This is a genomic window from Rhodanobacter sp. T12-5 (assembly GCF_008329435.1).
Lineage (GTDB): Bacteria > Pseudomonadota > Gammaproteobacteria > Xanthomonadales > Rhodanobacteraceae > Rhodanobacter.
Map to the genome: position 1 here is coordinate 1 of NZ_NPKN01000004.1, position 114,387 is coordinate 114,387.

The 114,387-nt window shown below is 65.6% G+C and carries 103 protein-coding genes, 1 rRNA gene and 2 pseudogenes (1 of these 106 only partly in view); 58 read left to right on the forward strand and 48 right to left on the reverse strand.

Going from position 1 to position 114,387, the window contains the following annotated elements; all coding sequences use genetic code 11:
• A 16S ribosomal RNA gene (locus tag CIW53_RS09660) occupies positions 1–78 on the reverse strand; the annotation flags it as partial.
• Between the two features lie 487 nt (positions 79–565).
• Positions 566–1,777: a tyrosine--tRNA ligase gene (gene tyrS, locus CIW53_RS09665; protein ID WP_149364519.1), complete on the reverse strand. Its 1,212-nt coding sequence runs from the start codon at positions 1,775–1,777 to the stop codon at positions 566–568.
• A gap of 181 nt (positions 1,778–1,958) precedes the next feature.
• Here tyrS and CIW53_RS09670 point away from each other — a divergent pair, with 181 nt between their 5' ends.
• Positions 1,959–3,404 (forward strand): peptidoglycan DD-metalloendopeptidase family protein, encoded by a 1,446-nt coding sequence (locus CIW53_RS09670; protein ID WP_149364520.1) that lies wholly within the window; start codon positions 1,959–1,961, stop codon positions 3,402–3,404.
• A 7-nt stretch (positions 3,405–3,411) separates the two neighbouring features.
• Complete coding sequence (locus CIW53_RS09675) at positions 3,412–4,551, forward strand: anhydro-N-acetylmuramic acid kinase (RefSeq protein ID WP_149364521.1); 1,140 nt, start codon at positions 3,412–3,414, stop codon at positions 4,549–4,551.
• Here the strand turns inward: CIW53_RS09675 and CIW53_RS09680 are convergent.
• From CIW53_RS09680 to CIW53_RS09690, 3 genes are all read right to left on the reverse strand, one after another.
• On the reverse strand, positions 4,521–4,823 hold the full coding sequence (locus CIW53_RS09680; protein WP_242451863.1) for a hypothetical protein: 303 nt from the start codon (positions 4,821–4,823) through the stop codon (positions 4,521–4,523). The genes CIW53_RS09675 and CIW53_RS09680 overlap by 31 nt on opposite strands.
• Positions 4,824–5,009: 186 nt before the next feature.
• Positions 5,010–6,239: an MFS transporter gene (locus CIW53_RS09685; RefSeq protein ID WP_149364776.1), complete on the reverse strand. Its 1,230-nt coding sequence runs from the start codon at positions 6,237–6,239 to the stop codon at positions 5,010–5,012.
• Between the two features lie 67 nt (positions 6,240–6,306).
• Positions 6,307–7,077 (reverse strand): exodeoxyribonuclease III, encoded by a 771-nt coding sequence (locus CIW53_RS09690; protein WP_149364523.1) that lies wholly within the window; start codon positions 7,075–7,077, stop codon positions 6,307–6,309.
• 253 nt (positions 7,078–7,330) lie between these two features.
• Here CIW53_RS09690 and pyrE point away from each other — a divergent pair, with 253 nt between their 5' ends.
• Both pyrE and CIW53_RS09700 read left to right on the forward strand, forming a co-directional pair.
• The gene (gene pyrE, locus CIW53_RS09695) at positions 7,331–7,978 is read left to right on the forward strand and encodes an orotate phosphoribosyltransferase (protein ID WP_149364524.1); all 648 of its coding nucleotides are present in this window, start codon (positions 7,331–7,333) and stop codon (positions 7,976–7,978) included.
• An 83-nt stretch (positions 7,979–8,061) separates the two neighbouring features.
• The gene (locus CIW53_RS09700) at positions 8,062–8,739 is read left to right on the forward strand and encodes a DUF4124 domain-containing protein (RefSeq protein WP_343192238.1); all 678 of its coding nucleotides are present in this window, start codon (positions 8,062–8,064) and stop codon (positions 8,737–8,739) included.
• A gap of 112 nt (positions 8,740–8,851) precedes the next feature.
• On the opposite strand, the gene CIW53_RS17930 is transcribed toward CIW53_RS09700, so the two are convergent.
• Genes CIW53_RS17930 through coaBC form a run of 3 tightly spaced genes read right to left on the reverse strand, consistent with a single transcriptional unit; the run spans position 8,852 to position 12,924 of the window.
• On the reverse strand, positions 8,852–11,203 hold the full coding sequence (locus tag CIW53_RS17930) for a phosphomannomutase/phosphoglucomutase (RefSeq protein WP_149364525.1): 2,352 nt from the start codon (positions 11,201–11,203) through the stop codon (positions 8,852–8,854).
• Between the two features lie 60 nt (positions 11,204–11,263).
• The gene (gene dut, locus CIW53_RS09710) at positions 11,264–11,722 is read right to left on the reverse strand and encodes a dUTP diphosphatase (protein ID WP_149364526.1); all 459 of its coding nucleotides are present in this window, start codon (positions 11,720–11,722) and stop codon (positions 11,264–11,266) included.
• Positions 11,719–12,924 (reverse strand): bifunctional phosphopantothenoylcysteine decarboxylase/phosphopantothenate--cysteine ligase CoaBC, encoded by a 1,206-nt coding sequence (coaBC, locus tag CIW53_RS09715; protein WP_149364527.1) that lies wholly within the window; start codon positions 12,922–12,924, stop codon positions 11,719–11,721. The genes dut and coaBC overlap by 4 nt, the downstream gene beginning before the upstream one ends.
• 97 nt (positions 12,925–13,021) lie before the next feature.
• Between coaBC and radC the strand changes: the two genes are divergently transcribed.
• The 4 genes from radC to CIW53_RS09735 all read left to right on the forward strand — a co-directional run bounded on the left by radC (position 13,022) and on the right by CIW53_RS09735 (position 17,413).
• A complete protein-coding gene (gene radC / locus CIW53_RS09720) occupies positions 13,022–13,693 on the forward strand; it encodes a DNA repair protein RadC (protein ID WP_149364528.1) in 672 nt (223 codons plus the stop codon).
• A gap of 477 nt (positions 13,694–14,170) precedes the next feature.
• Positions 14,171–15,859 (forward strand): arginine--tRNA ligase, encoded by a 1,689-nt coding sequence (argS, locus tag CIW53_RS09725; protein WP_149364529.1) that lies wholly within the window; start codon positions 14,171–14,173, stop codon positions 15,857–15,859.
• Entirely contained in the window at positions 15,859–16,575 is a 717-nt protein-coding gene (locus CIW53_RS09730) for an SPOR domain-containing protein (RefSeq protein WP_149364530.1), read from the forward strand. The genes argS and CIW53_RS09730 overlap by 1 nt, the downstream gene beginning before the upstream one ends.
• A gap of 82 nt (positions 16,576–16,657) precedes the next feature.
• On the forward strand, positions 16,658–17,413 hold the full coding sequence (locus tag CIW53_RS09735) for an SDR family NAD(P)-dependent oxidoreductase (protein WP_149364531.1): 756 nt from the start codon (positions 16,658–16,660) through the stop codon (positions 17,411–17,413).
• Between the two features lie 160 nt (positions 17,414–17,573).
• Here the strand turns inward: CIW53_RS09735 and CIW53_RS18060 are convergent, their stop codons facing one another.
• The 4 genes and pseudogenes from CIW53_RS18060 to speA all read right to left on the reverse strand — a co-directional run bounded on the left by CIW53_RS18060 (position 17,574) and on the right by speA (position 21,034).
• The gene (locus CIW53_RS18060; RefSeq protein WP_277949631.1) at positions 17,574–18,074 is read right to left on the reverse strand and encodes a DUF3734 domain-containing protein; all 501 of its coding nucleotides are present in this window, start codon (positions 18,072–18,074) and stop codon (positions 17,574–17,576) included.
• A gap of 30 nt (positions 18,075–18,104) precedes the next feature.
• Positions 18,105–18,188: pseudogene (locus CIW53_RS17940) on the reverse strand (hypothetical protein); the annotation flags it as partial.
• 25 nt (positions 18,189–18,213) lie between these two features.
• Entirely contained in the window at positions 18,214–19,014 is an 801-nt protein-coding gene (locus CIW53_RS09745) for a 3-hydroxybutyrate dehydrogenase (protein WP_149364532.1), read from the reverse strand.
• 130 nt (positions 19,015–19,144) lie between these two features.
• The gene (gene speA / locus CIW53_RS09750) at positions 19,145–21,034 is read right to left on the reverse strand and encodes a biosynthetic arginine decarboxylase (protein WP_149364533.1); all 1,890 of its coding nucleotides are present in this window, start codon (positions 21,032–21,034) and stop codon (positions 19,145–19,147) included.
• Between the two features lie 288 nt (positions 21,035–21,322).
• Between speA and speE the strand changes: the two genes are divergently transcribed.
• Complete coding sequence (gene speE / locus CIW53_RS09755; protein WP_149364534.1) at positions 21,323–22,192, forward strand: polyamine aminopropyltransferase; 870 nt, start codon at positions 21,323–21,325, stop codon at positions 22,190–22,192.
• An 80-nt stretch (positions 22,193–22,272) separates the two neighbouring features.
• Here speE and CIW53_RS09760 read toward each other — a convergent pair whose 3' ends face one another.
• On the reverse strand, positions 22,273–22,467 hold the full coding sequence (locus tag CIW53_RS09760; RefSeq protein ID WP_149364535.1) for an antitermination protein NusB: 195 nt from the start codon (positions 22,465–22,467) through the stop codon (positions 22,273–22,275).
• Positions 22,468–22,622: 155 nt separating this feature from the next.
• On the opposite strand from CIW53_RS09760, the gene CIW53_RS09765 reads away from it, so the two are divergent.
• From CIW53_RS09765 to CIW53_RS09780, 4 genes are all read left to right on the forward strand, one after another.
• Positions 22,623–23,654: a hypothetical protein gene (locus CIW53_RS09765; RefSeq protein WP_149364536.1), complete on the forward strand. Its 1,032-nt coding sequence runs from the start codon at positions 22,623–22,625 to the stop codon at positions 23,652–23,654.
• Positions 23,655–23,922: 268 nt separating this feature from the next.
• Positions 23,923–24,555: a ParA family protein gene (locus tag CIW53_RS09770; protein WP_149364537.1), complete on the forward strand. Its 633-nt coding sequence runs from the start codon at positions 23,923–23,925 to the stop codon at positions 24,553–24,555.
• Positions 24,556–24,618: 63 nt separating this feature from the next.
• Entirely contained in the window at positions 24,619–25,092 is a 474-nt protein-coding gene (locus tag CIW53_RS09775; protein ID WP_149364538.1) for a histidine phosphatase family protein, read from the forward strand.
• Between the two features lie 78 nt (positions 25,093–25,170).
• A complete protein-coding gene (locus CIW53_RS09780) occupies positions 25,171–27,060 on the forward strand; it encodes a phosphatidylserine/phosphatidylglycerophosphate/cardiolipin synthase family protein (RefSeq protein ID WP_149364539.1) in 1,890 nt (629 codons plus the stop codon).
• 15 nt (positions 27,061–27,075) lie between these two features.
• Here the strand turns inward: CIW53_RS09780 and CIW53_RS09785 are convergent, their stop codons facing one another.
• On the reverse strand, positions 27,076–27,609 hold the full coding sequence (locus CIW53_RS09785) for an energy transducer TonB (RefSeq protein WP_149364540.1): 534 nt from the start codon (positions 27,607–27,609) through the stop codon (positions 27,076–27,078).
• A 19-nt stretch (positions 27,610–27,628) separates the two neighbouring features.
• Positions 27,629–28,915, reverse strand: a complete 1,287-nt coding sequence (locus CIW53_RS09790) for an acetyl-CoA C-acetyltransferase (protein WP_149364541.1) — start codon at positions 28,913–28,915, stop codon at positions 27,629–27,631.
• 115 nt (positions 28,916–29,030) lie between these two features.
• Between CIW53_RS09790 and CIW53_RS09795 the strand changes: the two genes are divergently transcribed.
• Both CIW53_RS09795 and CIW53_RS09800 read left to right on the forward strand, forming a co-directional pair.
• Complete coding sequence (locus tag CIW53_RS09795) at positions 29,031–30,173, forward strand: hypothetical protein (protein ID WP_149364542.1); 1,143 nt, start codon at positions 29,031–29,033, stop codon at positions 30,171–30,173.
• Positions 30,174–30,274: 101 nt separating this feature from the next.
• A complete protein-coding gene (locus CIW53_RS09800) occupies positions 30,275–32,746 on the forward strand; it encodes a GGDEF and EAL domain-containing protein (protein WP_149364543.1) in 2,472 nt (823 codons plus the stop codon).
• Positions 32,747–32,750: 4 nt separating this feature from the next.
• On the opposite strand, the gene CIW53_RS09805 is transcribed toward CIW53_RS09800, so the two are convergent.
• Positions 32,751–33,221: a GNAT family N-acetyltransferase gene (locus tag CIW53_RS09805; RefSeq protein WP_149364544.1), complete on the reverse strand. Its 471-nt coding sequence runs from the start codon at positions 33,219–33,221 to the stop codon at positions 32,751–32,753.
• Positions 33,222–33,490: 269 nt separating this feature from the next.
• Here CIW53_RS09805 and zwf point away from each other — a divergent pair, with 269 nt between their 5' ends.
• From zwf to tkt, 6 genes are all read left to right on the forward strand, one after another.
• Positions 33,491–34,897 carry a glucose-6-phosphate dehydrogenase gene (gene zwf / locus CIW53_RS09810; protein ID WP_149364545.1) on the forward strand — a complete coding sequence of 469 codons (1,407 nt, stop codon included), beginning with the start codon at positions 33,491–33,493 and terminating at the stop codon, positions 34,895–34,897.
• Positions 34,891–35,607, forward strand: coding sequence for an HAD family hydrolase (locus CIW53_RS09815; protein ID WP_149364546.1), 717 nt, complete (start codon positions 34,891–34,893; stop codon positions 35,605–35,607). Before zwf ends, CIW53_RS09815 begins: the two co-directional genes overlap by 7 nt.
• Before the next feature lie 19 nt (positions 35,608–35,626).
• Positions 35,627–36,730, forward strand: coding sequence for a transaldolase (gene tal / locus CIW53_RS09820; RefSeq protein WP_149364547.1), 1,104 nt, complete (start codon positions 35,627–35,629; stop codon positions 36,728–36,730).
• Entirely contained in the window at positions 36,727–38,364 is a 1,638-nt protein-coding gene (pgi, locus tag CIW53_RS09825; RefSeq protein WP_149364548.1) for a glucose-6-phosphate isomerase, read from the forward strand. Before tal ends, pgi begins: the two co-directional genes overlap by 4 nt.
• A gap of 114 nt (positions 38,365–38,478) precedes the next feature.
• Positions 38,479–40,125, forward strand: a complete 1,647-nt coding sequence (gene pgm, locus CIW53_RS09830; RefSeq protein WP_149364549.1) for a phosphoglucomutase (alpha-D-glucose-1,6-bisphosphate-dependent) — start codon at positions 38,479–38,481, stop codon at positions 40,123–40,125.
• Between the two features lie 108 nt (positions 40,126–40,233).
• On the forward strand, positions 40,234–42,285 hold the full coding sequence (gene tkt / locus CIW53_RS09835; RefSeq protein ID WP_149364550.1) for a transketolase: 2,052 nt from the start codon (positions 40,234–40,236) through the stop codon (positions 42,283–42,285).
• A 90-nt stretch (positions 42,286–42,375) separates the two neighbouring features.
• Here tkt and CIW53_RS09840 read toward each other — a convergent pair whose 3' ends face one another.
• Positions 42,376–43,131, reverse strand: a complete 756-nt coding sequence (locus CIW53_RS09840) for a Bax inhibitor-1/YccA family protein (protein ID WP_149364551.1) — start codon at positions 43,129–43,131, stop codon at positions 42,376–42,378.
• Positions 43,132–43,288: 157 nt separating this feature from the next.
• On the opposite strand from CIW53_RS09840, the gene hemC reads away from it, so the two are divergent.
• On the forward strand, positions 43,289–44,206 hold the full coding sequence (hemC, locus tag CIW53_RS09845; RefSeq protein ID WP_149364552.1) for a hydroxymethylbilane synthase: 918 nt from the start codon (positions 43,289–43,291) through the stop codon (positions 44,204–44,206).
• A 122-nt stretch (positions 44,207–44,328) separates the two neighbouring features.
• Here the strand turns inward: hemC and CIW53_RS09850 are convergent, their stop codons facing one another.
• Positions 44,329–45,138 (reverse strand): DUF481 domain-containing protein, encoded by an 810-nt coding sequence (locus CIW53_RS09850; protein WP_149364553.1) that lies wholly within the window; start codon positions 45,136–45,138, stop codon positions 44,329–44,331.
• Between the two features lie 177 nt (positions 45,139–45,315).
• Between CIW53_RS09850 and CIW53_RS09855 the strand changes: the two genes are divergently transcribed.
• The gene (locus CIW53_RS09855) at positions 45,316–46,287 is read left to right on the forward strand and encodes a YafY family protein (protein WP_149364554.1); all 972 of its coding nucleotides are present in this window, start codon (positions 45,316–45,318) and stop codon (positions 46,285–46,287) included.
• A 66-nt stretch (positions 46,288–46,353) separates the two neighbouring features.
• Here the strand turns inward: CIW53_RS09855 and CIW53_RS09860 are convergent, their stop codons facing one another.
• Positions 46,354–48,120 carry an SLC13 family permease gene (locus tag CIW53_RS09860; RefSeq protein WP_149364555.1) on the reverse strand — a complete coding sequence of 589 codons (1,767 nt, stop codon included), beginning with the start codon at positions 48,118–48,120 and terminating at the stop codon, positions 46,354–46,356.
• A 235-nt stretch (positions 48,121–48,355) separates the two neighbouring features.
• On the opposite strand from CIW53_RS09860, the gene CIW53_RS09865 reads away from it, so the two are divergent.
• On the forward strand, positions 48,356–49,309 hold the full coding sequence (locus CIW53_RS09865; RefSeq protein ID WP_149364556.1) for a patatin-like phospholipase family protein: 954 nt from the start codon (positions 48,356–48,358) through the stop codon (positions 49,307–49,309).
• Positions 49,310–49,317: 8 nt separating this feature from the next.
• Here CIW53_RS09865 and CIW53_RS09870 read toward each other — a convergent pair whose 3' ends face one another.
• The 5 genes from CIW53_RS09870 to ugpC form a co-directional block, all read right to left on the reverse strand.
• Positions 49,318–49,686: a DUF488 domain-containing protein gene (locus CIW53_RS09870; RefSeq protein ID WP_149364557.1), complete on the reverse strand. Its 369-nt coding sequence runs from the start codon at positions 49,684–49,686 to the stop codon at positions 49,318–49,320.
• Between the two features lie 147 nt (positions 49,687–49,833).
• Positions 49,834–50,550 carry a glycosyltransferase family 2 protein gene (locus tag CIW53_RS09875; protein WP_149364558.1) on the reverse strand — a complete coding sequence of 239 codons (717 nt, stop codon included), beginning with the start codon at positions 50,548–50,550 and terminating at the stop codon, positions 49,834–49,836.
• A gap of 140 nt (positions 50,551–50,690) precedes the next feature.
• Positions 50,691–51,560, reverse strand: coding sequence for a ParB/RepB/Spo0J family partition protein (locus tag CIW53_RS09880; RefSeq protein WP_172969633.1), 870 nt, complete (start codon positions 51,558–51,560; stop codon positions 50,691–50,693).
• Between the two features lie 3 nt (positions 51,561–51,563).
• Positions 51,564–52,442 carry a ParA family protein gene (locus tag CIW53_RS09885; RefSeq protein ID WP_149364559.1) on the reverse strand — a complete coding sequence of 293 codons (879 nt, stop codon included), beginning with the start codon at positions 52,440–52,442 and terminating at the stop codon, positions 51,564–51,566.
• A gap of 213 nt (positions 52,443–52,655) precedes the next feature.
• Positions 52,656–53,747, reverse strand: a complete 1,092-nt coding sequence (ugpC, locus tag CIW53_RS09890) for a sn-glycerol-3-phosphate ABC transporter ATP-binding protein UgpC (RefSeq protein WP_149364560.1) — start codon at positions 53,745–53,747, stop codon at positions 52,656–52,658.
• A 131-nt stretch (positions 53,748–53,878) separates the two neighbouring features.
• On the opposite strand from ugpC, the gene CIW53_RS09895 reads away from it, so the two are divergent.
• Positions 53,879–55,240 (forward strand): GH1 family beta-glucosidase, encoded by a 1,362-nt coding sequence (locus CIW53_RS09895; protein WP_149364561.1) that lies wholly within the window; start codon positions 53,879–53,881, stop codon positions 55,238–55,240.
• A 194-nt stretch (positions 55,241–55,434) separates the two neighbouring features.
• Here the strand turns inward: CIW53_RS09895 and rsmG are convergent, their stop codons facing one another.
• Both rsmG and CIW53_RS09905 read right to left on the reverse strand, forming a co-directional pair.
• Positions 55,435–56,064, reverse strand: coding sequence for a 16S rRNA (guanine(527)-N(7))-methyltransferase RsmG (gene rsmG, locus CIW53_RS09900; RefSeq protein ID WP_149364562.1), 630 nt, complete (start codon positions 56,062–56,064; stop codon positions 55,435–55,437).
• A gap of 134 nt (positions 56,065–56,198) precedes the next feature.
• Positions 56,199–56,648: an SPFH domain-containing protein gene (locus tag CIW53_RS09905; protein ID WP_149364563.1), complete on the reverse strand. Its 450-nt coding sequence runs from the start codon at positions 56,646–56,648 to the stop codon at positions 56,199–56,201.
• 300 nt (positions 56,649–56,948) lie between these two features.
• Between CIW53_RS09905 and CIW53_RS09910 the strand changes: the two genes are divergently transcribed.
• The 6 genes from CIW53_RS09910 (at position 56,949) to CIW53_RS09935 (ending at position 65,594) form a co-directional block, all read left to right on the forward strand.
• Entirely contained in the window at positions 56,949–57,956 is a 1,008-nt protein-coding gene (locus CIW53_RS09910) for a LacI family DNA-binding transcriptional regulator (RefSeq protein WP_149364564.1), read from the forward strand.
• A 55-nt stretch (positions 57,957–58,011) separates the two neighbouring features.
• Positions 58,012–61,023, forward strand: a complete 3,012-nt coding sequence (locus CIW53_RS09915) for a TonB-dependent receptor (protein WP_149364565.1) — start codon at positions 58,012–58,014, stop codon at positions 61,021–61,023.
• Positions 61,024–61,151: 128 nt separating this feature from the next.
• A complete protein-coding gene (locus CIW53_RS09920; protein WP_149364566.1) occupies positions 61,152–62,597 on the forward strand; it encodes a glucoamylase family protein in 1,446 nt (481 codons plus the stop codon).
• On the forward strand, positions 62,594–63,886 hold the full coding sequence (locus CIW53_RS09925; protein ID WP_149364567.1) for a sugar ABC transporter substrate-binding protein: 1,293 nt from the start codon (positions 62,594–62,596) through the stop codon (positions 63,884–63,886). The genes CIW53_RS09920 and CIW53_RS09925 overlap by 4 nt, the downstream gene beginning before the upstream one ends.
• Positions 63,883–64,776 carry a sugar ABC transporter permease gene (locus CIW53_RS09930; RefSeq protein ID WP_149364568.1) on the forward strand — a complete coding sequence of 298 codons (894 nt, stop codon included), beginning with the start codon at positions 63,883–63,885 and terminating at the stop codon, positions 64,774–64,776. Before CIW53_RS09925 ends, CIW53_RS09930 begins: the two co-directional genes overlap by 4 nt.
• Positions 64,773–65,594: a carbohydrate ABC transporter permease gene (locus CIW53_RS09935; protein ID WP_149364569.1), complete on the forward strand. Its 822-nt coding sequence runs from the start codon at positions 64,773–64,775 to the stop codon at positions 65,592–65,594. The genes CIW53_RS09930 and CIW53_RS09935 overlap by 4 nt, the downstream gene beginning before the upstream one ends.
• Positions 65,595–65,680: 86 nt before the next feature.
• Here CIW53_RS09935 and CIW53_RS09940 read toward each other — a convergent pair whose 3' ends face one another.
• From CIW53_RS09940 to xth, 4 genes are all read right to left on the reverse strand, one after another.
• A complete protein-coding gene (locus tag CIW53_RS09940; RefSeq protein WP_149364570.1) occupies positions 65,681–66,514 on the reverse strand; it encodes a pirin family protein in 834 nt (277 codons plus the stop codon).
• Between the two features lie 104 nt (positions 66,515–66,618).
• The gene (locus CIW53_RS09945; protein WP_149364571.1) at positions 66,619–67,365 is read right to left on the reverse strand and encodes a DUF4336 domain-containing protein; all 747 of its coding nucleotides are present in this window, start codon (positions 67,363–67,365) and stop codon (positions 66,619–66,621) included.
• Between the two features lie 25 nt (positions 67,366–67,390).
• Positions 67,391–68,068: a YecA family protein gene (locus CIW53_RS09950; RefSeq protein WP_149364572.1), complete on the reverse strand. Its 678-nt coding sequence runs from the start codon at positions 68,066–68,068 to the stop codon at positions 67,391–67,393.
• Entirely contained in the window at positions 68,065–68,832 is a 768-nt protein-coding gene (gene xth, locus CIW53_RS09955) for an exodeoxyribonuclease III (protein ID WP_149364573.1), read from the reverse strand. The genes CIW53_RS09950 and xth overlap by 4 nt, the downstream gene beginning before the upstream one ends.
• A gap of 334 nt (positions 68,833–69,166) precedes the next feature.
• Here xth and CIW53_RS09960 point away from each other — a divergent pair, with 334 nt between their 5' ends.
• The 3 genes from CIW53_RS09960 (at position 69,167) to CIW53_RS09970 (ending at position 70,332) form a co-directional block, all read left to right on the forward strand.
• Positions 69,167–69,376, forward strand: coding sequence for a cold-shock protein (locus tag CIW53_RS09960; RefSeq protein WP_007809889.1), 210 nt, complete (start codon positions 69,167–69,169; stop codon positions 69,374–69,376).
• A gap of 196 nt (positions 69,377–69,572) precedes the next feature.
• Positions 69,573–70,004 carry a nucleotidyltransferase substrate binding protein gene (locus CIW53_RS09965; RefSeq protein ID WP_149364574.1) on the forward strand — a complete coding sequence of 144 codons (432 nt, stop codon included), beginning with the start codon at positions 69,573–69,575 and terminating at the stop codon, positions 70,002–70,004.
• Positions 69,997–70,332: a nucleotidyltransferase domain-containing protein gene (locus CIW53_RS09970; protein WP_149364575.1), complete on the forward strand. Its 336-nt coding sequence runs from the start codon at positions 69,997–69,999 to the stop codon at positions 70,330–70,332. Before CIW53_RS09965 ends, CIW53_RS09970 begins: the two co-directional genes overlap by 8 nt.
• A 46-nt stretch (positions 70,333–70,378) precedes the next feature.
• Here CIW53_RS09970 and CIW53_RS18065 read toward each other — a convergent pair whose 3' ends face one another.
• Both CIW53_RS18065 and CIW53_RS09975 read right to left on the reverse strand, forming a co-directional pair.
• Entirely contained in the window at positions 70,379–70,501 is a 123-nt protein-coding gene (locus CIW53_RS18065; RefSeq protein WP_277949630.1) for a hypothetical protein, read from the reverse strand.
• Between the two features lie 19 nt (positions 70,502–70,520).
• Complete coding sequence (locus tag CIW53_RS09975) at positions 70,521–72,575, reverse strand: M3 family metallopeptidase (protein WP_149364576.1); 2,055 nt, start codon at positions 72,573–72,575, stop codon at positions 70,521–70,523.
• A 120-nt stretch (positions 72,576–72,695) separates the two neighbouring features.
• On the opposite strand from CIW53_RS09975, the gene CIW53_RS09980 reads away from it, so the two are divergent.
• Entirely contained in the window at positions 72,696–73,232 is a 537-nt protein-coding gene (locus CIW53_RS09980; protein ID WP_149364577.1) for a gamma carbonic anhydrase family protein, read from the forward strand.
• Between the two features lie 27 nt (positions 73,233–73,259).
• Here the strand turns inward: CIW53_RS09980 and CIW53_RS09985 are convergent, their stop codons facing one another.
• The 3 genes from CIW53_RS09985 to aroE all read right to left on the reverse strand — a co-directional run bounded on the left by CIW53_RS09985 (position 73,260) and on the right by aroE (position 74,995).
• Complete coding sequence (locus CIW53_RS09985; RefSeq protein ID WP_149364578.1) at positions 73,260–73,796, reverse strand: energy transducer TonB; 537 nt, start codon at positions 73,794–73,796, stop codon at positions 73,260–73,262.
• Between the two features lie 111 nt (positions 73,797–73,907).
• Positions 73,908–74,168, reverse strand: a complete 261-nt coding sequence (locus tag CIW53_RS09990; RefSeq protein ID WP_149364579.1) for a YkgJ family cysteine cluster protein — start codon at positions 74,166–74,168, stop codon at positions 73,908–73,910.
• Complete coding sequence (aroE, locus tag CIW53_RS09995; RefSeq protein ID WP_149364580.1) at positions 74,165–74,995, reverse strand: shikimate dehydrogenase; 831 nt, start codon at positions 74,993–74,995, stop codon at positions 74,165–74,167. The genes CIW53_RS09990 and aroE overlap by 4 nt, the downstream gene beginning before the upstream one ends.
• A gap of 198 nt (positions 74,996–75,193) precedes the next feature.
• Between aroE and CIW53_RS10000 the strand changes: the two genes are divergently transcribed.
• Entirely contained in the window at positions 75,194–75,451 is a 258-nt protein-coding gene (locus CIW53_RS10000; RefSeq protein WP_149364581.1) for a hypothetical protein, read from the forward strand.
• Between the two features lie 34 nt (positions 75,452–75,485).
• Here CIW53_RS10000 and CIW53_RS10005 read toward each other — a convergent pair whose 3' ends face one another.
• Positions 75,486–76,973 carry a RimK family protein gene (locus tag CIW53_RS10005; RefSeq protein WP_149364582.1) on the reverse strand — a complete coding sequence of 496 codons (1,488 nt, stop codon included), beginning with the start codon at positions 76,971–76,973 and terminating at the stop codon, positions 75,486–75,488.
• Between the two features lie 264 nt (positions 76,974–77,237).
• Between CIW53_RS10005 and CIW53_RS10010 the strand changes: the two genes are divergently transcribed.
• Entirely contained in the window at positions 77,238–77,696 is a 459-nt protein-coding gene (locus CIW53_RS10010) for a GNAT family N-acetyltransferase (RefSeq protein ID WP_242451847.1), read from the forward strand.
• 33 nt (positions 77,697–77,729) lie between these two features.
• Here CIW53_RS10010 and CIW53_RS10015 read toward each other — a convergent pair whose 3' ends face one another.
• Positions 77,730–78,419, reverse strand: a complete 690-nt coding sequence (locus CIW53_RS10015; protein ID WP_149364779.1) for a hypothetical protein — start codon at positions 78,417–78,419, stop codon at positions 77,730–77,732.
• Positions 78,420–78,539: 120 nt separating this feature from the next.
• Here CIW53_RS10015 and CIW53_RS10020 point away from each other — a divergent pair, with 120 nt between their 5' ends.
• The 8 genes and pseudogenes from CIW53_RS10020 to rbsK all read left to right on the forward strand — a co-directional run bounded on the left by CIW53_RS10020 (position 78,540) and on the right by rbsK (position 84,965).
• Complete coding sequence (locus CIW53_RS10020) at positions 78,540–78,719, forward strand: lipoprotein (RefSeq protein ID WP_149364584.1); 180 nt, start codon at positions 78,540–78,542, stop codon at positions 78,717–78,719.
• An 11-nt stretch (positions 78,720–78,730) separates the two neighbouring features.
• Entirely contained in the window at positions 78,731–79,579 is an 849-nt protein-coding gene (gene dapF / locus CIW53_RS10025) for a diaminopimelate epimerase (RefSeq protein ID WP_149364585.1), read from the forward strand.
• 90 nt (positions 79,580–79,669) lie between these two features.
• Entirely contained in the window at positions 79,670–80,356 is a 687-nt protein-coding gene (locus CIW53_RS10030; protein ID WP_149364586.1) for a DUF484 family protein, read from the forward strand.
• A gap of 7 nt (positions 80,357–80,363) precedes the next feature.
• Entirely contained in the window at positions 80,364–81,251 is an 888-nt protein-coding gene (gene xerC, locus CIW53_RS10035) for a tyrosine recombinase XerC (protein WP_149364587.1), read from the forward strand.
• Positions 81,252–81,311: 60 nt separating this feature from the next.
• Positions 81,312–81,848 carry an ATP-dependent protease subunit HslV gene (hslV, locus tag CIW53_RS10040; protein WP_149364588.1) on the forward strand — a complete coding sequence of 179 codons (537 nt, stop codon included), beginning with the start codon at positions 81,312–81,314 and terminating at the stop codon, positions 81,846–81,848.
• Between the two features lie 96 nt (positions 81,849–81,944).
• On the forward strand, positions 81,945–83,282 hold the full coding sequence (gene hslU, locus CIW53_RS10045) for an ATP-dependent protease ATPase subunit HslU (protein WP_149364589.1): 1,338 nt from the start codon (positions 81,945–81,947) through the stop codon (positions 83,280–83,282).
• Between the two features lie 27 nt (positions 83,283–83,309).
• Positions 83,310–83,918 (forward strand): annotated as a pseudogene (locus CIW53_RS10050) (hypothetical protein); the annotation flags it as partial.
• A 150-nt stretch (positions 83,919–84,068) separates the two neighbouring features.
• On the forward strand, positions 84,069–84,965 hold the full coding sequence (gene rbsK, locus CIW53_RS10055) for a ribokinase (protein WP_149364590.1): 897 nt from the start codon (positions 84,069–84,071) through the stop codon (positions 84,963–84,965).
• Between the two features lie 115 nt (positions 84,966–85,080).
• Here rbsK and mnmE read toward each other — a convergent pair whose 3' ends face one another.
• From mnmE to rpmH, 4 genes are all read right to left on the reverse strand, one after another.
• Positions 85,081–86,427 (reverse strand): tRNA uridine-5-carboxymethylaminomethyl(34) synthesis GTPase MnmE, encoded by a 1,347-nt coding sequence (mnmE, locus tag CIW53_RS10060; protein ID WP_149364591.1) that lies wholly within the window; start codon positions 86,425–86,427, stop codon positions 85,081–85,083.
• A gap of 171 nt (positions 86,428–86,598) precedes the next feature.
• Positions 86,599–88,341: a membrane protein insertase YidC gene (gene yidC, locus CIW53_RS10065; RefSeq protein ID WP_149364592.1), complete on the reverse strand. Its 1,743-nt coding sequence runs from the start codon at positions 88,339–88,341 to the stop codon at positions 86,599–86,601.
• Between the two features lie 64 nt (positions 88,342–88,405).
• Entirely contained in the window at positions 88,406–88,810 is a 405-nt protein-coding gene (rnpA, locus tag CIW53_RS10070) for a ribonuclease P protein component (protein ID WP_149364593.1), read from the reverse strand.
• A gap of 14 nt (positions 88,811–88,824) precedes the next feature.
• Positions 88,825–88,959: a 50S ribosomal protein L34 gene (gene rpmH, locus CIW53_RS10075; RefSeq protein WP_007082494.1), complete on the reverse strand. Its 135-nt coding sequence runs from the start codon at positions 88,957–88,959 to the stop codon at positions 88,825–88,827.
• Positions 88,960–89,147: 188 nt separating this feature from the next.
• Between rpmH and dnaA the strand changes: the two genes are divergently transcribed.
• The 9 genes from dnaA (at position 89,148) to CIW53_RS10120 (ending at position 99,677) form a co-directional block, all read left to right on the forward strand.
• Positions 89,148–90,485 (forward strand): chromosomal replication initiator protein DnaA, encoded by a 1,338-nt coding sequence (gene dnaA, locus CIW53_RS10080; protein WP_149364594.1) that lies wholly within the window; start codon positions 89,148–89,150, stop codon positions 90,483–90,485.
• 252 nt (positions 90,486–90,737) lie between these two features.
• On the forward strand, positions 90,738–91,838 hold the full coding sequence (dnaN, locus tag CIW53_RS10085) for a DNA polymerase III subunit beta (protein WP_149364595.1): 1,101 nt from the start codon (positions 90,738–90,740) through the stop codon (positions 91,836–91,838).
• A 96-nt stretch (positions 91,839–91,934) separates the two neighbouring features.
• Positions 91,935–93,014: a DNA replication/repair protein RecF gene (gene recF, locus CIW53_RS10090; RefSeq protein ID WP_149364780.1), complete on the forward strand. Its 1,080-nt coding sequence runs from the start codon at positions 91,935–91,937 to the stop codon at positions 93,012–93,014.
• 96 nt (positions 93,015–93,110) lie between these two features.
• The gene (gene gyrB, locus CIW53_RS10095) at positions 93,111–95,543 is read left to right on the forward strand and encodes a DNA topoisomerase (ATP-hydrolyzing) subunit B (protein ID WP_149364596.1); all 2,433 of its coding nucleotides are present in this window, start codon (positions 93,111–93,113) and stop codon (positions 95,541–95,543) included.
• Between the two features lie 266 nt (positions 95,544–95,809).
• Positions 95,810–97,102, forward strand: a complete 1,293-nt coding sequence (locus CIW53_RS10100) for a tetratricopeptide repeat protein (protein WP_242451848.1) — start codon at positions 95,810–95,812, stop codon at positions 97,100–97,102.
• 220 nt (positions 97,103–97,322) lie between these two features.
• Positions 97,323–97,982 (forward strand): energy transducer TonB, encoded by a 660-nt coding sequence (locus CIW53_RS10105; RefSeq protein ID WP_149364597.1) that lies wholly within the window; start codon positions 97,323–97,325, stop codon positions 97,980–97,982.
• A 127-nt stretch (positions 97,983–98,109) separates the two neighbouring features.
• The gene (locus tag CIW53_RS10110; RefSeq protein WP_149364782.1) at positions 98,110–98,835 is read left to right on the forward strand and encodes a MotA/TolQ/ExbB proton channel family protein; all 726 of its coding nucleotides are present in this window, start codon (positions 98,110–98,112) and stop codon (positions 98,833–98,835) included.
• A gap of 11 nt (positions 98,836–98,846) precedes the next feature.
• The gene (locus CIW53_RS10115; protein ID WP_149364598.1) at positions 98,847–99,269 is read left to right on the forward strand and encodes a biopolymer transporter ExbD; all 423 of its coding nucleotides are present in this window, start codon (positions 98,847–98,849) and stop codon (positions 99,267–99,269) included.
• A gap of 6 nt (positions 99,270–99,275) precedes the next feature.
• Positions 99,276–99,677 (forward strand): biopolymer transporter ExbD, encoded by a 402-nt coding sequence (locus CIW53_RS10120; RefSeq protein WP_149364599.1) that lies wholly within the window; start codon positions 99,276–99,278, stop codon positions 99,675–99,677.
• 92 nt (positions 99,678–99,769) lie between these two features.
• Here CIW53_RS10120 and CIW53_RS10125 read toward each other — a convergent pair whose 3' ends face one another.
• Both CIW53_RS10125 and CIW53_RS10130 read right to left on the reverse strand, forming a co-directional pair.
• Complete coding sequence (locus CIW53_RS10125; protein WP_149364783.1) at positions 99,770–100,513, reverse strand: pyridoxine 5'-phosphate synthase; 744 nt, start codon at positions 100,511–100,513, stop codon at positions 99,770–99,772.
• Positions 100,514–100,593: 80 nt separating this feature from the next.
• Positions 100,594–101,307 carry a 4'-phosphopantetheinyl transferase superfamily protein gene (locus tag CIW53_RS10130; RefSeq protein ID WP_343192256.1) on the reverse strand — a complete coding sequence of 238 codons (714 nt, stop codon included), beginning with the start codon at positions 101,305–101,307 and terminating at the stop codon, positions 100,594–100,596.
• A 36-nt stretch (positions 101,308–101,343) separates the two neighbouring features.
• Between CIW53_RS10130 and CIW53_RS10135 the strand changes: the two genes are divergently transcribed.
• Complete coding sequence (locus tag CIW53_RS10135) at positions 101,344–104,883, forward strand: PAS domain-containing hybrid sensor histidine kinase/response regulator (protein WP_172969634.1); 3,540 nt, start codon at positions 101,344–101,346, stop codon at positions 104,881–104,883.
• A 50-nt stretch (positions 104,884–104,933) separates the two neighbouring features.
• Here the strand turns inward: CIW53_RS10135 and CIW53_RS10140 are convergent, their stop codons facing one another.
• Both CIW53_RS10140 and acs read right to left on the reverse strand, forming a co-directional pair.
• The gene (locus tag CIW53_RS10140) at positions 104,934–105,620 is read right to left on the reverse strand and encodes a response regulator transcription factor (protein ID WP_149364600.1); all 687 of its coding nucleotides are present in this window, start codon (positions 105,618–105,620) and stop codon (positions 104,934–104,936) included.
• A 95-nt stretch (positions 105,621–105,715) separates the two neighbouring features.
• Complete coding sequence (acs, locus tag CIW53_RS10145; RefSeq protein WP_149364601.1) at positions 105,716–107,656, reverse strand: acetate--CoA ligase; 1,941 nt, start codon at positions 107,654–107,656, stop codon at positions 105,716–105,718.
• A gap of 220 nt (positions 107,657–107,876) precedes the next feature.
• Between acs and CIW53_RS10150 the strand changes: the two genes are divergently transcribed.
• Complete coding sequence (locus CIW53_RS10150; protein WP_149364602.1) at positions 107,877–109,274, forward strand: carbohydrate porin; 1,398 nt, start codon at positions 107,877–107,879, stop codon at positions 109,272–109,274.
• A 162-nt stretch (positions 109,275–109,436) separates the two neighbouring features.
• Positions 109,437–111,107 carry an MFS transporter gene (locus CIW53_RS10155; protein ID WP_149364603.1) on the forward strand — a complete coding sequence of 557 codons (1,671 nt, stop codon included), beginning with the start codon at positions 109,437–109,439 and terminating at the stop codon, positions 111,105–111,107.
• Positions 111,108–111,185: 78 nt separating this feature from the next.
• Here the strand turns inward: CIW53_RS10155 and CIW53_RS10160 are convergent, their stop codons facing one another.
• The 3 genes from CIW53_RS10160 to CIW53_RS10170 form a co-directional block, all read right to left on the reverse strand.
• Entirely contained in the window at positions 111,186–111,446 is a 261-nt protein-coding gene (locus CIW53_RS10160; protein WP_149364604.1) for a GlsB/YeaQ/YmgE family stress response membrane protein, read from the reverse strand.
• Between the two features lie 130 nt (positions 111,447–111,576).
• A complete protein-coding gene (locus CIW53_RS10165) occupies positions 111,577–112,581 on the reverse strand; it encodes a sulfotransferase family protein (protein WP_149364605.1) in 1,005 nt (334 codons plus the stop codon).
• On the reverse strand, positions 112,569–113,360 hold the full coding sequence (locus tag CIW53_RS10170; protein ID WP_149364606.1) for an aspartyl/asparaginyl beta-hydroxylase domain-containing protein: 792 nt from the start codon (positions 113,358–113,360) through the stop codon (positions 112,569–112,571). Before CIW53_RS10170 ends, CIW53_RS10165 begins: the two co-directional genes overlap by 13 nt.
• Before the next feature lie 160 nt (positions 113,361–113,520).
• Between CIW53_RS10170 and CIW53_RS10175 the strand changes: the two genes are divergently transcribed.
• Positions 113,521–114,387: the 5' portion of a PA0069 family radical SAM protein gene (locus CIW53_RS10175; RefSeq protein WP_149364607.1), read on the forward strand. It continues 249 nt past the right edge of the window; only the first 867 of its 1,116 coding nucleotides appear in the window; its start codon is at positions 113,521–113,523; its stop codon lies beyond the right edge, outside the window.

Consider the following 114,387-nt stretch of genomic DNA (forward strand, 5'->3'; position numbering starts at 1 on the left):
TCTGTGCTGCCGTTCGACTTGCATGTGTTAGGCATGCCGCCAGCGTTCAATCTGAGCCAGGATCAAACTCTTCACTTAAGTTTTCGATCGTCACATCGCCTTTGCAGACCATGATGACAATCTATCTCTCTGAAGCGTTCTTCCCAACCAATCAAAACTCATTACTGACTTTTTACTTGGTGGGACGCTTGCATTGCTTGGACAGGTCGTGACCCATTCAACACAAGACGTCCACACAATTCACCTGCGCACACTGTCAAAGATCGTTCGCTTGGTACCGGTTTTTCCGGTACCGTCCCAAGACGTTTCGTCCTGGGTGAGCCGCCCATTCTACATCGCTTTTTGCGACCGTCAACACCCTCGGTGAAGCTTTTTTCGAGGTCCCGGCGGTCCGTCTTTACGACGTTGGGCGACTGCGGGCCGCGAATAATACGGCCTGTGCTTTTTTTGGCAAGCATTTCTTCAGAACAATTTTGCAGATGTGCCGCAAGACGCTGTGCAGGCGAGTAATTTTTTTTCCGCAGCAGTGGCGTTTCGACCCGCCAACCCCAGGATCCCGTTCGGCTCAGCCACTCACCAGCCTTACGCGGGCAAAATTCCGCTTGCCCACCTGCAATACGCCCTCGAAGCCGGCGTTGAACACGCGCTGCGCGTCCTCCACGACTTCGGCGTCGATGCGCACGGCCCGCTCCTTCAGCTTGCGATTCGCCTCGGAGTTGCTGGCGGAAAGTCCGGCCGCCGTCAGCAAGGCGGCGAGGCGCATGCCTTCGGCGGGCACGATGATGTCCGTTTGCGGCAGCAACGAGGTGTCGCCTTCGCCGCGCACCACCGCATGCCAGCCAGCGATGGCCTGCTCGGCCGCCGCCGCGCCGTGGAAACGCGCGGTCAGTTCGCGTGCGAGGCGCAGTTTCGCATCGCGGGGATTGAGCGTGCCGCTGGCGATGTCCTGCTTCATCTGCTCCAGTTCATCCAGCGACACCTCGAAGCTGAGCAGCTCGAACCACCGCCACATCAATTCATCGCCGATCTTCATGGTCTTGGTCACCATGTCGATCGCCGGCTCGTTGATCCCGATGTAATTACCCAGCGACTTGGACATCTTGTTGACGCCGTCCAGCCCTTCCAGCAGCGGCATGGTCAATACGATCTGCGGCGGCTGGCCGTGGTGTTCCTGCAGCGCACGCCCCATCAGCAGGTTGAACTTCTGGTCGGTGCCACCGAGTTCGACATCGCACTTCAAGGCGACGGAGTCGTAGCCCTGCACCAGCGGATACAGGAATTCGTGGATCGCGATCGGCTGCTGCGCCGCGTAGCGCTTGGTGAAGTCGTCGCGCTCGAGCATCCGCGCCACCGTGTGCTGGGCGGCAAGCCGGATCATGTCGGCCGCGCTCATCCGGCCGAACCATTCGGAATTGAAGCGCAGCTCGGTCTTCTCGCGATCGAGCACTTTGTAGACCTGCTCCGCATAGGTCTCGGCGTTGGCCAGCACGTTTTCGCGGGTAAGCGGCTTGCGGGTGACGTTCTTGCCGGTGGGGTCGCCGATCATTCCGGTGAAGTCACCAATCAGGAAGATCACCGTATGGCCCAGATCCTGGAACTGGCGCATCTTGTTGAGGAGCACGGTGTGCCCCAGGTGCAAGTCTGGTGCAGTCGGATCAAAACCAGCCTTGATCCGCAATGGCCGCCCGCTCTTGAGGCGCTCGGCAAGATCTTCACGCTTGATGATTTCGTCGGCGCCACGCGCAATAGTGGCCAGCGCCCGCTCAAGCTCGCTCATGCATTTCTCTCTGGAATGACGGTAGTGGGCAGCAGTCGGGAACGCGCCCGTGCTGTCGGCGTTAATTGTGTGTTAACCAGGAATGTCTTGCAAACCCTTGATGGAAAAGGCGTTGACGCCATTTACACATGGCCGTTATGGTACGCGGAGTTTGTTGTTTTGTACCGCAGGGCATACGCAGATGGCTGAAGAGAATCAGGGGGCGCGACAAGCGCGCAAGCAGGCGATTTGCCGCAAGGCACAGCGCCGGCACTCGCACTTCTACGAGCGCTGCTCACACTGGTCGTTCAACCGTTCCGGCGAAGTCGAGCCGATTCACTGGCATCGCGAACGACTGGTACTCGCCGGCACCGCCTTGCTGATCACCCTGCTTTCCGGCTTCATCATGCCTGCCTGGGCCAGTGCGATGCGCCCGGCTCCCGCTCCGGCAGCGCATTCCCTGTTGCCCTTGGCGCTGCCCAAGTTCGAGCCGGCCAAGACCATCGCTGCCACCGTGGACGACTGGCAGGTCGTTCGTGTAGAGCCAGGCCAAACGTTGTCGGACATCTTCAACGCGCGCGGCCTCGGCATGAGCGATTTGCAGAAGGTGCTGGACGCTGCCGGCAGCGCAAAGTCGGCGCTGCACAACATTCGTCCTGGCGAGGAGTTCGATTTCCTGCTTGACCGTGACGGCAGCCTCAAGGGCTTCCGCTTCGACCGGGACCAGGCCAGTCGCGCGATCGTCCGTCTCGACGGTGCACAGCCCACTCTCGCCATCCAGAAACGCGACATGGACCTGCGCGAACAGGTGGCGCACGGCGTCATCCGCAGCAGCCTGTATGCCGCTGGCGACCAGGCCGGGATGAACGCGGCGATGGTTGGCAAGCTCGCCGACCTGTTCAAGTACGACGTCGATTTCGTGCAGGATCTACGCGTCGGCGACAGCTTCACCGTGATCTATGACGATATCTATCGTGACGGCGTGCGCTACGGCGAAGGCAACATCATTGCCGCCGAATTCATCAATCAGGGAACGCGCTACACGGCCTATCGTTTCAAGAAGGCCAATGGCGACTACGGCTGGTTCAGCGAGGACGGCCGGCCCATCGAAAAGTCGTTTTTGCGCATTCCGGTGGACTTCACCCGCATCTCCTCGAAATTCACCGCGGCGCGCATGCACCCGATCCTCGGCCGCATGCGCGCGCACAAGGGCGTGGACTACGCCGCCCCTCAAGGCACACCGATCCACGCTGCCGGTGATGGCGTGATCAAGTACCACGGCTGGGAGCGCGGTTACGGCAACTTCGTGGTGATCCAGCACAATACGCACATCAGCACGGCCTACGGCCACATGTCGCGCTTCGTCAAGGGGCAACACGTGGGCGAACATGTGCGGCAGGGCGAAGTGATCGGCTATGTCGGCATGACCGGCCTCGCGACGGGTCCGCATCTGCATTACGAATTCCGCGTCAACGGCGTGCAGCGCAATCCGCAAACCGTAACCTTGCCGAAGCCTGAACTCCTGCCTCCGGCGCAGCTGGCACGTTTCAAGTCGCAAGTCGTGAAACCGCAGCTGGCACGGCTGACCGAACTGGATTCGCGCATCAAGCTGGCACAAGCGAACGCTCCTGCCAATCACGACAACTGAGCGTCCGATGAGCGCGGAAGACGACGCTTCGTCGCTCTACCTCGGGCTGATCTCGGGTACCAGCGCGGACAGTATCGACGCCGTGCTGGTCGGCTTCAGCCGCGGTGCTCCGCAGCTGCAGGCCAGCCTTGCCCATCCATGGCCGAGCGATTTGCGCGAGCGTCTGCTGGCACTGGCCCAGGGCGGAGCCGTGCCAGACCTGGATGCATTTGGACGGCTGGACGTCGAAATCGGCCAGAGCTTCGCCGACGCTGCCCTTCACCTGCTCGAACGCAGCCGCACACCGGCACAAGCGGTACGGGCGATCGGATCGCACGGCCAGACCTTGCGCCACCGCCCCGGCGGTGACCACCCTTTCACGCTGCAGCTGGGTGACCCGACGGTGATCGCCGAGCGCTGCCGCATCGACGTGGTCGCGGACTTCCGGCGTGCCGACATCGCCGCCGGAGGGCAGGGCGCACCGTTGTTGCCGGCATTGCATGCCATGCTGCTGGCCCGACCCGGTCACGCGCGGGTGGTGCTCAATCTGGGTGGCATCGCCAACATCACCGTGCTCGGTGCCGATGGCAGTGTGCTCGGTTTCGACACGGGCCCGGCCAACGGCTTGCTCGATGCATGGTGCCAGCATCATCGCGGGGAGCCGTTCGATCGCGGCGGCGCATTTGCCTTGAGCGGCCTGCCCGACCCTGGCCTGCTCGATGCCCTGCTGGCCGATCCCTACTTCGCGCTGCCACCGCCTAAAAGTACCGGGCGCGAATATTTTCACCTGGACTGGCTGGCTGCCCACACGTCGCCGGGTACTTTGCAGCCAGCCGATGTACAGGCAACCCTGCTTGAACTCACCGCACGCAGCATCGCCGCAGCGATCACCCAACAGGCACCCATGGCAGAGGAAGTACTGGCCTGCGGTGGCGGCGTGCACAACGATGCATTGATGCGGCGACTGGGTGAGCTTTTGTCACCCAGCGTCCTGCTGAGCACGTCGCGCTACGGGATTGATCCGGATTTCCTCGAGGCCACGGCGTTCGCATGGCTGGCGCGCCAGCGCCTGCTCGGCCTGCCCGGCAACCTGCCCGCCGTCACCGGCGCGCGCGGCCTACGGGTGTTGGGCGCGATCTACTCTGCACCACCTCGGGAATCCCCGTAGCGGATGTTTTCCGGCGCCAGCTGAGTCGGGCGCGTCTGCGCCAGCGCATGCAGCGCCTCCTCGAAGGCTCCTCTTTCGGCCGCCTCCCATTGACCTTCCAGCAGCGCCGGTGCTTCTGGATCACGCTGCGTTTCGCTGAAATGCTGTGCCGCCGAGATGCCCAGGCCATTGCGCAGGGCATGCAGAAGTACATCATTGACCGACCACTGACGCTCCTTCGCCAACGCCTTGATGCGATCGGCCAGCAAGCTGTCGACGTACTGCAGGATCATGTCCGGCACTGGCGTCACTCCATGTTGCAGCTGCCCCCTGTGGCACCGGATGTTTGCACAACCATGATGCACGCGGACCGGGCCGCCTGCGATTCCGTGGATGATTTGGCAGTTCCACTGTGAGCGCCACCACGCCAGGCATCGCTTCCACCTGAAGCGATAGCCGGAAAATCGGACGGGCTGGACCTAGTCGGCCTCCGCCGAAACTCGCTCGATGCCCCGGAAGCGCGGCCACAGGTAGGCAAAGATCATCATCGCGGGCAGCACGGCCAGCACCGTGATCACGAAGTAGCCACCGTACCCGGTCGTCATGGCGATGCCGCCGGCAAAAAAGCCAAGCAATTTGCCCGGCAGATTGACCAGCGAACTCAGCAATGCGTACTGGGTTGCCGTGTGTTGGCGGTTCACCAATGAGGAAAGGAAGGCCACCGTCGGCGGCCCCAGCATTCCGAGGGTGAGATTCTCACCGGAGATCACCAGGGTCAGCGCCACCAGATTTCCCGGATGGGCGATCAGCACCAGATAGAGCAGGTTGCTGCATCCGCACAGCACGATGGTCACCCCCAGCGGACGCCACGCACCCCACCGGGCTACCGCCGCACCGCCGATGAACACGCCGACGATGCCGATCCAGATCCCGTAGATCTTGGTGATCGCGCCGATCTCGGTCTTGGAAAAACCCATGTCGCGATAGAACGGACTCATGATGCCGCCGATCGTCGCCTGTTCGGGCATTTTGAACAGCAGCAGGAACAGCAACGTCACGGCGGCCAGCGCCCAGCCATAACGCCGGAAGAAATCGGCGAACGGGTCGATCACGCCTTCGCGCATCGCGTCGCGCCAGCGCGCGGGCCGGCGCCGCAAGACATCCGGTTCGCGTGCCATCAAGGTGGCCGCCAACGGTATTGCCATCGCCGCCGCCATCAATGCGTAAACCACCCGCCACGGCGCGTGGTCGGCCAGAATCAGCGCCACGGCACCGGCCAGCAGCAAACCGATCCGATAGCCCAGCGAGTAGGTGGCGACCAGCGCGCCCTGCGCCTCGATCGGCGCGATTTCGATGCGATACGCGTCCACCGCGATGTCCTGGGTCGCACCGAAGAGCGCCACCAGCAGCGTGGCGACGACGAATGGGGCCAGTTGCACCGGCGTCAGCAACGCCATCGCGAGCAGGCCGACAACGACACCGAGCTGCGCGAACAGCAGCCAGCCGCGGCGCTGGCCGAGCCGTGCGAAACCGGGGATCCGCCAGTGGTCGAGCAGCGGCGCCCACAGGAACTTGAGTGCATACGCCATGCCGGCGCTGGCAATCATCGTGATGTCCTTCAGCACGATGCCGTTTTCCTTCAGCCAGTACGCCAGCGTGCCGGCCACCAGCAGGAACGGCAGGCCGGAGGAAAAGCCGAACAGGAACATCGTCCACGCAGCCGGCTGGGCGAACGCCCGCCAGACCGACGGCTTCGCCGACCTGCGCGCCAGCGGATCAGTCGGCATAGTCGACGGTGTATGGCGCGTGGTCGGAGAATCGCTCGTCACGGTAGATCGAGCATTCCTTCAGGCGTTCCCGCAATGACGGTGTGCAGACTTGGTAGTCGATACGCCAACCCACGTTGTTGGCGCGCGCCTGCCCGCGATTGGACCACCACGTGTATTCGACCGCCTCGGGCTTGATCGCGCGAAAGCTGTCGACCCAGCCGCGCTGCTGGAACAACAGGTCCAGCCACGCGCGTTCTTCCGGCAGGCAGCCGGAATTCTTCTGGTTCGAACTCCAGTTCTTGATGTCGTCTTTGGTGTGCACGATGTTCCAGTCGCCGCAGATGATGTAATCGCGGCCACTTTTCAGCCATGCATCGAAGATCGGCGTGATCCATTCCATCGCCCTGAACTTGAACTGCTGGCGCTCGTCACCGGAAGATCCTGACGGAAAGTACAGCGACACCACCGACAGGTTGCCGAAACGCGCCTCGATGTAGCGCCCCTCGTTGTCGAACTCGTCCCAGCCGAGCTCGGTCAGCACCTGATCCGGCTCGCGTTTCGTGTAGATCGCCACGCCGCTATAGCCCTTCTTGCTGCTGGCATCACGATAGAAACAGTGATGGCCATCGGGGCGGAACATCGCATCGGTGAGCTGGTGTTCCTGTGCCTTGGTTTCCTGCAGGCAAACGACGTCGGCATGCTGCCCACGCAGCCAGTCGAACACGCCCTTGCTGGCGGCCGAGCGGATGCCGTTGGCGTTCAAACTGATGATGCGCATGGACTCTCCCGATCTCGTGATGGGTGATCATAACAACCACCGCCCCGGCGTAAGCGCACATGCCCCGCCGCGCCTGTCATTCCAGTTCACCCGGCGGGCTGCCGTTTACGGTGAACGGCGAAACCGTGCGGCGCGGCAATGATCTTCGCGCGCCGACTCGGTGACCGTGGCGGGCTGTACCATGATGACCGTTCGAATCCGCCGCGGTTGCTGTTGCGGACTCCCCTGATTCCACCTGTTTGCGAGACGACCCGTGCAAGATTACCAACGCGACTTCATCGAGCTCACCCTGCAGCGCGAGGTGCTGCGTTTCGGCGACTTCACCCTGAAATCCGGCCGCCATAGCCCGTACTTCTTCAATATGGGCCGGATCGATTCGGGCGCTGCGCTGGCGCAACTCGGGCGCGCCTACGCCGCTGCCGTGGTCGACTCCGGCATTGCCGTCGACATGCTGTTCGGCCCCGCCTACAAGGGCATCGCGCTGGCCGCAGCCACCGCCATTGCATTGGCCGAGCAGCATCGGCGCGACCTGCCGTGGGCGTACAACCGCAAGGAGGCAAAGGATCATGGCGAGGGCGGCGCCCTGGTCGGGGCGCCGCTGAAGGGCCGCGTGCTGATCGTTGACGACGTGATGACCGCCGGCACGGCAGTACGCGAATCGCTGGCGCTGATCCGCGCCCACGGCGCCGAGCCGGCCGGCGTATTGATCGCGCTGGACCGGCAGGAGCGCGGCCAGGGCGAACGCTCCGCCGCGCAGGAAGTGGCCGCCGACCATGGCATCCCGGTGATCGCGATCACCGGCCTTGCCGATGTACTGGCCTACGCTGGCGAGCGTGCCGAGCTGGCTACCGAATACGCTCGCTTGCTGGCCTATCGCGAACGCTACGGTGTGCACGAGTGAACATGCCGGCGCGGACCCGTTCATGCCAACCTCGTCACAATGACCGAGGCCTTGACCAAGCGGAGCTAGGCACGACGATGACGATGGATATACTGCGGGGCCAGGGGGATTTCATGCGCAAGTCCAGGTTACTGTTTGCCTTTGCCACCGCGATGCTGGTCGCCGGCGTGCCTGTGCACGCACAGGACAAAGGCAGCATCCGCTATCGATGGCACGATGCCCAGGGCCTGCCGCATTACAGCGACAGTCTCAGCAGCGAGGCGATGAAGTACGGCTACGACCTGGTCAACGATCGGGGCTTGGTCGTTCAACATGTGCCGCGTCAATTGAGCCCCGCCGAGCGCGCCGCCGCGAAGAAGCTGGCCGACCAGCAAGCCGAGCAACAACGCATCGAGCGGGACCGCGCCAATGCCGAGGCACAGATGATGTCGGCCTATCCGGACGAGAAATCATTCCTGGCTTCGCAGCAGCAGTCGCTGGATACCATCGACCAGCAGATTCACACTACCCAGATCAACCTGCGCAGCCAGGAAAAAGCACTGACCGACCTGCTCGGTCGCGCCGCCGATATCGAACGCAACAAGAATCCCATTCCGAAGTTCCTGGTCGACGGTATCGCCAAGCAGCGCGACGTGATCGCCGGGCAGCGCCATGCTCTGCAACGGCAACAGGAGTTGCGCGCACAGACCGTGCAATTGCAGGCACGGCAGCTGGCTCGTTATCGGGAACTCAAGGCGGCGCAGGAGCAGCCGGCGGACTAACCAGGGCGTCTCCAGGGTGGCGTGAGTTCTCTCATCTGTTCCGCGGACATCTTTTCCCCACGGGAAGAGGATATCTGCAGTGGGCCTCGACTTTGTCGAGGCCCACTGCTTTTCAGAAGGGCATTTTCAGCGTGGAGTCGACCGCCAGCAGTTGCTTGCGGAAATCCTGCTGAATACGCTTGAGCGCCACCGCATTGTCTGCCTCGAAGCGCAGCACCAGCACCGGCGTGGTGTTGGACGCGCGCACCAGACCCCAGCCGTCCGGCCAGTCCGCGCGCACGCCATCGATGGTGATCAGGGTGGCGTCGCCGAAGTCGGCCTGCTGGCGGAACTTGTCCATGAACTGGTAATGCTCGCCCTCGGCCAGCTCGATCTTCAGTTCCGGCGTGGACACGCTCTTCGGCAACGTGGCGAAAATTTCCTCCGGCGTGCGCCCATGCAGGTCGCCGGCCAGGATCTCCAGCAATCGCGCCGCAGCGTAGATGCCGTCATCGAAACCGTACCAGCGCTCCTTGAAGAAAAAGTGGCCGCTCATCTCGCCGGCCAGCTCGGCCGCGGTTTCGCGCATCTTCGCCTTGATCAGCGAATGCCCGGTGCGCCACATCAGCGGGCTGCCGCCCGCGTCGAGGATCTGGCTCTTCAGGTGGTTGCTGCACTTGACGTCGTAGATGATCGTGGCGCCCGGCTGGCGCGACAGCACGTCGCGCGCGAACAGCATCAGCAGGCGGTCCGGATACACGATCTCGCCGCTTCGGGTAACCACACCGAGTCGGTCGCCGTCACCGTCGAAAGCCATCCCCAGATCGGCGCCGGTCTGCCTGACCGCGAGGATCAGATCCTCCAGATTCTTCGGGTCGGACGGATCGGGATGATGATTCGGGAACGTGCCATCGACGTCGCAATACAGCGGGACCACTTCGCAGCCCACGCCCTCCAGCACCTGTGGCGCCAGCTCGCCCGGAATGCCGTTGCCACAGTCGACCACGATCTTCAGGCGGCGCTCGGCCAGCACATCGGAGACGATCTTCTCCATGTAGTCCGGTGCCACGTCGACCTGCCGCAGGCTGCCTTTGCCGTCACTGGCCAGCTCGCCGCCGGCAATGCGCCGGTACAGGTCCTGGATCGCGCCCTCGGACAGCGTCTCGCCGCCGACCACGATCTTGAAGCCGTTATAGTCGGGCGGATTGTGGCTGCCGGTGACCGCCACCCCGCAACCGGTATTGAAACGGAAGGCGGCGTAGTAGACCACCGGCGTCGGCACTGCACCGACGTCGATCACGTCGATACCGGCCGCGCGCAAGCCTTCGGCCAGCGCCGCCGCCAATTCCGGCCCGGACAGACGGCCATCGCGGCCGACCACGATTTCACGCAACCCCTTTTCCGCCATCAGCGTGCCGATCGACTGACCGAGCAGGCGCGCCACATCGGCGTTCAAGGTCTTGCCCACCACACCACGCACGTCGTACGCGCGGAAGATGCTCGCATCCACCTTGATCGCGGGTGGTGCGGGCGCCGCGGGCGTCGCAACGGGCGGCGGCATCGGCTTCGTTCGGGGCAGTGCGGCCACCGGCTCGGCGGAGGGCATGGGCGTTTCCGTTTGTGTCGGCAACGGCGATTCCCAGGATTCGGATTCGAAACCACGCGCTCGGCGCAGGCGCAGCCATAACAGATACACGCCGCCACCCAGCGTCAGCAAGCTCAACAGCGCGCCCAGCAACGAAGAGCGGGGAAGTATGATGAAAGCGCCCGGCAAACCGGCCACCACGCTGAACACGCTGCCGGCAACCGGCTTGCCTGTCGCCTCGGCCTGCGCCGACCCAGCACCGTGCGACACCAGCTGGGTGCTGCCGCCATCGTCGCCCTGGCGCAGGACAAGGCGTCCGCCTGCCGGCGAAATCGACTCGAAGCGCTGCTGCAACGGCGCAAACGGCAGCTCGATCCAGGCCCAGGCCTGGACCTGCTGCACGGAACCCAGCGGAATGACCAGGCTCAGTCGGCGGTCGCCGTTGCCGTAGGAAACGCTTTGCACCAGCGGTACGCCATCGTCGCTCTGCGCCTCCATCAACTGGGCCGCCTTGGCGTAGCCGAATTCGCGGTAGTTGGCGCGCAGCACCTCCTTGAGATCGCCGCTGTACAACTCCAGCTTGCTCGCCTGCGGCAGTTGTCGACGCAAGTTCGCAGCGGAGCCGGCCGGGTCGCTCATCAGCGTGGCCGGATCCACCTTGCCCAGGACCTTCTCGATCTCGCTGCGCTGGCTGGCGAGTTGCGCGGCCAGCACCTTGGCGGCCTCGTCCCGGGCGGCGTGCACTTGCTGGTTGGCGTGGTCCTCGTCGGCAATCAGCCAGGTCTGCCAGGCGCAGAACAGCCCCAGCAGCAGCAGCAACGTACCGCCGGCCAAGGGCAGCAGCGCCCGCCAATCGATACGCGTGCCCCGCAGCCGTTCGTTCGCCATCTTCAACGCCATGTCCCGCCCCCGCGGCTGTACCTGTGGATTGGCCCGGCTTGGCCGGGCCAAAGCGCGTGTCTACTGGATCCCGGTCGAACCAAACCCTCCGCTGCCGCGCTCGCTCGGCGCAAAGTCGTCCACCACCGTCAGCCGCGCCTGCGCCACCGGCACCAGCAGCAACTGCGCGATCCGGTCGCCCACCGCGATGGTGTACGACTGGCTGCCGCGATTCCAGCACGAAATCATCAACGGCCCTTGATAGTCGGCATCGATCACCCCGACCAGGTTGCCCATCACCAGCCCGTGCTTATGGCCCAGTCCCGAGCGCGGCACGATCAGCGCGCACCAGCCCGGGTCGCCGATATGGATCGCGATGCCGCTGGGCACCAGCGCGCTTTCGCCCGGCGCCAGCGTCAGCGGTTGTTCCAGCGCGGCACGCAGGTCCATGCCGGCGCTGCCCGGTGTGGCGGCCTGCGGCAACGGGATGCTGTCGCCGAGGCGGGGATCGAGAATCTTCAGCTCGACATCGATCGTCATCCGCGCGCCGCCCGGTAACGTTCCGCCACGCGGGTGATCAGCTGGCGCGCCAATTCGGCTTTCGCCGCCCGCGGCAATTCGACCGAGCCATCGGCCCAATACAGGGTCAGCGCATTGTCGGCCGCCTCGAAACCGAGACCGCCGCCCACCTGATTCGCCGCAATCATGTCCAGCCTCTTGTGTCGCAGTTTGCCTTGCGCATAGCTCGCCACATCATGCGTCTCGGCGGCGAAACCGACCAGGAACGGGTGTGCGGTTTGCGCCGACAGACTGGCCAGGATGTCCGGGTTCTCGCTCAATTGCAGCACCAGGTCGGCACCATCTCGCTTCTTCAGCTTCTGTGCGGACACTTCCTGCGGGCGATAGTCGCCAACCGCCGCCGCGCCGATATAGATGTCGGCCTGCGCCGCGGCGGCAAGTACCGCCTCGTGCATCTGCACCGCGCTGCGCACGTCGATGCGCCGGGCGACGCCCGATGGCGTGGCCAGACTCACCGGCCCGGCCACCAGGGTCACCACGGCGCCGGCTTGTGCCGCTGCCGCGGCCACCGAAAAACCCATCTGGCCCGAGCTGCGGTTGCCGATGAAACGCACCGGATCAATGTCCTCATGGGTCGGTCCGGCGCTGACCACTACCTTCAATCCGGCCAGCGAACGATCGCCGAACGAAGCTACGAGCGCATCGCGCAACTCGAGCGGCTCCAGCATGCGGCCGCTGCCGACATCGCCGCAGGCCTGGTCGCCCACCGCCGGTCCCAGCAATTGCGCGCCATGTTGGCGCAGCGTGGCGATGTTCGCCTGCACCGCCGGGTGCGCCCACATCTGCTGGTTCATCGCCGGCGCCAGATACAAGGGCGCGGCACTGGCCAGGCACAACGTGGTCAGCAGGTCGTCGGCCATGCCATGTGCCAACCGCGCCAGCAGATCGGCACTGGCCGGCGCCACCAGAATGCGTTCTGCCCAGCGCGCCAGTTCGATGTGGCCCATCGCCGCCTCGGCCTGTGCATCCCACAGGCTGACCCGTACGGGCTGGCCGGAAAGTGCCTGGAATGTGGTCGGGCTGACGAAATGGGTGGCACCCTCGGTCATCACCACGCGCACCTCGGCAGCAAGATCACGCAGACGGCGGACCAGTTCGCAGGACTTGTAGGCGGCAATGCCGCCGGACACTCCCAGCAGGATGCGGCGTTGGGCGAGACTCATGTAAGGCGGGCCTGACAATCGGGCAGACGCGTAGCTTACCGGATTCAATCACCCCGACCGCTGCCGCGACGGAAGGATCTGCGGCAAGTTGGACTGCATGAGCATCCGCGATTGGCCCGAAGGGGAACGTCCCCGCGAAAAACTGCTGGCGCACGGCAGCGCCACCTTGTCCGACGCCGAGCTGCTGGCCGTACTGCTGGGCAGCGGCAGCCGCGGCAAGGACGCACTGGCGCTGGCCCGCGACCTGCTGAACGCCGCCGGCAGCCTGGGTGCCTTGCTGGGCCGACCCGACCGGCAGATACGCATCGGCGGGCTGGGGCCGGCCAAGCGCGCGCGCATCGCCGCCGCGCTGGAACTGGCGCGACGCAGCCTGCGCGAAGAATTGCAGGATCGACCGAGCCTGGGCAATCCGCGCGACAGCGGCAACTACCTGCGTGCACGCCTGCGCCACCTTCCGTATGAAGTCTTCGGCTGCCTGTACCTGGACAATCGTCATCGCGTGCTGGCGTTCGAGGAGTTGTTCCGCGGTACCGTCGACGGCGCCAGCGTGCACCCACGCGAGGTGGTGCGGGCGTGCCTTCACCACAATGCCTGCGCGGTGATTTTCGCCCACAACCACCCCTCCGGCGTGGCCGAACCCAGTGCCGCCGACCGCGCGATCACCCATGAGCTGCGCGACGCGCTGCAGCTGGTCGGCGTGCGTGTGCTCGATCATCTGGTGATCGGCAGCGGCGAACCGGTGTCGATGGCATCCCGCGGTCTGCTCTGACCATCCGGCGAAAAAAACGGCGTGGCACAGAGGCCACGCCGCGAGCCGATTGGGGGAGGGGAGAGAGCGGCGTCTCCAGTACCGATTCATGGAGGGGAATCATGTCGGCAAGAACAGTGTCGCAATGCCGCATGACGAACCCATGACAGCTATTTGCCTCGAATGACATCGCCAAGTCGCCGAAACTTATACACAAAGTGCGGTTACCGGCACTTGCGGGGCTCATTGACTGTTCCTTCACAAATGAATCGCGTAACTGCATGAATTTTATTGGTTAATCGACATGTTTGATTGCGTGGCATCGAATTCGGTTCGACTCGCGCCACAGGCACGCCGCGTTCTTCACAGACTTATCCACAAGGGCGCCGCGGCGGTGCATCAAAAACGCTGACCGTACGCGGCGCCGCACCCGGCCGCGCCTTCACCTGCCGGCCCTCTGTTAGGATTGGCGGTTCCATTCCGAAACCGATCCCCTCCGTGAAAGAACAGCTGCGCGAACTGGTGCTGCAGGCGATTCAGGGCCTGCAAGACGACCTCACCCTGCCTGCCGACTTGAGCCTGCCCGGGTTCGTGATCGAGCGGGCGCGCAACCGCGACCACGGCGATTTCGCCTGCAACGTGGCGCTGCTGCTGGCCAAACCGGCGCGCGCCAAACCGCGCGAGCTGGCCGAGAAACTGGTCGCCGCGCTGCCGGCAAACACGCTGGTGGACAAGGTCGAGATCGCCGGCCCCGGCTTCATCAACTTCTTCCTCGCCGCCGACGCCTATCACGCCGAAGTGCGCCGCATCCTGGCCCAGGGCGACGCCTACGGCCGCAATGCCAACGGCGCCGGCAAGACCGTGGGCGTGGAATTCGTCTCCGCCAATCCGACCGGCCCGCTGCACGTGGGCCACGGCCGCAATGCCGTCATCGGCGACTGCCTGAGCCGCCTGCTCGATGCCAGCGGCTGGAACGTGAAACGCGAGTTCTACTACAACGATGCCGGCGTGCAGATCGCCAACCTGGCCATCTCGGTGCAGGCGCGCGCGCGCGGCATCACCCCGGAAGACAGCAACTGGCCGGAGAGCGGCTATCGGGGCGACTACATCGCCGACGTGGCGCGCGCCTACCTCGACCGCGAGTCCGTGGTGGCCGATGGCGAAACGGTCATCGCTGCCGGCGACGTCGACGACCTCGACGCAATCCGCCGCTTTGCCGTAGCCAGCCTGCGTCGCGAGCAGGACCTGGACCTGCAGGCGTTCGGGGTCGGCTTCGACACGTATTTCCTGGAGTCCTCGCTGTACAGCGACGGCAAGGTGGAGGAGACCGTGCGCGAGCTGGTCGCCCACGGCCACACCTACGAGGAAGGCGGCGCGCTATGGCTGCGCACCACCGATTTCGGCGACGACAAGGACCGCGTGATGCGCAAGTCCGACGGCACTTACACTTATTTCGTGCCGGACGTGGCTTACCACCTGAGCAAATGGCAGCGCGGCTACGCTCACGCCGTGACCGTGCTGGGCTCCGATCATCACGGCTCGCTGGCCCGCGTGAAAGCCGGTCTGCAGGCGCTCGACTGCGGCATCCCCAAGGGCTGGCCCGACTACATGCTGTACCAGATGGTGACGGTGATGAAGGGCGGCGAGGAGGTGAAGATCTCCAAGCGCGCCGGCAGCTACGTCACCCTGCGCGACCTGATCGACGAGGTCGGCCGCGACGCCACCCGTTACTTCCTGATCGCGCGCAAGAGCGACTCGCAGCTGGTGTTCGACGTCGATCTGGCCCGCTCGCAGTCGAACGACAACCCGGTCTACTACATCCAGTACGCGCATGCCCGCGTCTGCAGCGTGCTGCGCCAGGCGCCGGAGAAGGGCTTCACGTTCGATCTCGCCGACGGCCTTGCCAACCTGGCCCGGCTGGACAACGAGCACGAGCAGATCCTGCTCACTGAATTGTCGAAGTACCCCGAACTGGTCGAGGCCGCGGCAGCCAACCTGGAGCCGCACCTGGTCGCCGCCTGGCTGCGCGAACTGGCCAACGCGTTCCACACCTACTACAACTCGCACCAGTTCCTGGTCGAGGACGCCAGCCTGCGCAACGCACGCCTGGCGCTGGTGGTGGCGACGCGGCAAGTGTTGAAGAATGGTCTGGATTTGTTGGGCCTCGGCGCCCCGGAGAAGATGTAATGGCAGCACGCAAGGGCAAGGGCCGGCAGGCCGTGCGCAACGGCAGCAACGGCTTTCCGGGCTGGGGATACGTCGTCATCGGCCTCGTCGCCGGTGCCATCCTGATGGCGTTGATGATGCGCGGCAGCCTGCTGACCAGCCTGCGCAAAGCCGACGGCCCGCAGGCCAATCCGCAGGCCACCGCCGAGCGCGGCAGCGCGCCGGGCGTGCTCGAGTCGGCCGCCGGCGACAGCGCGGCCAAGAAGCCGCAATTCGACTTCTACTCGGTGCTGTCGGAGAAGGAAGTACGCATCCCCGACGCCGAGATCAGCGCGCAGGCGCGCGTCGAGCAACAGCAGAAGCAGCAGGCCGCGCAGATGCAGGCCCAGCAGGCAGCTGCCCAGCAGCAAGCGCAGGCAGCGGCAGCAACCAACCCGCCGCGCGCCATCAGCGAAAACATCACCGCGGCGCCGGCCGCGGCCGTACCGCAACCTGCAGCCGGCAGCGGCTACCTGCTGCAGGTTGGCGCCTTCCCGAACGCCGGCGACGCGGAATCCCTGAAGGCCAAACTCGCATTGCAGGGTTTCGTGGCGAACGTGCAGTCGGTCAACATCGGCGGCCAGACGTACCACCGCGTCCGCCTCGGCCCGTTCCGCTCGGCCACCGACCTGGAATCGACCAAACAGCGCCTGGCCAGTGCCGGCATCAACGCGATCGCGCTGAAAGAAGGCAAGTAACGCACCCTGCGCATTACCCAACCGCCGCGCCGCGACTTGTCCGGCCGCAGCGCGCAACCATCCGTCGAGCGAGACTTTCCCCATGACCACCCGAACCGTCTGGATCACCGGTGCCACCTCCGGGTTCGGCGCCGCCACCGTGGAACGTTTCGTGGCCGGCGGCTGGCGGGTGATCGCCAGCGGCCGTCGCGCCGATCGGTTGCAGCAGCTGGTGGAACGTCACGGCTCGGAGCACGTGCATGCCACCGCGTTCGATGTCCGCGACGAAGCGGCGATGCATGCGGCGCATGCCAGCCTGCCACCGGCCTTCGCCGGCATCGACCTGCTGGTCAACAATGCCGGACTGGCGCTGGGCACCGCACCGGCGCAGCAGGCCGACCTGGCGCAATGGAAGCAGATGATCGACACCAACGTCACCGCGCTGGTGTCGCTGACCCACCTGCTGCTGCCCCAACTGATCCAGCGCCGCGGCGCAATCGTCAACATCAGCTCGATCGCGGGCAGTTACGCCTATCGCGGCGGCAACGTGTACGGCGCGACCAAGGCTTTCGTCACCCAGTTCTCGCAGAACCTGCGCACCGACCTGCACGGCACAGGCGTGCGGGTCAGCTCGATCGAACCGGGCATGGCCGAGACCGAGTTCACCCTGGTGCGCACCGGCGGCGACCAGGCGGCGTCGGACAACCTCTACGCCGGCGCCCACCCGATTACTGCCAGTGACATCGCCGACACCATCTGGTGGATCGCCAACCTGCCGCCACACCTCAACATCAACCGCGTGGAAGTGATGCCGGTCAGCCAGTCGGCGGCCGGGCTGCAGATCGCGCGGGACAGTTGAGCCCGGTCGCACGACGACCTGAGGGAGCGGCTTCAGCCGCGATGCTTCTACTCTGGAGCTCTACCAAAGCAAGAGCATCGCGACTGAAGCCGCTCCCGCCGTCGCACCGCTCTTCATTCGGGCGAGTGTCGTCACCGCCGCCTCGAAGTGACAAAGCCATTCAGCCGGCATCACCACGATGCACGTCGTGCGCCACGAACGGATGCTCGGGATCGGGAGCGGCCAGCCACTGCGGACGCGCCAGGGTGTGACGCATGTCGTCCAGGCCGCTCTGCCAGTGGCTGCGCATGCTGGCGGCGCTGAATTCGTAATCCTTGAAGTGGCCCTCGTGCGGCTTGTTTCGATAGATCAGGTGGATCACGTTGGTCAGTGCCTCGGCCGCGCTTGCCTCGGCATGCCGGTACACCGGGTGGTCGCGGCGGTCTTCCGGCACCAGCGCCATCACGTCGTGCAGCAGGCGGCGTTGCTCCTGCGTGCGGCGCATGAACTCGGTGACCAGCCGGGTACGGCTGGAGTACTGGATCTCCTTGCTGCGCTCGGCCACGTCGGCAAGGTCGCGCGGCAGCGTGCCGCGGGCGCTCCACAGATCGACCTGGAACACCAGCGTGTCGCAACCCGGGCGTTCGCTGAGCACCTCGTACAGCGGCGTGTTGGAGACCATGCCACCGTCCCAGTAGAACTCGCCGTCGATCTCCACCGCGGGAAACCCCGGCGGCAACGCGCCGGAGGCCATGAAGTGCTCGGGCCGCAGGCGCTGCCTGCGCTTGTCGAAATAAGCGAAGTTGCCGCTGCGGGTTTCGTCACTGCATGAACCAGCCGTGGCTGACCACGATCGACTGACCGGTCAGCGCCGCGGACGGGAAGGTGGCCAGGTACAGCGCGGTCTGCGCGATGTCCTCGACGGTGGTGAAGGTGGCGTCGACGGTGTCCTTCAGCATCACGTTCCTGATCACGTCCGCTTCGCTGATGCCCAGCTCCTTCGCCTGTTCGGGAATCTGCCGCTCGACCAGCGGCGTGCGCACGAAGCCCGGGCAGATCACATGCGAGCGTACGTTGTGCGGCGCGCCTTCCTTCGCCAGCGTGCGGGCCAGGCCGAGCAGGCCGTGCTTGGCGGTGACGTAGGCGGACTTCAGCTTCGATGCCTCGTGCGAGTGCACCGAGCCCATGTAGATCACGATGCCGCCTCGGCTCTTGCCGGTACCGTCGTCCTTGTACATGTGCTTCAGCGCGGCCTTGGTGGTGAGAAAACCACCGTCGAGATGGATCGCCAGCATCTTCTTCCAGTCGGCGAAGGCGAACTGCTCGATCGGGTTGATGATCTGCACGCCGGCGTTGGAGATCAGGATGTCCAGACGGCCAAACGCGGCGACCACCTTGTCGGTGCCGGCGTTGACCGCGTCCTCGCTGGTGACGTCCATCGCCACGCCGAGCGCCTTGCCGCCGGCCGCATTGATTTCGGCCGCCACCTTGTCCGCGGCATCCTGGTTGATGTCGGCGACCGCCACGCTGGCGCCGTGTTGCGCGTACAGCTCCGCGATCGCCTTGCCGAGGCCGCTGGCCGCGCCGGTGATCAGGGCGACCTTGCCGTTGAGACTTGTCATGCGTTGCTCCTACGTGTTGCGTCGGATCTTTCATGTAGGAGCCCGCCCGCGGGCGATGCTCTTGTCTTGGATCTTCGTGCGGACATCAAGGCAAGGGCATCGCCCGCGAGCGGGCTCCTACGCGCCGGATTCAGTGGGTGTCTTCGGCCAGGTAGGTGTACGCGGTCAGGCCGCCGTCGAGCGCGTCGTACAACTTCCCGGCTTCATCACCGCGAACGCCCGCACTGGCGATGCGTTCGCGGTAACTCTGCCGCAATGCTTCCAGGTCGTAGCCGACGTAGTCGAGCATCAGGTCGGTGGTGTCGCCGCGGCGCACGTGGGCGAAGGTGTAGCCGTCGCCGTCCACGCGCACGTTGACCGCGTCGGTGTCGCCGAACAGGTTGTGGATGTCGCCCAGCGTCTCCTGGTAGGCGCCGACCATGAAGATGCCGAGCCGGTAGCTTTCGCCATCCTTCAGCGCGTGCAGCGGCAGGCTGACGTCGACGCCCTCGGCGTCGACGTAGTGGTCGATGCGCCCGTCGGAATCGCAGGTAAGGTCGACGATCACGCCGCGTCGGGTCGGCTCTTCGTTCAAGCGGGCGATCGGCGCGATCGGGAAAATCTGCCCGATCGCCCACACGTCCGGGATCGATTCGAACACCGAGAAGTTGACGAAGTACTTGTCGACCAGCTTCTCGTCCAGCTCGTCGAGCGCCTGCCGGTGCGAGCGCTCGGCCGGCAGCAGGCGCGCGCGCACGGCATTGGCGATGGCGTAGTACATCTCGTCCAGCCGCGCGCGGTCGGCCAGCGCCAGCTGGCCCAGCGAGTACAGCGTCTGGCCTTCGTTGAGATGGTGCTGGGCCTCGTGGAACAGCTCCAGCGCGGGACGCCGGTCCAGCTCGTCCCAAGTCTCGCGCAGGCGACGCAGCACCGCCGGTTCGTCCGCGCACGGCGGCGGGATCGCGCCGGCCGGCACCTCCTCCACCTCGGTCACGTTGACCACCATCACCGCGTGGTGCGCGGTCATCGCGCGGCCGGCCTCGGTGAGGATGTGCGGCGCGGGCAGGCCTTCTTCAGCCACTGCCTCGGCCAGCGACTGCACGATGGTCGAGGCGTACTGCTCGATCGAGTAGTTGATCGAGTTGTGGCTGCGCGAGCGCGAGCCCTCGTAGTCCACGCCGAGGCCACCGCCGACGTCGACGATCTCCAGCGGCACGCCCATCCGGCTCAGCTCGACGAAGTAGCGCGTGGCCTCGCGCATGCCGTTGGCGATGTCGCGCACGTTGGAGATCTGCGAGCCCATGTGGAAGTGCTGCAGCTTCAGCGTGTGCTTGAGGCCGGCCGCGTCGAGGCGTTCGATCAGGGTCAGCACCTGCTGCGGCGACAGCCCGAACTTGCCCTTGTCGCCGCCGGTGTTCTGCCACTTGCCGGCGCCGATCGAGGCCAGCCGCACGCGCACGCCAAGCAGCGGCTCGACGCCCAGCGCCCTGGCCTCGCTGAACACATGGTCCAGCTCGGACAGCTTCTCGATGACGATGTGCACGCGCAGGCCGAGCTTGCGGCCGATCAGTGCGAGGCGGATGTATTCGCGGTCCTTGTAGCCATTGCAGATCACGATGGAACCGGGCCGCGCCATCGCCAGCACGGCCATCAGTTCGGGCTTGGAACCGGCTTCCAGGCCGAAACCGTGCGTGCCGGCGGCAACCAGCTCGCCGGCCACGCCGCGCTGCTGGTTCACCTTGATCGGATAGATGGCCGTATAACCGCCTGCATAGCCATGGTCGGCAATCGCGCGGGCGAAGGCATCCTGCAGCCGCGCCAGACGATCGGCCAAGATGTCGGGAAAGCGCACCAGCAACGGCAGCCGCAAACCTTCCGCGCGGGCGCGGTCGACGATCTGCGGCAACGACAGGGCAGGGCCGTTCGCCCCGCGCGGGTGCATCACGATTTCGCCGCCGCCGTTCACGTCCACGTAGCCGTCGCTCCAGTGCGGCACGGCGTAGGTGTGGCGGGCAGAGTCGGTATTCCAGTGGTTCGACATCAACTAGTTCCTTTTGACAACGGATGATGTCGTCGCAGCGGCGAGCCTTGACGGTACTGCTCTGAGAGAGAGCACGAAGCCCGAGCGACCGGAAGCCTCGCACGCCGCGGGGCCGATCGGGCTTGTCGGCCGCCGACGCGCGACGCCGGCCGTGCCAGAACGCCATTGTAACGGGCACCTGTGACGATATGCGCAAGACGGCACGTCGCGCCGGCAGGACGTGCACTACCGTTGCCGCTACAATTGGCGGTCTTTGCCCTTCCACCCGGTTCGCCAGGAACACCCGCCATGTCGCAGCAGTCCACTCCGAATGAAGCCAGCTGGTTCACCGAGGCACACCAGGCCTCCGGCTCCTCCATCGGTTTCCGCACCGAGCAGCTGCTGCACGCGGAGAAGACGCCGTTCCAGACCATCGAGATCCACAAGACCACCGACTGGGGCAACCTGATGGTGATCGATGGCTGCGTGATGCTCACCACGCGCGACAATTTCTTCTATCACGAGATGATGACCCACCCGGCGCTGTTCACCCATGCGCGCGCCAAGCGCGTGGTGATCATCGGCGGCGGCGACTGCGGCACGCTGCGCGAGGTGCTCAAGCACGAGGAAGTCGAGTCCGCGGTGCAGGTGGAGATCGACGAGCGCGTGACCCGCCTGGCCGAGGAGTATTTCCCCGAGCTGTGCGAGTCCAACAACGACCCGCGCGCCGAGCTGCTGTTCATCGATGGCATCGAGTACATGGCCGAGTGCGAGCCGGAATCGCTGGATCTGGTCATCGTCGACTCGACCGACCCGGTCGGCCCCGCCGAAGGCCTGTTCAACGCCGCGTTCTACGCCAGCTGCTACAAGGCGCTGCGCCATGGCGGCCTGCTGGTGCAGCAGAGCGAGTCGCCGCTGGCCCATCTCGACCTGATCAAGTCGATGCGCTCGGCCATGCGCACCACCGGCTTCAGCGCGGTGAAGACGCTGCCGTTCCCGCAGCCGTGCTATCCGACCGGCTGGTGGAGCTGCACGATGGCGCGCAAGGGCGGCGACCTGTCCGGCTTCCGCGAACGCGGCGCGCTGAGCAAGAACTTCCCTACCCGCTACTACAACGCCGACATCCACAAGGGCGCGCTGGCACAGCCGGAATTCATGCGCGAGGCGTTGGGCGAGTAACGGGGAACGGCCAGAGCATCGCAACTTCCGCCTTTGTTCCCCATTCCCTGTTCCCCATTCCCTGTTCCCCGTTCCCGCCCTCAAAACATCTTCGACCGCACCTTCGGCAGCAGCACCAGCAGCAGGGTGGCCAGCGGCCCGAACAGCAGCGACAGCAAGAACCACAACAGGCCGCTGCGGTTCTTGCCCTGGGCCAGGGCGGCGTTGATCAAGGCCAGCGTACCCCAGCCGACAAACCAGGGTGCGCCGTCGGCGAATGTCGACAGATGATTCACTACGCGTCTCCCGAAACCATGAGGCGGCGCGGTCCTGCGCCAAAACGGACATCCTAGCAAGGCTTGCGGTGGCTGCCTGTCTCCACGTGCAGGTGGATCAGCCACGCTTAATCCGTGCAGGGTATGCTGGGCGCTTTGATCGCGGACCCAAGCCCATGATGCGCGGATTGCGTTGTCTTGCCCTGACTTGCGCGTTGTCGCTCGTCGCCACGTCGGCTTTGGCCGCCCAGAAAGTCACCGCCGGCAAAAGCCCCGAGCCCGGCAAGGCGGCCAAGGCTCGCGACAAGGCCCAGCTGGCGTTCCAGCGCGACCTGGTCAGCGTGCTGGCACCGCGTGCCGATGCGCTGCCGCTGCTTGGTGCCGCGTTGCTCGCCCGACCGTTGTTCAACCAGCCGCCAGGCAACAGCTTTCATTCGCTGATCGCCCGCGCCGCGCAGACCGACGGCGCCGGCGTCGCGATCAACTGGGTCAGGCTGGCAGACTGCGACGAGAAAGCCGATGCCTGTCCGAACACCGCCGCGCTGGACCAGTTGCTCACCGAAGCGCCGGACAATGCCGCGGTATGGCTGATCAAGCTCGGCGTGGATGCCCGCAACATGAGGCACGAAGCCGCCCGCGAGGATCTGCGCAAGGCCGCCGCCGCGAAAATGTACGATGACTACACCGGTACCAGCCTCAAGGCGCTGGCCACGTCGGTAGGCGTGCTGCCGCCGCCGTCCGATACGCTCGACCCGGCACGTGCAGGCGGTGCGGTCGGCATGCAGACCGTACTCGCCTACGGCTTGGCCAGTACCCAGCCGCAACCGAGTCTGCAGCTGATTGCCAAACTGTGCGAAAACTCGGCGGAGGATGCCTCGATCAAGGCCGATTGCCTGAACCTGGGCAAGGTTCTCGAATGGGGTTCCAGCCCGCTGGCCCGCTCGCTCGGCCTGCATCTGCGCGAAGTGCTTGCGGACGATCCGGCGCAGAAGGAAGACGCACAGCACGCCAGGCTCAATCTGATCTGGCAAGTGCGCAGCTTCGCCAAGTTGCTGGCGCGCGCCCAGGACGACGCGTCGCAAGCGCAGCACCTGCTGGCGCTGGCACGCAACGGCGGCACGGAAATGAGCCTGATGCTGGCCGCCCTGCGCGACAACAGCATTCCCATCGACGCACCAGCCGACTGGAAGCCGCACCCGGCGGAGTGAAGCAGGGGCGGGGACTCGCGGCGGACGGCACCGCGGGTTCCCTGTTTCCCTTTCCCCGGTCCGGGCCAGGAGTCTGGGCGGTGGAGACCGAGCGAGCGAGGCAAAGCGCTCTTGAGTCGGGTTTTTCGATCGTTTGAGGCGAATGGCCGTGGCCATTCGACGAAAAGGCGCGGAAAACCTGGCCATAAAGAGCGAAGCCGCAGCCGCTTGCGTTTCTACCGCCCGGACTCCTAGGCTTGAGCCACCTTCCGCGGCAAGGGGTCAGTCGATGCTTACGACGCTGGTGGCAAGCAGCAAGGGCGGTTGCGGCAAGAGCACGCTGGTCACCCAGTTGGCTGCGCACTGGGCACAGGCGGGGCAGAACACAGCCATCGTCGACGCCGACCGCCAGGGCTCCAGCTTTCGCTGGGCCGCGCTCAGACCGGACAACGTTCCCGGCGTTCTGGCCTTCGAAGGCGGACGCCGATCGCTGCAGAAACTGCCGCCGGATACCCGGCAACTGTTGATCGACACACCGGCCGGCTCGCGCGAGCGCGACCTTGAACCGTACCTGGAGCAGGCCGACGTGCTGCTGGTGCCGGTGCTGCCATCATCGTTCGACCTGCATGCCACGCTCGGTTTCCTCGACGAGTTGCGCTCGATCAACCGCGTCCATCGCGGCAAGCTGCCGGTGGGGCTGGTCGCCAACCGGCTCAAGCCGTGGACCCACGCCAGCCAGGACGCCGTGAACCAACTCGCCGAACAGTCCCCGTTCCCGGTCGTCGCGCAGTTGCGCGACAGCCAGGCTTATGTCCTGCTCAGTGCACTGGGCAAGGGCATTTTCGATTACCAGTCCGAACAGGTGCGCAACCACCAGCAGGACTGGAAACCGCTGCTGCGCTGGACCAAGCGCCAGCACTGAAGCGGATGTCCATCGATACAGCGCTGGCGCACCCGCGCCGGCACAACCCCGCCGGAGTTCCCCATGCACGAACTGATCCTGTTGCGACACGCCGAAGCCGTACCGATAGAGACCGCCGGCGATGACCTGCAACGCCCGCTCAGCCCGCGCGGCGAACAGGAGGCGCAGGCCGCCGGACTGTGGCTGACCGCGCACGGGGTGCAACCCGATCGCGTGCTGTGCTCGCCGACCCGGCGCACCGACGAAACCACCCGCCTGGCGCTGGCCGCGATGGCGAACGCGCCCGTGCCGCAAATCGCCGGCGAGATTTACGATGCCTCGCCGGGTGAACTGCTGGCCCTGCTCGACCAGCATGCCGACGCCGGCACCGTGCTGCTGGTCGGCCATAACCCCGGCATCGAAAGGCTGGTCGCGCTGCTGGTCGAAGGCCGCTCCGACGAGTTTCGCGGCATGCCGCCCGGCGCGCTGGCGGTGCTGCACCTGGATGGCGTACTGGAACCGGGCAATGCCCGGCTGGACGCGTTCTGGTCGCCTTGATGCCGCTTTGAACGTCGCGGCGCGACGGCAGCGCATCGCCATCACGGACGTGGCACGCTTCCCCCGTATCATTCACGCATGACCTTGCGCCGACTCGTCCTCCCTTTCCTGCTGATATCCGTGTTGCTGCAAGGCTGCACGCTGTCGCGGGCGCAGATCCGCCGTGCCGACGCGGTGGTCGCCGCCAGCCCCGGTCACGCCACCACCTGCACCCGCAGCGATCACTGCGCGATCGCCTCGCCACTGCTCGCCGCGGCCGACCAGGCGCTCGCCGCATCCACCCCGACCGTACCGCACCATGTGGTCGCCCTGCTTGGCGAGAGCGAGGCATCGCTGGCGGCGCGAATCAACCTGATCCGCGCCGCCCATCGTTCGGTCGACGTGCAAACCTACATCTGGGACGAGGACGACGCCGGCTCATTGGTGCTGGACGAACTGGTGCAGGCCGCGCGGCGCGGCGTCGAGGTGCGCATCCTGGCGGACCAGTTGTCCTCGTTCGACGACATGGCGCTGCTCAACCGGCTGGCGCGGGTCAGCCCGCATCTGCAGGTGCGCCTGTACAACCCGACCTTCCACGACGCACATACCTCGCCGCTGCAATGGGTCGCCGGCATCGCCTGCTGTTTCTTCAAGTTCAACCAGCGCATGCACAACAAGGTGCTGGTGGTGGACGGCAGCGTCGGCATCACCGGCGGCCGCAACTACCAGGACCGCTACTTCGACTGGGACGACGACTTCGATTACGTCGATCGCGACGTTCTCGTCGGCGGGCCAGCGGCGCAAGCCATGGTCGACAGCTTCACGCTGTTCTGGCGGCACCGGCGGTCGGTGCCGCTGACCCATCTGCGCGACGTGAACCACTATGTCATCGCGCACCCGGATGCGCCGGGCTGGCCGACGCCGCAATACGACCATCCACAACGCGTCTATCGCGTGCAGCAGGAGGCCACCGACGCCGACTGGCTGCGTGCGCACGTGCTCGACCACAGCATCCAGACCGGCAACGTGAAGTTCTTCAGCGATCTTCCATCCAAGACCGACGAACCGCAACGCCGCGACGCACGCGAATTCACCCGGCACGTGATGACGATGGTCGGCGATGCGCAGCGCGAGGTGGTGTTGCAGACGCCCTATCTGGTGATGAGCAAACGCGCCCGGCGGATATTCAAGCGACTGCACCGGCAGACGCCGGAACCGCGCATCGTGGTGTCGACCAATTCGCTGGCTTCCACCGACGCGTTTGCGGTGTATGCGATGTCCTACAAGCATCGCAAGCGCTACCTCAAGGACTACGGCTTCGAGATCTACGAACTCAAGCCGCACGCAATCGGTCCGGCCGAGGCCAATGCGTACGCCAGCATGGAGTGGGACGGCAGCAGCGACACGCACGACACCGGCGGCCCGGCCGGCCGGCCATCGCACCACTTCATCGATACCGAAAGCCACGGCCTGCTCGGCAGCCACGGCCGCAACCGGCGCCCGGCACCACTGGTCAGCAAGGGGCGTCGGTTCGGCCTGCATGCAAAGTCGATCGTGGTCGACGACAGCTTCGCCATGGTCGGTTCGCACAACTTCGACCCGCGCTCGGATCACTACAACACCGAGGCGGGAGTGATCGTTTACGACCATCGCTTCGCCGACCAGCTGCGCTCGGCGATCATGCGCGACACCGAGCCGCAGAATGCATGGGTGATTGCGCCACGACGACCTAAGGTTCCGCTGCTGAGCAGCGTCAACGAGGTCATCGGCGACATTTCCGAAAGCCTGCCGTTGTTCGATTTCTGGCCGTACCGATACGCCACCAGCTTCGAGCTCAAACCCGGCTGCCAGCCGTTGAGCGTCAGCAACCCGGGGTTCTACTCATGCTACGAACCGGTCGGTGATTTCCCGGACGTGGCGCTGTCGCCGAAACTGATCTACACCCGCCTGATCACCGCGTTCGGTGTGGGCGCAGCCGGCATCCTCTAGCGCCGGGCCGATGGCTCACGGCGAGGCAGCCTGCGAGACGAACCGCATCGGCAGTTCGCCGCTGAAGCCGCCGGGATGATCGGCAGGCACGGCGAAACGCCAGCCGCGCGCACTGCGCAAGGCATGCTCGTCGAGCACCGGATCGCCGCTGGATACGGCGAGGCGAGCGGCGCTGACCCGGCCGCTGCCGTCGACATCGACATGCAGCAGCACCTGGCCATCCAGATGGCCGCGCAAGGCCTCCCAGGGTTGCGAGGTATCGCTCGGCGCTGCCAGCGGCACCAATTCGGGTTTGGACGGGTAGGCGAGTGCGGCCGCTTGCACGGCATCGTCGGCGCGATGGGGCAGCGTGCGGTGCGGCCGCACGACGCTGACCGGACCATGCCAACGCGTTCGGGCGGGCAGGGCGTGACGCGCCGGCTTCACCGTCGCCACGCGTGACGTCGGTCCGTGCCAGCCCGCCGTCAACGTGCTCAGCCAGCCGGTACCGGCGATCCCGATCGCCAGCGCCAGTACGCTCAGGCCGGTGGTGGTGCGCAGACGCAGCATGCCGACGCCGGGCGCGCGCTCACGGCCGTTCGAGGATGGCGGTGACGCCCATGCCGCCGGCGGTGCAGATCGAGATCAGGCCGCGACCGGAGCCCTTTTGCTCCAGCATTTTCGCCAGCGTGGCGAGCAATCGCGCTCCGGTGGCGGCAAACGGGTGACCGACCGCCAGGCTGGAGCCATGCACGTTGAGCCGGGCCGGGTCGATCGCGCCCAGCGGCGCGTCCAGGCCGAGCCGGTTCTTGCAGTAGTCGGCCGATTCCCAGGCGCGCAGCGTGCACAGCACCTGTGCCGCAAACGCCTCGTGGATTTCGTAGTAATCGAAATCCTGCAGGCTCAGTCCGTTGCGCGCCAGCATCCGCGGCACGGCGATGGTCGGCGCCATCAGCAGACCTTCGCCGTGGACGAAGTCCACCGCGGCGACTTCGGCGTCGCGCAGGTACGCCTGGATCTTCAGGCCGCGCCCTGCGGCCCAGTCGTCGCTGGCCAGCAGTACCGCGGCCGCGCCATCGGACAGGCCGGTGGAGTTGCCGGCGGTCAGCGTGCCGTGGCCGGAGGTCTTGTCGAAGGCCGGCTTCAGCGCGGCCAGTTTCTCCAGCGTCGAATCCGGGCGCAGGAAGCCGTCGCGCTTCACGCCGCGGAACGCCACCAGCAGATCCTCGAAGAAGCCGGCGTCATAAGCGGCGGCGAGCTTGCGGTGACTGTCCAGCGCCAGCTGGTCCTGTGCCTCGCGGCCGATCTTCCATTCCTTCGCCATCTGCTCGCAATGGTCGCCCATCGACTTGCCGGTGCGCGGCTCGGCCACGCCCGGAAACGACGGCTTCAGCTCGCCCAGGGAGAATCCGCGCAGCGCGACTTTAAGCTTGTCCAGCGGCGTCCTGGCCCGGTTCATCGCCAGCAGCCGCTTGCGCAGTCGCGTGCCGTAGACGATCGGCACGTCGCTGGTGGTGTCCGAGCCGGCCGCGATGCCGGCATCGATCTGGCCTACGGCAATCTTGTTGGCGACGATGATCGCGTTGTCCAGCGAGGTACCGCAGGCACGCGCGGTAGTGATACCGGGTGTGGTCGGGGCCAGCCCCGAACTGAGCAGCGCCTCGCGCGCCAGGTTCCAGTCGGACGGGTGCTTGATCACCGCACCCAGCGCCACCTCACCCAGTTCCACGCCATGCAACCCGAACCGTTCGACCAGCGCGCCGAGCACTTTCACCGACATGCCGAAATTGCCGACGTCGGCATACGCGGTGTTGTTGCGGCAGAACGGAATGCGAACCCCGCCGATCACCCCAACGCGCCTTTGCACCTTTTCCATGCTCAGAACAGTCCACGACCCAAGTCACTCAAGGCTAACCCGCCCTGCCGCGCGGCGAAAGCCCAAAACGCTGAATGGTAGAATCGATGATCTTTGTCGTTGGGAAGTGCCGCCCGTGGAAGCGCAAACGCTGCTCGCCCTGCCTGTCGTGCTGGCGCTGGAACCGGTCGCTGGCGCACCGCCGCCACGGATGACGCTCACGCGCGAGGAAGCCGCCGAACTGGTCGAACGGGTAGCCGCGGATCTGCACACGCTGGTGCCGCAGGTCGACGGCGCGCGGCTGGCGCTGGCCGGCGCGCTGTTCGATCAGGTCGAACTGCTGCGGCCGGGTTTTCCGGTGTGGGCGACGCTGGACGAACTGGCCCGGCGCGTACCGCGTGGCCAGTTGGACAACGTGGTTGCCTTCGGCAGCCATGACGGCCACATGCCGGCGCCGGCACTGGAACCGTCCGCCATCTTCGCCGACGGCCCGATGCGTTTGCTGCCGCTGAGCCTGCTGGCGCCGGCGGCACTGGCCGAGGAGCTTTCCGGGCAACTGGAGATCCAGCTGGTCGGTCGCGGCGAAGCCGGCACGCTGACCGCGGACTGGCTGATGCGCACGCTCGGCATCCAGCTGGAGCACGTGCGCTACCTCAGTCGCAACGACCTGATGGCCCTGACCTGCGTGCAGTACGAGCACGTCAACCTTGCGCCGTTGTGGACCTTGCTGGAAGCGGCACTGCTGACCCCGACACGCAACGAATCGGGCATGACCGCGCGCGGCCTGCCGTTGCAGTACGCCGACGGCAAGGTGCTGGTGCAGTCGCCGAGCGAATGGCTGGCGACGCAGACCGGCGAGCCTGCGCAGCGCGAGCATGCCTTTGCCGGCATCGTGTTCGAACTGCGCCAGTACGCCGCGCTGCTCGACGCACATCAGCTGCCGCTGCTGCTGCAGCCGTCCGGTCGGCACACGGTTGCCGCCGGTACCGGCTATCTGCTGGAAACCCTGGCCGAGGCCGCGCCCGAACATGGCACAGCCACGCTGCTGGCGCATGAAGCTCCCGGTTTGGGCGTGATCGCGATCACCGTGGCCCAACGCGGGGAGCACGGCATCGCGCGCATGCTGGCGCATGCCTATCCATTGCAGCCGCAGGCGCTGGGGCCGTTGTTGGCACTGCTGGCCGAGCGCTACGGCGTGGCCGGCGAACTGCATGCGCTGGGACGGGTCGTGCTGGATGACAACGGCGAGCTCGGCGCACCGATCGCCCTGCTGCATTGAGGGGCTGATCCGTCCGTGCATTGACACGGATCTGTGCAGCGGCCGAAACTCGGCGCATGCTGGGAGGGCGCCTAGGGGGGCGTCAAGCTGACGGAACGATCATGCGCCCGCACAAGCCTGCCGAGTTGCCACCGTCATCCCTGCACCAGCCGGACTGGCCGGCACGGGTGGTGCAAGGTGCGCCGGTGCTGCTGGCCTATCTCGACAACGAGCAGCGCTTCCGCTACGCCAACCCGACGCATCGCGCGTGGCTTGGCGTCGAGCCGCAGGCGTTGCTGGGCAAGCGCCTGATCGAAGCGGTCGGTCACCGCAACTACGAGCGCGCACGCCCGTCGCTGGAAAGAGCCTACGCCGGGTTTGCGTCCAGCTTCGAAGGCGAGCTGTACAACGGCGACGAGCGGCGTTACGCACACGGCAATTTCCAGCCCGACCTGGACGCCGATGGGCACGTGCGTGGCGTATTCACCGCGCTGATCGACATCACCGAGCGGCGCACCCTGGAACTGCAGCTGCACGAGAGCGAACAGCGCTTCTTCGGCGCGTTCCAGCATGCCGCCATCGGCATGGCGCTGATCCACCCCGATGGCCGCTTCCTGCGCGTCAACGCGGCGGTTTGCCGGATGCTCGGCTATCGCGAGAGCGAGTTGCTGGAGCTGGACATCACCGCGCTCACCCACCCCGACGATCTGGCCATCGACATGGAGCTGATGGCGCAGATACTCAGCGGCAAGCGCGACTCCTATCAGCTGGAGAAGCGCAATTTCCACAAGGACGGCCACGCCGTGCACCTGCAGCTGAGCGTGTCGGTGGTGCGTGACGAGAACGGCGCGCCGCGCTATTTCGTGTCGCAGGCGCAGGACATCAGCGAGCGCAAGGCGTTCGAGGACGCACTGCATCGCGAGCGCGAGCTGGCCGAGGTGACGCTGCGCTCGATCGGCGACGCGGTGATCACCACCGATCCGCAACTGCGCATCACCTCGCTCAATCCGATCGCCGAGGCGATGACCGGCTGGACCGGCGGCGAAGCGCAGGGCCACGCGATCGAGGAAATTTTCCAGCTCTTCGATGCGCAGAACGGCAACCCCGTCGCCAATCCGCTGCGCGCGGCGATCGAACACAACACCATCGTCGATCTGGCCGGCAAGACCTTGTTGCGGCACCGCCACGGCTTCGACACGCCGGTGGAGGATTCATCCGCGCCGATCCACGACCACGCCGACAATGTCATCGGTGGCGTCCTGGTGTTCCACGACGTCAGCGAAACCCGTGCGCTGGCGCTGAAAATGATCCACCTGACCCAGCACGACACGCTTACCGGGCTACCCAACCGCAGCCAGTTGCAAGGGCACATCGAGCAGGCACTGGCGACCGCCACGCGGCGCCAGCAGCGTGCCGCCGTGCTCTACATCGACATCGACAACTTCAAGCAGGTCAACGAGCTGTATGGCCATGCCGCGGGTGACCGGGTGCTGTGTGCGTTCACCACGCAGATCCGCAATTGCCTCCCCCCCGACGAGTTGCTCAGCCGGCACGGCGGTGATGAATTCGTGGTGGTACTGACGCACACGGAAAGCGTCGGGGAAATCGCCAGCATGTGCCAGAAACTGGTGATCCACTGCGAGCAGACCAGTTTGCCCGAACTGCCGGAGCTGAGTCTGCGGGTGAGCATCGGCGTCAGCATTTTCCCCGACGACGCGGTCGAGCCGGAAAGCCTGCTGCAACACGCGGAAACCGCCACCTACGCTGCCAAGGCGCAGGGTCAGCATGGCTACCGCTTCTTCACCGCCTCGATGAACGAACGCGCGATCGCGCGGCGGCGGATCGAGGTGGCGCTGCGGCAGGCGTTGCCCCGGCACGAACTGAGCCTGCACTATCAGCCGAAGGTGGATGCACAAAGCCTGCGCATCGTCGGTGCCGAAGCGTTGCTGCGCTGGTTCGTCAACGGTCGCCAGCTGCACGTCCCGGATCAATTCATACCCGTCGCCGAGGACAGGGGCCTGATCCTTCCGATCGGGGCGTGGGTACTGCGGCAGGCCTGCAGGCAGGGCCGCCTGTGGCAGCAGCAGGGTCGACCCATGCCGATCTCGGTGAATGTCTCGCCGCTGCAGTTCCAGCACGCGGATTTCTACACCTGGCTCGATGACGTGTTGAACGAGAGCCAGCTCGATCCCGGCCTGCTGGAGCTGGAATTGACCGAGCGCATGGTGATGTCCGGCGGCGACGCCACCACCAGCCTGCTGCGGCGGATCAAGCAACGCGGCGTACGCCTGTCGCTGGACGATTTCGGCACCGGCTACTGCAGCCTGTCCTACCTGAAACACTTCCCCATCGATGCGTTGAAGATCGACCGCACCTTCGTGCGCGACGTCATCAACGATGCCGACACCGCCACCATCACCAGCGCGATCATCGCGATGGCTCGCAGCCTCAACAAGGAAGTCGTCGCCGAAGGCGTCGAGACCATCGAACAGAGCGATTTCCTGCGCGCCGCCGGTTGCTCGCAATTGCAGGGTTTCCTGTACGGCGCAGCCATGCCGGCGGCAGAGGTCGAGCTGCTGGCCGCGTCGGCCTGATGCGTCAGTCGACCGCGCTGGCCGGCGCCTCGCTTTCATACATCCAGTAGTGGCAACGCTGCATGCCGAGATCGGCGTATGTCGACTGCGCACGCCGGTTTTCCGTTTCCACGTAGAGCCGGATGCCCACCGCGCCCGCGGCCGCCGCGCGACGACCGACTTCGCCGTGCAGCGCGCGGAACACACCGGCACGCCGCGCGGCGGGATCCACATAGACGCTCTGGATCCACCAGAAATCGCCGGCGCGCCAGTCGCTCCATTCGTAGGTGACCAGCAGGCTGCCTAGCGGCACGCCGGCGCGCTCGGCCATCAGGTAGAAGCCGCGCCGCGGCTGTTCGAACACGCCGGCAATGCCACGCTCCAGCACCGCCGGATCGAGCCGCTTGCGCTCGGTTTCCCACGCCATCGCCACGTTCCAGGCGAGCAGGTCGGGCAGGTCGGCGATGACGGCCGGGCGTATCAGCAATGGGGACACGGTGCGCTCCTCCGATGGGCAGGTGCGCATCGTAACCCGTGTACATCGCGTGGGCCGATCACTGCCGTGTTCGTTCGCGCGCAAGATAATGCGCTGTTCACCTCGGCCTCGCGGCATGCTCTTATGCATCGACTTAACCTGGATGCGCGCAATCTGAAAAGCGACAACCCGATGCCTGCAACGCCGATGCCACTGCTGCATCGGTGGATCACCGCTCTCATGCGTGATGCCCGCCGACATCTGCCAACCCCAAGGAGAAAACAAGCGCTATGCCGATATCCCGCTCGGATGCCCTGGTCTTTTTCGGCGCCACTGGCGACCTGGCCTACAAGAAAATCTTCCCCGCGTTGCAGGCGATGATCCTGCGTGACGGACTGGACCTGCCGATCATCGGCGTGGCGCATTCGGGCTGGACGGTGGAGCAGTTGCGCCAGCGCGCGCACGACAGCCTGGCGCAGGCGGCGAAGGAGCACGGCGCAGATGTCGACGAGGCCGCCTTTGCCCAACTCTCTGCACGCCTGCAGTACGTCGATGGCGATTACAACGACCCGACCACGTTCCAGAAGCTGAAACAGGCGCTCGGCAAGGCCGCCCGCCCGCTGCACTACCTAGCGATACCGCCGAACCTGTTCGGCGTGGTGGCCACCGGCCTGAAACAGGCCGGCTGTGCCGCCGACGCGCGCATCGTGGTGGAGAAACCGTTCGGTCGCGACCTGGCATCGGCGCAGCAACTCAACCACACGTTGCACCAGGTATTTCCCGAATCGGCGATCTTTCGCATCGACCACTACCTGGGCAAGGAGCCGGTGCAGAACCTGTTGTATTTCCGCTTCGCCAACACGGTGCTGGAGCCGGTCTGGAACAACCGCTACGTCGACAGCGTGCAGATCACGATGGCCGAGGCTTTCGGCGTGGAGGGCCGCGGTTCGTTCTACGAAGGCGTGGGTGCGATCCGCGACGTGCTGCAGAACCATCTGCTGCAGGTGACCTCGCTGCTCGCTATGGATGCGCCGATCGGCAACGACCCGCAAGCGCTGCGCGCGGAAAAGCTGCGGCTGTTCCGCGCGATGCGCCCGCTGGATCCGGCCGAGGTGGTGCGCGGCCAGTTCAAGGGCTACCGCGACGTCAAGGGTGTGGCCGCCGACTCGAACGTGGAGACCTTCGTGGCCCTGCGCCTGCACATCGATACCTGGCGCTGGGCCGGCGTGCCGTTCTACATCCGCGCCGGCAAGAACCTTCCGATCACCACCACCCAGGTGATGGTGGACATGAAGACGCCGCCGCTGTCGATCTTCGACGAGATCACCCCGTCGCGGTCGAATTACTTCCGTTTCCGGCTCAGTCCCGAGGTGGTGATCGCCGAGGGTGCGCGGGTCAAGAAGCCGGGCGAGGCGATGCACGGCGAGCCGGTCGAACTGGTCGCGCGGCATGCGTCGGAGCCGGAGAAGTCACCGTACGAGCGACTGCTGGGCGATGCGATCCAGGGCGACAACGCGCTGTTCACCAGCGACGAATGCGTGGAGGCGGCGTGGGCGGTGGTCGACCGGGTATTGACCCATGAACACGCGGTGAGCATCTACGAGCCGGGCAGCTGGGGTCCGGCGGCGGCAGCCGACGTGGTCCGCAGCGCCGAAGGTTGGCACGATCCGAAGGCCGAGGCGAGCACGCCATGTTGAGCACCCCGACATCCGCTACGGCGTCGATCGTCTTCCTGCTCGATGTCGACAACACCCTGCTCGACAACGACCGTTTCACCGCCGATCTGGGCGACACCCTGGAGCAGGCGTTCGGCGCTGCCGAGCGCGAACGCTACTGGACGATCTATGCCCGGCTGCGCGACGAACTCGGCTATGCCGACTACCTCGGCACGCTGCAGCAATTCCGCAAGGGCCTGGACAACGACCCGTCGCTGCTGCAGATGTCGAAGTACCTGCTGGAGTATCCGTTTGCCGACCGGCTGTACCCGCAGGCACTGGACACCATTGCGCACCTGCGCTCACTGGGGCCGACGGCGATCCTGTCCGACGGCGACGTGGTGTTCCAGCCGCGCAAGATCCAGCACGCCGGGCTGTGGGATGCGCTGCGCGGAGAGGTGCTGATCTACCTGCACAAGCAGCAGATGCTGGTGGCGATGCAACAGCGCTATCCAGCCGCGCATTACGTGATGGTCGACGACAAGCCGCATCTTCTCGCCGAGATGAAACAGCGCCTCGGCCACAAGCTGAGCACGGTGTTCGTGCGCCAGGGACATTACGCCGCGGCGGCCGCGGGCGAGACGATCGATCCGGCGCCGGACATCACGACCGCGTGCATCGGCGATCTGCGCGAGCGTAAGCTTGCCGATTTCGTCCGGGCGGCACCCACCATCAACCTTCCGGCAGATTGAAGCCACCATGGAGCCACGCATGAAAGCAACCCGCCAACTGCATCAACTCGGCCAGAGCCTGTGGCTGGACAACATCACCCGCACGCTGCTCGACGACGGCACGCTGGCGCGCTACATCGCCGAGGATTCGATCACCGGACTGACCTCGAACCCGAGCATCTTCGATGCCGCGATCGGCGATGGCGACGCCTACGACGCCGGCGTGCACGCCAAGACGCTGGCCGGGTTGTCCGGCGAGGGGCTTTTCATCGAGCTGGCGCTGGAAGACCTGCGTCGCGCCGCCGACCTGTTCAAACCGGTATTCGATGCCACCGGCCAGGTCGACGGCTGGGTCTCGATGGAAGTGTCGCCGCTGCTCGCCGCCGACACCGCCGGCTCGATCGCGGCGGCCCGCCACATCCATCACAAGGCACAGCGCGACAACCTGTTCGTGAAGATTCCCGGCACCCCCGAAGGCGTGCCGGCGATCGAGGAGGCGATCTTTCTCGGCATCCCGATCAACGTCACCCTGCTGTTCTCCTGTGCCCATTACCAGGCCGTCGCCGAAGCGTACATGCGCGGCATCGAGCGCCGCCTTGCTGCCGGGCTGGATCCGAACGTCGGCTCGGTCGCCTCGCTGTTCATCAGCCGCTGGGACGTGGCAGCCAACAAGCAGCTGCCGGACGAGTTGCACAACAAGCTGGGCATTGCGGTGGGCCAGCAGACCTATCGCGCCTATCGCGAGCTACTGGCATCGCCACGCTGGCAGAAGCTGGCTGGCGCCGGCGCGCTGCCCCAGCGCCTGCTGTGGGCCAGCACCGGCACCAAGGACCCGAACGCGCCTGACACGCTGTATATCAGCGCGCTCGCTGCACCGGACACCATCGACACGATGCCGGAGAAGACCCTGCACGCCTTCGCCGATCACGGCCAGCTGCACGGCGTGATGGCGACCGACGGCGGTGACGCCGACGCCACGCTGGCGCAGATACGCAAGGCCGGGGTCGACATCGACGCGTTGGCGTCGAAGCTGCAGCAGGACGGTGCCGAGGCGTTCGTCAAATCCTGGAACCAGCTGCTGCAGCGCATCGCCGACAAGGCCGCCGCGCTGGCCGACAAGTCGAAAGGACCCGCGCTGCCATGAGCCAACCGCAACTCACCCGCCTGCCGCAGTGGCAGGCACTGCAGCAACACTTCGCCACGATCGGTCCGAAACACCTGCGCGAACTGTTTGCCGCCAACCCGCAGCGCGGCGAACTGCTCACCGTCGAAGACGTCGGCCTGTACCTCGACTACTCCAAGCAGCGCGTCGACACCGACACCCTGCAGCTGCTGCGCGAACTGGCCGAAGCGCGCGGGCTGCCGCATCGAATCGAGGCGATGTTCCGCGGCGACAAGATCAACACCACCGAGGACCGCGCCGTGCTGCACGTGGCGCTGCGCGCACCGGCCGGCGAGAAGATCCTGGTCGACGGCCACGACGTCGTGCCGGAAGTGCACGAGGTGCTCGACCGCATGGCCGCGTTCTCGGACAAGGTACGCAGCGGTGCCTGGCTCGGCCACGGCGGCAAGCGCATCCGCAACATCATCAGCATCGGCATCGGCGGCTCCGACCTCGGTCCGGTGATGGCGTACGAGGCGCTGCGCGACTACAGCCGGCGCGACATGACGTTCCGCTTCGTCTCGAACGTCGACGGCACCGATTTCGCCGAGGCAGTGCACGACCTGGACGCCGCCGAGACCCTGTTCATCATCTGCTCGAAGACCTTCACCACGCTGGAAACGCTGACCAATGCCCATGCGGCGCGCGCGTGGAGCGTGGCCGCGCTCGGCGACGAGAGTGCTGTCGCGAAGCATTTCGTGGCGGTATCCACCAACGCCGACGGCGTGGCGAAGTTCGGCATCGACACCGCCAACATGTTCGGCTTCTGGGACTGGGTCGGCGGTCGCTACTCGATGGATTCGGCGATCGGCCTGTCGACCATGCTGGCGATCGGACCGGACCGGTTTCGCGAGATGCTGGCCGGCTTCCATGCGATGGACGAACACTTCCGGCACACGCCGCTGGAACGCAACCTGCCGGCGCTGATGGGCCTGCTGGCGGTGTGGAACGCGAACTTCCTGCGCGCGGCCACCGTGGCGGTGCTGCCCTACGAGCAATACCTGAAGCGCTTCCCAGCCTACCTGCAGCAGCTGACGATGGAGAGCAACGGCAAGCACGTCACCCTCGACGGCAGCCACGTCGACTACGCCACCGGGCCGATCTACTGGGGCGAGCCGGGCACCAACGGCCAGCACTCGTTCTACCAGTTGATCCATCAGGGCACGCGGCTGGTGCCATGCGACTTCATCGGCTTCGGCCAGACGCTGAATCCGCTCGGCCAGCAGCACGACCTGCTGATGGCCAACCTGATCGCGCAAGGCGAGGCGCTGGCATTCGGCAAGACCGCCGACGAAGTGCGCGCCGAAGGCACACCCGAAGCGCTGGTGCCGCACCGCACGTTCGAAGGCAACCGGCCCAGCACGACGATCCTCGCCGCGAAGCTCACCCCGCACGTGCTCGGCACGCTGATCGCGCTGTACGAGCACAGCGTGTTCGTGCAAGGCGTGATCTGGGACATCGACTCGTTCGACCAATGGGGCGTGGAACTGGGCAAGCAGCTGGCGAAGACCACCATCGCCGAGCTGACCGCGACGGACGAACCGAAGCTCGCGCACGACAGCTCGACCAACCAACTGATACGCCGCTATCGCCAGTTGCGCGATGACAAGTCTTGAACCCCGTTGTGGGAGCGGCTTCAGCCGCGATGCCCTCCTCGACCAAGGCATCGCGGCTGAAGCCGCTCCCACAAGGTCGGTGACTCGCCACAACATGAAAGGTCAACAGGAAAAATGAGTCAGAAGATCAGTCCCCTCGCCGGCAAGCCGGCACCGAAATCGATCCTGGTCGACATCCCGAAACTGCTGGCGGCGTATGCCGACCTGAAGCCCGATCCGTCGGTGGCGGCGCAGCGCGTGGCGTTCGGCACGTCGGGCCATCGCGGCAGCTCGTTCGAGCGCAGCTTCAACGAGTGGCACATCCTGGCGATCAGCCAGGCGATCTGCGAATACCGCAAGTCCAAGGGCATCGACGGTCCGCTGTTCATCGGTGCGGATACACACGCGCTGTCGCAGCCGGCGTTCGAGAGCGCGCTGGAAGTGCTGGCCGCGAACGGCGTGCAGGCAATGATCTCCAGCGGCGGTGAGTTCACCCCGACCCCGGCGATCTCGCACGCCATCCTGGTCCACAACCGTGGCCGCAAGAGCGGTCTTGCCGACGGTATCGTGATCACGCCGTCGCACAACCCGCCGGACAACGGCGGCTTCAAGTACAACACCCCCAACGGCGGCCCGGCCGATACCGACATCACCGGCTGGGTGCAGCAGCGAGCGAATGCGCTGATCGAAGGCGGCCTGAAAGAGATGAAACGCGTGCCGTATGCGCAGGCGCGCAAGGCCGCGACCACGCACGAGCACGACTACCTCAACACCTATGTCGCCGACCTCGCCAACATCGTCGACTTCGATGCGATCCGCAGCGCTGGCGTGCACATGGGCGTCGATCCGCTGGGTGGCGCCGGCGTGCACTACTGGGCGCCGATCGCCGAACGCTACAAGCTCGACCTTACGGTGGTCAGCGCGGAAGTCGATCCGCAATTCGCGTTCATGAGCGTGGACTGGGACGGCAAGATCCGCATGGACCCATCCTCGTCGTACGCGATGCAACGGTTGATCGGCCTGAAGGAGCAGTACGACGTGGCGTTCGCCTGCGACACCGACCATGACCGCCATGGCGTGGTCACCCGCTCCAGCGGTTTGATGGAACCGAACCATTACCTGTCGGTGCTGGTCGACTACCTGTACCGGCATCGGCCGCAATGGAGCACGAACGCGGCGGTCGGCAAGACCGTCGTCACCACCGCGTTGATCGACCGCGTGGTGCATCGTCTCGGACGCAAGCTGTATGAAGTGCCGGTCGGCTTCAAGTGGTTCTCCGAAGGCCTCTTCGATGGTTCGCTCGGCTTCGGCTGCGAGGAGAGCGCCGGCGCGTCGCTGCTGCGCCTGGACGGTTCGGTGTGGACCACCGACAAGGACGGGCTGGTGCCGGCGCTGCTCTCGGCCGAGATCACCGCGCGCGAAGGCAAGGACCCGGGCGAACTGTTCGCGCAGCTGACCAATGAACTCGGCAAGCCGTTCGCCAACCGGGTCGAAGCGGCCGCGACGCCGGCACAAAAAGCGAAACTCGCGAAACTCTCGCCCGACCAGTTGCAGAGCCAGCAGCTCGCCGGCGAGAAGATCGAACAGGTGCTGGACAAGGCGCCGGGCAACGGCGCCGCGATCGGCGGCATCAAGGCCATCGCCGCCAGCGGCTGGTTCGCCGCCCGCCCGTCCGGCACCGAGGCGATCTACAAGATCTACGCCGAAAGCTTCAAGAGCGAAGACCACCTGCAGAGCTTGCTGAAAGAAGCCCAGAGCATCGTCGACGCCGCCCTCGCGTAGGAGCCCGCTTGCGGGCGATGCTTTTCTGCAGAACAGGACAAGAGCATCGCCCGCGAGCGGACCCCTACATGCACACACAGACATCCAGTCATCACCGGGAGAAACCTCATGTCCAGCGACCTCGACCAGCAATGCATCAACCTGCTCCGCTTCCTATCGGTGGACATGGTGCAGAAGGCGAACAGCGGCCATCCCGGCCTGCCGCTGGGCGCCGCAGCGATGGCGTATGCGTTGTGGACGCGGCACATGAAATACCACCCGGCCGATCCGCACTGGGTCGACCGCGACCGTTTCGTGCTGTCCGCCGGGCATGGTTCGGCACTGCTGTACAGCCTGCTGTTCGCCACCGGCTACGACGTCTCGCTGGATGACATCAAGCAGTTTCGCCAGTGGGGCAGCAAGACCCCAGGCCATCCCGAGTACGGCCACACGCCGGGCGTCGAAGTCACCACCGGGCCATTGGGTCAGGGGCTGGCGAATGCGGTCGGCATGGCCATCGGCGAGGCGCAGCTTGCAGCCAGCTACAACCGCGACGGTCACGCCATCATCGACCACCACACCTGGGCCATCGTCAGTGACGGCGACCTGATGGAAGGCATCGCCAGCGAGGCCGCCTCGCTGGCCGGCCACCTGAAACTGGGCAAGCTGATCTGCCTGTACGACGACAACTACGTGACGCTGTCCGCCGGCACCGACATGACGTTTTCGGAGGATCGCGGCGCGCGTTTCGACGCCTATGGCTGGCAGACCATCCACGTCGACGACGGCAACGACGTGGACGCCATCCACGCCGCGCTCCGCGCCGCCCGCGAGGACACCAGCCGGCCGTCGCTGATCCTGGTGCGCACCCACATCGGCTACGGCTCGCCCGAGCAGGACAGCTACAAGGCGCACGGCTCGCCGCTGGGCGTCGAGGACGTGAAGAAGACCAAGCAGAAACTCGGCTGGCCGGTGGAACCGGACTTCCTCGTGCCCGAAGCGGCGCTGGCGCACCTGCGCGAAGCAAAGGACCGCGGCGCGAAAGCGCAGGACGAATGGAACGCCCGGATGGACGCCTATGCGAAGGCGTTCCCGGAACTGGCGAAAGAACTGCAGGCGCGCCTGCGCGGCGAGCTGCCCACCGCTTGGGACGCCGACATCCCGGTATTCCCCGCCGACGCCAAGGGCATGGCCACCCGCGTCGCCGGCGGCAAGGTGATGAACGCCTTTGCACAGAAACTGCCCGCGCTGTGCGGCGGCTCGGCCGATCTCGACCCGTCCACGCACACCGCGCTGAAAGGCCTGGGCGACTTCAACCCGGCGATCGAACCGAAGGACGAGGACAAGCAGGGTTCCGACGGCGGCGGCTGGAGCCGTGCCGGCCGCAACTTCCACTACGGCGTGCGCGAACATGCGATGGCCGCGATCAGCAACGGCCTGGCCGCGCACGGCGGCTTCATCCCGTTCGACGCGACTTTCCTGATCTTCTCCGACTACATGCGCCCGGCGATCCGTCTCGCCGCGTTGATGGGCATCCACGTCGTGCACGTGTTCACCCACGACAGCGTCGCCCTGGGCGAGGATGGCCCCACCCACCAGCCGGTGGAACAACTGGCCAGCCTGCGCGCGATCCCCAACCTCACCGTGATCCGCCCCGCCGATGCGAACGAAACCGCGGTGGCGTGGAAGGTCGCGGTCGAGTCGACCAGACACCCGGTGCTGCTGGCGCTGACCCGACAGAACGTCCCCACACTCGACCGCAACCGCTACGCCGGCGCCGACGGCCTGCGCAAGGGCGCCTATGTATTGAGCGATGCGAAGGACGGCAAGCCGTCGCTGATCCTGATCGCCACCGGCTCCGAAGTCGGGCTGATCCTCGAAGCCGCCGACAAGCTGCAAGCCGACGGCATCGCCGTGCGCTGCGTGTCGATGCCGAGCTGGGAGCTGTTCGACGCGCAGCCGCAGAGCTACCGCGACCAGGTGCTGCCGGCCACGGTGACCGCGCGCCTGGCGGTGGAACTGGGCGCATCGCAAGGCTGGGACCGTTATGTCGGCGCCAAGGGCGACATGCTCGGCATCGACCACTTCGGCGCCTCGGCACCGGCCGAGGTGCTGCTGCGCGAGTTCGGCTTCACCGTGGACAACGTGGTGAAGCGGGCGAAGGCATTGCTGGGCGGTTGACGATCTGCCTGTGGGAGCGGCTTCAGCCGCGACGCTCCGGCTGCGCCGTTGAAAAGCGTCGCGGCTGAAGCCGCTCCCACAGGACCACGCTCAGTTGCGCGACTGCAGCTTCGACAGCAGCCGCAGCATTTCCAGGTACAGCCACACCAGCGTCACCACCAGCGCAAACGCGCCGTACCATTCCATGTACTTCGGTGCACCCTGCTGCACGCCCGTCTCGATCATGTCGAAATCGAGGATCAGGTTCAGCGCCGCGATCACCACCACCACCGCGCTGAACGCGATGCCGATGCCGCTGCTGCCGTTGATGAAGCCCATCGAGTGGCCGAAGAAGCCCATCGCGAAGTTCGCCAGGTAGAGCAGCATGATGCCGCCGGTGGCCGCGACGATGCCGAGCTTGAACTTCTCGGTGGCGCGGATCAGGCCACTGCGGTAGGCCAGCAGCAGCGCGGCCATGGTGCCGAAGGTCAGCCCCACCGCCTGCATCACGATGCCGGGATAGCGCAGCTCGAAGATCGCCGACAGCGCGCCGATGAAGACGCCTTCCGCCAGCGCATACAGCGGCGCGGTGACCGGTGCCCAGGTCTTCTTGAACGCAGTGACCAGGCCGAGCACGAGTCCGCCGATCGCGCCGCCGAGCACCAGCGGTGCCATTGCCGGGATGCTGGCCACACCGCCGAACTGGCTCCAGCTGTACATCGCGCCGACCAGGACCAGGATCAGCAGGAAGCCGGTCCGGTTGATCGTGCCGTTGATCGTCATGACCTGTTCGCCATGCGCGACGACCGAACCGCTGGCGGCGTCGAGGAAGGTGTTCTTGTTGAGTGCCGGGTTGCCGCTTTGCATGAGATGAACTCCCGTGAGATGCCGACCATCGTAGCCGCCACGGCGCGGGCTTGACAGTCGCCCTGCGCCGATACGCCACATGCCGCCGCGCGCACGGCTGCACCCGCGCGCGAAAACTACGCGACAATGGGACCTTGCCGAATCCCGCGGAGTTCCGATGAACCCTTCCACCCTGCGTATCGCCACCCGCAAGAGCGCGCTGGCACTGTGGCAGGCCGAGCACGTCGCCGCCCTGCTGCGCGCCGCACATCCGGGGCTGACGGTGGAACTGGTGCCGATGAGCACGCGCGGCGACGAGATCCTCGACCAGCCGCTGGCCACCATCGGCGGCAAGGGGCTGTTCCTGAAGGAGCTGGAGGTGGCGATGCTGGAAGGCCGCGCCGATCTGGCCGTGCATTCGCTGAAGGATGTGCCGGCCGAGCTGGAGCCCGGATTCATGCTGCCGGCGATCCTGCCGCGCGCGGATGCGGCCGATGCGTTCGTCAGCAACGATCATGCGGACTTGGCCGCCCTGCCCGACGGCGCCCGCGTCGGCACCTCGTCATTGCGTCGGCAGGCGCAGCTGCGGGCACTGCGTCCGGATCTGGAACTGCTCGACCTGCGCGGCAATGTCGGCACCCGTCTCGGCAAACTCGACGCCGGCAACTACGACGCGATCGTGCTGGCCTGCGCCGGTCTCGAGCGCCTCGGCCTGGCATCGCGCATACGCTCACGGCTGGCGGCACCGGATTGGCTGCCGGCGCCGGGCCAGGCGGCCATCGCGATCGAATCACGCACCGACGCAGCGGCCGTGGCGATCCTGCTGGCGGCGCTCGACGATCCCGACACGCGGCTCACGGTCAGCGCCGAGCGCGCCATGAACCAGGCACTCGGCGGCAGCTGCACGGTGCCGGTCGGCGCCTGGTGCATGCGGAGCGAACATGGCCTGCACCTGCGCGGGCTGGTCGGCAACGCGGCCAGCGGCCAGCTGTTGCACGCCGAAGCCAGCGCACCCGTCGACCAGGCCATGGCGCTGGGCCACCGTGTCGCCGCGGCATTGCTGGAACAGGGTGCCGGCGACTTGCTCGGTTCCTGACGCGCGGTGCGGAATGCGACTTTTGTGGGAGCGGCTTCAGCCGCGACGACCCCTCTGCGCAAAAACAGGCAGAGCCAAAGGTATCGCGACTGAAGTCGCTCCCGCAGCCAAGGACAGGCTGACTAGAAGCTGTAAACCAGATTGGTCGTGGTCAACGTATCGGTCTTCTTGACGCCCGGCAGCACATCGCTGTTATGGCGGACCTGGAAACCGACCTTCAGCGCCAGCTTCCTGGTCATGCTGACCGCCAGACCTGCATCGTTCTGCAGATAGGTATTCTTCGAGCCCGCTTCCATCAGCAGCGTATCCTCGAACGCGGTATTGGCGGTGAGCTTGTACTTGTAGTTGATCAGGCCGCGGGCGACCAGCTCGCTCTCGGTCGGCTGTTGCTGCGGCACCAGCACGCCGCCGACGACCACGTCGACGTCGGCCGGGCGGTAGCGTTTGTAACCCGGACCGATTTCGAACGACAGCTCGTTGCGTTCGTCCTTCAATGCGATGTAGCCGTAACCGAGCGAGACGATGCCCTGCCACAGGTTGGCGCCGAAGTCGTCGTGTTCGTAACGGGCCGCACCGACAATGTAGCTGCGCGGGTCCAGCTTGTAGCCGACCGAGGCACCGCCGTCATAACGGTTGGCGGTGGTATTGAACTGCTCGACGGTATTGCCGGCCGAGTCGACCACTTTCTGCTGGCTCTTCGAGCGCAGTGCGTCGACGAAGAAACTGTTCTTCCACTGCTCGTTTTCCTGGTTCAGGCCGAGCTTGGCATTGATGTTCTGCGAACGCGAGTTGCCGGTGGCCGAGGCAAAACCGAACTCGCCCGAACCGCTCCAGCCACCATGATTGCTGGCCGTGTCGGTGGTGTCCTGCGCCTGCGCGGCGAAGCTCGCAAACGCCGCCAGCAGCAATCCGGCGATCAGGGTCTTTTTCATCGGGGACAATCCATGATGTTAAGTAATAGTAAGTCGGCTACCTTAACGGGATGCGTTGAACTCGCAATGAACGGTGCTCACAAAACCGGCAGTCGGGGCGATGATGCACGGACGACTTGCGGCCCTCACAAGCCGCCGCCATGCTAAGCAACGCCCCCTGACGATGCCGACGAAACCATGGATCGCTACGAACGCATACTGACCCTGCACCGCCTGTTGAAGTCGGCGCACTACCCGGTTCCGCTCTCGCGCCTGCTCGCCGAACTGGAATGTTCGCGCGCCACCTTGTACCGCGACGTGGCTTTCCTGCGCGACGCGCTGGGCGCACCGATCGAAAGTGCCGGCATCGACCAGGCCGCCTTCCGCTACGAGGTGGGCGAGGGCGAGAAATTCGAACTGCCGGGGCTGTGGCTGACCTCCGACGAGCTGGCTGCGTTGCTGGCTCTGAACGAGCTGATCAGTCGCTCCGGTCCCGGCGTGCTCGCGGGTTCGCTGGCGCCGTTCAAGGCCCGCATCGAAGGCCTGCTGACGGACCAGGGCAGCGGCAAGGCGTTGCCGATCGAGCGCATCCGGGTGATCCCATGGGGTGAACGCAAACTCGACCAGCAGGTATTCCGCATCGTCGCCGGCGCGGTGCTGGAGCGCAAGCAGCTGCGGTTCCGCTATCGCGCCCGCACCACCAATGCAGACAGCCACCGCACCGTGTCGCCGCAGCGGCTGACCCATTACCGCGACAACTGGTACCTCGACGTGTGGGATCACGACCGCGAGGCGCTGCGCAGTTTCGCGGTCGACCGTATCGCCGATGCACACGCCCTGGACGCCGAAGCCGTCAATGTCGGCGAGAGCGACCTCAACGACCTGCTCGCCTCCAGCTACGGCATCTTCGCCGGCAAGCCGAAGGCCTGGGCAACGATCCGCTTCTCGCCCCACGCCGCCCGCTGGGTCGCCGACGAACACTGGCATTCGCAGCAGAAGGGCGAGTGGCTGCCCGACGGCAAGTACGAACTGAAAGTGCCCTACTCCAACTCGAAGGAGTTGCTGATGGACGTGCTCAAGTACGGCCCGGATGCGGAAGTCATCGCCCCGCTGTCGCTGCGCGAGGAGATGAAGATCCTGCTGCAGCTGGCACGGGACAGCTACCTCTGAGCCGGGATTCGGGATTCGTCAGGGCATGGCCCACGGGATTGCTGGTGCTTTGCCCAATCCCGGCTCTCACGGATGAAACGGCCAGAACACCGGGATCAGCCACATCGACAGCGCGCAGAAGATCAGGATCAGCGGTATGCCGACTTTCATGAAATCGGTGAAGCGATAGCCGCCGGCGTAATAGACCATGGTGTTGGTGGGGTAGCCCACCGGGGTGGCGAATGACGTGGCGGCGGCGAATGCCACCGCGACCACGAACGGACGCGGGTCCACGTGCATGGCGTGTGCGACCGAGGCGGCGATGCCGACCATGAGTACCACCGACGGGTTGTGGCCCATCAGTTCGGTGAGCAGGGCTGTCAGCAGGTACACCATCAGCAGCGCGGCCAGCGGACCGTGCGGGCCGACGAGGTCCAGGCCCAGGTGGACGAGGATCTGCGACAGGCCGCTTTTCTCGATCGCGATGCCCAGCGGAAGAATTGCGCCGAGCAGGATGATGATCTTCCAGTCGATGCCTTCGTAAACGTCTTTACGGCCAAAGCAGCCGGTCATCGCCATCGCGATGGCGCCGGAGATCGCCGCAACCGGAATCGGCAACCAGTGCATGCCCGAGACGATCACCACGGCAGCCATGATCGCCGCGGCATACCACGCCTTGCGCGAGGTGCGATGGGACTCCTCGCGTTCGCTCAGCACCACGAACGCCTCGTCGTTGCGCAGGTTGGACATGGCCTTCTCGTCGACCAGCACCAGCAGCACGTCGCCCACCGCCAGGCTGACATCGCTCAGTTTGTCGCGCAGCAGCTGGCCGCGGCGGTGGATCGCCAGCGCCACCGCGTCGTAACGCCAGTTGAGGCCGGTCTCCTCCAGCCGGCGGCCTTCCATCGGGCTGGCGGGCGCAATCATCAGCTCGACCATCACGCGCGGGTGGCCGGCGCCCTGCACGTAACGGCTGTCCGGTGCATTGCGCAGGCCGGCGCGGCGCTGGAAATCCTCGATCTTCTCCCAGTCACCGCGTATCAGCAGCACGTCGCCCACGGCGATTTCCTGGCTGCGCGGCGACCACATGCGCTTCTCGCCACGCAGCAGCTCCAGCGGGTAGATGCCGAAGCGCTCGCCCAGCCTGGCGTCGGCGATGCTGCTGCCGAGCAGCGAGGATTGTTCGGTCACTTCCAGTTCGGTCACGTACTTGCCGATGTCCTCCTGCTCGGGCGCCTGCGCATCCACCTGGCGCGGCAGCAGCCAGCGGCCGATCAGCATCAGGTAGACGATGCCGACCACGGCCAGCACGACACCCATACGGGTGAACTCGAACACGCCGAAGGCCGGCATGCCGTGCTTCTGCGCCAGGCTGTCCGCCAGCAGGTTGGAAGACGTGCCGATCAGCGTGCACACGCCGCCCATCTGTGCGGCATAGGCCATCGGCATCAGCACGCGCGCCGGCGAGGTGCGCGTGCGCTGGCACACGCGCAGCGCCAGCGGCAGGAAGGTGGCGACCAACGCGATGTTCTTGATGAAGGCGCCCAGCGGCGCGATCGCCAGCATCAGCGCCAGGGTCAGCACCCACGGTCGCTTGATCCGCATCAACTGCCGGGTCAACGGTTCGAGTGCGCCGGAGCGTTCGATGCCAAGGCTCAGCGCGAACATCGCCGCCACCGTCACCGTGGCTTCGTTGCTGAAGCCGCTCAGCGCCTCGACCGGGCTGACGATGCCAAGGATCACCAGCGCCGCCAGCACCAGCAGCGCGACCAGGTCGATGCGCAGCTTCTCGCTGGCGAACAGGCCCATTGCCGCGACGATCACCGCCACCGTGGCCCACGCCTGCCAACTCATCCGCAAGCTCCGCGGGAGATCGGCGCAAGTGGCACGCAGCGAGGCAGCGGGTCGATCGAAGGCATCCGTGGCTCCAGGTTTGTGTCGGTAGAGTGGGAGCTTGGTTTCTGCAGTCGAGGCTCCTAGGCTTCATCCTAACCGGCCGCCGCCTCCCGGGGCGACGTCCGGCACGGCTCGCGCGGCGCGCACCGCTGCGATGAGCGGCAACGCAGGCACTTGTGATCGAAGGTTCACCATGACAGCTGACGATATTTCCGTCCCGGCGACACCGCCGGAACCGGCCGCCGAAGCACGCCAGCCTACCGTGGCGCTGGCACTCGGTGCCGGCGGCGCGAAGGGGCTGGCGCATATCGGCGCGATCGAGGAGATCGAGGCGCAGGGTTACCGGATCACCGCGATCGCCGGCACCTCGATGGGCGCGCTGATCGGCGGCGTGTATGCGATGGGCAGGCTCGACATCTATCGCGACTGGGTCTGCACGCTGGCCAGACTCGACGTGTTCAAGCTGCTCGACTGGACGTTTTCCGGCGGTGGCCTGATCAAGGGCGAGCGGATCATCGGCACCCTGCGCGACCTGATCGGCGACATCCGCATCGAAGAGCTCCCGCTGGCCTTTACCGCGGTCGCCACCGACCTCGATCGCGAACGCGAAGTCTGGCTGACCCGCGGCTCGCTCTTCGATGCGATCCGCGCCTCGATCGCGATCCCCACGGTATTCCGCCCGTATCACCTCGACGGCCGCCGGCTGGTCGATGGGGCGCTGCTGAATCCCGTGCCGGTGACGCCGTTGATCCGCGATCCGGCCGACTATCTGATCGCGATCAGCATGGACGGCCCCGCGCAGATGATGCCCGCCACGGTCGATGCCGGGGACGAGGACGAGGACGAACGTGGCTTTCGCCATCGCGTCGGCGAGTTTTTCGGGCGCATGCTTCCGCACAGCGAAGGCAAGCCGCGCGAGCCCGGTGCGTGGGACCTGCTCAACCAGTCGATGGATCTGATGCAGGCGAACCTGTCGCGCCTGCGGCTGGCCGCGTACGAACCGGACCTGCTGATCCAGCTGCCGCGCAACATGTCGACCGCGTACGAGTTCTACCGTGCGCGCGAGCTGATCGAGTGCGGGCGCGAGCAGGCGCGCGAGGCGCTGTCCAACTGGCCGAAAACCGGAACGCCGCTGCGCCAGTCCTGAGTCCGGCCTCAACGCGGGCCGTGCGTGTGCAGCCAGTTTTCGAGATACGTCTTCAGCACGACGGCATTGTTGTGTTCCTCGTCGTGCGCGCCATAGAGCAGTGTGACCGTGTGCCGCGCCGCCCGTTCGGCCAGCGGCTGCCAGTGCGCGGCCAGCCCGTCCAGCTCGCTGGCGTAGCGGTGGCGGAAGCCATCCCATAGCGCCGGGTCATGCCCGAACCACTGGCGCAAGGCGGTGGAAGGGGCAAGTTCCTTCGCCCACAGGTCCAGCGGCACCGCTTCCTTCTTCAGCCCGCGCGGCCACAACCGGTCGATCAGCACGCGATAGCCGTCAGCCTTCGCGGCCGGTTCGTAGACACGTTTGATGGCGATGCTCATGAGAGTCTCCCGAAAGGAAGACAGCCAGCATACGGCCGCTGCGCCGTGGCGGGGTATCTCCGGGAGCTCTTGTGGGAGCGGCTTCAGCCGCGATGCCTTGCCCTGCAACGGAAGCGTCGCGGCTGAAGCCGCTCCCACAACAAGGCGTTACAGCTCTTCGACCCTGGTCACCTTGCCGCGGCGCATCAGCCAGGCCACGCCGCGCAAGTCGGCCAGGCCGACCCACAGGCGATCGAGCATGCCGTACTTGGACACGCCGGCCGTACGCGGGCGGTGGCCGACCGGCACGCTCTGGCTGGCGAAACCGGCGCGCTTGACCAGCGCCGGCAGGTAGCGGTGCATGTGGTCGAAATAGGGCAGGCGCAGGAAGACCTCGCGCTCGAACAGTTTCAGGCCGCAGCCGGTATCCGGGGTGGCGTCCTTCAGCATGCGCGAGCGCACCGCGTTGGCGACCTTCGAGGAAATGCGCTTGTTGAAGCTGTCGCGGCGAGTGGTGCGCCAACCGGCGAACAGCCGCGTTTCGGCCGGTGCCGCAGCGCGCGCGGCGAGCAGCTTGGGGATGTCGGCCGGATCGTTCTGGCCGTCGCCGTCCAGCGTGGCGATCCATGGCGACGCGGCCGCGCGCACGCCGTTCCACACGGCCGTGCTCTGGCCGCTGCGGGTGACGTGGTGGAGCACGCGCAGCTCCGGGTGCAGCGCCTTCTGCGCCGCCAGCACGGCACGGCTGTCGTCGCTGGAATCGTCGTCGACGTAGACGACTTCGTAGTCGACCTGGCCGCGCAGGGCGGCAGCGATCTCGGCCAGCAGCGGCGGGATGTTGTCGCGCTCGTTGAAGACGGGGACGACGACGGAGAGTTGCGGCATGGGGGAGGCCCTGACTATTTACGTGAACGTGAAGCGGGGAGCGAGGATTGAGTGGAGAGAAGTGGGAAACGGGAGAAATCATCCAGGCGCGGCGTACCCGCTCTCTCTCGTTTCTCACTTCTCTCCACTCGTTTCTGCCTTCAGCGAATCTTGCCGAGGATGCCTTCGAGCTCGTCGTTGCTGTGGTAGTGGATCACCAGCTTGCCGCGGCCGCCGCGGCTCTGCGCCAGTTCGACGCGGGTGGCGAAGCGTTCGGCCAGTTCGCGCTCCAGCGCGGCAATGTTCGGATCGTGCGGCGCAGCGCTTTTGGCCTTGCCCTTTGGCGCGGTCTGCGCGCGGCGCGCGGCTTCCTCCAGCTCGCGCACCGACCAGCCCAGGGTCGAGGCCTGGCGCGCCAGCGGCACGGCGATGGACTCGTCCAGCGTCAGCAGGCAGCGGGCGTGGCCCATTTCCAGCTTGCCGTCGTCGAGCAGGCGCTTGATCGACTCCGGCATCTCGGTGAGCCGCAGCATGTTCGACACCGACGCGCGCGAGCGGCCGACCGCGTCGGCGGCCTGCTGGTGGGTGAGGTCGAAATCATCGATCAGGCGCTTGAGCGCGTCGGCTTCTTCCAGCGGGGTGAGGTCCTGGCGCTGGATGTTCTCGATCAGCGCCATCGCCGGCACGGCTTCCTCGGACACCTTCTTGATCAGCGCCGGGATCTCGGCCAGCTGCGCGCGCTGCGCCGCGCGCCAGCGGCGTTCGCCGGCAATCAGCTCGTAGCTGTTCCTGCCCAGCTCGCGCACCACCACCGGCTGGATCAGGCCCTGCGCCTTGATCGAGGCGGCCAACTCGTCGAGCGCCTCGTCGTTCCAGTGCCGGCGCGGCTGGTACTTGCCAGGCTGGATCTGCTGGATCGGCAACATGCGCAGCTCGCCTTCCTGGGTCAGTACCGACGGTGCGGCATCGCCGTCGCCACCGAGCAGGGCGTCGAGCCCGCGTCCCAATCCACGTTTTTTCGCAGCAGCCATGTCTCAATCCTGATGGTTGGCGGCCGGCGCCTTGAGCGTCGGGCCGCTGTCGCCGTGCGCGGGTGCTGCCGCAGGCGGTTCGATGTCTTCGACCGGATCGACATGATCGGTGCGGGTCAGCGCGCGTTCGCGCCGGATGATTTCGCCGGCCAAGCCGATGTAGGCAATCGCGCCGCGCGAGCTGCGGTCGTACAGGTGGATCGGCTGGCCGTGGCTGGGCGCCTCGGCCAGGCGCACGTTGCGCGGGATGATCGAGCGCAGCACCTTGTCGCCGAAATGCTGGGTAAGCTGGGCGGAGACTTCATTGCCGAGGTTGTTGCGCACGTCGTACATGGTGCGCAGCAGGCCTTCGATCTCCAGTTTCGGGTTCAGCCGGTGACGCACTGCCTTGACCGTATCGAGCAGGCTGGACAGGCCTTCCAGCGCGAAGTATTCGCACTGCACCGGGATCAGCACGCCATCGGCCGCGGTCAGCGCATTGAGCGTGAGCAGGTTCAGCGAGGGCGGGCAGTCGATCAGGATGGTGTGGTACTTGTCCGCGACCTTCGCCAGCAGCTCCTTCAGCCGGTGCTCCCGCGCCAGCGCATCCATCAGCTTCAGCTCGGCCGCGGTGAGGTCGCCGTTGCCCGGCAGCAGATCGTAGTGCGCGTCGGTGGGCACGATCGCTGCGGCGATCTCCACCTCTTCCAGCAGCACCTCGCAGCCGCTCGACGTGATGTCGCGCTTGTTGATGCCCGAAGCCATCGTGGCGTTGCCCTGCGGATCCAGGTCGACCAGCAATACCTTGCGCTTCGCCGCGGCCAGCGCAGCGGCGAGATTGACGGCAGTGGTGGTCTTGCCGACGCCGCCCTTCTGGTTGGCGACAGCGATGATGCGGGCCATGGATACAGGGTTTTCCGTTCGCGAGGTGGGCTAGATTAGCATTGCGGCCCGGCCTTGCCTGCCCCGGCGGGGCTCGCCGACAGGCGGGCACGAGGTTGTCGTCGGTTCGCGGCTCGTTCGTTGCCGAGCGGAAACGCGATGACTCGCTGCGCTCGCCCCTCCCTCCATCCACGGCCCGTGACCATCCGCTCCAGGCCGTCGCATGCAAGCACCTCAGGTGCCGATCCGTGCCCCGTCGGTGGCGTCGAACAAGTGCAGGTGCCGGTGTGCCAAACCCAGCGGCACGAGGTTGCCGGGCTCGGGCAGGGCGTCCGGGGCGACCCGCGAGATCAGCACCAGCTCGCCGCAGCGCAGATTCAGGAAGGTTTCGTTGCCCACCGGTTCGAGCACCTCCAGCTGCGCGTGCAGCGCCGCTTCACCCGCGTCCCGCGGCTGCAGATGCTCGGGCCGCACGCCCAGCACCACCTCGCGGTCGATCCAGGCTTGCCAGGCCGGGTCGGCCAGGGTGTCGCCCAGCACCCATTCGCCGTACGCGCCCGCCAGCCGCCAAGTGCCCTGCCGGCGCAGCGTGCCGCGGATCAGGTTCATCGCCGGGCTGCCGATGAAGCCGGCGACAAACAGGTTGGCCGGCTTCTCGTACATCGCCATCGGCGTGTCGATCTGCTGGATCACGCCGCCGTCCAGCACCACGATGCGCTGGCCCAGGGTCATTGCCTCGACCTGGTCGTGGGTGACGTAGATCATGGTGGCCTTGAGCTGACGGTGCAGCCGCGCGATCTCCACCCGCATCGACAAGCGCAGCTTGGCGTCCAGGTTGGACAGCGGCTCGTCCAGCAGGAACACCCTGGGGTCGCGCACCAGCGCCCGGCCCAATGCAACGCGCTGGCGCTGGCCGCCGGACAGCGCGGCCGGGCGCGAGGCCAGCCGCGCTTCGAGCTCCAGCGTCTTCGCCGCCGCGGCCACGCGCCGGTCGATATCGGCCTGCTTGTGGCCACGCAGCTTCAGGCCGAAGCCGAGGTTCTCGGCCACTGTCATGTGCGGGTACAGCGCGTAGTTCTGGAACACCATCGCGATGTCGCGGTCCTTCGGCGCCACCTCGTTGACCACGCGGCCGTCGATGCTGAGCGTGCCGCCACTGATCGATTCGAGCCCGGCGATCATGCGCAGCAGGGTGGTCTTGCCGCAGCCGGACGGCCCCACCAGCACCAGCAGCTCGCCGTCGGCGATCTCGAAACTGGCGTCGGCCACCCCGACGTGACCGTTGGGGTAGACCTTGCGCAGCTGGTCCAGACGCACGGCAGCCATGGACATCTCCTGTGGGTTGGCCACGACGGCCGCCATCGCCGCAGCATGCACTTGTCTGCACATCGGCGAAACATTCGGCTATTCTGCCGATGTAATCGTTTACATCAAGCACTTTGGCTGCAGGAACACCCATGACCCGCCCCAGCTTCCGCTTCCCCGACGGTTTCCATTGGGGCGCGGCCACTTCGGCCTATCAGATCGAGGGCTCGCCGCTGGCCGATGGCGCCGGCCCCAGCATCTGGCAGCGCTTCGCGCATACGCCAGGGATGATGGCCAACGGCGACACCGGCGATATCGCCTGCGACCACTACCGTCGCTACAAGGACGACGTGCAGCTGATGAAGGCGCTCGGCCTGCACGGCTACCGTTTCAGCATCAACTGGGCACGCGTGCTGCCCGAGGGCACCGGCCGGGTCAACGCCAAGGGCCTGGATTTCTACTCGCGACTGATCGACGAGCTGCTGGAAAACGGCATCGCGCCGAACGCCACGTTGTTCCACTGGGACTTGCCGGCCGCGCTGGACGATCGCGGCGGCTGGCTCAACCGCGACATCGCGCACTGGTTCGCCGAGTACGCCGAAGTGATGTTCAAGGCGCTGGACGACCGCGTGCCGCGCTGGTCGACGATCAACGAACCCTGGGTGGTCACCGACGGCGGCTACCTGCACGGCGCGCTGGCGCCGGGCCACCGCAACAAGTTCGAGGCGCCGATCGCCGCGCACAACCTGATGCGCGCCAGCGGCGCCGGCATCCAGGCCTATCGCGCGCATGGAAAGCACGAGATCGGCGTGGTGTTCAACATCGAACCGAAGTACCCGCACTCGGACAGCGCCGAGGATCTCGCCGCCACCCGCCGCGCGCATGCCTACATGAACCAGCAGTTCGCCGATCCGGCGCTGCTGGGCAGCTACCCGCCGGAGCTGAAGGAGATCTTCGGCGAGGCGTGGCCGGACTTCCCGGCCGACGATTTCGAGCTGACGAACCAGCCGGTCGATTTCGTGGGCATCAACTACTACACCCGCGCGGTGGTGAAGCACGACGCGAACGCGTATCCGTTGCAGGCAGTGTCGGTGCGTCAGCCGAACAGGACCCACACCGAGACCGGCTGGGAAGTGTTCGAACAGGGCCTGACCGACACGCTGACCTGGTTCAAGCAGCGCTACGGCGACATCCCGCTGTACATCACCGAAAATGGCTCCGCGTTCTACGATCCGCCGGTAGCGGAGAACGGCGCACTCGACGACCCGCTGCGCACGGACTATCTGCGCCGCCACCTCAAGGCGCTGCATCGCGCGGTCGAAGCCGGCGTCGACCTGAAGGGCTATTACGCGTGGTCGCTGATGGACAACCTGGAATGGTCGCTGGGTTTTTCCAAACGCTTCGGCCTGTACCACGTCGACTTCGCCACTCAGCAGCGTACGGCCAAGACCAGCGCAAAGCTGTATGCACAGGTGATCGAGAGCAATGGCGGGGTGTTGGACGACGACGCGTAGGAGCCCGCTGGCGGGTGATGCCTTTGGCGCTGGATTCACAAGAGCATCGGGCAAAGCCGCCACGTTGAGGCTCTACCGTTCTCGCTGAGCATAGCCGCGCAGCGGCGAAGTCGAAGGGTTGTGCAAGGCTTCGACTTCGCGCCTTCGGCGCTACGCTCAGCCCGAACGGAGTGGCAATTCGAAGCGCGCGGATTTCAAGCGCGCCCAAGCACCAGCAAATGCCGCTCCGCCGGCAAACCCGGCACGATCAGCTCATGCGTGTCGCGCACCTCGAAGCCGGCCGGAATGCCCGGCAACTCGTCGTCCGGCCGCTTGCCCTTCATTGCCAGCCAGATGCCGTCCGGGGCCAGCAGATGGCCGCCCCAACCGAGCATGTCGGCCATGCTGGCGAAGGCGCGCGCGGTGATGCAGTCGTACTGGCCTTCGACGTCTTCCACCCGCGACTGCAGTGCGCGCACGCCGTCCAGCTTCAGCGCGCGGATCGCCTCGCGCAGGAAGCGCACCTTCTTGCCGTTGGAATCGACCAGCAGGATCTCGCGTCCCGGCGCGGCGATCGCCAGCACGATGCCGGGCAGGCCGGGGCCGGTGCCGAGGTCGGCCAGGGTCTGGCCTTGCACGTACGGCAGGATCGCCAGCGAATCGAGCAGGTGGCGGGTGACCATCTCCGCCGGATCGCGCACGGCGGTGAGGTTGTAGGCCGCGTTCCAGCGTTCCAGCAACGCCTGGTAATCGAGCAGCCGCGGCACCGCGTCGGCCGGCAGGCTGAGGCCCAGTGCGGCGATGCCTTGTTCGAGTCGTGCCTGCAAGGCGTCGCGGATGGTCATCGGGTTGCTCGAAGTACGTGGGGCGCAAAGTATCCGCGGCCTTGCCGACAAAAGAAAACCCGCCGAAGCGGGTCGAAGGCTTTCAAATCCCCTGCCGCGTGGGCGCTCTGGGGCGCCATGACGCGATTTCGTGGTCAGGTCGCGTCGAGTTCGACCCGGGTCACCATCATGCCGCGTTCGCGCAACGCGCTGTTCAAGGCCTGCTTCACCCGGGCGCCCAGATCGCGGCGATCGGCCTGCGACTCGCCACGCAGGGCCTCCTGCGCACCGCGACGGATCAATTGGTCGACCTGTTCGAACACCGCGTCGGCACGTTCCGGCTCCAGCACTTGCCAGTACACCGTGCCGCGCATGTCGCGCGCATCGGCTTGCGGCCCTTCGAACCGCAGGGTCTGGCCGGCCAGGTTGATCTTGTGCGCGACGCGGTCCAGCAACGGCAATACCAGGTGGGTACCGGTCTGCAACAGGCGCACCAGCTTGCCGCGGCGGTAGACACTGTAGACCTGACCGGCGGGCACGTACCGCACGGCGCTGGCGATCAGCGCGGCGGGAATGGCGAGCAGCAAGGTCAACAGAGTCATCATGGTGTGTAGAAACAGCAACTTGGCCGTGATTGCTTCAATATCGCGAGAACTTGAGCATACAGTTGCCTGAGCCCGCGAAGATTAACGCTGATTTAACGACAAAACGAAACTTTAAACAATGGCGCCGATTTGGCTCCCTCAACGGGTTGTCGGCTGAACATGGGGCGGCTTTAAGGTTGCCGCCCCGGCAGGGTTTGAATAGCGGCTTTACAGGCACTTTACAAATCGCCATGAAAACGTTTACGTTGGCGCGGTGGCATGGTTTCAACGCATTCGGCCATTGCAAGTGACGATAACCACATGACGTCAGCAACCATCAAGGATGTCGCGCGAGCCGCCAACGTGTCCGTGGCGTCGGTGTCGCGCGCGATGAACGGGGGCAGCGGGGTGACAGCCGAGACTCGCCAGCGCATCCGTGCCGCCGCCGAGCGGCTGCAATACATCCCGCACGCGGCCGCGCGCATGCTGATCACCCGGCGCACACGGACCATCGGCGCCCTGTTGCCGGATCTGTACGGCGAGTTTTTCTCCGAATTGATCCGCGGCATCGACCTCGCCGCGCGCGCGCGCGGCCTGCATCTGCTCGTGTCCAGTTCGCACGACGGCGTTGCGGAGGCGGCAGCGGCGGTGCGTTCGATGCAGGGCCGGGTGGATGGCCTGCTGATCCTGTCGGCGCGCGTCGATGCGCCGTTCCTGCGCGCCAATTTGCCGGTCGGATTGCCCGCCGTGCTGCTGAACAGCTCGGTGGAGAGCGCCGAGTACAGCGTACTCAACGTCGACAATTACACCGGCGCGTGCGCCATGGTCCGGCACTTGCTCGAGGCCGGTCATTCCGACGTGGCCTTCATTGCCGGCCCGGAGAACAATTTCGATGCGCAGCAGCGCGAGCTGGGCTATCGGGCCGCCATGAAGAAGTACGCGCCGAAGGCGCCGCTCATCATCGTGCCCGGCGATTTCACCGAGGAATCAGGCGGCCGTGCCGGCCGCGAATTGCTGGCCCGGAAGGTTCGCCCGCGTGCGGTGTTCGCGGCGAACGACATGATGGCGGTGGGTTGCCTGTATGCGTTCAAGGAAGCAGGCCTGGATGTGCCGCGCGACGTGGCGCTGGCCGGCTTCGACGACATTCCGATCGCCCGTTATGTGACGCCCGCGCTGACCACGGTGCGCGTGCGCATCGTCGATCTTGGTCGCAGCGCCCTCGAACAGTTGGCCGACCGTATCGAAGGCGTCGACCCGTCGCCCGCATCCGCGCAGACGCTCGGTTGCGAAATCGTCGTCCGCGATTCCTGCGGCACGAACTTCACCTGAGCCTCATCCACAGGGGGCAATCGTCGCATCGAATTTTTCGCCGGGGAGAGTAATCATGAAAGTGTCTGTGCATCTCAGAAAGAAAATGCTGGCTGGCCTGGTCAGCACATCGGTGGCGGCGATGGCCTGCGCACCGGCGGTGTCATGGTCGCAGACGGCCAATGCCACCTTGCGCGGCAGCGCACCGGCGAATACGGACGTCACCGCCAAGAACATCGCCACCGGCAGCACCCGCCGCACCAGGTCGGCGACTGACGGAAGCTATGCGCTGGTCGGGTTGCCACCGGGCACTTACCAGGTGGATGCCGGCCCGGGCACCGGCAAGGTCGTCACCTTGAGCGTCGCCTCCACCGCAACCCTCAATCTCGCCGCGGGCGCCGCCGCACCCACCGGGCCGGCCACCACGCTCGCAGGGGTCACGGTCACCGGGATGAATCTGGTGGAAGTAAAGACGTCCGAAGTGGGCGCGACGATTTCGCAGCACCAGATCGAGACGATCCCGCAGGTCTCGCGCAACTTTCTGGAGTTCGCCGACACCGTGCCGGGCATGGTCTTCAGCGTGGATTCCTCCGGCCACACGTCCTTGCAGGGCGGTGCTCAGAACGCCAGTGCTGTAAACGTTTACATCGACGGCGTCGGCCAGAAGAGTTACGTCAAGCAAGGCGGCGTCAGCGGCCAGTTCAACAGCCAGGGCAACCCCTTCCCGCAGCTGGCGATCGGCCAGTACAAGGTGATCACCTCAAACTACAAGGCCGAGTACGACCAGATCTCCAGCGCCGCCGTCACGGCCGACACCAAGTCCGGCACCAACGAATTCCATGGCGAGGTGTTCGGCACCTACACCAACGACAGCCTGCGCGCCGCGACGCCTGCCGAGGATGCGGCACACAGGAAATCCAAGTCGCACGAGAAGGAGTACGGCTTCGCGATCGGCGGCCCGATCATCCAGGACAAGATGCATTTCTTCTTCACCTACGAGGCGAAGAAATTCAATACGCCGGTGACGGTGGTGCCGGGCGTCACCGACACGATCGGTTACCTGCCCGCAGACGTTGCTGCCCAGGCCGGCCCGTCGAACCTGCCGTTCAAGGAAGATCTCTACTTCGGCAAGATCGACTGGGAACCGACCGACCGTGACCGCTTCGAACTGAGTGCGCAGAAGCGCAAGGAGGACCAGTACGACAACATCGGCGGCGTGACCGCTCCTGCGGCCGGTATCGACACCCTCAACAACGACACCCGCATCGCCTTGCGCTGGCAGCACAGCGGCGACATCTATTTCAACGAACTGCTGTTCACCCACGAAAATGCCTACAACAATCCCTCGCCGCTGAGCAACGGCAACGGCGCGGTCTACACCTTCGACCCGATGAACAACCAGACCATCCTGATCACCGGCGCGGCCAACGCGCTGGCCACTCAGAAGAAGGGCCAGAAGGGGCCGGCGCTGCAGGACGACCTGACCTTCAACGATCTTGAATGGCACGGTGACCACGTGGTCAAGATGGGCGTGAAGTACAAGGCGGTGGATCTCAACGCACAGGACGCGGGCGAGAGCAATCCGCAGTTCTATTACAACGTCAACACGACCGGCACCTCGGCGACGCCGTACAAGGCATTCTTCCCGAACCCGGTGCCCGGCCTGAGCCCGGTGGCGAAATCGTCGGACAAGCAGCTCGGCATGTATATCCAGGACGACTGGGCGGTCAACGACAAGCTGACCTTGAACCTCGGCGTGCGCTGGGACTACGAGCGGAACCCTTCTTACCTCAACTACGTGACGCCGGCCAACGTGGTCGCCGCGCTGAATGGACCGAACCCGGACCCGACCGCACCGGCGGGGCAGACCTATGCCCAGGCGCTCGCGCTGGGCGGCGTGGATGTCAACGACTACATCAGCACCGGCCACAACCGCAAGGCGCAGAAGAACGAATTCCAGCCGCGCCTCGGCTTCTCCTATGACATCAACGGCGACGAGGAACACGTGATCTTCGGCGGGGCTGGCCGCGCCTACGACCGTGACCTGTACGACTACCTGCAACTGGAGCAGACCAAGGCCTCGCTGCCGGAATCCACGGTGTACTTCCGCCAGCCTGGTGCCACGGGCCCGTGCTACACCAACGGCACGCCCTGTTTCGACTGGGATCCGGCATACCTCAATGGCCTGGGCAACCTGCAGGCGTTGCTGACGACGTCTAACGCCGGCCAGGAAGTGGATGCCATCAACAACCGCCTGAAGGCGCCGTACTCGGACCAGTTCAGCCTCGGCATGCGCAACAAGTTCGGCGACTGGAACACCAGCGCCGCGATCGCGCGCATCGTCAGTCACGACGGGCTGGTGTTCACCCTGGGCAACCGCTATCCCGACGGAAGCTTCTACAAGAACGGCAGCCAGCCATGGGGCAACGGCGTGCCAGGCTTCGGCGGCCTGATCATCGCCAACAACGGCATCGAGACGCGCACCACCCAGTTGCTGCTGTCGGCCGAAAAGCCATACACCAAGGAATCCGGCTGGGGCGTCACGCTCGCATACACCTTCACCGACGCGACCCAGAACCGCGACATCGGCGAGCATTACGCGTTCGATGAAGCCACCATCAAGCAGTACCCGTTCATCGACTCCAACGCCGCCGCCAGGCATCGCCTGGTTGCCACCGGCGTGATCGATGTGCCGTGGGGCATCACGCTGTCGGCCAAGCTGACCCTGGCCACACCGACGCCATTCAACGGGATCGCCTGCTATGGCGCGACCTTCCCGAACGGCAGCGGATGCATTCCGGCGGCGGCCACGCCGGGCGGCAACGGCAAGTTCCTCGTCGGTGGCAAGGTGTTCGGCTATCGCGACGTCGACTTCCAGGCCACCAAGGATTTCGACATCGGGCACGGGATGGTCATTTACGGACGCTTCGACCTGCTCAACGCGTTCAACTTCAGGAACTACTCGGACGTCCTCGTCAACTGGGGCGCCAATGGCGTGGCGAACCCGGACCCGGCGATGTACAACTCGACCGGCAACATCACCTTCGTGCCGCGTACGATCAAGTTCACCGTAGGCATGAAATTCTGACGCGGCAGCGCCGGTTGGAACCCGTCCGCTGATCGAGACACCCGCAAAGCCCGCTTCCCTCGGCGGGCTTTGTTTTTCGCCCACCCTCTCGGGGTACGCCTCGAGGCACCTCGTACCATGTGAAAAGCATGTCCAACAAGTTTTCGCGAATCCTGTCTTTCACCTTGCTCACCTTCGTGCTGGCGCTCGGCACGAACTGGTCGCCGCCGGCCACGGCGCGGACGCCGGAGCATGTCTCCCTGTCCGGCCAGCAGCAGGCGCTGGTCGATGATCTCCAGCAGCGCACCTTCCGCTTCTTCTGGGACAGCGCGAATCCGGCCAATGGCTTGATCCCCGATCACTATCCCGGCGAGTCGTTCTCCAGCATTGCCGCGGTCGGCTTCGGCCTGACCGCCTACGGCGTTGGCGTGGAACGCGGCTACATCACGCGCGAGCAGGCGATCGAGCGCACCCTCGCGACGCTGCGCTTCTTCGATACCGCGCCGCAGGGCGACAGCGAGGACGGCGACAGCGGCTACCAGGGCTTCTTCTACCACTTCCTCGACATGCAGAGCGGCAAGCGCTTCGCGCGCTGGACCGAGGTGTCCACCGTGGATACCACGTTGCTGCTCGGCGGCGTGTTGTTCGCGCAGTCCTATTACGACCGCGACACGCCGGCCGAGCGCGAGATCCGCACGTTGGCCGACCGCATCTACCGCCGCGTCAACTGGAACTGGGCGCAGGTGCGCGCGCCGCTGATCAGCATGGGCTGGACGCCAGGCGGCAAGTTCATCCCGGCCGACTGGAAGGGTTACAACGAAGGCATGCTGGTCTACATCCTCGCGCTCGGCTCGCCAACCCATCCGGTCGGGCCGGAAGCGTGGACGGCGTGGCTTTCCACCAACCCGCTGACCTGGGGTACCTTCGAGGGACAGACCTTCCTCAATTTCGGGCCGCTGTTCGGGCACCAGTACAGCCAGGTGTGGATCGACTTCCGCGGCATCCGCGATGCCTGGAGCCGCGAACACGGCCTGGATTACTTCGAGAACAGCCGGCGCGCGGTGATCGCCCAGCGCAACTACGCGATCGCCAACCCGGGCGGCTGGACCGGCTACGGCAAGAACGTGTGGGGACTGACCGCCAGCAACGGCCCCGGGGGCTTCATCGTGGAAGGTCACGGCCGCCGCGAAAAATTCCAGGGCTATACCGCCCGCGGTGCCGGATTGGGCGATATCGTCGATGACGGCACCATCGCACCGACCGCCGCCGCAGGTTCGATCGCATTTGCGCCGGCGCTGGTGATCCCCGCGCTGGCGGAGATGAAGCGGCTCTACGGCAAGGACATCTACAACCGGTACGGCTTCGTCGATGCGTTCAACCCGAGTTTTCACATCCATACCCTGCTGCGCACCGGCAAACTGGTGCCGATGGGCTGGGTGGACAACGAGCAGTTGGGTATCGACCAGGGCCCGATCGTGCTGATGATCGCGAACTGGCGCCGCGATTTCGTGTGGAACGTGATGAAGAAGAATCCGTACATCCGCAAGGGACTCGAGCGCGCCGGTTTCGAAGGCGGCTGGCTGGGTACCCGATGAGCTTTCGCCGATCACGACGCTGGCGTTCCGCCGCGTTGCTGATCGGCGCGCTGGCCGGCCTGTGCGCCTGCAGTCGCCCGCATGACGATGGCCAGACGCTGACGCTGTGGGCAATGGGCCGCGAAGGCGAAGTGGTGGCGCAGCTGATGCCGGCATTCGAGCGCGCGCATCCAGGTATCCATGTCGAGGTGCAGCAACTGCCATGGAAGGTGGCGCACCAGAAGCTGCTCACCGCGTTCGCCGGCAACACCACGCCGGACGTGGCCCAGCTCGGCAATACCTGGATCGCCGAACTCGACGCGCTGCACGCGCTGGAACCGCTGCAGCCGTACGTCGCGCATTCACGCGTGGTGCAACCGGCCGATTACTTCCCCGGCATCTGGGCCACCAACGTGATCGACGGCACGCTGTATGGCGTGCCGTGGTACGTCGATACGCGGCTTCTGTTCTACCGCCGCGACCTGCTCCACGCCGCCGGTTTCGACGCGCCGCCGCGCGACTGGGCCGAGTGGTCGCGGCAGATGGCCACGCTGCAGGTGCACGACGGCGGCGGCCGTTACGCGATCCTGCTGCCGACCAATGAATTCGAGCAACTGCTGTCGCTGGCGCTGCAACAGGACGAGCCGTTGTTGCGCGACGGCGGCCGCTACGGCAACTTCGAGAGCGCCGGGTTCAAGCGTGCGCTGGCGTTCTATGTGGGCATGTTCCAACAGCATCAGGCACCGCTGGTGGCCAACACCGAAGTGTCCAATCCGTGGACCGAGTTCGGCCGCGGCGTGTATGCGTTCTATCTGTCCGGCGCGTGGAACATCGGCGAGTTCCGTCGTCGCCTGCCGGCCGCGCAACAGGGCGACTGGGCCACCGCGCCACTGCCCGGCCCGCACGGTACCGGTACCGGCATCGCCGGCGGTTCCAGCCTGGTGATCTTCCGCGCCTCGCCGCACAAGGCGCAGGCATGGTTGCTGATCGAGTATCTGTCGCAGCCGCAAGTGCAGCAGCAGTTCTACGAGCTGCTCGGCGACATGCCGCCGCGACGGGCGTCGTGGCAGGGCAAGGCCTTGCGCGACGACCCGGCGGCGCAGGCCTTCCGCGAGCAGTTGGAGCGGGTCAAGCCCACACCGGCGGTGCCGGAGTGGGAACGCATCGTCACCGAGATGCAGCTGGTCGCCGCGCGTGCCGCGCATGGCGAGGTGACGGTGGATCAGGCCGCCGCCGAGATTGACCGGCGCACCGATGCGATCCTCGAAAAGCGACGCTGGATGCTCGATCACCATCGAGGCAACCGGTGAGCGCGCGCCGCACCGCGTGGTGGTTCCTGAGTCCGGCCCTGCTGGTGCTCGGGCTGTTCTTCGTGCTGCCGGTGATCGCGGCTCTGGCGCTGAGCCTCACCGATTACGACCTCTATGCGCTGGCCGACATCCGCAACCTGCGCTTCGTTGCTCTGCAGAATTATTGGGATCTGCTGCATCGTCCGCTGTTCTGGTCGGCGCTGGGCAACACGTTCTACTTCGTGGCGGTCGGCGTGCCGCTGTCGATCGGCGCGTCGCTGGCCAGCGCGCTGCTGCTGAACTCGCCGCTGGCACGGATCAAGCCGTTCTTCCGCACCGCGCTGTTCGCGCCGGTGGTGACCACGGTGGTGGCGGTGGCGGTGATCTGGCGCTACCTGTTCAACACCAAGTACGGCCTGGTCAATTACGGCCTGGCCGAGCTGGGCATCCACCCGATCGACTGGCTCGACGATCCGCACTGGGCGATGCCGACGATCATCGCGTTCGCGGTGTGGAAGAACTTCGGCTACAACATGATCATCATCCTGGCCGGGTTGCAGGCGATCCCGGCCGACCTGTACGAAGCGGCCCGCATCGACGGCGCATCCGCGCCGCGACAGTTCTGGCACATCACGTTGCCGATGCTGAAACCGACCATGCTGATGGTGGCGATCCTCACCGTGGCCGGTTATTTCCAGCTGTTCGCCGAGCCCTACGTGATGACCGAGGGCGGCCCACTGCAAAGCACGATCAGCGTGCTGTACCTGATGTACGAGGACGGCTTCAAGTGGTGGAATCTCGGCGTCGCCTCGGCGGTGGCGTTCCTGCTGTTCGTGATCATCTTCGTGGTGACGATGCTGCTGTTGAAGCTGGCGCGCCGCGGCGAACAAGTCGATGGTGCATCGCCATGAACACGCGGCTGGCGAAGGTGCTGGTCAACGGCCTGCTCTGCGGCGCGGCGCTGGTCGCCCTGCTGCCGTTGCTGTGGATGCTGTCGGTGTCGTTCATGGCTCCGGGCGAAGCGAGCTCGCTGCCGCCGCCGTTGCTGCCCGCGCATGCCACCTTGGCCAACTATCGCGAGCTGTTCGCGCATGCCGGCATGGGCCGCTACCTGCTCAACAGCCTGCTGGTCTCCAGTGCGATCACCGCACTGTCGCTGGCCTGCAACCTGATGGCCGGCTACGCCTTCGCCAAGCTGCGCTTCGCCGGCCGCGAGCGATTGTTCCAGGCGCTGATCGGCGCGCTGGTGATCCCGGCTCAGGTGGCGATGCTGCCGCTGTTCCTGCTGCTGAAATACATCGGCCTGGTCAACAGCTATGCCGGCGTGATCGTGCCCGGCATGGCGACCATCTTCGGCATCTACCTGGTACGCCAGTACGCGCGCGGCATCCCCGACGAACTGCTGGAAGCGGCGCGCATCGACGGCGCCGGCGAGTGGCGCATCTTCACGCTGATCGTGCTGCCGCTGCTCAAGCCGATCATCGTGACCCTGGCGATCTTCAGCTTCCTCGCCGCGTGGAACGATTTCATGTGGCCGCTGATCGTGCTGACCGGACAGGAGCATTACACCCTTCCGATCGCGCTGGCCTCGCTGGCGCGCGAGCACGCACAGGACAGCGAGCTGATGATGGCCGGCTCGGTGGTCACCGTGATGCCGGTGCTGCTGCTGTTCCTGTCGCTGCAGCGGTATTACCTGGAGGGGCTGTTGCTGGGGAGTGTGAAGGGGTGAGGCCGCTTCGATGAAGCAACGCGCTTCTCGCATTTTCCCCTCTCCTCTCGGAGAGAGGGGCAAACGCTAGAAGCGATTTTCTCCAGTCAAAACTTGCCTGCCCGAAAATCGGCGATCGCTTCGTGGATCTGCTCGGGCGTGTTCATTACGAACGGGCCGTAGCGGGCCACCGGTTCATTCAGCGGTTTGCCGGCGACAACCAGCACCCGCGACGGCTGATCGCCGCCGGCCAGTTGCAGTCGATCGCCCTCGGACAGCACGCCCAGCTCACTGCGCCGCAGTTGCTCGCCGCCGACCAGCGCCGACTCGCCTTCGAACACGTAGGCAAAGCCGTGATGGCCAACGGGCAGGTCCAGGGTCAGCGTCGCGCCCGGCTGCAGGCTGATGTCCATGTACACCGGCGCCGTGACGATGCCTTCGACCGGGCCGGTGGCGCCGGCCAGTTCACCGGCGATCAGCTTCACCTCGACGCCGTCGGCCGGATGCACCACGGGAATCCGCTCCGGGCCGATGTCCTGGTAGCGCGGCGCGGTCATCTTGTCGGCCGCCGGCAGGTTCACCCACAGCTGGAAGCCCCACATCAGGCCGTCTTCCTGCTGCGGCATTTCCGAATGCAGGATGCCGCGGCCGGCGGTCATCCACTGCACGCTGCCCGGGGTGAGGTCGCCGCGGTTGCCGTGGTTGTCGTGATGCTGCATGTGGCCGGCCAGCATGTAGGTGACCGTCTCGAATCCGCGGTGCGGATGCTCCGGGAAACCGGCGATGTAGTCGCCGGCCTGGTCGGAGCGGAACTCGTCCAGCAGCAGGAACGGGTCGAGCATGTCCAGCCCGGGCTGGCCGATCACGCGCTTCAGTTTCACGCCGGCACCGTCGGACGTGTCCATGCCGCGAATGCGGCGGGTGATGTGGCGGTCGTTCATGACTTGCTCCAGTGAGGAATCCCTGGCCGCCAAGATGGCCCCGTTCGCGCACATAGCCAAGCACCGGCGCGGGAACGGATCGTTCCCGTCGCGCAACGCCCGACTCAGTCGAGCCAGCGGAATGCGCGGGCCAGTTCGGCGGCGGCGTTGTCCAGATAGCAGCGGCCATGCGCCAGGATCACCCGCCGCGGCTGCCACGCCAGCATCCGCGCGAGGCAGGCGCGCGCCTCCGCCTTGTGGCCGAGATAGCTCAGGCGCATGTCGAGCGGGGCCTTGCCGTCGGGGTCGATCACGCCTCCGAGGCGAGCGATCCAGCGCATCGTTGTCGGCAGCTTCGCCGCTTCGAAATTCTCGATCAGGTCGGCGACGATCAGCGTGGCGCTGGCCCGATGCAGGAACACGATCTCCTGCAAGACCCGGCTGCCGCGAAAGCGCAGCTGGTCGATCGTGCCGGCCCAGTCGGCCGGCGGCGCGTCGTCCAGATCGGCATCGAAGTGCACCTCGATGTGCTGGCTCGCCGCACGCTCGCGCACGCCGGGCGAGGCCCAGGCGATCGCCTGCGGATAGCGTCGTTTCCACGCGGCGATGTGCGCGTAGTGCAGCAGGTTCGGGGAGACCAGGTGGCGCACCGGGCCGAGCGCGTCGATCGCCGCGAACAGCGCCTGATCCGGTGCGATCGGGGAGTGGCACCACAAACCGCCGTCGGCCAGTTGAACCACCGTCATGCGGGTTGGGAACGGCGCGCGCAGGCCGAGCGCGGCCATGTGCACGAGCGGGCCATCGGCGATCCAGATCGCGGGCGCCAACGGCTTGAGCGTGTTGAGCGGGGTGTACAGACCGATCTCCGACACGGATTCTCCAGCAGTTGGTGGCTTTTCAGTGCACCCAATGGCCGCTGCGCTGGCGCGGCGGCGAATGGTCGTCGTCGCTGCCCGGGCGCTGTTGCAGCACCATGGTTTCCACTTCCGCCTCGGTGGCGGGTCGGGCCTGCCAGTACTGGTTGACCGCGCCGAGCACGGCCGGCACTTGGGCCAGGCATTCGTCGTATTCGTCGTCGCTGAGCTTCTCGAACTCGGTGTCGGCACTGAGGATGCCTTCGTCCACCGCCAGCGCCATGACCGGCCCGAGCAGCTCCATCAGCTGCGGATCTTCGGCCAGGCGGTTTTCCCACAGTGCGGCGCGCAGGTCGATGCCGCGGCTGAAGCCTTCGCACCAGCCCGCGGCGGACAGCATCGGGCCGCCTTCCATCTCCACCTCGCCGAGGATCGGCTCGTAGGCGTCGACGTCGAGCTCGGCGCTGATCGAATCGTTGAGCTTGGCCAGCAGCGCCAGCACGCGATTGCCCTCGTCCTCGTCGGCGAACGGTTCGTGCAGGACTTCGTGCAGCCATTCGTCGGGCAGCACCAGCAGCGGGCCGACCGCCAGCGCGCTCAGCAGGCCGTGCACGCCATCCAGCAGCAGGTCGCCTTCGCCGGTGTGCGCGCGCAGGTAGCGGTCCAGTTCATCCAGTTCGCTGTCGTCCAGCGAGCTGGGCCATTCGGTCTTTGCAGTCATAGATCCAGTTCCAGCGTCACCGGGGTGTGATCGGAGGGTCGCTCCCAACGCCGTGGTTCTCGGTCGATCGCCGCCGCGGTGGCGGCTGGTTTCAGGGCCTCGCCAATCAGGATCAGGTCGATGCGCAGGCCCATGTTGCGACGGAACGCGGCTTGCCGGTAGTCCCACCAGCTGAAGTGCCCGTGGTCTGCTTCGAACAACCGGAAGCTGTCGTGCAGACCCAGGTCGGTGATCGCCTTGAGCGCGGCACGCTCCGGCGGCGAGCACAGGATGTCCTCGCCCCAGGTGGCCGGGTCGTAGACATCGCGATCGTCCGGGCAAATGTTGAAGTCGCCCAGCACGACCAGGTTGGGGTGGCGTTCCTGTTCGCGGGCCAGGAACTCGCGCACCTTCGCCAACCAGTCCAGCTTGTACGCGTACTTCTCGTCGCCGACCGCCTTGCCGTTGACCACGTACAGGTCCACCACGCGCAAACCGCCGATCGTGGCGGCGAGGATCCGCCGCTGCGGGTCGTCCAGTCCCGGAATGTCGGTGACGATGTCGGTGGGCTCGTCGCGGGCCAGGATCGCCACCCCGTTGTAGGTCTTCTGACCCGAGTACACCGCCCGATAACCGGCGGCGGCCAGTTCATCGACCGGGAATTTCGCGTCTTCCAGCTTGGTTTCCTGCAGCGCCACGACGTCCGGTTGCGCGTCGGCCAGCCACTGGGTCAGATGCGGCAGGCGCACCTTCAGCGAATTGACATTCCACGAAGCAATTTTCATCGCCGCATTGTAAGGGATGCGCTGGCGCGGGCTGGCCGGGTCAAGGCGAAGAACGTGGCGCCCGACCGGTCCGGTAGGCCGGAAGCGGCCGGCCAGGACATTTTGCAAATCGCCGAAATGGCTTTGCAGCGCCGTTTGTCGCCCCAAAACAGCCAAATGACGGCTTCGGCGACCCCTGCTGCACGAATTTTTGCGGGAAACCCGACAAATCCCCACATTCCAGTGTATGCTTACAAAGCAAGAGTCCGAGGCAACTCCGATTTCCTGCTCTCATTGCGGTCAAGTGCGTTACGCTCCGAGCCGCAAACCATCACTGCTTCAAAGGTAATGTTACATGTCGGATCGTCAGAGCGGTACAGTCAAGTGGTTCAACGACGCCAAAGGTTTTGGCTTCATCACCCCGGAAAGCGGTGACGACCTGTTCGTGCATTTCCGCGCGATCCAGGGCACGGGCTTCAAGTCCCTGCAGGAAGGCCAGCGCGTCACGTTCGTCGTCACCAAGGGCCAGAAAGGCCTGCAGGCTGAGGAAGTCCAGGTTGCCTAAATCCTTCGGGATTTGAGCGATCTTGAAAGGCCCGCTTCGGCGGGCCTTTTTTATGGTTTCAATCCTGGCAAGGATCTCTCGTCTCGGCGGGCTTTTTTTCGTCCCTGGAAAGTGCTGATCCTTCGGGACTTGCCTCGACATGGATGCGACGCAATCATCTTGAGCATCAAATGATGCTTTCCCCGGAAACCCAGTCATGACGGACAAACTCGACCTCAGTGCGCTGCGCAACGCCTTGGCATCGCTCGAGGCGAGCATTGCGATTGTCGATCAGGCCACCTGGTTTGCGCAGCAAGCGCCGGCGCTGCAGAACACCATCATCGCCGGCGTGATCCAGAACTTCGAGTTCGTTTACGAGCTCGGCATCAAGATGATTCGCCGGCAACTTGAACTGGAAGCGGCCAGCCCTACCGAAGTCGATGAAAGCAGCTTCCGCGACCTGATCCGCGCCGCTGGCGAGAAAGGCCTGATCGCCAATGTCGAGGCATGGTTCGGCTATCGCCGCATGCGCAACATTACTGCGCATACCTACGACCATGCCAAGGCGCGACAGGTGTACGAAGGCAGCCTCGTTTTCGTGAAAGATGCGCGCGCCTTGTTGGCGGCACTCGAGTCCCGACATGGCTGAGCCCAAGCTGGACATGCAGCCGCAGCATTGGGCCATGGTGCGGAGCATCCTGCAACGGCACGCCGCAGGCCATGAAGTATGGGCGTTCGGCTCGCGCGCGAAGGGCACGGCCAAACCCTATTCCGACCTTGATCTGGCGATAATTACCAGCGAACCGCTGAGCCTTGCGGAAGGTGCCGCCTTGGCCGACGCGTTTGCGGATTCGGAATTGCCGTGGCGGGTGGACCTGGTGGATTGGGCAACCACGGGAAGCGCGTTTCGCAGACTCATTGAACGGGACAAGGTGGTGGTGCAGACCAACGCGAAAACCCCATCCTCTACCGACTGAATCCGCGCCGCGTTTCACGCGCGACCTGGAAGGTGTGCCTGTGTCTTCAAGCCGTCCGTGCCAGACCCTGACGGCTCCATTCCATCAACACCTTGTCCACCTCGCGCAAGCCGTTGGTGGGCGCATGCCTGAGTACCTCCGCACGCAAGGGCAGGTAGTCTGCTTTCAACGCCGCATCGTTCATGCGCTCACACCAACCCGTGACTGCGCAGCAGCGCCTCCGGCTCCGGCTTGCGGCCGCGGAAGGCGATGAAGCTTTCGAGCGCCGGGCGGCTGGCGCCGACCGACAGGAACTCGCGGCGGAAGCGTTCGCCAGTAACGGAGTCGATCACGCTGCCGCTTTCGGCGACCTCCTCGAAGGCGCCGAACGCATCGGTGGACAGCAGCTCGGCCCAGAGGTAGCTGTAATAACCCGCCGCGTAACCACCGGCGAAAACGTGACTGAAGCCGTGCGGAAAACGCTGCCAGGCTGGCGGATACAGCACCGCAACCTGCTTGCGCACCTGCTCAAGCACCGCCAGCGTGCGTGCGCCCTGCGCCGGGTCGTACTCGAGGTGCAGCAGAAAATCGAACAGCGCGAATTCCAGCTGGCGCACCAGGAAAAGGCCGGCGTGGAAGTGGCGCGCGGCCAGCATGCGCCCGAACAATTCGTCCGGCAGCCGCTCGCCGGTTTCGTAGTGGCGGGCAAACAGGTCCAGCGCCTGGCGGTTCCAGCCGAAGTTCTCCATGAACTGGCTCGGCAGTTCCACCGCGTCCCATTCGACGCCGTCGATGCCGCCGATCGAGGGCAACGTTATCTCGGTAAGCAAGTGGTGCAGGCCGTGGCCGAATTCGTGGAACAGGGTCAGCACGTCGTCGTGGGTGAGCAGGGCGGGCTTGCCTTCGGTCGGCGGCGCGAAGTTGCAGGTGAGGAAGGCCACCGGCAATTGCGATTGTGCGCCATCGTCGAAACGGGCGCGGCAGACGTCCATCCATGCGCCGCCGCGCTTGCCGTTGCGCGCATACAGGTCGACGTAGGCGCCGGCGAAGACGCGGCCGTCCGCATCGCGCACGTCGTAATAGCGCACGTCCGGATGCCACACATCGACGCCTTCGCGCAGGGCGTGGGTGATGCCGTAAAGTTTTTCGGTGAGGCCGAACAGGCCCTCGATCACGGACGGCAGCGGAAAATACGGCTTCAATTGCTCTTCGTCCAGCGCATAACGCTGCTGGCGCAATTTCTCCGAGGCGTAGCCGACGTCCCACGACTCGAGGTTGTCGAGCTTCAGTTCGCTGCGCGCGAATTCACGCAGCGTGGCCAGCTCCTGCTGCGCGACCGGCCGTGCGCGCGCGGCGAGATCATGCAGGAACTCCATCACCTCGGTTGGCGAGGCGGCCATCTTGGTCGCCAGCGACTCCTCGGCGGCGTTGGCGAAACCGAGCAGCTGCGCGGCCTCGTGGCGCAACGCCAGGATCTTCTCGATACGCGCACTGTTGTCGAACTTGCCGGCGTTCGGGCCTTGGTCCGATGCGCGGGTCTGATAGGCCCAGTACACCCGCTCGCGCAGGCCGCGGTTGTCGGCGTAGCTCAACACGGCATGCACGCTGGGCTGTTTCAGGGTGACCAGATAGCCGTCCAGATCCTGGTCCTCGGCGTACTGGCGCAGCACCGCGCGGCCGGATTCGGGAATGCCGGCGAGATCGCGCTCGTCGGTGATGTGCTCGTGCCACGCCTCGCTGGCGTCGAGCACCGCGTTGGAGAATTCGGTGGAAAGTTTCGACAGCTCCACGCCGATCTCGCGAAAACGTGAACGGGCCGGTTCCTCCAGCGCGACGCCGGAGAGCCTGAAGTCACGCAGCGCGTGTTCGACCAGGGCGCGTTCCGGGCGCGGCAAGCCGGCGAAGTCCGGCGCGTCGGCGAGTGCCTGCACGGCGGCGTAAAGGTCGCGATTCTGCCCCAGCTCGATCGCATGGTCGGTGAGCTGTTCCTCGGCCGGGCCGTAAACCTTGCGCAAGGCTTCGTTGTCGGCCACCGAGTGCAGATGGGAAACCGGCGCCCAGGCCCGTGCCAGGCGCTGCTCCAGCCGTTCCTGCGTCAGCATCACCGTGGCAAAGTCGCGCGGCGCACCGGGCGCGAGCAGCGCGTCGATGCCGGCGCGATACTCGGCCAGGATCGTCTCGATTGCCGGCGGCACGTGCTCCGGACGGATCCGCGAAAACGCCGGCAGGATGTCGTCGGCCAGCAGGGGGTTGTCGTGACTCATGAACGCTCCTTTTCCAGACCGTCAGCGTGGCGATGGCGCGGGGCGAAATCAAGCTCCGGCATGTGACGGACACGGCAGATGCCTCGCGTGCCGCTATCGCAAAGCCATTACCATGCGCGGATGAGCAATCTGCGTACCTTCAAGGGCGCCGCGCCCATCCTCGGCGAACGCGTCTACGTCGACCCGGCCGCCTGCGTGATCGGCGACGTCGTGCTTGGCGATGACGTCTCGATCTGGCCCGGCACGGTGTTGCGCGGCGACGTGAACCATATCCGCGTCGGCGCGCGCACCAGCATCCAGGACGGCAGCATCGTGCACGTCGCCCATGCCGGCCCCTACGGTCCGGGCTTTCCTTGCCTGATCGGCGAGGGCGCCACCATCGGCCACGCCGCCGTGGTGCATGCCTGCACGATCGGCGACTACTGCCTGATCGGCATGCACGCGACCGTGATGGACGGCGCGATGGTGATGAAGCACGGCTTCGTCGGCGCCGGCGCGCTGATCCCGCCGGGCAAGGTGGTCGGCGAGCGCGAGCTGTGGCTGGGCAATCCGGCGAAGTTCGTGCGCCTGCTCAGCGATCGCCAGATCGAGCATTTGCACTACTCGGCCGACCACTACGTCCGCCTGAAAGACGAGTACCTGGCATCGGCTCGGTGACACGGTTGCGCCGATGCGATCGCGCCGTCATATCCCCGCAGCGGTCGTCTGTCGCATGCGCGCGGCTTCCGCCTCGTGCTGCTTCGTCACGATGTTGCGTGCGGCGGAGAGCTTCCCACCGAGCAGGGCCAGCGTGAAATTGTCGCGGTCGAATTCGCGCAGCAGGTCGATCTCGCGGCGCGCCTCCTCCAGTTGCTTCTGGTTGATGGCTTGCTCGATCTCCGCCGCGGCACGCGGGAACGACTCGCGCAAGGCCTCCCGGGCGCTGCGGTTTTCCGGCTCCAGTTGCAGCACGCTGAGGTAGAACTCGTACGCATTGCTGCCGGCGGGCGCCACCAGGCGTCCGTCGCGCATCGCGTCGCGGGCCAGCCCGAGCAGGATGGCGGTGCCGCTTTGCGCGTCGTCGACTGGCGTTGCTGCCGGTTCGATCGACGTCGAGCCGGCATCTTCGGACGGATGGGCTACTGCAAGGCCATGGCGGTAGATCCCGGCGGCGGCCAGTACCAGCAGGGAAACAAGAACGAGCGCGTACCGGTGCGATACGGCAAAACGGACTCGGGACATGGCACCTGCTGCAAAAGTGATGGGCCGCGCGCTGGAATGCCGTCATCGACGCTCCCGGCGGATCCCCTTCACGTTAGCGGCACCGTGTTGCAACCATATGGCGTTGCCACCTCAGCGCGTTGCCGCCTCCAGCGCACCCAGCCAGGCCATCGCATGCACTCGATCGTTGCCGCACATCGCCGGCTCGGCGCGCAGGCTGGCGCACACGGCAGGTCGCTCGGGCCGACCGAAGATCGCGCAGCGATTGTCGGCGGTCAGTTGCACACAGCGCACGCCAGCTGGCTTGCCATCGGGCATGCCAGGGATCGGCGAACTGATCGACGGCGCAATGCAACACGCGCCACAGCCGATCCGGCATGCCAGTGCGCTCACGCGGCTTGACGACGCAGCAACTGATACACCGATTCGGTATCCGGGCGCTGGCCGTGCCACAACTCGAACGCATCGGCGGCAGTTTCCAGCAACATCCCCAGCCCGTCGAACGCGTACCGCGCGCCGGCCGCCTGCGCCCAGGCCAGAAAGCTGCCGGCCGCGGCGCCATAGGACAGGTCATAGCACAACGCGCGTGCACCGATCAGCGAGAACGGCAACTGCAGCGCCGCGCCCAGCACGCCGGCCGAGGTGGCATTGACGATCAGGTCGTAGCTGCCGATGTCGGCCAGATCCTCCCAGTAGCGCGTGTGCGCCCGAGCCGGATCGCCGATCGCATCCGCCAGCTCGTCGGCCGCATTCGGCGAGCGGTTGACGATGGTCAGCGTGTCCACGCCGGCATCGAGCAGGTTCCACGCCACCCCGCGCGCCGCGCCGCCGGCGCCGAGCAGCAAGGCCGTGTGACCACGCAGATCGACGTCGTGGCGTTCGGTGAGATCGCGCACCAGACCATCGCCATCGGTGTTGTGCGCGGCCAGCCCGCCGTCGGCCAATCGGGTCAGGACGTTGGCGCTGCCCACCCGCGTGGCCGCCTCGCTGTGCCGGTTCGCCAGCGCAAACGCAGCCGCCTTGTGCGGCAGGGTGACATTCGCGCCGCGGCCACCATCGCCGAAGAAGCGGTGCACCGCCGCGGCGAAATCGTCCGGGGCCGCGTCGATCGCACGGTAATCGAGTTCGATGCCGAACTGCTGTGCGAACGCCCGATGGATCTGCGGCGACAGCGAATGACTGATCGGATGGCCGAACACGGCGAACTGGGCGGGTTGCATGGGGGTTCCTGGTGGTGGCCGCCAACGATTCTACAAGCCGCCCCTGCGCGACGCGCCTGCTTCGACCTGCAGACAAGAGCTTTCGCGGCTGGAGCCGCCGCCATCAAGTCCGCGCTGCAAACGTCTGACGACAGCCAAGGGTCGCAATCGGTGAGATGAGGGCACGGCAATCTCCAGCTACCTCTCGGGAGATCGCTCATGCACGCACAAACCTCGTCCTCCGTGCACCACCAACGCCTGTTGGGTGCAGCCGTGCTGTGGTTGCTTGGCGGCAGCGCGTTGCTGCTGACCACGCTGATACCGGCACATACCGAACTGCTCGGCTGGACGCCGGCGTTCTGGCTGCTCGGCGCGCCGCTGGTCACGCTGCTGGCACTGGAACCCGCGTTGCCGCGGCAGTTGCTGGCGTCTTGCCGGCCGCGGCGGCGGATCGTTCGCAGCGCGATCTGGCATTGACCGGTGCCGCGCCCGTGCGGCGAATGCCGATCGGTCAGTGCGCGTTGCCGCCCTGGCGCTTGCGCTCCATCCGGCGCAGGAACTCCTGCATGATGCGCAGGTACAACTCGTCGCCCAGGTGCGCGTCCTCGACGCCGGCGTCGATCGACGGGTTGTCGTTGACCTCGATCACCACCGGCTTGCTGCCGACCTGTTTCAGGTCGACGCCGTAGAGGCCGTCGCCGATCGGCTGGGTGGCTTTCAGCGCCAGCTTGACCACCTCGGCCGGCGCGTCCTTCACCGCGATGGTCTCGAAGCCGCCGGATTTCGCCGTGCCCTTGGCGCCGTGGTTGTAGATCTGCCAGTGGCCACGCGACATGTAGTACTTGCAGGCGTACAGCGGCTCGCGGTTGAGCACACCGATGCGCCAGTCGAATCCGGTATAGACGTATTCCTGCGCCAGCAGCAGCGCGCTGTGCTGGAACAGGCCGCTGGCCGCCTGCGCCAGCGCCGCCTCGTCCTCCACCTTCACCACGCCGCGCGAGAACGAGCCGTCGGGGATCTTCAGCACCAGCGGAAAGCCGAGCTTGGCGACGACTTCCTTCATGCCCTTGCTGTCGTCGCGGTAGAGGATTTCAGTACGAGGGACAGCGAGCTTGCGCGAGACCATCAGGTCGTTGAGGTAGATCTTGTTGGTGCAGCGCAGGATCGAACTGGGGTCGTCGATCACCACCATGCCTTCCTTCTCCGCACGATGGGCGAAGCGGTAGGTGTGGTTGTCCGAGGCGGTGGTCTCGCGGATGAACAGGCCGTCGTACTCGGCCAGGCGCTGGTAGTCGTTCTTGCCGATCGGATCGACCTCGATGCCGAGCTCCTTGCCGGCGCCGATGAACGCCTTCAACGCCTTCTTGTTCGACGGCGGCATTTGCTCGGCCGGATCGACCAGCATCGCCAGGTCGTAACGGAACTGACGGCGCGCGCGCGGCTTGCGCCACAGCTTGCGCGAGAAGCGGTCGAGCTCCTCGGCGAACGCATCCTCCTGCGCATCGTCCAGCGTATGCAGGCCGACGGGTTTGATCGAGCTGACCTGCCACACGCGATCGCGCTCGAACTCGATGCGCAGCAGCGGGCAGGGGAACATTTCGAACACCTGCCGGGCCAGGTCCTGCAGCGCGGGATAGGCGGTCTCGCCGAAGTAGACCAGGATGCCGAAGTCGGTGGTATCGCGACCGCCGGCGGGCAGGAAGTGGGTCAGCTTGGAGTTGAGATCCTCGATGTCCAGGCCATACAGCGAGCGCCGACGCAGGTCGTTCACGGTGCGCACCGACGGCATCACCTTGTGCCCGCGCGCCTCGGCCAGCAGCGACACGTAATAGCCGGTGCCGAGGTACTTGTAGCTGCGGCACAGATTGATCACGTGGGTGCGTTCGTCGTCGCTGTCGACCGGCTTGCGCAGGTAATCCATCGCGCTCATGACGTCGACGGAAGGATAGTAAGAGCCCCAGTCGGAGGCTTTTTCGACAACGATGACCAGACGGGTCATGACACCACTCGGGCGATGCAGTTATGGCGGAGCGCCCGGCAAGGGCAGTTGGAAGACACAAGGCGCGCAGTTTGGCACAGGGCTGGCGCGGCACAAGGGAAAGCGCTGAAGCGCGAGTAAACGCGCCGCGGCACCGACGGATTCCGCGGGAAAGTGCACCGCTGACTCGCCGACTGCTAGAGTCCGCGCGTGCCGACCATCACTCCCCAGCGATCACCCGACTCCGCGCGCCGCGTTGCGGCGAAACCTGCCGACGCCCGACCCGTGCCCTCCAAGTTGCGCGTCCGTCGTGCCGCGGCGTCCGATCTGGACGACCTGGTGGCGCTGGAGCAGTGCAGCTTCAGCAGCGATCGGCTGAGCCGCGCGCAATACCGCCGCCACCTGGACAGCGATTCCGCCTTGGTGCTGGTGGCCAGCAGCGGCGACCGCCACTGCCTCGGCAACGCGGTGCTGTTCTTCCGCAAGGGCAGCGCGGTGGCGAGGCTGTATTCGTTGGCGACCCAACCCATGGCCCGCGGCCAGGGCGTGGGCGCGGCGTTGCTGGAGGCCGTTGCGGCAGCTGCGCGTCGCCGTGGCAGCCACGCGCTGCGTCTGGAAGTGCGCACCGACAATGCCGCCGCGATCGCCCTGTACGAACGCGAAGGCTTCCGCCGCATCGGCCGCTACGTGCGGTACTACCAGGACGGTGCGGATGCCTGGCGTTACGAGAAATCACTGGACTGAGCCCGTCGAGACCTCGCTGCCGAGAGGCGGGCTTCAGCCGCCCAGCGGCTGGTTGATGCGACGTTCGGTGGCCTCGTCCGGCCGCGCCACCAGCGCGCCGGTGCGCATCAGGCTGACGCTGTAATGGCCCTGGTCGACCAGCGGCAGGAATGCGCCGCTGCCGTAAACGGTGTCCACCTCGGGCAGCCACTGCGGATACTGCTTGTGAAGGTTGAGCAGGTCGAACGCGCCGGCTTCGGAGAAGCTGATGACCGTGCGCGGCGCCTCGGCTTCCTGTGCAGGATCGTCGTAGCGGCCGGACAACCGATCCAGCCGATACAGCGGCGGCACGCCGGCCAGCAAGGCGGGCAGCTTCCATTTCAACACGATCGCCTCGACCCGCCAGTCGTCGCCGTAGAGTTGCAGCTGCCGCGTGCTGCCATCGGGCCAGGTCAGAGTCAGTGCCCAGCGCTGTGGCGACAGGATGTGCGCGTCGATGTCGACCACCGGGGCTTCCTCGCCGAGCAGCCGATAGCCGCGCAGCGCGTAACCGGTCCCCGCCAGCAGCAGGGTGAGCGCGAAACAGACCAGGCACAGCAGCGCGCGCCAGCTGGCGGCGAAGCGGCGGCCGGCGTGCAGGTGCCGGCGCAATACGACCAGTTGTACCAGCGTGGCCAGCAGCAGGATTCCCGCCAGCACCAGCAGCACGGTCATCGGCATGCGCAACAGGGTGTTCCACTCCATCAGGGTGTCCTTCACCGCATCGATGCGCGGTTTGTACATGCATCATAACGGGCCTGCCCCGATGCCGCGGCCCACGCCGCGCGCGTCGCTATACTGCGATGGTCTTGAGGAACCTCTGTCATGCGTCGAACATTCTTGCTGCTGCCGTTCTGCCTCGCCTTTGCCACGCTTGCCGGCTGCGGCAACAAGGGCCCGCTGGTGCTGCCGCCAAGCCGGCCAGCTCCGGCAACCAGCGCGCCGGCACCGGTGGTTCCGGCCACGGCTGCCACCAGCACGACGCCAGCTGCCAACCAGCCCTGAGCGCCCGCCGCATGCAGCTGCGCTTCTCGAAGATGCACGGCATCGGCAACGACTTTGTCGTGCTGGATTGTCGGCAGCGCGAATTCGCGCTGGATGCAGCGCAGATCCGCGCACTGGCCGATCGTCATGCGGGCGTCGGTTTCGACCAGTTGTTGAGCGTGGAACCGGCACGCGATCCATCGTGTGCGTTCTACTACGGCATCTGGAACGCCGATGGTTCGCCGTCCGGCCAGTGCGGCAATGGCGTGCGCTGCGTGGCGGCATGGCTGCATCGTGCCGGCGCGCTGGCATTGGGCGACGACGTAAGGGTCGAGAGCCCGTCCGGCCCGGTGACGGTAAGCGTGCTGGGCCCGAACGAAGTCACGGTGGACATGGGCGAGCCGGTGTTCGAACCAGCGCGGATTCCGTTCGTCGCGGTCGGCACGGCCGACCATTACGCGATCGACGTGGCTGGCGAAATGCTGGACATCGGCGCGGTGTCGATGGGCAACCCCCACGCCGTGGCAATGGTGGACGATCTGGCCGATCCCGTGCTGCAGGTGCTCGGCCCCCGGCTGACGAATCACGAGCGCTTCCCCGAAAGCGCCAATGCCGGCTTCGTGCAACAACTCGATCGCAGCCACCTGCGACTGCGCGTGCACGAGCGCGGCGCCGGCTGGACGCTGGCCTGCGGCACCGGTGCCTGCGCGGCGATGGCGGTGCTGCATCGGCGCGGCGCGGTCGACGACAGCGTGGCGGTCGAGCTGCCCGGCGGCACACTGCGGATCGACTGGGCCGGTCCCGGCCACCCGTTGTGGATGACCGGTCCGGCCGCCTTCGCTTTCGAAGGCGAATGGCCGGCTCCGGGCAACACCGCCTGACGCAGCGGTTGAAGCGCGCCGGCGTCCATCGCACACTCCAGCCGGATGGCGTGCCTCTTCGCGCGCCGCAATGGTTCGAGGACACCCGGCATGACCGCAACACTGCTCGATGACGCCACCCAGGCCCGCGTAGTCGCCGCCTACCTGAAACGCCATCCGGAATTTCTCAGCGAATATCCCGAACTGGCCGCAAAACTGACCATGCCGCGCGAACAGGGCGCCGTGTCGTCGCTGGCGGTGTACCAGCTGCAGAGCCTGCGCGACAAGAATGCCGAGCTGGAACGGCGGCTGGCCGAGCTGATCGAGATCGCCGCGCAGAACGAGCAACTGATGGAGCGCGTGCATGCGCTTACCGTGGCCTTGCTGCGCGCAAACACCATGGAGGTCACCGCGCGCACGGTGATCGCCCGCCTCAGCGCGGATTTCCACACTGAACAGGTGCGCTTACTGTTGTTCGGAGACCAGCCGCGCCTGCCGCGCGCCGACTGGCTGCAGCAGGTGTCCGGCGGCGCCGAGGCACTGCCGGAGTTCGCCGAGTTCCTGCAAAAGAACGAGCCGGTCTCCGGCCGCCTGTCCACCGAAAAACTCCAGCGCCTGTTCGGCAACGAGGCCGAACAGATCCGTTCGGTGGCGATGATGCGGCTGGGCGACAGCGGCATCCTGGCGATCGGCAGTGCCGACCCGGATCGCTTCCAGCCCGGCATGGGCACCCTGTTCCTGAAGATGATCTCGGCCACCATCACCGCCGCGCTGGCACGCTCGCGGGACGTCGCCTGAGCCGGCGATGACGCCCGAACAACAGATCGATCGCTGGCTCGATCGTCTCGCCGACGAGCGGCACGCCTCGCCGCACACGGTGGCCGGCTATCGGCGCGATCTGGCCAAGCTGTTGCGGTTCATGCAGGCGCAACAACTGGCCTCGTTCGATGCACTGGACGCGAACCGGATGCGGACCTTCGTGGCCGGCGAACACCGCGGCGGCCTGGCACCGAAAAGCTTGCAACGCCTGCTGTCGTCCTGCCGCAGCCTGTTCCGCCAGCTCAACCGCGAAGGTCAGCTCGCCGGCGATCCGCTGCTCGGCGTGCGCGGCCCGAAGGTGCGCCGCAAGCTGCCGCAAGTGCTCGACGTGGACGAAGCCGGCGCACTGGTAGAAACCGACAGCGGCGGCAAGCTGGCGGTGCGCGACCGCGCGATGTTGGAGTTGTTCTATTCCAGCGGGCTGCGCCTGTCCGAACTGTGCGGCCTGCGCTGGCTCGATCTCAACCTGGACGACGGCGAGGTGCGCGTGCTCGGCAAGGGCAGCAAGACCCGCATCGTGCCGGTCGGCCGCCACGCCGTCGCCGCGTTGCGCGCGCTGGGCGCGGAAGAAGGCATGGCGACGGACAGCCCGATCTTCCGCGGCCGCGGCGGTGCGCCGATCAACCCGCGCTCGGTGCAACTGCGCATGAAGACGCTCGCGTTGCAGCAGGGCATTCCGAAGCATATCCACCCGCATCTGCTGCGCCACACCTTCGCCAGCCACATGCTGGAATCCTCCGGCGACCTGCGCGCGGTACAGGAGCTGCTCGGTCACGCCGACATCGCCACCACCCAGATCTATACCCATCTGGATTTCCAGCACCTGGCCAAGGTCTACGACGCCGCGCATCCCCGCGCCAGGCGAAAGCCGTAGGAGCGCATTGAAGCCCGCCAACCCATCCCCATCTCGTTCGCTCAACCTTTGGAGCTTCGTATGGAATCCTTCCACGCCACCACCATCGTCTGCGTGCGCCGCGACGGCAAGGTCGTGATCGGCAGCGATGGCCAGGTCACGCTGGGCAACACGGTGATGAAGGGCAATGCGCGCAAGGTGCGCCGGCTGGGCAAGACCGGCGAGGTGGTGGCAGGGTTCGCCGGCGCCACCGCCGATGCATTCACCCTGTTCGAGCTGTTCGAGCAGAAGCTCGAAAAACACAACAACAATCTCACCCGCGCCGCGGTGGAAATGGCCAAGGAATGGCGCACCGACCGCCGCTTCGGCAAGCTCGAGGCGATGCTGGCGGTGGCCGACAAGGAGGTTTCATTGCTGATCTCCGGCAACGGCGACGTGGTGGAACCCGAGCACGGCCTGATCGCGATCGGCTCCGGCGGTCCGTTCGCCCAATCCGCCGCGATGGCCCTGCTGGAAAACACCGAACTGGATGCGCGCACCGTCGTCGAGAAGGCGCTGAAGATCGCCGGCGACATCTGCATCTATACCAATCACAACGTGTCGATCGAAGAGCTGTGAATCGGGAACGGGGAATCGGGAATGGCCAGGAGCCAACCCGGTGATCCCACGCCTTTCCGATCTCCCATTCCCGACTCCCCATTTCCGGCGAAGCCCATGTCCGAATTGACCCCTCGCGAAATCGTCAACGAACTCGACCGCTACATCATCGGCCAGCACGACGCCAAGCGCGCGGTGGCCGTAGCGCTGCGCAGCCGCTGGCGGCGCATGCAGTTGCCGGCGGAGATGCGCAACGAGATCACGCCGAAGAACATCCTGATGATCGGCCCCACCGGCGTGGGCAAGACCGAAATCGCGCGGCGCCTGGCGACGCTGGCGAATGCGCCGTTCGTGAAAGTCGAGGCGACCAAGTTCACCGAAGTCGGTTATGTCGGCAAGGATGTCGAATCGATCATCCGCGACCTGGCCGACGTGGCTTACAAACTCACCCGCGAGCAGGCGGTCAAGCGTGTGCGCACGCAGGCCGAGGATCGCGCCGAAGACCGCATGCTCGACGCCCTGCTGCCGCGCCGGCAACAGCCGACCGACTGGACTCACGACACACCCGCACCGGCCATCGAGAACGATACGCGCCAGAAACTGCGCAAGCAGCTGCGCGAGGGCGCGCTGGACGAACGCGAGATCGAACTTGATTTCGCGATGAACGTGGGCGTGGAAATCATGTCGCCGCCGGGCATGGAAGAGATGGGTGCGCAGTTGCGCCAGATGTTCCAGAACATCGGCGGCGCCAAGACGCAAAGCCGCAAGCTGGCGATCAAGCTGGCACGGCCGCTGTTGATCGATGAAGAAGCCGGCAAGCTTCTCAATGACGAGGAATTGCGCGCGCAGGCGATGGAATCGGCCGAACAGAACGGCATCGTGTTCATCGACGAGATCGACAAGGTCGCCCAGCGCGGCGACCACGGCCATGCCGGAGTCAGCCGCGAAGGCGTGCAGCGCGACCTGCTGCCGCTGGTGGAAGGCTCCACCGTGTCGACCAAGTACGGCCCGATCAAGACCGATCACATGTTGTTCATTGCCTCCGGCGCGTTCTCGCTGGCCAAGCCGTCCGACCTGATCCCGGAACTGCAGGGCCGGTTGCCGATCCGCGTCGAGCTGTCCGCGCTGAGCGTGGACGACTTCAAGCGCATCCTGCGCGAGCCGCACAACGCGCTGACCAAACAGTACGTGGCCCTGCTCGGCACCGAGGGCGTCACCATCGAATTCACCGACTCCGGCGTGGACCGGCTGGCCGAGGTCGCGTTCCAGGTGAACGAGCGCACCGAGAATATCGGCGCACGCCGGCTGCATACCGTGATGGAGCGCCTGCTGGAAAAAATTTCCTTCGAGGCTGCGGACAAATCCGGCGAAAATTACCTTATCGACGCCGATCATGTAGACAAAAGTCTCGGTAGCCTGGTCCAGAACGAGGACCTTAGCCGCTACATCCTTTGAACAAGCCAGCCAGGCCGGTCTGCTAAAATGGGCGCCGTGAACAACGTTATCGAACTGAAAAACACCGGCCAGCGCGCCCTGTTGCGCGAAGCACAGCAGAAGCAGACGCTGGTACGGCTGTGGCGCGAAGAACTGGAGCACGGCAGCTTCTGCGGGTACGTGGGCGGCGTCGGCCGCGAGTTCTTCCTGCTCTGGGTGGTCGGCGACGGCATCACCTACGACGGCATGTACGTGATGCGCCACCGCGACATCTCCGAACTGGAAGCGCCGGACAAGCACCATGCCTTCTTCGAGAAGGCGCTGACGCTGAAGCACATCCTGCCGCGCCCGCCGCGCGGCTTCCCGCTGGACAACATCCGCGAAGTCATCCAGGCCGCCGGTGCGCAGGCACCGGTGATCGGCGTGCACGTGGACAGCGAGGACGAGTCCGAGGTCTGCTACATCGGCCGCCTGGTCAGCGTCGAGGAAGACGGCTTCAACATGCAGGAACTCAGCCCCGACGCGGAGTGGATGCGCGAGGCCTCGTTCTTCAGCTGGGACGAAGTCTCCACCGTCAGCATCGAGGACAGCTACGCGCAATCCCTGCTCGCCGTGGCCGGACCCGCTCCGGACCTGCTGGTACCCGGCGACGCCGGCTTCGGCCTCGCTCCATCCCCCCTAGAGACCGGACTCCCAGTAGGAGCGACTTCAGTCGCGATGCTTTCGGGCAGCGACGACCGACTGGACGCGCAGTCCAACAGTAAGCTCTCAGACTCACCCTGAAAGCCCGCAAACCGGGGATTGCTCATGACCCGCATCGTCGTCGTCGGCAGCATCAACATGGATCTCGTCACCCTGGCGCCGCGCTTCGTCGGTCCCGGCGAGACCATTCTCGGCGAACGCTTCCTCACCGTGCCCGGCGGCAAGGGCGCCAACCAGGCCGTGGCCGCCGCCCGGCTCGGTGCCGACGTGGCGCTGGTCGGCGCCACCGGTAACGACGCCTTCGGCAAGCAACTGCGCGACGGCCTGGCCGCCGAAGGCGTCGACCTCAACCACGTCGCGCAGCTCGACGACAGCGCCAGCGGCACCGCCTCGATCACCGTCGCCGGCGGCGAAAACCAGATCATCGTGGTGCCAGCCGCCAACGCTCGCGTCACTCCCGCACAGGTCGAACGCGCGCAGTCATTGATCGAGCGCGCCGATGCCGTGCTGGTGCAGATGGAAATCCCGCTGGAAACCGTCGAAGCGACCCTGCGCCTGGGTCATCGCCTCGGCGTGCCGGTGATCCTCAACCCCGCCCCCGCGCAGCAACTGCCGACCGACTGGCTGCAACTCGCCCGCTACGTCACCCCGAACCAGCACGAACTGGCGATCCTGCTCGGTGCCGACCCGCATGAGGATTTCCGCACCCTGATGCAACGCAGCCCATGCCCCGTCGTGCTCACCTGCGGCGGCGAAGGCGCCTGGTACCGCGAACAAGGCGAGCCGCTCCATCAACCCGGCTTCACCGTCGACGTCGTCGACAGCACCGGCGCCGGCGACACCTTCAACGCCGCTCTGGCGGTATTCCTGCACGAAGGCCTGCCCGAAGCCGTGCGCAAGGCCTGCGCCGCCGCCGCGTTGTCGGTTACCCGGCTCGGCGCACAGGGCGGCATGCCGCGGCTGACCGGAGTGCAGGCCCTACTGGCACAACAGGCCGGCTAGTCGCACCGACCTCTGCCGACTTCAGTGTTTATCCAGCCTTGGCGTATTCCAGGGTGCGCCGGTCGGGTGAGGTCAACCTCCGGACCCAACCCGGCCTGCGCCGTGCATTCGGGCATCATTTGCCGATGCAGAACGAACCGAAAATCGCGCCGAGCAAGTCGTCGCTTGAATAGTTGCCGGTAATTTCGCCCAGTGCATGCTGGGCGTGGCGCAATTCCTCGGCAGCCAGTTCGCCGGCGCGGGCAGCGGCGAGTACGACAGCGGTGTGATCGAGGTGGGTGGCGACCTGCTGCAATGCGAGTACATGGCGGCGGCGCGCGCTGAAGGCGCCTTCGCCGCTGCCCGCGCCGGCGAGGTGCTTGAGGCGATCGCGCAGGGAGTCGAGGCCTTCGCCGGTTTTTGCCGACGCCCACAGCCAGTGGGCGTGGTCGCGTTGTTCGGCGTACGGGGCGAGGCCGTCGCGGTCGATCTTGTTGACCAGCACCATGCGTTCGACGTTTGGCGGCAATGCGGAGAAAAAGGCGAGGTCGGCGTTGGCGTGTTCGATGTCGGTGACCAGCAGGGCGACGTCGGCGCGTTGCAATTCGCCGTGGGCGCGGCGCACGCCTTCGCGTTCGACTTCGTCGTCGGTCTCGCGCAGGCCGGCGGTGTCGGCCAGTTCCAGCATGATGCCGTCGAGGCTGAGGTTTTCGCGCAACACGTCGCGGGTGGTCCCCGCGACGGCGTTGACGATGGCGCGGTCGCTGCCGGCCAGCGCGTTGAGCAGGCTGGACTTGCCGGCGTTGGGGCGGCCGATGATGGCCACGCGCAGGCCGTCATTGAGGCGCAGGCCGCGTTGGGCTTCGCGCAGCAGGTCGGCCAGTTCTGCGCGCACGGCATCGAGTTGGCGGGTGATGGCTGGGTCGGCGAGGAAATCGATCTCCTCTTCGGGGAAGTCGATCGCCGCCTCGATGTGCACGCGCAACGCGATCAGCGACTGCAGCAACGCCTCGACCTTGCGCGAGAACACGCCTTCCATCGACTGCAGTGCGGCACGCGCCCCGGCTTGCGAGCGGGCGGCGATCAGGTCGGCGACGGCTTCGGCCTGGGCCAGGTCGAGCTTGCCGTTCAAGAACGCGCGTTCGGTGAATTCGCCAGGGCGGGCCAGCCGCGCGCCGAGTTCGCAGACGCGGCGCAGCAGCAGGTCGAGCAGCACGGCGCTGCCGTGACCTTGCAGTTCCAGCACGTGTTCGCCGGTGTACGAGGCGGGGGCAGGGAAATGCAGCAGCAGGCCGCGGTCGATTAGCTCGCCGGCGACGTCGCGGAAAGCGGCGAAGTGGGCGTGGCGCGGTTGCGGTGCACGGCCGAGCAGGGTTTGTGCGATGGCCAGCACGGCGGGGCCGGAGACGCGCACCACGCCGACGCCAGCGGCACCGGGGGCGCTGGCGATGGCGGCGATGGTGTCGTTGGTTGTGGTGGGCATGGGCAGGACTTTACAGGTCGGACCCGGGTTTGCAGGAAGCCATGGTCGCGCGATGCCCGTTGACTCCGCGCAGCGGCGGGGTCGAAGGGACAGCAAAGCCAGGTCCGCGAACGAAAACAGCCACGACGGTTGCCCTGTCGCGGCTGCTTTTGTCGACTTCGCCGAAACGAATCAGGCTGCCTTGAGCTTGGCCACGTCCTCGCGGTCCACGTGGTGGGTGATCCACCACTGCTGGCCGAGGCCGACGATGCCGTTGACGGCGTAGTACAGGCACAGGCCGGCGGGGAAGAAGGCGAACATCACCGTGAACAGCAGCGGCATCACCTTCATCATCTTCGCCTGGGTCGGGTCCATGCCCGCGGCGACGGGGTTCAGCCACTGCGTGCCCAGCATCACGATCGCGTAGATGATCGGCAGGATGTAGAACGGGTCGGGTGCACTGAGGTCGGGGATCCACAGGAAGGCGGCGTGGCGCAGTTCCAGGCTGTATTCCAGCACGTAGAACAGGCCGTAGAACACCGGCATGGTGATCAGCACCGGCAGGCAGCCGCCCATCGGGTTCACCTTCTCCTTCTTGTACAGCTCCATGGTGGCCTGCTGCATCTTGACCTTGTCGTCGCCGTAACGCTCCTTCAGCGCCTGGATGCGCGGTGCCAGCTTGCGCATCTTGGCGCTGGAGCGGTATTGCACCGCGGTCAGTTTCCAGGTCAGGCCCTTGATCGTGAGTACCAGCAGGATGATCGCCAGGCCCCAGTTCTTGACGATGCCATGGAAGAACGACAGCACCGCGTGCATCGGCACCGCGATGATCTTCAGCATGCCGTAGTCGATGCTGAGGTCCAGTCCCGGCGCGATCGCGTCGAGTGTGCCCTGCACGTTCGGACCCACGTACAGGCGTGCCTGGCTGTCGATGCTCTGGCCCGGGGCCACGCTCAGCACCGGGCCGACGGTGCGGATCAGGTAGCGCGGATGGGCGCTGTCCGGGTTGATCGTCTGGGTGACGTAGTGGTCGGTCTGGTTCGCCGGCGGTATCCATGCGGCGAAGAAATACAGACGCAGCATTGCCGCCCAGCCACCCTTGATCTGGCTGTCGAGAGCGTCCTTCTTTTCCGTGAAATTCTTGAAGGCCAGCTTCTCGAATTTCTCGCCGGTGTACCAGCCTGCACCCTGGAAGCTGCGCGCCTCCGGATCGGTGTAATTTTTCAACCAGCTGCCCGGTTTCGGCGGCTCGACCCGCAGCAGCTGTCGGTAGGCATTGCCCTGCCATGTTTGGGCAGTGCCGTTGTCGATGTGCTGGTTCAGGCCGATCACGTAACTGTTGCGCTTGAAGCTGTAGGTCTTGGTGACCTTGAGCCCGGCGGCGTCCTGCCAGGTCAACGCGACATTCAGCTCGTTCTGACCATCGGCCAGCGTGTATGCGGTCTGCTCGCTGTGGAACAGTGCTAGGTGATTGGGCTGATCCTGCGGCGCCGTATCGCTGCTGCTGACCAGGCCGTTCTGGGCCACGAAATAGTGCGCGTCGTCATTGGCGAGCAGCACGGTCGGCGGCGGATTGGGCGTCTTGTGCGTGCGCGGGGCCTGCGGGTAGTTGAGCAGGTCGGCATGCACCAGGCTGCCGCCGCGCGTATCGATCACCAGGTGCAGCACGTCGGTGTCGACGGTGATCAGCTGCGACGGTGCCTGTGCGGCGCGTCCGGCATCGCCGGCGATCGCCGCCGTGCCGGTGCTGACGGCCGTGCTCGCCGCGGCCGGCAGCGCACTGGGCACGCTGCCGTCAGCCGCAGGGATCGCTGCGCTGGATGCGCTGGCGACCGTGGCCGGCGGTGGCGGTGCGTAATCCTTTTCCCAGGCCAGGAACAGAAAGTAGGCCACGGCCAGCAGGGCGAACATGAGGAAGGTGCGCGTTTGATTCATCGCGTAGCAAATCCGGGTAACGCCACGACACGTGTCAACGCCGCGGAGACAGAATAGGAAAAGGTCAACGCACGATTGTGGTGGTGTCGTCAGCCCGCTTCAATGGTTCGGACGTCGCCGGTCGGCCGGCCAGCAGCTTTTTCCACAGGCCATCGATCTCGGCCAGCAATTGCGGACCGGGTACACCGGCGGCCTGTTCGCGCGCCATCACCATCAAGTCGACCGGCGGCAGCTGGTGGCGCACGCGCCGGAACGATTCGCGCAGCAGCCGCTTGATCCGGTTGCGCTCGACCGCGCGCTTGGAGACACGCTTGGAAATGGCCAGGCCAAGCCGGGCATGGCCCAGCTCGTTGTCCCGATAGCGCATATGAAAACAGCGGCCGCCTGCGCGTCCGCTGCTTGTCCGCAAGGCGGCAAAGTCACCCGGCCGACGTAACCGCGCATCGCGCGGCAGCCCGGCGGTGGACATCGCTCCCGCCCTGTTTACGGGATCAGGCGCTTGCGGCCCTTGGCGCGACGGGCATTGATGATCTTGCGACCGTCGGCGGTGGCCATACGGGCACGGAAACCGTGCGTGCGTGCGCGCTTGAGCTTGCTGGGCTGGAAGGTCCGCTTCATGGCTTACTCCGAAGGGAATGTGAATAAAAAGGTTGGAGAGTATGTCCGGTATTTCTCGCCGCTGTCAAATCGCACCTGGCGGAAACCTGTGGATACCCGTGTGGATATGTCGACCCGGCGGTGCGGAGGCTGCTGCTAGACTAGTCCATCCCACGCGCGCAAGCGCCCAAGCTGTGGTTGATTTATTCATGAGTGATCTGTGGCGGCGCTGCCTTGAGCGTCTCGAAGGCGATGTGAGCGCTGAAGACCTGCACACCTGGCTGATGCCATTGCAGGCACGCGACGATGCCGGTGGTCTGCTGTTGTTTGCACCCAATTCCTACACCCTGGACACCGTCCGCGAACGCTATCTCCCCCAGATCGAGACCGTGCTGCAGCAGCTGACCGGCAAGGGCTGGCCGGTACGGCTGGACGTGGGTTCGAATTCCGCGCGACCGGTGCCTGCGGTCAAGTTGCCTGCCGCCGCACCGACCAGGTCGCCCGCGGCGGCACCGGCGCCGGCGTTCCTGCACAATCTCGATCCGCACTACACGTTCGAGACCTTCGTGGAGGGCAAGTCGAACCAGCTTGGCAAGGCCGCCGCCATGCAGGTGGCGACGAACCCAGGCCGCGCCTACAACCCGTTGCTGCTGTACGGCGGCACAGGGTTGGGCAAGACGCATCTGATGCACGCCGCCGGCAACCTGATGCTCGAACACAACCCGACATTCAAGGTGATGTACCTGCGTTCGGAGCAGTTCGTCGGCTCGATGATCGAGGCGTTGCGCGCCAAGAGCATGGACGAGTTCAAGCGGCGTTTCCGTTCGGTCGATGCGCTGCTTATCGACGATATCCAGTTTTTTGCGGGCAAGGACACGACACAGGAAGAATTCTTCCATACTTTCAATGCTTTGTTCGAATCCAAGCAGCAAATCATCCTCACCTGCGACCGCTATCCGAAGGAAGTGGACAAGCTCGAACCGCGGTTGAAGTCGCGCCTCGGCTGGGGTCTTTCCGTTGCCATCGAACCACCGGACTTCGAGACGCGCGCGGCCATCCTGCTGGCCAAGGCGCACGAAAAAGGCGTGGCGGTGGACGAAAGCGTGGCGATGCTGCTGGCCAAGCGCATCCGCTCCAACGTGCGCGACCTTGAAGGCGCGTTGAATACCCTGGCGGCAAGGGCCAATTTCTACGGCAAGCCGATCACTACCGATTTCGCCGAGGAAACCCTGCGCGACCTGCTCGCCACGCACGCGCAGGCGATCACGATTGCGAACATCCAGAAGATCACCGCCGAATACTTCAACGTGCGCCTGCAGGATCTGCTCTCCAAGCGTCGCGTGCGTTCGCTGGCGCGGCCGCGGCAGATCGCGATGACCCTGTCCAAGGAACTGACCGAGCACAGCCTTCCGGAGATTGGCGAGGCATTCGGTGGGCGCGATCACACCACGGTCATGCATGCGTGCAAGACGATCCGGAAGTTCATTGAAACCGATCCGCGGATGCGCCAGGACTGGGAGCAGTTGATCCGCACGCTGACTGGCTGAGACGGCAGTCGAAGAGGAATATCAAGTCGGGGAAAAGTACGGTTCAAGCTGTGGATAATGGGTGGACGAAATGGCATCTGAAGTTATCCACAAATGGCACACAGTCAGCCAACCCCTTCAGGCACAGCCCAAAAAACGCTCAAACATTTGATTTCAAAGCAGAAATTCCGATATAAAAGTTACCCACAGCACCAACAACAACCACTAAACTTCTTTTAAAGACAGAACAGCAGGTATAGGGGAAGCAAACCCATGCAATTCAGCATCCAACGAGAAGCTCTGCTCAAGCCGCTGCAGCAGGTGGTCGGTGTTGTGGAACGTCGCCAGACACTGCCCGTGCTGGCCAACTTGCTGGTCAAGGTGGCAGGTAACAGGTTGTCGCTGACGGGAACCGACCTGGAAGTCGAAATGGTCGCCACGGCCGAAGCGGAAAAGTTGGTCGATGGCGAGATCACCATTCCGGCGCGCAAGCTGTTCGACATCATTCGCGCCTTGCCGGATGGAGCGCGAATCGAGCTCAAGCTCAACGGCGATCGCGTAGCGCTCAATGCGGGGCGCAGTCGCTTCACGCTGACGACGCTGCCCGCGAGTGAATTCCCCACCATCGACGAAATCGAACTGGTGGAAAAAGTAAGCTTGCCCGAGGAAGTGTTGCGCGACCTGATGGAACGCACCTCGTTCGCGATGGCGAACCAGGACGTGCGCTATTACCTCAACGGTATGCTGCTGGATCTGCAGGAACATACACTTCGCTGCGTGGCCACCGATGGTCATCGATTGGCCATGAAGGAGACCGAACTGCAAAGCTCGGTGAGCACCCGTCGACAGATCATCATTCCCCGAAAGGGCGTCAACGAACTGATCGGCTTGCTGGAAACTGGCGATGGCCAGGTCGAACTGGAATTCGGACGCAATCATCTGCGTGTCCGCCGCGGCGACGTGGTGTTCACCTCGAAGCTGATCGACGGCCGCTTCCCGGATTACGAAGCCGTGATCCCACTGGGCGCGGACAAGACTGCCACGCTGGATCGTGAGGTACTTCGCGGCGCGCTCCAGCGCGCAGCTATCCTGTCGAACGAGAAATACCGAGGGGTGCGACTGGAGCTGTCGCCTGGAAAGTTGCGCATTGTGGCGCACAATCCGGAACAGGAGGAAGCGGTCGAGGAGGTCGAGGCCGAGACGCACGTGTCGGATCTGGCGGTCGGCTTCAATGTGGGTTATCTGCTTGATGCCCTGGCAGCCCTGCGGGGCGAAAAGGCCCGGCTGAGCCTGCGCGATGCACAGTCCAGCTGTCTGGTGCAGGAGCACGACAGCGAACATGCCCGCCACGTGATCATGCCGTTGCGGCTCTGACGTTTTCCTCATGATCTTGGCCGTGTGCGGCAAAAACCGCCGACGCCGGGTGTCCCAGCTGGGATCCCGGCGTTACTGTTTGTGGGCCTGTTTCGCGTGAGGCTGGAAGAGCTGCGCATACGCGGTCTACGCTGCCTGACCGACGTCGAGATCGAGCTGGATCCAGGAATCAATGTTTTCGTGGGTGCCAATGGGGCAGGCAAGACCAGTGTGCTGGAAGCCGCGTTCTTGCTGTCGCACGCTCGATCGTTTCGCAGCGGAGCGAAGGAGGCACTCCTGGCTCGAGGCGAATTGCGGCTGTCGATCTTCGCCGAGGTGCGTCACGCGGACGAACGGGTATGTCGACTCGGCCTGGGGCGCAGCGGCGCTCGCTGGGAAGCAAAAGCGGATGGTGCGAACGTGGCGATCGGCCAGCTCGTGCGCGAATGTGCGGTGGTCTGCTTCGAACCCGGATCCCATGCATTGATCGCCGGTGCGGCGGAGGAACGGCGGCGCTATCTTGATTGGGGCGTGTTCCACGTGGAACACGATTTCCTTTCCGGATGGCGCCGCTATCAACGGGCACTGAAACAGCGCAACAGCTTGCTGCGAGCTTCATCGACAGCAACAGACGAGCTGTTCGTACCGTGGGAATCGGAACTGGCGCAGGCCGCGCAGCAACTCGACCGACAGCGCCGTTCCTATCTCGACCTTCTCCGCCCGAAATTGGTCGAAAGTGTCGCCGGCCTCCTGCCCGAACTGGGTCCCCTGGATCTGCGCTACCGTCGCGGCTGGTCGGACGAACAGGAACTTGCGCGGCAATTGCGCGAGCAGCGGCCCAGGGATCTGGCCCGGGGTCATACCACGCTGGGCGCGCACCGGGCGGATTGGTCCATTGCCTTCGAGGGAGCCCCCTTGCGCGAGCACCTGTCGCGCGGACAGGAGAAGCTCACCGCCTTGGCTTGCCTGCTCGCGCAGGCTGAACTGTATGCCGAGCATCGGGGAGAGTGGCCGATCGTCTGTCTCGACGACCTGGCATCCGAGCTCGATCAGGCTCATCAGGCCGCGGTGGTCGCTCAGCTTCTGTCGGCCAAGGCCCAGGTGTTATTGACCGGTACGGATATTCCGCACGCTTTGCACTCACTTTCGACCCGCGTGTTCCACGTGGAACAAGGCCAACTGACGCGCCTGCTATAATCGAAAGGTTGCATCATTCAAAGATTGCATAACCCTTTCCGACCTTTCACGGTGCCGAGTCGGACGGGTAGCTGGCGCCAGGAAAACGGTCAACGCATGAACGACTCCACCAACGAATCGCACTACGACTCAAGCAACATCAAGGTGCTGAAGGGCCTGGAAGCGGTACGCAAGCGCCCGGGCATGTACATCGGCGATACCGATGACGGCACCGGCCTGCATCACATGGTGTTCGAGGTCGTCGACAACGCGATCGACGAAGCGCTGGCCGGTTATTGCGACAAGGTGGTGGTCACCATCCTCGAGGATGGTTCGGTCAGCGTCAGCGACAATGGCCGCGGTATCCCGGTCGACATCCATCCGGAAGAGGGGCGCTCCGCCGCCGAGGTGGTGATGACGGTGCTGCATGCAGGCGGCAAGTTCGACGCCAACTCGTATAAGGTGTCCGGCGGCCTGCACGGTGTTGGCGTGTCGGTGGTGAACGCGCTCAGCGACCACCTGTGGCTCACGATCTACAGCGGCGGCCAGGAGCATCAGCAGGAATACTCGCTGGGCGAGCCGTTGTATCCGCTCAAGGTGGTCGGTCCGACGACCAAGCGCGGCACCCTGGTGCGATTCCTGCCGAGCCCGGCCACATTCACCAACAACATCGAGTTCCATTACGAGATCCTGGCCAAGCGCCTGCGCGAACTGGCGTTCCTGAATTCCGGCGTCACCATCGAGCTGAAGGACGAACGCGGCGACGGGCGGCAGGACACGTTCGCCTACGAGGGCGGTATCCGCTCGTTCGTGCAGCACCTTGCCCAACTGAAGACCGCGCTGCATCCGAACGTGATCAGCCTGACTGCGGAGCAGGACGGCATCGTGGTGGAAGTGGCGATGCAGTGGACCGACTCCTACCAGGAGACGATGTTCTGCTTCACCAACAACATTCCCCAGCGCGACGGTGGCACTCATCTCACCGGCTTCCGCGCCGCGCTGACCCGTTCCCTGCAGAACTACATCGAGAAGGAAGGCTTGGCCAAGACCGCCAAGGTCGCGTTGTCCGGCGACGACATGCGCGAAGGCATGATCGCGGTGCTGTCGGTGAAAGTGCCCGATCCGAAGTTCTCCTCGCAGACGAAGGACAAGCTGGTTTCCTCCGAGGTGAAGACCGCGGTGGAGCAGGCGGTCAACGAAAAACTCGGCGAGTTCCTGCTGGAGCATCCCAACGAGGCCAAGGCGATCGCCTCCAAGGTGGTCGACGCGGCACGTGCGCGCGAAGCCGCGCGCAAGGCGCGCGAGATGACCCGGCGCAAGGGTGCGCTGGACATCGCCGGGCTGCCCGGCAAACTGGCTGACTGCCAGGAGAAGGATCCGGCGTTGTGCGAATTGTTCCTGGTCGAGGGCGACTCCGCCGGCGGCTCGGCCAAGCAGGGTCGCAACCGCAAGACCCAGGCGGTGCTGCCGCTGAAAGGCAAGATCCTCAACGTCGAGAAGGCGCGTTTCGACCGCATGCTGGCCTCGGCCGAGGTTGGCACGCTGATCACCGCGCTCGGCACCGGTATCGGCAAGGACGAGTACAACCCGGACAAGCTGCGCTATCACCGCATCATCTTGATGACCGACGCGGACGTCGACGGCTCGCACATCCGTACGCTGCTGCTGACGTTCTTCTATCGCCAGATGCCGGAATTGATCGAGCGCGGCCACATCTACATCGGCCTGCCGCCGCTGTACAAGGTGAAACAGGGCAAACAGGAGTTGTACATCAAGGACGACACCGCGCTGAACGACTACCTGATCTCAAGCGCGGTCGACAATGCCTCGTTGACCTACAGCCCCGACGCACCACCCATCACCGGCGAGGCGCTGGAGAAACTGCTGCGTGGCTATCAGCATGCGCTGGACCAGATTGCCAAGCTGGCCCATCGTTTCGATGCCATGGTGCTGAACTCGTTGCTTGAACACACTCCGCTGGAACCGGCGCTGTGGACCGACCCGGTGGCCATGCAAGGCTGGCTCGACACGGCCACCGAACGCCTGGCTGCCAGCGGCTTGGGCAAGCCGCACTACCGGATGTCATTGCGCCCGGCGCATGACGAACAGCCTGCCGCGATCGAGGTGGTGAAGGAGCAACACGGCCTCAGCCATACCTGGTTCTTGCCACAGCCGTTTTTCAGCAGCAACGAATTCCGCCCGATCCTGGCGATCAGCCAGCAGATTGCCGGCATGATCCAGCCCGAGGCCGTCGCGCGTCGCGGCAATGCCTCACGGGGCGTGCTCAGCTTCGTCGAGGCGCGCAACTGGCTGCTGGACGAGGCCAAGAAAGGCCGCAGCATCCAGCGCTTCAAGGGCCTTGGCGAGATGAACCCGGAACAGTTGTGGGACACCACCGTGAATCCGGAAACCCGGCGCATGCTGCAGGTCGGCATCGAGGACGCGATCGCTGCCGACCAGATGTTTTCCATGCTGATGGGCGAGGCCGTGGAGCCACGCCGCGACTTCATCGAGGCGAATGCGCTGAAAGTCGCGAACCTGGACGTCTGAATTCGACCCGGATCGCCGGCGGTTCAATGCTGCCGACGATCCGTTCCTCCAGCAACATAGTCAGGTTCAATCGGCCATGGACGGTCCTTGCAGGCTCCGCGGCGCATGGTCGGGGCAGGTCATTCTGTTCCAAACAGCATATAACTCGTTGAATTTCAACGATCTTCTATGCGGCACTGCGACTTGTTATCACTTGCCTACTCGGGTTAGGCTCCCGAATCCCCCGCGACGTTCAATGCGCGCCCGACCTATAGACGAGGAACATCATGAAGCATGCCCGAAGGTTCACGATGCTGGCGAGCGCGGCCTTGCTGCTCGGTTTGGCCAGCAGTCCGTTGCTGGCGCGCGCCAACCACGCCGACAAGGACAAGAAGGAGGCGCTCTACCCGAATGCCACGCGCCAAGAACCGAAGCTCGATCTGACCAGCGAGAAGGAATCGAAAGCCCTCAACGAGGGGCTGGACGCGGTCAATGCGGGCGACAAGGCCAAGGCTGAGCAAATACTCCAGCCCATCATCGATGGCAGCAAGAGCAAATACGCCCAGGCCCTGGCGCTGCAAGGGTTGGCCTCGATCCATTTCAACGATGGCGATTACAAGGGGGCGATCGCCCTGTTGCAGCGCGCGCTGGCCAATGGCGTGCTGCCGAACGACACCTACTTCCAGCTCGAATACATGCTCGCCCAGTTCCAGCTCGCCGATGAGCAATACCAGCCGTCGCTGGACACCCTGGCCAAGTGGCGCGCCGAGGGCAAGAAGGAAACCGCCGATTCCTATGCGCTCGAAGGCAATGCCGACTATCGCCTCGGCAAGTACCCCGAGGCGATAGCCGCGATCGAGAAGGCGAAATCGCTGACCGACAAACCGAAGGAAAACTGGAACCAGATCCTGATGGCCAGCTATTCGGAATCCGGCCAGACCGAGAAGGCCGCAGCGCTCGCCCAGCAGCAAGTGACTGCCAATCCGAACGATCCGAATGCGCTCAACAACGCGGTCGCCGTATTGATGCAGGCACAGAAATACCCCGAAGCGATCCAGTTGCTGGAAAAAGCCCGCGCGGCCGGCTCGCTGACGAAAGAGGCGGATTACGTGAATCTGTCCAAGCTGTACCTGATCACGGCCCAGTCCAGCGACGATCCCAAGCCAAACGCCACCAAGGCCGTCCAGGTGCTTGAGGAGGGCATGAGCAAGGGGGTCGTCAGCACCAGTTCCGAGAACTACATGTTGCTCGGCGAGGCTGCCGAAATGATGGACGACGTCAAGAAGGCCGTCGCCTCCTATGGCAAGGCACTGCCGAATGCGAAGGACGGCGAGGCGGGCATACGCGGAGGCCACTTGCTGTTGATCGACCGCAAGTTCAGCCAGGCCAAGAGCATGATCCAGCAGGGCATCGACAAAGGCGTCAAGCACAAGGGTTCGGCCTACATGTTGCTGGCCGAGGCCGAGCGCGGTTTGAAGAACAAGCCCGCAGCCGTGGCCGCCATGAAGCTCGCCGCCAAGCAGCCGGAAACCGCCGAGAGAGCCAAGGCGTGGCTCAAGAAGGCAGGGGCCGGCAAATAACGAAATAACGAGATTCATTCCTCCTGCGGAGCAGATGGACGTCCATTCTTCTGCCCCGCGGGTGCTATACAAAAGTCATGCGCTGTTGTACCGTTGAAAATCTTTCCCCGCGTCTCCCCAGCGGCAAGCTCCACCCGGTTCCGTCCAGACAACCAGACGGTTTCGGATATGCCACTGCGGCAACGTCCTCTTCCGATTGACTAGCTTCAGATAGTGACAGATGGCCTCAAGTAACGAAGAAAATGGGCGCGAGCCGTTCAGTTGGAAACGCACCTGGGCATTGGCAGTTGCCATCGGGCTGCACGCCTTTGCGTTTCTGCTCCTGGTGTCGCCGATGGCGCCGCCGGGCCAGAAACATGCAGAGAAAGAGCATATCGTCCAGGTGAACTTCATCGAGCCGCCGCCGCCGCCACCGCCGCCGCCACCGCCGCCGCCGGAGCCGCCGAAGCAGCCGCCGCCGAAGATCATCAAGCAGATCAAGCCGCCACCGACACCTCCGCCGCCCACGCCACCACCACCGGTGGAAGAGGTTTCGCAGAACGCGGTGCAGGCGCCGCCGCCGGCTCCCCCGGCTCCGCCAGCGCCACCGTCCGACATCACGGCGGCACAGGATCTCAGCTACAACAGCAAGATCACCCCCCGATATCCGCCGCAGGCACTACGGCAGCATGAAGAGGGCACGGTCATACTGATGATTCTGGTTGGCGTGGATGGCCTGCCGAAGGATGTCAAGGTGGAGAAGTCCAGCGGACACCGCGATCTCGATCGTGCGGCCATGGAGGCGGTAAGAAAGTATCGTTTCAATCCAGAAATTAGAAACGGAAAGAAGGTCGAGGGGTACGCACGCGTTCCCATCACTTTCAATCTCAGCGGCCTCTGATGTAATCCGGCCTATCAATCAGCTGTAACCCGGGTCCAGTCGGGTTACAGTTACAGTTCACGCTTGACTTCCCTAGGGTAGCGTTATGTTCCTACAGACTCCTGCAACGACCGATGCCGCACAGGCCATGGGTGGCAATACCAACGCCGAAGCCATGAAACAGATGGGCTTCGCCAACCTGATGCAAAACTTCGACTGGCTCGGCTGGGTCGTCTTCGTCACGCTGGTCGTGATGTCGTTCCTGTCGTGGTACTTCATCATCGCCAACGGCATCCGCAATGCCACGGTGAAGGGACGCGCCGACAAGGTCATCGACGGCTTCTGGGGCAATGCCTCGACCCAGGACGCGATTCGTGAACTGGAAGCGCAGCCCAAGGGCGAACCGTTCTCCAAGATCGCGCTCGATGCCGCCTCCGCGGTGGCCCATCACCAGCAGGCCACCAGTGGGACGACCGGTCGTCTGGCCGAGTCGCTGAGCCGTTCGGAGTTCATCGACCGCGCCCTGCGCCAGGCCGTGGCTCGCGAAAGTCTGCGCATGGAAGGCGGCATGACCCTGCTCGCCACGGTCGGTTCCGCCGCGCCGTTCGTCGGTCTGCTCGGTACCGTGTGGGGCATCTACCACGCGCTGATCGGTATCGCCGCCACAGGTAACGCGTCGATGAACGCGGTGGCCGGTCCGGTGGGCGAGGCGCTGATCATGACCGCCTTCGGTCTGTTCGCGGCTATCCCCGCGCTGTTCGCGTACAACTTCTTCAGCCGTTCGAACCGCCTGACCTACGCCCGTTTCGACGAATTCGCGCATGACCTGCACGACTTCTTCGCCACCGGTTCGCGCGTCGAAAGCCAGAAGTGAGGGATTGACCCATGGCAGTCAGCCTAGGTGGCAAATCCGGCGGCCCGATGTCGGAAATCAACGTCACGCCGCTGGTCGACGTGATGCTGGTGCTCTTGATCATCTTCATGATCACCGCGCCACTGATGTCGCACTCCATCACGATCGATCTGCCTACCGCGAATCCCAAGACCAAGGACGAGGAAGTGAAGGTTCCGCCGCTCGATCTGGCGGTCAAGGAAGATGGCAGCCTGTACTTCAATGACCATCAGGTCACCGCGGCCGAGTTGCGGGCACAGTTTGCAGTCAACGCGCAAAAAGTGCCCCAGCCGGAACTGGAGATCCGCGCGGACAAGGCGACCCAGTTCAAGATCGTGAAGAAGATCATCGGCGATGCCAAGGATTCGGGCATGGTGCATGTCGCCTTCATGACCACTGACGCGCCGAAGGGGTGATTTGACATGTCTTTTTCGACCAACACCAGTGGGCCCATGTCGGAGATCAACGTCACGCCGCTGGTCGACGTGATGTTGGTGCTGCTGATCATTTTCATGATCACGGCGCCAGTGCTGGCACACAAGATCAAGGTGGATCTGCCGCAGCCGAATCCGAATCCGCCGCCGACTACGCCGCTGGAGCCGATCAATTTGAAGATCGACTCGAGCGGGGCGTTCTACTGGAACGACACGCCGGTCGACGAGTTGGGTCTCAAGGCGCAACTCGCGGTGATCGCCCAGCAGACCGACCAGCCGGAAATCCAGATTGCCGCCGATGACGCGGTCGCCTACCAGTACGTGGCGCGCGTGCTCGCCGACGCGAAGAGCTACAACCTGGTCAAGATCGGGTTCACCGAGAACTTCTGAGGCGGTGACGTCCAGGCGGCATCAGTGAATGCAAAAACCCCCGCATCAGCGGGGGTTTTTGCTTGCGTCGGAGCGAGCTCTGGAAGCGACTTTCAAAGCAGGATCTGCAGATAGCGGCGTACGGTCGTGGCCAGTCCCTGGTACAGCGCCTCGCCGATCAGCGCATGCCCGATCGATACCTCGGCCAAGCCGGGGATCGCCGCCTTGAACGTGCCCAGGTTGGCCTGGCTCAGGTCATGGCCTGCGTTCACCGCCATTCCTGCCTGTTGCGCTCGTCGGGCGGTGTCGGCGCATGCGGCCAGCGCCGCCGCAGGCTGACCGTCCGCGAACGCCTGCGCGTAGGGGCCGGTATAGATTTCGATGCGCTGCACGCCGATCGCCGCGGCAAGCTCAAGCTCCTGCACTTCCGCGTCGACGAACAGGCTGACCCGGCAACCAAGCTCGCACAGCTCCGCTACCAGCGGCCGCAGCCGTTCCAGGTCGCGCCGCAGGTCGAAGCCGTGATCGGAGGTGATCTGGCCGTCGCTGTCGGGTACCAGGGTCACCTGGGTCGGGCGTACTTCACGCGCCAGCGCGATCAGTCCCGGGTATGCGTCCCGGGCCGCGGCAAACGGGTTGCCCTCGATGTTGTATTCCACCCGGCCCCGCAGCATGGCGGCCAGCGCGCGGACGTCGTCGGGCCGAACATGACGCTGATCCGGTCGCGGATGCACAGTGATGCCGCCACAGCCAGCTTCGATGCAGGTCTGCGCCGCCTGGCAGATGTCCGGTTCGTGGCCGCCACGCGAATTTCGCAGCACGGCGATCTTGTTGAGGTTGACGCTGAGCACGGTCATGTCGGGCTGGCGATCCGGGCAGTTGAAGATCATCGGCAGCAGCGTGGACGAGCGCCGGTGGGCCGGAAACATTGCACCGATCAGGCGTCGCTGGCAAGCGTCCCCATGCGCAATCGCCGCGAGTTGCCGCGCCAGGCCAGCGCAGCGAGCAGCTCCGGCCCAACCGGGAGCCGACGCAATTGCCACGCGCGCGCGTCGTCGCCCGCCAACCGCTGCAGAACCAGCCGATCGGCGACACGCGCGATGTTCAGGCGATCCAAGCCAAACGCCAGGCCGCGGCCGAGCGCCTTGAGCACCGCTTCCTTGGCTGTCCACAGTTCGAGAAATCCGGCATCGCGATCGGCCACCGGCAGTGCCGCGAGCGCCGCCGCCTCCTCGGCACTGAAGTAACGCTGCGCGATCTCCAGCGACCGCGGTCGCGGTCGCAGTCGTTCGATATCGATGCCCGGTGCGATCCCCCGAGCGACCGCGATCAGCGCCTGATCGCCGCTATGCGACCAGTTGAAACCCAGTGACGGATCGTGCGTCGCCGCGAGTACCGGACGCCCGTGCTCGCCAGCGGTAAGCGTGACGCGATCCGGATCGGTACCCAGATAGGCGGCCAGCACCCGATGCAGCGGCGCGCGCCCGTGCGCTGGGCGATAGTCCAGTTGCCACACATGAATCTCGTCTTCGAGCAGGTGCTCTGCTACGTTGGCAAGCGTCGGAGCGTGCGTGGCAATCATCCGTGCATGGTGGCGCCGGCGCCGGCACCGCACAAGACGCGCCGCCGTGCGAACGGCGCCGACCGCCACGGATCGGAACCCTTCGTTGCTCCGGGGAGACAAGACGTGATCCAGGGTTGGCTGCTGTTGCTGGTATCGCTGCTGTATGTCGGGCTGCTGTTCGTGGTCGCCTATGCCGGTGATCGCCGACCGCTGTATCCGCGCCAGCCGCGCTTGCGTCCGATCGTCTACAGCCTGGCGCTGGCGGTGTACTGCTCGTCGTGGACGTTCTACGGTGCGGTCGGCACGGCGGCGCGCGACGGCCTGGCCTATCTGCCGATCTACCTCGGTCCGATCCTGTTGTTCGTGTTCGGCTTCGGCCTGTTGCGCCGGCTGGTGCAGGTGGTGAGGCAACGCAACATCACCTCGATCGCGGATTTCATTGGTGCGCGTTTCGGCAAGTCGCACGGACTGGCGGCGCTGGTGGCGGTGATCGCGGTGATTGCGGTGGTGCCGTACATCGCGCTGCAATTCAAGGCTGTGGCGATGTCCTTCGGCGTACTCGGCGGTGCCGGCTACGGCGCTGCGTCTGCCGGTGGCGTCGACAGTGCGTTGTGGTGTGCGCTGCTGCTGGCCATGTTCGCCATTCTGTTCGGCACGCGCAGCATCGATGCAACCGAACACCATCACGGCCTGATGCTGGCGATAGCGCTGGAATCCCTGATCAAGCTGCTCGCCTTCGTCGCGCTGGCCGGCTATGCCTTGTGGCGTGGGCCGGGGCTGCTTGCCACGGTGCAATTGCCAGCGACGCAACTGACGCATGGACTGTCACCGGGGTTCCTGGCCCAGACGATGCTGGCGTTCTGCGCGATGTTCTGCCTGCCCCGGCAATTCCAGATCGGCATGGTCGAATGCGAGGACGCCAGCGACCTGACGCGTGCGCGCTGGATGGTGCCGCTGTACCTGGTCATCGTCAGCCTGGCGGTATTGCCGATCGTGGCGGCTGGCGCGCACATGCCGCTGGTGCGCGATGGTTCCGCCGATGCGTGGGTGCTCACTCTGCCGATGGTCCATGGCGATGGTGGCATGGCGCTGCTGGCTTTCATCGGTGGGTTTTCGGCCGCGACCGGCATGGTGATCGTGGCCTCGGTGGCGCTGTCGACGATGATCAGCAACGACCTGGTGATGCCGGCGCTGCTGCGAATCCCACGATTGCGGCTGGAGCAGCGCAGCGACCTGTCGAAGCTGGTGCTTCGTGTGCGCCGGGTGGCGATCATCGCGCTGGCCGCGATGGCCTATGGCTACTACCGGGTCGCCGCCAACGCGGAGAATCTTGCGGCTACCGGCCTGTTGGCATTTGCTGCGGTGGCGCAGTTCGCCCCGGCATTGCTGGCTGCGCTGTACTGGAGCGGCGCCAGCCGTCGCGGCGTGATGGTGGGTCTGGCCGGCGGCTTCGTGGTGTGGTCGTACACCTTGTTGTTGCCGGCGGTGATTCGTTCCGCCTCCTGGTTGCAGAACGGACCGTTCGGATGGGACTGGCTGCGCCCGCAGGCGCTGTTCCATCTTGGTGGCTGGGATCCGGTGATGCACGGCACGTTCTGGTCGCTGCTGGTCAACGTCGGTTGCCTGGTGTTCGTCTCGCTTCGGTTGCGGCCAAGTCTGGAGGAACGCCTGCACGCGGCGATGTTCATCGATATCGATCCGGCCGGCCGCAGTGGCGCCGGTGACTGGCGTGGCCGCGTGGCCGTGGCGGACCTGCGCACGCTCGCCGAACGCATCGTCGGCGAACGCACCAGTGCGCGGGCATTCGACGACTACGCCCTGCGCCGCGGGCGGCCCCTGCTGGCCGGCGAGTCGGCCGATCGCGCACTGATCCAGTACACCGAGCGCCTGCTGGCTTCGGCGGTGGGCGCCGCCAACGCGCGACGGATCCTGATCAGCGCGTTGTCCGGCAGCGGCCTGGATCTGGCCGAGGCGATGGCGCTGATGGACGAGGCCTCGCAGGAGTTGCGCTTCAACCGCGAATTGCTGTCCACCACGCTGGAAAACGTCTCGCAGGGCATCAGCGTGGTCGATGCGCAGATGCGCCTGGTGGCGTGGAACCGGCGCTACCTGGAGCTGTTCGACTACCCCGATGGCATGGTGCACGTCGGCGTGCCGGTAGCCGACCTGATTCGCTGGAATGCCAGCCACGGCGAATGCGGGCCCGGTGAATTGGACGGCCATGTGGCCAAACGTATCCACCACATGCAGGCCGGTTCGGCGCACCTGTTCCAGCGCGTCCGTCCGGACGGCACCGTGATCGAGTTGCGCGGCCGCGCGCTGCCTGCCGGAGGCTACGTCACGACCTACAGCGACGTCACCGCTTACAAGCATGCCGAAGAGGCGCTGATCGAGGTGAACGAGACGCTGGAACAGCGGGTCGAGCAGCGCACTGCCGAACTGTCCGAGGCACTGGTCGCCACGGCGAACGCGCGGCGGGCCGCCGAGACAGCGAACGTTTCGAAGACGCGCTTTCTCGCCGCGGCCAGCCACGACCTGCTGCAGCCATTGAACGCAGCGCGGCTGTTCACTTCGGCACTGCGCCAGCACCCGGGACTGGACGCGGAGGCCAGCGGCCTGGCCGAGCGCATCGATGCGTCCTTCCGGTCGGCCGAAGATCTGCTCGATGCACTGCTGGACACCTCGCGGCTGGATGCCGGCAGCTACCATCCGGAAGTCGGCGGCTTCGCCCTGGCCGAACTGTTCGATTCGTTGAAGGCGCAGTTCGCGGTGGTCGCCGAACAGCGCGGCCTGCGCCTGCGTGTGGCGCCGACCACGCTGGCGGTGCTCAGCGACCCGCAGCTGTTGCGCCGGATCCTGCAGAATTTCGTCTCCAATGCCCTGCGCTACACCAGCAAGGGCGGCGTTTTGCTGGGCGCGCGGCGCATCGGCGAGGAAGTGCGCATCGAGGTGTGGGACTCGGGCCCCGGCATCGCCGCGGAACAGCGTGCGCGGATCTTCGACGAATTCCAGCGGCTCGAGCAGCCGTCGCCATGGGGCGAGAAAGGCCTGGGTTTGGGCCTGTCGATCTGCGACCGCCTCGCCGGCATCCTCGGCCACCGGCTGGGCCTGCATTCGCAAGTCGACCGCGGCAGCTGCTTTGCGGTAACCGTGCCGCGCGGCGAAGCGGTGCCGGCTCGCCGCCAGCGGGTCCAGCGTGCCGGTGCAGACAAGCAACTGCCATTGACCGTGCTGTGCCTGGACAACGACGCCACCATCCTCGACGGCATGCGCGCCCTGCTCAGCCGCTGGGGCGTCGATTGCCGTCTGGCGCTGAACGTGGAGCAGGCCCGTCACGAACTGGCACATGGCCCGATCGACCTGATCCTGGCCGACTACCACCTGGCCGACGGTGTCGATGGCCTGCAGGCGCTGCAACAGTTGCGCGAGATGACCGGCCAGCTTCCACCGGTGGCGATGATCACCGCCGATGGCAGCAGCGAACTGAAACAACGGGCGCGGGCGTCGGGATATCCGGTGCTGCACAAGCCGGTGCGGCCGGCCGCCTTGCGTGCGTTGCTGACCTCATTGCTGCGGATGCAGCCGGACAAACCCGCGGTCGGCGACCCGATGGAGAAGGCTGGCAACCCGGAAGGCACCGGGCGACCAGCATCGCTGTCGTGATTCGCACGAATGAGCGGAAGCGGGAGCGTTGCGCGCCCCGGCAGGCTCATTCAATCCAGCGGGTCGGTCGTCGTCATTGGCGGCGTCTTTGGCATGCTCTCCTGCTCGACCGCCAGCTGGCTGGCGATCAGGGCGACCTGGGTGCGGTTGTTGACTCCGAGCTTGCGCATGATCGCGGTCATGTGTGCCTTGACCGTGGCCTCGGAGACGCCGAGGTCGTAGGCGATCTGCTTGTTCAGCAGGCCTTCGGCGATCATCGTCATCACGCGGAACTGCTGCGGCGTCAGCGCGGCGATCTGCGCGGCGGCGGCGGCTTCGTCGGGCCGGAGTTCGCCGGGGGCGCCGAGCAGGGCCGGCGGCAGCCAGACGTCGCCGTCGAGCACGGCGCGGATCGCCGCGACGATGCTTTCGCCCGAACTGGATTTCGGAATGTACGCCGACGCGCCATGCGCCAGCGCGCGGCGCGCCACCTGCGCCTCTTCGTGACCGGACACCACGATGGTCGGCAGCCCGGGGTACTGGCCGCGGATATGCGCCAGTGCGGAGTAGCCGCGCGCGCCCGGCATGTGCAGGTCGAGCAGCAGCAATTCGGCGTCGGGGAATTGTTCGATCAGGCCGAGCAGGGTGTGCACGCTGTCGGCGCTGTGCACGTGCGCCTGCGGCAGCGCGGTCAGCACCGCCCGCTGCAGCGCGTCGCGGAACAGCGGATGGTCGTCGGCGATCAGGATGTCGGACATAAAGCCAGTGGAGAGTGGAGAGGAGCGAGAAACGAGAGCTGGAGCTGAGCCTGCCTGCATTTACTCATTTCCCACTCCTCTCCACTCACTTCCGGTCACTTGATCAGCCGCTCGTCGACCAGACTCTTCACCACGCCGGGGTCGGCCAGGGTGGTGATGTCGCCGAGCTGGTCGGGCAGGTTCTCGCCGATCTTGCGCAGGATGCGGCGCATGATCTTGCCGGAGCGGGTCTTCGGCAGGCCGGGCGCCCACTGCAGGTAGTCCGGCGTGGCGATCGGACCGATCTCCTTGCGCACCCAGGCGATCAGTTCCTTGCGCAGCTCCTCGCTGCCGGTCTCGCCGGCGACCAGGGTGACATAGGCGTAGATGCCCTGGCCCTTGATCTCGTGCGGGCAGCCGACCACGGCGGCCTCGGCCACCTTCGGGTGCGCCACCAGTGCGCTCTCCACCTCGGCGGTGCCCAGGCGGTGGCCGCTGACGTTGATCACGTCGTCGACGCGGCCGGTGATCCAGTAGTAGCCGTCCTCGTCGCGGCGCGCGCCGTCGCCGCTGAAGTAGTTGCCGGGGTAGGCGCTGAAGTAGGTCTCGATGAAGCGCTGGTGGTCGCCGTAGATGGTGCGCACCTGGCCCGGCCAGGAGTCGGTGATCAGCAGGTTGCCCTCGGCCACGCCCTCCTGCACGGTGCCTTCGGCGTCGACGATCGCCGGCTTGATGCCGAAGAACGGCAGGGTGGCCGAGCCCGGCTTGGTGGCGATCGCGCCGGGCAGCGGCGAGATCATGATGCCGCCGGTTTCGGTCTGCCACCAGGTATCGACGATCGGGCAACGGTTCTCGCCGACCACGCGGTAGTACCACTCCCACGCTTCCGGGTTGATCGGTTCGCCGACCGAGCCGAGCAGGCGCAACGACGCGCGCGAGGTCTTCTTCACCGGCTCCTCGCCTTCGCGCATCAGCGCGCGGATCGCGGTGGGCGCGGTGTAGAAGATGCTGACCCTGTGCTTGTCGATCACCTGCCAGAAGCGGCTGTGGTCGGGATAGTTCGGCACGCCCTCGAACATCACCGTGGTGGCGCCGTTGCAGAGCGGGCCGTACACCACGTAGCTGTGGCCGGTGACCCAGCCGACGTCGGCGGTACACCAGTAGACGTCGTCCTCGCGCAGGTCGAATACCAGCTCGTGGGTGTAGCTGATGAACACCAGGTAGCCGCCGGTCGAGTGCTGCACGCCCTTCGGCTTGCCGGTGGAGCCGGAGGTGTACAGCACGAACAGCGGGTGCTCGGCCCCGACCGGGGTGGGTGCGCAGTCGGCCGACTGGCCTTCCATCAGCGTGTGCCAGTAGCGGTCCCGCGGCGACTGCATGTGCACCGCGCCGCCGGTATGGCGCACCACGATCACGGTCTCCACGCTGTTGGTGCCGGGCCGCTCCAGCGCCGCATCCACGTTGACCTTGAGCGGGATGCGCTTGCCCGCGCGCAGGCCCTCGTCGGCGGTGACCACCACCTTGGCGGTGGAGTCGGCGATGCGCCCGGCCAGCGAGTCGGGCGAGAAGCCGCCGAACACCACCGAGTGGATCGCGCCGAGGCGGGCGCAGGCCAGCATCGCCACCGCCGCCTCGGGGATCATCGGCAGGTAGATCGCCACGCGGTCGCCCTTGACCACGCCGAGGTGCTTCAGCGTGTTGGCGAACTTGCACACCTCGGCGTGCAACTCGCGGTAGGTGATCTTGCGCGACTGCTTCGGGTCGTCGCCCTCGAAGATGATCGCCACCTTGTCGCCGCGCTTTTCCAGCTGGCGGTCGAGGCAGTTCGCCGACACGTTCAGCTCGCCGTCCTCGTACCAGCGGATGTGCAGGTCCTTCGGATCGAACGAGACATCCTTGATCTTCGTCGGCGGCTTGATCCAGTCCAGGCGCTGGCCGATGCGGCCCCAGAAGCCTTCCGGGTCGTTGACCGACTCGGCGTAAAGGCGTGTGTAGTCGTCGTGGCGCAGGCGCGCCGCGGCGGCAAACGAGGGGTTGACCGGATAGAGCTTGGACATGGCTGGGCTCCTGCTGGCTCGACATGGAAGGTGGCGACAGGGATACCGCGGCAGGCGTCAACGCCCGGCGGTGTGCGGACTTCGAGTGTAGCCCGATCGATACGGAGGCGGCGGCAAGCAGCCGGCTCGACTTTGGTCGAAGTTCGACCAATGGCGAATAGTCGCCCGCGCTGCAGCATGGCCATGCTCGGCCCGTCATCGATCTCGGGGAGACGCACGCATGACCACGCGACACACCAACCGTTATTCCACGCTTGCCCTGAGCATGGCTTGCGCGCTGATGCTCCCGCTGGCCGGCCACGCGCAGAGCGACACGCGCGAGCAGCAACTCGAACAGCGCGTGGCGCAGCTCGAGCAGCAGTTGAACGAATTGAAGGCGATGATCCAGGCGCAGAAAGCCGCGCCCGCGCAGCCCGCGGCACCCGCGCAGAACGTGGCGGCGGCGCAGAACGTGGCGGCGGCGCCGGCCGCCGCGATGCCGGTGTTCAGCAGTGCCCCCGGCGTGTCGGTGGCGCTGCACGGCTTCGTCAGCGCCAGCGCGTTCAGCCAGAACAAGAGCTTCACCTACGGCAACGGCCAGAATGCGTTGTTCCCGATACCCGGCTCGAAGGGTTCGCTCTCCGGCGTCGACGTGCGCAACACGCGCTTCTGGCTCGACTTCAAGGGCGCCAAGTTCGCCGGCAACTGGAGCGGCGGCGGGCGCATCGAGATGGACTTCTTCGGCGGCTTCAACGGCACCGGCGCCTACAGCCAGCAGCAGCCGACGCCGCGCCTGCGCCAGGCCTACATGGACCTGACCAATCCCGAGAGCGGCACCACGGTACGCATCGGCCAGCAGTGGGACCTGATGTTCCCGGTCGACAACACGCCCACCTCGCTGGCGCACATCGCGTTCCCGCTGGGCTTCGGCTCCGGCTCCGGCGGCTGGCGCTTCCCCGGCGTGGTGGTGATGCAGGACCTCAACCACGGCAGCACCGGCGCGCAATGGCGGCTCGATGTGGGCGTGTTCGAAGGCACCTGGAGCGGTCCCGGCAACAACGTCAACTACCTCACCGCCGGCAGCGCCGGTTTCCGTCCGCAGGTCGAGGCGCGATTGCACGTGCAGGACAAGAACTGGCTGGCGTACTTCTCGGCGCATTACAGCAAGGTCGACCTGCGTGGCGTCGACGGCACCGCACCCACGCCGATCCGCTCCGACGTCAAGAGCGTGGGCTACGAGATCGGCGGCCAGTGGAAGCCCGGACCGTGGACGTTCAAGGGGCTGGCCTACGCCGGCAACGGCCTCGGCGAGATCTTCGGCGCGATGTCGCAATTCGGCGACATCAACGAAACCGGCGGCTTCGTGCAGGCGGGCTACAGCTTCACGCCGAACTGGAGCCTGTATGCGTTCTACGCGTACAGCAAACCCGATAGCGGCGACGTGATCACCTGGCTGGGCAACGGCGCGACCGGACTGCTGCGCAACCGCCAGACCGCGCTGAGCCTGCAATACACCGCCGGCTCGTATGACCTCAGCGCCGAATGGATGCACGACAAGCTCGACTCCACCAGCAATGGCACGGACCGCAAGACCACCACCGGCAACCAGTTCAGCCTCAACGCGCTTTATCGCTTCTGAACTTCACGGCGGCGTACCGCGCGTACGCCGCCCGTCGACTACCCTCCCGTCGCGTCGGGAGGATGACGGGGTGCGGTCCAGATCGAGGGACGGGTCGCACCTCCCAACTTCTCCCCGGGGTTTCCGGGAGAGGCATCTCACTATCTCGGGAGGGGAAACATCATGGCCACAAATGCGATTGACGCGACCGGCGGCGGGGTTGACGCCGCGCTCGACGTCAGCCACAAGCGGGTAATCCTGGCGTCCAGCCTGGGCACCGTGTTCGAGTGGTACGACTTCTACCTGTACGGCTCGCTTGCCGTGATCATCGGCCACCAGTTCTTCTCCGGGTTGAACGAGGCGAGCCAGCTGGTGTTCGCCCTGCTCGCGTTCGCGGCCGGCTTCGCGGTGCGCCCGTTCGGTGCGCTGGTGTTCGGCCGGGTCGGCGACCTGGTCGGGCGCAAGTACACGTTCCTGATCACCATCGTGATCATGGGCCTGTCGACCTTCTTCGTGGGCTTGCTGCCCAGTTACGGCTCGATCGGCATGGCGGCGCCGGTGATCCTGATCCTGCTGCGCATGCTGCAGGGTCTGGCGCTGGGCGGCGAGTACGGCGGCGCAGCCACCTACGTGGCCGAGCACGCGCCGAAGGGCAAGCGCGGCCTGTACACCAGCTTCATCCAGATCACCGCCACCTTCGGCCTGTTCCTGTCGCTGCTGGTGATCCTGGGCTGCAAGTGGCTGCTCGGCGACAAGTTCGACGACTGGGGCTGGCGCATTCCGTTCCTGCTGTCGTCGCTGCTGCTGGCCGTGTCGGTATACATCCGCCTGCAACTGGCCGAGTCGCCGGTGTTCAAGCAGATGAAGGACGAGGGCAAGCACTCGAAGGCACCGCTCACCGAGTCGTTCGCGCGCTGGGGCAACCTCAAGCTGGTGATCCTGGCCCTGTTCGGCGCCACCGCCGGCCAGGCCGTGGTGTGGTACTGCGGCCAGTTCTACGCGATGTACTTCCTCGGCAGCACGCTGAGGATCGACGCCACCACCACCCAGCTCCTGATTGCCGCGGCACTGCTGATCGGCACGCCGTTCTTCGTGGTGTTCGGCTGGCTGTCCGACAAGATCGGCCGCAAGCCGGTGGTGCTGGCCGGCTGCCTGCTCGCCGCGCTGACCTACTTCCCGATCTTCAAGGGACTCACCCACTACGGCAACCCGGGAGCGGAGACGGCGCGTGCGACGGCACCGGTCACCGTGCTCGCCGACCCGGCCACCTGCCACCTGCAGATCAACCTCACCGGCACGCAGGTCTTCACCAGTTCCTGCGACGTGGCCAAGAGCTATCTGGCCAAGCGCGGCGTGCCGTACGACAACGTCGCGGCGCCGGCCGGTTCGCTGGCAAAGGTGACCGTGGGCGGAGCCAGCCACGATGCGTTCGAGGGCAGCAGCCTGAGCAAGGCCGACTTCGCCGCGCAGAACAAGGCGTTCACCGCCAGCCTCGGCGCCTCGCTCGACCAGGCCGGCTACCCGGCCAAGGCCGATCCGGCGCGTAGCAACTATCCGATGCTGATCGTGCTGCTGACCTTGCTGGTGCTGTACGTGACCATGGTCTACGGCCCGATCGCGGCATGGCTGGTGGAGATGTTCCCGACCAGGATCCGCTATACCTCGATGAGCCTGCCGTATCACATCGGCAACGGCTGGTTCGGCGGCTTCCTGCCTTCGGTGTCGTTCGGCATCGTGGCGCTCACCGGCAACATCTATTCCGGCCTGTGGTACCCGGTGGTGATCGCGATGATGACCTTCGTGATCGGCCTGCTGTTCGTGCGCGAAACCAAGGACGTCGACCTGCGCGGTTGAGTGCAGCCAGCGCACACGGAAAACGCAGCGGCACCAGCCGCTGCGTTTTTGTTTGGCCGCCGCGAACCGGGCGGATCGTCAGGCGCGCTTGATCAGGCCGATGAGCACCAGCAACACGATCGCGCCGATCATCGCGTAAACGATACTGGTGACGATCGGGCTGCCGAGACTGAAGCCGATGCCCAGCATCGGCAGCAGCCAGCCGGCGAGGAACGCGCCGATGATGCCGACCACGATATTGCCGAGCAGGCCGAAGCCGAAGCCACGCACGATCAGGCCGGCCAGCCAGCCGGCAATCGCGCCGATGAGAAGAAAGACAATCAGGGCGGTGGCAGTCATCGGCGAACTCCAGTGTGAACGGGTGAGGCGCTGCGTCAGCCGCAGTCGCTCCGGGCAAGCGTCCGTTTTCCAACGTGCAGTGTTTGTGATGACGAGCGCGCGGCCGACGGTGGCTGGGCGGCAACCGTGTTCAGGCAGGCGTTGCCTCCGCCGCGCACTGCTGCATCCGCAGCTTCTCCAGGGCCAGGTACGGCGCTTGCGCCCAACGATCCACCTGCGTGCGGGTGGCGTCGTCCGCGGCCTGGCGTTTGCGCTCGAGGTCCGGCTCGAACAGTTCGCCGCGCCGCTTGGCATGTTCGTGCAGGCCGGCCTGCGCAATGATCGCGTCGCTGGCATCGAGCCCGAGCACGCCGGCCAGCCGACCGCCGACAGCTTGCGGCAACTCGGTGTAATTGACTGCCAACCCGCCGTGATTGGCGCAATGATCGAAGCCGGCGGCGAGCACGCTGCCGAGCGTGCGGGCGATGAATTCGGGGCGCGACAGCGACGCTGCCTGCCCGGCCGACATGTCCAGCGGCGAGGCGCCAATCAGTCCGGGCACCATGTGCCGACCGGGCGAATGCAACTGCGAGATGACGATCTCCAGCGGGTCCCGGTAGAGAAAGATCCACGGCGTCGCAGGAAAGCACCGGCGCAGCAGCGGCAGTTCGAAGATGTTCCAGGCATCGAGCTTGACCACCAGCGCTCGCTCGCCACCTTGCCGGGATTGCGCCAGCGCCGACAGCAGCGCGCGAATCCGCGCCGGTTGCCACGCGGCCGCCGCGGGATCGTGATGGTGGGCACGCAGCAACGCGTCGAGCGGCGGCGGCTCGGACAACACGACGTGGCTGTCGAGTCGTGCCAGCATCTGCGCCATCAGGGTGGAGCCGCAGCGCGACGCGTGCAGGATGAAGGCCGTGGGCGGCAGCCCCGGGCTGCGCTGTTGCCATTCGAGCAAGGCATCCATTCCGGTGTTTTGCCGGAACGCCAGGTTGAACGGCCGCCGCAAGGCCAGTTCGACGCTGTCGCAGAAGAACGGTTCGCGCAATGGCCGATGGCCGAAGTGACACCAGTCGACCGACCAGGCGTCGGCGTCCCGCCAGATCCGTATCGGCAGCCAGTCGCGCCAGTTCCCGCTGAGCGTCAGACCCGCCATTGCATGCTCCAGTCGCTGCGACCCCGGCTCATGGCCGCGCGCAGGTCGTTGTCGCTGAAGCGATAGCCGCGGGCTGCCGCGAGAGCCAGCACGGCAGCCGTGAACGCGGCGCTGTCTTCATGCGCGGCAAGTTCGGCCTGCAGCACCGGATCGGCATGCATGTGCGCGCTGAAGGCGGCGAACGCCACGCTGCCACGGCTGGGCTGGCTCGCCGGCGTGTCGGCCAGGCCCGCCACGATCTGGGCCTCCAGCCATGGCCCGCGACAGCAGTCGATCACCAGATGGATCCGGCTCGAACCGCCGTGGTTCTCGACCCGGTGCGGTCGGCTCAGGTCGAGGAACCAGCACTCGCCGGCCTGCATCGGCACCTTGCGGCCGTCCAGCAGAAAATCCACCTGCGCGTCGGTGACGATGGGTACGTGCAGGCGCAGGTTGCCGTCCGGCGCGCCGAGATCGTAGTCGCGATGTTCGCGGATGCTGCCGCCTGGGCCAAGTCGCAACAGGCGCACGCTGCACAGTCCGACCTTCAGTCTGGCCAGCTGGGCCTGCCAGAACTCATCGCAGTACCCGGTGGCCTGCGTTTCGCCCTGGCCTGGTGCCAACGGCGTCGAGGCGTCCTCATACGCACGCAGGGCGATACCGCTCCAGTCCCCGTCGTAATACCCGGTGTTGAAATGCGGCTGCCACGCCTGCAACGGCAAGGCTTCGACGGCGGCACCGAGAGCCTGGCTGTCGAAGCGCATGGGCAGCCGCGCGCACGCTGGCAGAATGAAGCTCATGCAGGATCCTGGAGAGGCATGCGTGGGTTGCGCCGGGGCTCGTTCGGAAGGCCATTCCCGGCCGTACAACGAACCCGCCGGAGTGTACATCCGCGTCTCCGCGGTCGCGATCGCTGGGGATGTCGCCCCGGCTGAGACGTCGCCGCGGCAAACTGCGGCGATGGATGATTTCCAGCCATCACCCGAACCGCCTGCAGCCGCGCGCATCGCGACGATCAAGGGCCGCGGCGCCGCCTCCAATCCGGAAGGCCGCTTCGAGAGCGTCCGCCACCAGGCCGAGGACGACGGCTGGCAAAGCGCGCTGCTGGACGAGGATGCGCCACGCCCGCGCACCGAGGTCACCGAGGAACGCGCGCGCAGCGTGATCAGCCGCAACGACTCGCCGGATATCGCCTTCAGCCAGGCGATCAATCCCTATCGTGGCTGCGAGCACGGCTGCATCTACTGCTTCGCGCGGCCTTCGCACAGCTACCTCAACCTCTCGCCCGGGCTGGACTTCGAAACGAAGCTGCGTGCGAAAGGCAACTTCGCCGAAGTGCTGCGTGCGGAACTGGCGAAGCCCGGCTATGCGATCAGCCCGATCAACATCGGCAGCAACACCGATCCCTACCAGCCGATCGAGAAGCGCTGGCGACTGACCCGCGCTGCGCTGGAACTGCTGGCCGAATGCCACCACCCATGCACCATCGTGACCAAGAACGCGCTGGTCGAGCGCGATCTCGACATCCTGGTGCCGATGGCACGCGAGCAGCTGGTGCAGGTGTTCGTCTCGGTCAACTCGCTGGACAACCATCTCGCCGCGAAACTCGAACCACGCGCCAGCGCGCCGCACCGGCGGATCAAGGCGATCCGCACCCTGGCCGAAGCCGGCGTGCCGGTCGGCGTGCTGGTGGCGCCGATCATCCCGGCACTGAACGACCGCGACATGGAAGCGGTGATGGCGCAGGCCGCCGAGGCCGGTGCGCGCTGCGCCGGCTACACCACGCTGCGGCTGCCGTACGAACTGAAACAACTGTTCCGCGAATGG

Coding starts and splice junctions, on each gene's coding strand:
- CIW53_RS10105 (WP_149364597.1), top strand. CDS start 97,323: ATGGCCTCAAGTAACGAAGAAAATGGGCGCGAGCCGTTCAGTTGGAAA.
- CIW53_RS10020 (WP_149364584.1), top strand. CDS start 78,540: ATGCGTCGAACATTCTTGCTGCTGCCGTTCTGCCTCGCCTTTGCCACG.
- CIW53_RS09870 (WP_149364557.1), bottom strand. CDS start 49,686: ATGAGCATCGCCATCAAACGTGTCTACGAACCGGCCGCGAAGGCTGAC.
- CIW53_RS10030 (WP_149364586.1), top strand. CDS start 79,670: ATGACCGCAACACTGCTCGATGACGCCACCCAGGCCCGCGTAGTCGCC.
- CIW53_RS09735 (WP_149364531.1), top strand. CDS start 16,658: ATGACCACCCGAACCGTCTGGATCACCGGTGCCACCTCCGGGTTCGGC.
- CIW53_RS09685 (WP_149364776.1), bottom strand. CDS start 6,239: ATGTTCCTGTTCGGCTTTTCCTCCGGCCTGCCGTTCCTGCTGGTGGCC.
- yidC (WP_149364592.1), bottom strand. CDS start 88,341: ATGAATCAAACGCGCACCTTCCTCATGTTCGCCCTGCTGGCCGTGGCC.
- CIW53_RS09880 (WP_172969633.1), bottom strand. CDS start 51,560: ATGGCTGCTGCGAAAAAACGTGGATTGGGACGCGGGCTCGACGCCCTG.
- CIW53_RS09675 (WP_149364521.1), top strand. CDS start 3,412: ATGAGCGCGGAAGACGACGCTTCGTCGCTCTACCTCGGGCTGATCTCG.
- CIW53_RS09905 (WP_149364563.1), bottom strand. CDS start 56,648: ATGATGACTCTGTTGACCTTGCTGCTCGCCATTCCCGCCGCGCTGATC.
- CIW53_RS09765 (WP_149364536.1), top strand. CDS start 22,623: ATGATGCGCGGATTGCGTTGTCTTGCCCTGACTTGCGCGTTGTCGCTC.
- CIW53_RS09970 (WP_149364575.1), top strand. CDS start 69,997: ATGGCTGAGCCCAAGCTGGACATGCAGCCGCAGCATTGGGCCATGGTG.
- CIW53_RS09700 (WP_343192238.1), top strand. CDS start 8,062: ATGGATATACTGCGGGGCCAGGGGGATTTCATGCGCAAGTCCAGGTTA.
- CIW53_RS09840 (WP_149364551.1), bottom strand. CDS start 43,131: ATGCAAAGCGGCAACCCGGCACTCAACAAGAACACCTTCCTCGACGCC.
- gyrB (WP_149364596.1), top strand. CDS start 93,111: ATGAACGACTCCACCAACGAATCGCACTACGACTCAAGCAACATCAAG.
- CIW53_RS09680 (WP_242451863.1), bottom strand. CDS start 4,823: ATGATCCTGCAGTACGTCGACAGCTTGCTGGCCGATCGCATCAAGGCG.
- CIW53_RS09815 (WP_149364546.1), top strand. CDS start 34,891: ATGTTGAGCACCCCGACATCCGCTACGGCGTCGATCGTCTTCCTGCTC.
- CIW53_RS09975 (WP_149364576.1), bottom strand. CDS start 72,575: ATGAGTCACGACAACCCCCTGCTGGCCGACGACATCCTGCCGGCGTTT.
- rpmH (WP_007082494.1), bottom strand. CDS start 88,959: ATGAAGCGGACCTTCCAGCCCAGCAAGCTCAAGCGCGCACGCACGCAC.
- dnaN (WP_149364595.1), top strand. CDS start 90,738: ATGCAATTCAGCATCCAACGAGAAGCTCTGCTCAAGCCGCTGCAGCAG.
- CIW53_RS09730 (WP_149364530.1), top strand. CDS start 15,859: ATGGCAGCACGCAAGGGCAAGGGCCGGCAGGCCGTGCGCAACGGCAGC.
- hemC (WP_149364552.1), top strand. CDS start 43,289: ATGAACCCTTCCACCCTGCGTATCGCCACCCGCAAGAGCGCGCTGGCA.
- pgi (WP_149364548.1), top strand. CDS start 36,727: ATGAGCCAACCGCAACTCACCCGCCTGCCGCAGTGGCAGGCACTGCAG.
- hslV (WP_149364588.1), top strand. CDS start 81,312: ATGGAATCCTTCCACGCCACCACCATCGTCTGCGTGCGCCGCGACGGC.
- acs (WP_149364601.1), bottom strand. CDS start 107,656: ATGTCCAAGCTCTATCCGGTCAACCCCTCGTTTGCCGCCGCGGCGCGC.
- CIW53_RS10160 (WP_149364604.1), bottom strand. CDS start 111,446: ATGACTGCCACCGCCCTGATTGTCTTTCTTCTCATCGGCGCGATTGCC.
- CIW53_RS10165 (WP_149364605.1), bottom strand. CDS start 112,581: ATGGCGGGTCTGACGCTCAGCGGGAACTGGCGCGACTGGCTGCCGATA.
- mnmE (WP_149364591.1), bottom strand. CDS start 86,427: ATGCCCACCACAACCAACGACACCATCGCCGCCATCGCCAGCGCCCCC.
- CIW53_RS09940 (WP_149364570.1), bottom strand. CDS start 66,514: ATGAACGACCGCCACATCACCCGCCGCATTCGCGGCATGGACACGTCC.
- CIW53_RS09935 (WP_149364569.1), top strand. CDS start 64,773: ATGAACACGCGGCTGGCGAAGGTGCTGGTCAACGGCCTGCTCTGCGGC.
- CIW53_RS09745 (WP_149364532.1), bottom strand. CDS start 19,014: ATGACAAGTCTCAACGGCAAGGTCGCCCTGATCACCGGCGCGGCCAGC.
- CIW53_RS09855 (WP_149364554.1), top strand. CDS start 45,316: ATGGATCGCTACGAACGCATACTGACCCTGCACCGCCTGTTGAAGTCG.
- CIW53_RS10140 (WP_149364600.1), bottom strand. CDS start 105,620: ATGTCCGACATCCTGATCGCCGACGACCATCCGCTGTTCCGCGACGCG.
- CIW53_RS09885 (WP_149364559.1), bottom strand. CDS start 52,442: ATGGCCCGCATCATCGCTGTCGCCAACCAGAAGGGCGGCGTCGGCAAG.
- rsmG (WP_149364562.1), bottom strand. CDS start 56,064: ATGACCATCCGCGACGCCTTGCAGGCACGACTCGAACAAGGCATCGCC.
- CIW53_RS10000 (WP_149364581.1), top strand. CDS start 75,194: ATGCACGCACAAACCTCGTCCTCCGTGCACCACCAACGCCTGTTGGGT.
- hslU (WP_149364589.1), top strand. CDS start 81,945: ATGTCCGAATTGACCCCTCGCGAAATCGTCAACGAACTCGACCGCTAC.
- CIW53_RS09865 (WP_149364556.1), top strand. CDS start 48,356: ATGACAGCTGACGATATTTCCGTCCCGGCGACACCGCCGGAACCGGCC.
- aroE (WP_149364580.1), bottom strand. CDS start 74,995: ATGCAACCCGCCCAGTTCGCCGTGTTCGGCCATCCGATCAGTCATTCG.
- tal (WP_149364547.1), top strand. CDS start 35,627: ATGAAAGCAACCCGCCAACTGCATCAACTCGGCCAGAGCCTGTGGCTG.
- dut (WP_149364526.1), bottom strand. CDS start 11,722: ATGACGATCGATGTCGAGCTGAAGATTCTCGATCCCCGCCTCGGCGAC.
- ugpC (WP_149364560.1), bottom strand. CDS start 53,747: ATGGCTGCCGTGCGTCTGGACCAGCTGCGCAAGGTCTACCCCAACGGT.
- coaBC (WP_149364527.1), bottom strand. CDS start 12,924: ATGAGTCTCGCCCAACGCCGCATCCTGCTGGGAGTGTCCGGCGGCATT.
- CIW53_RS10125 (WP_149364783.1), bottom strand. CDS start 100,513: ATGACCGTGCTCAGCGTCAACCTCAACAAGATCGCCGTGCTGCGAAAT.
- CIW53_RS10015 (WP_149364779.1), bottom strand. CDS start 78,419: ATGGAGTGGAACACCCTGTTGCGCATGCCGATGACCGTGCTGCTGGTG.
- CIW53_RS09785 (WP_149364540.1), bottom strand. CDS start 27,609: ATGCTGCGTCTGCGCACCACCACCGGCCTGAGCGTACTGGCGCTGGCG.
- CIW53_RS09960 (WP_007809889.1), top strand. CDS start 69,167: ATGTCGGATCGTCAGAGCGGTACAGTCAAGTGGTTCAACGACGCCAAA.
- rnpA (WP_149364593.1), bottom strand. CDS start 88,810: ATGTCCACCGCCGGGCTGCCGCGCGATGCGCGGTTACGTCGGCCGGGT.
- CIW53_RS10150 (WP_149364602.1), top strand. CDS start 107,877: ATGACCACGCGACACACCAACCGTTATTCCACGCTTGCCCTGAGCATG.
- CIW53_RS09670 (WP_149364520.1), top strand. CDS start 1,959: ATGGCTGAAGAGAATCAGGGGGCGCGACAAGCGCGCAAGCAGGCGATT.
- CIW53_RS09950 (WP_149364572.1), bottom strand. CDS start 68,068: ATGACTGCAAAGACCGAATGGCCCAGCTCGCTGGACGACAGCGAACTG.
- xth (WP_149364573.1), bottom strand. CDS start 68,832: ATGAAAATTGCTTCGTGGAATGTCAATTCGCTGAAGGTGCGCCTGCCG.
- dapF (WP_149364585.1), top strand. CDS start 78,731: ATGCAGCTGCGCTTCTCGAAGATGCACGGCATCGGCAACGACTTTGTC.
- zwf (WP_149364545.1), top strand. CDS start 33,491: ATGCCGATATCCCGCTCGGATGCCCTGGTCTTTTTCGGCGCCACTGGC.
- CIW53_RS18060 (WP_277949631.1), bottom strand. CDS start 18,074: ATGGTCTCCAACACGCCGCTGTACGAGGTGCTCAGCGAACGCCCGGGT.
- CIW53_RS09860 (WP_149364555.1), bottom strand. CDS start 48,120: ATGAGTTGGCAGGCGTGGGCCACGGTGGCGGTGATCGTCGCGGCAATG.
- CIW53_RS09965 (WP_149364574.1), top strand. CDS start 69,573: ATGACGGACAAACTCGACCTCAGTGCGCTGCGCAACGCCTTGGCATCG.
- xerC (WP_149364587.1), top strand. CDS start 80,364: ATGACGCCCGAACAACAGATCGATCGCTGGCTCGATCGTCTCGCCGAC.
- CIW53_RS09980 (WP_149364577.1), top strand. CDS start 72,696: ATGAGCAATCTGCGTACCTTCAAGGGCGCCGCGCCCATCCTCGGCGAA.
- CIW53_RS09850 (WP_149364553.1), bottom strand. CDS start 45,138: ATGAAAAAGACCCTGATCGCCGGATTGCTGCTGGCGGCGTTTGCGAGC.
- CIW53_RS09875 (WP_149364558.1), bottom strand. CDS start 50,550: ATGCCGCAACTCTCCGTCGTCGTCCCCGTCTTCAACGAGCGCGACAAC.
- speE (WP_149364534.1), top strand. CDS start 21,323: ATGTCGCAGCAGTCCACTCCGAATGAAGCCAGCTGGTTCACCGAGGCA.
- CIW53_RS09920 (WP_149364566.1), top strand. CDS start 61,152: ATGTCCAACAAGTTTTCGCGAATCCTGTCTTTCACCTTGCTCACCTTC.
- rbsK (WP_149364590.1), top strand. CDS start 84,069: ATGACCCGCATCGTCGTCGTCGGCAGCATCAACATGGATCTCGTCACC.
- CIW53_RS10110 (WP_149364782.1), top strand. CDS start 98,110: ATGGGTGGCAATACCAACGCCGAAGCCATGAAACAGATGGGCTTCGCC.
- pgm (WP_149364549.1), top strand. CDS start 38,479: ATGAGTCAGAAGATCAGTCCCCTCGCCGGCAAGCCGGCACCGAAATCG.
- radC (WP_149364528.1), top strand. CDS start 13,022: ATGAGCATCCGCGATTGGCCCGAAGGGGAACGTCCCCGCGAAAAACTG.
- CIW53_RS09895 (WP_149364561.1), top strand. CDS start 53,879: ATGACCCGCCCCAGCTTCCGCTTCCCCGACGGTTTCCATTGGGGCGCG.
- CIW53_RS09790 (WP_149364541.1), bottom strand. CDS start 28,915: ATGGAAAAGGTGCAAAGGCGCGTTGGGGTGATCGGCGGGGTTCGCATT.
- CIW53_RS09915 (WP_149364565.1), top strand. CDS start 58,012: ATGAAAGTGTCTGTGCATCTCAGAAAGAAAATGCTGGCTGGCCTGGTC.
- CIW53_RS09770 (WP_149364537.1), top strand. CDS start 23,923: ATGCTTACGACGCTGGTGGCAAGCAGCAAGGGCGGTTGCGGCAAGAGC.
- CIW53_RS10115 (WP_149364598.1), top strand. CDS start 98,847: ATGGCAGTCAGCCTAGGTGGCAAATCCGGCGGCCCGATGTCGGAAATC.
- tyrS (WP_149364519.1), bottom strand. CDS start 1,777: ATGAGCGAGCTTGAGCGGGCGCTGGCCACTATTGCGCGTGGCGCCGAC.
- CIW53_RS10170 (WP_149364606.1), bottom strand. CDS start 113,360: ATGAGCTTCATTCTGCCAGCGTGCGCGCGGCTGCCCATGCGCTTCGAC.
- CIW53_RS10120 (WP_149364599.1), top strand. CDS start 99,276: ATGTCTTTTTCGACCAACACCAGTGGGCCCATGTCGGAGATCAACGTC.
- CIW53_RS09780 (WP_149364539.1), top strand. CDS start 25,171: ATGACCTTGCGCCGACTCGTCCTCCCTTTCCTGCTGATATCCGTGTTG.
- CIW53_RS09775 (WP_149364538.1), top strand. CDS start 24,619: ATGCACGAACTGATCCTGTTGCGACACGCCGAAGCCGTACCGATAGAG.
- dnaA (WP_149364594.1), top strand. CDS start 89,148: ATGAGTGATCTGTGGCGGCGCTGCCTTGAGCGTCTCGAAGGCGATGTG.
- CIW53_RS10155 (WP_149364603.1), top strand. CDS start 109,437: ATGGCCACAAATGCGATTGACGCGACCGGCGGCGGGGTTGACGCCGCG.
- CIW53_RS10005 (WP_149364582.1), bottom strand. CDS start 76,973: ATGACCCGTCTGGTCATCGTTGTCGAAAAAGCCTCCGACTGGGGCTCT.
- CIW53_RS09690 (WP_149364523.1), bottom strand. CDS start 7,077: ATGCGCATCATCAGTTTGAACGCCAACGGCATCCGCTCGGCCGCCAGC.
- CIW53_RS09925 (WP_149364567.1), top strand. CDS start 62,594: ATGAGCTTTCGCCGATCACGACGCTGGCGTTCCGCCGCGTTGCTGATC.
- CIW53_RS17930 (WP_149364525.1), bottom strand. CDS start 11,203: ATGGCGTTGAAGATGGCGAACGAACGGCTGCGGGGCACGCGTATCGAT.
- CIW53_RS10100 (WP_242451848.1), top strand. CDS start 95,810: ATGAAGCATGCCCGAAGGTTCACGATGCTGGCGAGCGCGGCCTTGCTG.
- speA (WP_149364533.1), bottom strand. CDS start 21,034: ATGTCGAACCACTGGAATACCGACTCTGCCCGCCACACCTACGCCGTG.
- CIW53_RS09985 (WP_149364578.1), bottom strand. CDS start 73,796: ATGTCCCGAGTCCGTTTTGCCGTATCGCACCGGTACGCGCTCGTTCTT.
- CIW53_RS09910 (WP_149364564.1), top strand. CDS start 56,949: ATGACGTCAGCAACCATCAAGGATGTCGCGCGAGCCGCCAACGTGTCC.
- CIW53_RS09800 (WP_149364543.1), top strand. CDS start 30,275: ATGCGCCCGCACAAGCCTGCCGAGTTGCCACCGTCATCCCTGCACCAG.
- tkt (WP_149364550.1), top strand. CDS start 40,234: ATGTCCAGCGACCTCGACCAGCAATGCATCAACCTGCTCCGCTTCCTA.